This window comes from Streptomyces sp. NPDC000134 (assembly GCF_042899225.1).
Classification (GTDB): Bacteria; Actinomycetota; Actinomycetes; order Streptomycetales; family Streptomycetaceae; genus Streptomyces.
In genome coordinates this window covers 1-88,076 of record NZ_JBIAZN010000028.1, presented here as the reverse complement: position 1 = coordinate 88,076, position 88,076 = coordinate 1, and the positions used below count along the sequence as shown (strand labels likewise).

Sequence of the window (88,076 nt, the reverse complement as noted above, 5' to 3'; positions counted from 1 at the left end):
CCGACCCCAAGCCCTACATCTGGACCAGAACCGCGGACGAGATCCTCGAACGCCTCGCCAGCTATTTACGCAGGATTCCTGACTCAGAAGACTAGTGCTTTCAGCATGCGCCTCACACCAGCCCGCGCCACCGAAGAGCGGCCCGCAGGCGGTACGCGATCGGCTGGCCGCGGCCGACGACGCACCGTACTCGGCCGTGCTCACAGCCGTCACGCAGTCGGGAACCGGACGACTTCAGCTCATGGAGGGGCGCGTCAACCTCAACGCGCCCTTCACCGGACGTATGACAGACACGACCGAGGAGTACACCGAGGACGTCGTGTACACCCCGCGCACCGTGTACCGGCGCGCCAGCGGAACGCAGGGGGTGTGGCAGGAGTTCCCCGCGGCGGCGGCAAAGGGAGGAATACCTACGGACCGGCTCCCGCAATACGTGCGGCTCATGCTCGGTCACCGTGCCTCCGTGCACCGGGGGAGCGAGGCATTGCGGGTGTCGGCGCACCTGGACCGGAAGGACATCGAGTCGGTGGACAGGACCGTCGCACGCAACCTGCGCACCGCGTCCGCGATCGACGCTGAGGCATGGATCAACGACGAGGGCCGGGTCGTGCGCCTGCACCAGAAGATCCACTTCGCGTCCGACCCCGACATCGAAGCGACGCTCACGCTCACCGACTTCAAGGACCCCATGCCGGTGAACGCCCCCGCTGCGTCCTGAGCGTCAGCCGCACGGAAACCAGCGGAACCCGAGGCCGGCGGGCGCGGTGCTGGGCCGGCCAAGGCGCTCGAAGGTATGGAGGGCCCCGGACCCAAGACGCATCGGTCGTGCGCGAGTTCTAGCTTGGTCTAGACCAAGCGGGGTACGCTTTACCTCGCCACCATGAAACGCCCCACGGTCATGGCGGCGCTGCTTGACATGCTCATGCCTGCGTGTCCTCGGACGGGCAGGCGCGAACCCCCACACAGGAGTTGTCATGAAGAGCAAGAGGATGCTGGCCATCGCCGTCGGCGCGGGGATCTCTCCGTTGCTGGCCGTGACGCTGCCGGCCAGCAACGCGAGCGCGCACGGCTACATCTCCACGCCCCCCAGCCGCCAGGCCCAGTGCGCCGCCGGCACGGTCTCCTGCGGTTCCATCAAGTACGAGCCGCAGAGCGTCGAGGGCCCCAAGGGTCTGATGAGCTGCAGCGGAGGCAACTCCGCCTTCGCCGAGCTCGACAACGACAGCAAGGGCTGGAAGGTCACCCCGGTCAGCCGGACGACCAGCTTCAACTGGCGGCTGACGGCCCAGCACGCCACCTCCACCTGGCAGTACTACGCAGGTGGCCGGAAGATCGCGGAATTCAACGACGGTGGTGCCCGGCCTGGGGCCACCGTCACCCACCAGGTCAACTTCGGCAGCCTGACCGGCAAGCAGAAGGTGCTGGCCGTGTGGAACATCGCCGACACCGTCAACGCCTTCTACGCCTGCGTGGACGTGAACGTGAGCTGACGCGGTGCCCCACCCGGCCCTGCCGGGCCGGGTGGGCGGCGACGGGAGCACGCGCCCGTCACACAGCGCACCCGGCACCGCGCCACCTTCCCTTTCGGTCCGCCAGCGGCCGAGGGCTTTCGGACGACCGTACGGAAGGGTGGGTACGACGATGGAGAGAACCGGCGAGCGAAGCCGTCACCTCCCCCGGGAGACCGCCCCGGTGGAGACCGGGAACGGCGGGCGGGTCACCCGGGCGGTCAGGTCACTGGCCGACAGGCTTCAGTGGCGCGGTCCGGCGCTGCTCCGGGTGTCCGTGGGCACGGTGTTCCTCTGGTTCGGCGTCCTCAAGTTCTTCCCCGCGACCAGCCCCGCCGAAGGGGTCGCCGTCCGGGGCGCGACGAAGCTCATCCTCGGGCTGCTGCCGCCGGACGTGACGCTATGGATGCTGGCCGCGGCCGAGACGGCCATCGGCCTCGGTCTCGTCACGGGAGTCCTGCTCCGAGTGGCCCTGATCGGGTTCTTCGTCCACATGGCCGGCGTCTTCTCCACGCTCCTGCTGCTCCCGGGGGAGATGTGGCAAGGGGATGTGCCGGTCCCCACGCTGGAGGGCCAGTACATCATCAAGAACGTCGTCCTGGTGGCGGCCTGTCTCGTGGTGGCGGCCGACGAGTGGGGCCGGACGGCGCCGCCGTGAGGCCGTCCGGGATACCGGAGCGCAGCCGTAAGCCCAGCCGCCATCCGTACTGAACTTCCGCACCGACCAGGCCACTGCGCTCGGGCGGCGGCGGTCACGCGGACCATGCCGTCAGGGCCGCCGCTCCGCATGGCCGTGCACTCCTTTCCCCAAAGGGCGACCCACCGGTCGTCACATCGAAGACGAGGTCTCATGTACCGACACGGAGCCACCGCCGCCACGGCCGCCGTGGTCCTGCTCGCCACCGCTCTTGCCGCCGGTCCGGCGGCCGCAGCTCCCGGCGCGACCGGGGAGGTGAAGGCCCGCGTCGGCGCCGACTGGGCGACCGGGGTCGTCGTCTTCACCGCCGCCGAAGGGCAGACCAACGACCTCCACGTGATCCCCATGGACCACGGCGCCGACACCCGGCAGATCGGCTTCCGCGACCAGGTCCCGCTCGAACCCGGCGACCACTGCGCATACCTCGAACCCGGAAACGACACCTTCGTCGTCTGCGAACTGCCCACCGGCAGCGACCGGTCCGAGCGGATCGACGTCTTCCTCGGCGACGGCGACGACATGATCGTCACCAGCGATCCCGCGGTGGGCACGGTGCGGGGCGGCCCCGGTGACGACACCCTGCACGCCCACACCGCACACACGGTGCGCGGCGACGCGGGGGACGACATGGTCATGGGCCGCTCGGTCCTGGACGGCGGCGCCGGTGCGGACCACCTGATGGGCGACGACGGCGACCAGTGGATGACTGGCGGCCGGGGCGATGACCTGATCGAGGCGTACGGCGGGGAGGACAAGGCGTACGGCGGCCCCGGCGACGACCGCGCCCTCGGCGGCCCCGGCGACGACCTGCTTCTCGGCGGTCCCGGCGACGACACCCTGCACGGTGAGGAGGGTGACGACCTGATCGGCGGCGGCCCCGGGAAGGACACGGCCGAGGGCGGTCCGGGCCGCGACATCGTCCTCTGACCCGCGACCCGCGACCCGCCACCCGGTCTCCGACCGGGCGGGGGCGTAGCGGTGCGTCGTCCCGGCGGCGGGGTCGTGCCGTCCTGCCTCTGTAGGAGGAGGCACGCCCGCGACGGGGACGGTTCGTAGTGCGCTCGGCACATCGCGCAGGCCGTGGCACGGGCCAATGTCGGCGGACTGGATGTCTGGTGCGGAGCGGACGCCAGCCCGTGAGGGGGTACGGCCGCCGTCAAACCGGTTCAGGGGGCATCGAATACTGTCACGGTCAGCGCCTTGTCCCACCGAGCGGCGGCCAGGTCGTCTTGGCGGATCATGAATTTCGTGTAGTACTTCTCGTAGATCCGGGCTTCATTGGCGAGCGGTATCCATTCACTCGCCAGATGGAGCGCGTCCTCGTCGAGGTAGGAGAGCCATTTTCCCTCCCCGAGGGTCTTCGCCATGATGCTGCTGACCGTCATCTCGTCATCGGCGTACCCGCCGATGACGAGATAGGCGCCGGACGACCAGAGGCTGTGGGCCAGGGACCGGAGTTCGTCCAGGTGCGGCAGTTCACGCTCCATGTACTGGGCCAACTGCTGCTGGAAGGGCGACATGTCGTCCCACTCGAGATCCTCCCAGAACTCGTGCCAGTCCTCGCCCTCGTCGCCCTCCTCGAGCCAAAGGGGAAGGTCGGCTCTGAGGTCGGCGCAGACGTCGATCCGTTCGCCGACACACGCGGAGTCGGGAGGTTCCGCGACCGCGGTTTCGGTGCCGTCCGGTACATACACGACTCGCATGTACTGTCCCGGACCGGCCTGAAATTCTTCGAAATCCATTTCTTGGTGAACGAAGAAGAGCAACGTCCCGTCCACCGGCAGGTCGAAGCCGTCGACCCTCGGCAGCGCCCCGCAATCGACGGAGAGGAGCAGGGGCAACGGAATGTCCCCGACGGACGGCCACTTCATGCCCACCGGCAGCCGGGGCAACCCACCGATGTGCCCGACCGTCGGACCATCGCCACCCCCGGACAACCCGATCGCCAACCGAAGGTGCTGGCTGAACCTGCTGATTTCATCGTCCGGGATGCCCAACTCAAGCGCTGCCCGACGTAACTGTCCCTGATGATCCATGCCCGAAAAGATAAACCTCCCTCAACCCGGCCGTGCTCCCGGGGTGTTGGTGGGCATGGGTCGTACGGGACGGACGCGAGCGGTCGGCCACCTCGACGTCCGGTCGGCAGTGCGTCGGGCACGCCCCCGCCTCGGGGGGATCACTTCTCCGCGATCCGCACCACACCGGTGATCGTGCCCTGGTACACGACGCCGCCGGGTGCGATGGAACCGACCATCTGCAAGGTGTCGTAAAGGGACGAGGCCCCCAAGTAGTGCCTGCGCACGATGGCGCCCGTGTCGGGGTCGATGCCGGCGTAGTAGTAGGGGTCCAGGAGCGAGGTACCGTCACTGCCCGGAAGGAGGGAGCCGCGCACGACGGTATGGATGAGGCCGTCAGCGGTGGACAGCCGGGGAACGGCCGCCGACCGGACCGTGGTGTCCCAGGTGAGGTCACAGCCACTGCCGTCGGCGCGTACGTCGACACGGGACAGGCCGCCGGTGAAGTCGGCCGACGCAGGCACACTCTCACCCGCGCCCTCGGGCACCGCCGGGTAGGGATAGCCGTACGTGCTCGCAACGAACACCGAACGCCCCACACCTATCGGCGAGTTCTCACTGCCGCTGCCCCCGGCCGCCAGAACGGGCGTGGAGCAGACTTGGGCTCCGGTGTCCGTACGGTAGACGAGGAGGTTCACGGTGGGTGAGGCGTTGTCGACGATGGTGACGTAGTCGGTTCCGGTGGTGGGGCCGAAGAAGGTCGGGGTGGACCCTGTGCCCCAGCTCAGTTGTCCGGGCCTTCGGGCCGCACCGCGGTCGTAGGTCCGCCGCCAGGAAACGGCCGGGGCACCGTCCCTTCCCGCGGTCAGCAGGTAGGTCGCGTGCGAGGTGGCGACAGCCGTCCCCTCGGGCGAGGTGGAGATGGAGTTGTCGACGCGTTCGTCCGCTGGGAGGGCGAGGGAGCGGACCAGGCCCGTCGACTCGTTCGCGGTGCCGACGACACCGCCCCCGGTGGCGAACCAGACCCTGCCCTGCCAGTCGGGCGCCAGGCCGGTGACCGAGTCGCCTTCCGGGACGGCGGACGCCAGGGACAGCGTGCGTTCGACGTACAGTTCCCAGCCGCCGTCGGCCTTCTTGCGGTGCGCGATGCGCAGCAGGTTCCGGTTGCCGTCCACCACGACGAGCCGGTCTTCGTGGTCCAGGTAGGCGTAGACCCCTCCCAGCAGCGATCCCTTGGCGATGGGCAGGCTGGCCAGTGACGCGCCCGTCCCCGGGTCCAGCAGGTGCACCGTGGGGACCCGGGTCAGGATCGGGGTGCACAGAGCGACCGGGTACCCGTCGGCACCCACGAGGATGGTCGGGCACGCCGACTGCAAGGCGATCCGTTTCGAGGTCAGCGGGCCCGCCCCGGGCCCCGGCAGGGGCGTGGCGTCGGAGGAACCGGTGTCGCCGTGCATGGTGGCGGTTCCGTCCGGCCCGGCGTACGGGTTGTGCGGCGGGAGGGGCCCGAAGCCGCTTCCCTGTGCCTGGGCCGGTGACAGCGCGGCGGTGAACGCGAGCGATACGGCGGCGGCGAGCACACCGACATGAGCGAGGCGGACGGAAGACATCGAGTCGAGGTCCTGTCGACAGGCGGCGCCAGAAGGCGCCGGCGGAGGAAGAGGACGGCCCCGGCCGGTCGCTGAAGCGTATGGGCGTTGCACCGGCCCGCCGACGAGAGAGAAACGGCGCCACAAGGCGTCGGAAGGTGGGTCGCGGAATCAGATGGCCACGGGGCGACACAACGCGGAGCACGCGTAGGCCAGGTCGACATGGAGTCGACGGCTCAGGTACGCGTGCTCGATCATGACGGTCAGTTTCCGCCTCCGCCAGGTACCCGACAAGTCCTGTCTCACTTGACGGACGCCCCCCTTGCGGCTCCTCACCGCGCGCAGTGCCGAGATCGTCGACATAGCCGCTTGACCAGGTGGTCGGAGCGACATCGTCCGTCCAGCTCGGCCCCTGCGTCTCCCTCTCGACGCCGGCCCGCACCTCAGGGACCTCGGTCATCTCCCCTCCGCCCAGGTCGCGCACCTGCCTGGGCCTGCTCGACGCGGGCACCGAGGTCCGGACCGTCACCTGGAACACCGGTGCCACCAGCACCCTGTCGCTGAACCGGACCACCACGGTAGGGAAGAGGCGGGACACCCTCGGCGGCCCCAAGGATCTCCGCCGCGCGGACGAACGGGAAATAGCTTGTCCGGATGGACCTTGCGCCGACGGAGCCATCTGAGTAGAAGGGTGAAATGTTCTTGGAAAGAAGTGAAAGTCAGGCGACGAAAGAGCGCGTCGGCAGGCGTGCCCCTTCGCCGCCCGCGGCGGCCCCGCTGTCCTCCCTCCAGGCCCAGAACGCGGCGGCGGGCAACGCGGCCGCGACCCAGGCGGTCCAGCGGGCCAGGGGGAACCGGCCGGACACCGTCGGCAACGCGGAGCTGACGCGGGCGGTGCAGCGCGCGCTCCACGAGCACGGCCCCGGCTGCGCTCACGACCTGATCGACGTGCAGCGGCGGGTGGAGGGCGAGCCGGCCCTCCAGCGGCCCAGCGCGTTCTTCGCGGCCCAGCGGACCCCCGGCCGCCCGCTGGCCTCGCACGTCCAGCGCAGGGTGGAACAGGCCTACGGCATGCCCTTCGGCCACGTACGCGTGCACGACGACCCCGTGTCCCAGCAGTCGGCGGTGGAGATGGGCGCCAGCGCCTACACCAGCGGGTCGGACATCTACATCGGCCCGCAGGGCGTGGACGACGAGACGATGTACCACGAGCTGGACCACGTCTGGCAGCAGGCCTCCGGGCCGGTGGCGGGCACGGACAACGGCATGGGCGCGAAGGTGTCCAGCCCCCGGGACGCCTTCGAGGTCTCCTCCGCCGCCAACGGCAGACGCGTGGCCCGTGGCGAGGCGCCCGACCTGACACTGCCCGGCGGGCACGGCCACGGCACGCACGTTCAGCGCGCCGCTGCGGCGCCGGCCGTGCAGCGCATGGAGAACCCCCGGGGCCGCCGGGACGAACGGGGCTACGAGGCCGACGCCTCCGGCCCCGAGCAGGACAGCGACAGCTCCCCCGAGCGGCGGGAGCTTCAGGAGCGAATCCGGCGAGAGATGGAGGAGGGACCGAACCTCGACGACCTCGCGGAGCGACTGGACCGGCTCGCGGAGCGCCCGGCCATCCCCCGGTTCCGCCGGGTGCTCCCGGAGTCGGACTCCGACTCCTCGGAGCCGGCGCCCGAACCTCCGGCGCGCATCCGGCTCCCGGCCGCGGAGCCCATGCCCACACTGGCGGAGCACACCGATCTGGCGCCGCTGCGCGAGCTGCTGATGCAGGACCTGGAGGAGCGGGACCTCGACAAGAAGCTGAAGGTCACCTTCAACGTGCTCGCCACCGGTAACGTCCTGGGGGGTCATGCCTGGTTGGAGGTCACCGGGTCCACGGGGCAGCGCGTTTCCTTCGGCTTCTTCCCCGAGCGGGGCGTGCAGTTCGTGGGGCTCGGCAGCGTCCGGGGCGGGGTGCAATGCCCCGACCCGTTCGTCGGCCGGTACGAGCCCACGCTCCATGAGTCGAAGAACGTCACCCTGCGGGACGTCGTCAAGGGCTACGAGATGGTCCATGGCAGGACCCAGAACGACTACAACTTCACCCAGCACAACTGCACGACCTTCGCGGGCGACGTGTGGAAGGCCATGACCGGCAAGACCCTCCCGAACAACTACCTCACCGCGCTGGGGCTGCTCAGCCTGGCCGTCGCGACCCCGCAGGCCGCCGCGGACGGCCTGGGAAGCCGGCAGGAGCAGCGGACGAACGCCCGCAGGGAGCGCGCACTGCCGCTCGCGCAGGGCCCCGTGCGCGGCCTGATGCCCGGCGCGGGCACCGCGGAGGAGGTGGCCGAGCGGATCGCCCGCGAGCGGCAGTCTCAGAGCAGTTCGTCGGAGTCCACGGAGGAGGTGGACTGACCCTCACGGCGCACGCGTGCGCCGTCAGCCGCCGGCCGCCCGCACAGCGGCGTCCGGCTCGGGCGGGTCCCGTCCGTCCCCCGTCGCGCGGCACCGGCTCGCCGGTGACCGGCACGTCCCGCACGGCGGGTGGCGTACCGCTTCGCCTCGTTCGGGCGCTCCGCACGCTGCTGGACCGCCTCATCGAACCGGCCCCGGCCGCCGCGTAGTTCGCCGGGGGAGCGTCCCAGGAGCCGAGGGCCTGCCCGCACACCGCCACGATGCCGCGGTTCAGAGGTCCCGGCCGGCACACCCCGTCGCGTGCAGGCCGGTGGAAGCGTTGCCGCCGACCCCGGACGGCGAAGGGTCCCGGGCCGCCCGTGGCCCCAGGGTCCTGTCGCCGCTCCCACCGCCGCCGCTCACCAGCCGTCAGGTGCGCTGCCCACCCACGCGATCGGCCGGCCCTCGCGGGGGCGGTCCCAACGCGGTCCTGCCGTCAGGACATCAGGGCATCAGGGCGTCGAGGAAGGGGGCGGACACCACGTGATGGGGGTCGAGCCGGTCCAGGGTCGCGACGGCCTCGTCCCACCCCGGGCCGCCCCCGGCGCGCAGGCTGGCGGGGATGGTGCGGGCCAGGACGTCCGGGTCGGACCACGCCGCGGTGTCGGTATAGGCCCAGCCCTTGGACCACTCCGCCCGCACCGTCGCCCTCTCCCCGTCCAGGGCGAACAGGAACTGCTCGACCTGCCGGTAGAAGCGGTGCAGGGCGGGTGTGGTGGGCAGGGAGAGGATGTCGATCCATACGGCGGTGTCGGCGTCCGGCCGGTCGGGGCGCGGGCGCAGGGCGGACAGCAGGGGTGGCCGCGCGCCGGGTACGCCGCACACGGACGGGTCCTCCAGACCGGTCACGCGAATCTCGACCTGGCCGTTGACCGGGTACTCGCCACGCGCCGCGTACTCGGCGAGCAGTGTGCGGTAGAAGTCGGCGAACTGGCTGACCACCCATTGCAGATCGGCGCGGCGGACGAGGACGGCATAGCCGTTGGCCGTCTCGCGCAGCGTGGTGGGCCGTACGTACTCCAGCAAGTTGCGGGAGGCGCCCCACAAGTCGGACCGCAGGCCGCCGGCCAGCAGATGGGTAAGGACGTCACCGGTCAGCACATCCCGCACGAGGCTGCCGGAGAGCAGGACGTCGGTGATGTCGCCGGTCAGCGCGACCTTGGTCAGCAGGTACTGCACCTGGCCGAAGAGCGGCGCGCTCGCCCAGGCCCCCGAGACCAGGGCTCCGGCCAGCCGGGCCACCGGCTCGGGCAGGGAGTCGGAGAACGGGTAGTTGTACGGCTCGTCGACCGCGCGGGAACCGAGCGGTCGGCGCGGAGTGACGCTCCAGACCTTCAGCCAGGGCTTGTCGGTGAAGGCGAACCAGATCGCCTCCACACGGCCGGTCCGGTCGACGAAGTGGGCCAGCGTCCGCTTGCCGGACGCGGCTTCGGGGGCGGCGAACAGTTCGGCGGCCGGGATGTCCAGGAAGGACTGGCAGCGCAGGTTCTGGTCGGTGCCCATGCGCAGGACGGCCTCGGTGACGAGCGAACGGCCGAGGTGGGTGAGGAGCGCGTCGCAGTCCGGTTCCGCCCGGCCGACGGTCCGCAGCACGTAGCGGCCCGTGTCCTCGTCCCAGACGACCGCGGTCAGTTCGGTGACCAGGTTGCTGAGCGAGCCGTAACCGTGACCGGGCGGCGGGCTCTCGCCGACGGCGGGGACGGCCGTACCGTGCGCGCCGATGGCGAGCGCGCCACCGACCGACAGTTGTCCGGGTGCCGGCGCGGCGGTGACTCCGTGACCGGCGGCGCCGGCGAACGCCAGCAGGTCCTCCAGGGTGGCCCCGGTCTGGACCCGGACCTCGGCCGAGCCGTCGGCGGCCCGCCGCTCCAGCGACATGGCGGTGAGGTGCGCGGTGGTGTCCAGCAGGACGACCCGAGACTCGGCGGGTGTGCCGTCCGACACCGTGAGCGGGGCCCAGCCGTGCCGTTTGCCCTGCGCACGGACGGTCCAGCCCGCCCCGTACGCCCAGTTGACGACGTCGAGTACGTCCTGGGGATGCCGAGGGGCGCACGTCCAGAGCTGGTCGGTGCGGATCTCCCCGGCCCAGTTCTCGTAGACGCGTCGGTAGATGTCGGGCCCTGCCGGGAAACCCTGCGGCGCCGGGGGCGCGTCGGCGGCGTGCGCGTCATCCGGCCGGACCAGTCCGCGCAGCAGCCACACCGCGCCGCCGGCAACGGCCGACGAGGCGAGCACTTGGCGCCGCGACAGCCCACCGCCGTGAACCGAAGAATCCCCCGCCATCCCCGAAACCTCCCTCTGTCCTGCCGGCCTGAACGGGTCGAGCGCTCAGGATACGGCAACACGCCGTCTGCGCCCAGATGTTCTTCCGGTTCCCCGACACGGGACCACCGCCTCCACCTGACACAGGCACGGGCCCAGCCGAGAACGCCGCAGCCTGCACCACCGCGAGAGGACGGCGGCCGGCCGCGCCGCGCGCCCCAGCACCTCGGGGAAACCGGATGTGCACATCGGTGACACGGGCTTCGTCGAGGAGGAAGCGGTGGCAGAACCCGGGATCACCGCGGTGCGCGTCGAACACGGCGTTGGCCCGGTAGGCATCGGAGCCAGGTCAGGTGTCACCCAGCCCCGCAGCAGTCGGGTCAGAACAACGAGCAGCCGCTGCGGGTGCACCTTTCCTTTTTCAGTGTCGCTGCGTCGCTGTTCAAGAAGATCGTGACCTCCTGGATGCCGCCCGGCAAGCCGATGCGCAGTTCCTTGCTGAACCCCTGGTTCGACCCGCCCGGTTGGTCGTAGGCACTGCAGTACGGCCCGTCGGTGGTATTGCCATTCCAGCCCGTGACGCATATTTGCCTCGGGCCGCTCACCGCGTGGACGGCAGCAGCCACGCTGGCCGTATAGCCATCGGTGAAGTGGATCGTCCCCGAGGTGGTGGTGGCGCCGTACGACATGCCGAAGTCCATGTTTACGTCGCTGGCAGTGGCGTGGGCCGGAGCCGTGCCGAAACTGATCGTCGCGAGTGCCGTAACCGCTACGGTCATGAGAACTCTGCGCATCTTCCCCTTCTTCCTTGAACGGGCGTTGAGCGAGCGAAAATCTTCACGGTGAATCGTCGTGGAAGGCCATGAACAGTATGTGAGGTGTGCATGCCATTACATGGAATAAGGAGTGTACTTCGCGAAGTTGCCGGTAGCGGGTGCGGTATGCGTGCAGGGCTCCCATCCGGCTGCGGGGAGTCGTGGCAGCGGCAACAGGCGGGCTGACGGATCAAGCTCTGTGACGGGGGAGGGGCAATGCCGCTTGTCCAGTCGTTTTCTCCCGGTGCCAGGCCGCCCGGCGTGGGAGAGGTGCAAACCGCTGCTGGGATACGAAGCGAGTCGGGCAGCCTTCACACCCGAGTGAGCCGGGCAACCGGCATTTCGGCGCACGGCTGATCATTGGTCATTCTCCTCGAAAATGTCGGCTGGCAACTCACGCACGCCGGCCGACGGGAGACCCTGCAGGATTTTCGGGTCGATTCGGTTTCCAAGCGCGTGCGCGCGGAGTAGTGTCCCAGGTCTCAAGGAGGTACCGAAAGGATCTCAAATGAAGGCAACGAAGATCGCCGGAATGGGAACAGCCGTCATACTGGCTGCCGCCGGCGCCATAGCCACCTGTAGCGTGCCGGCCTCCGCCGCCGCGCAGTCGCCGCGAGCGCTCTCGGCGGCGGCCGACATCAACTGCCAGTACGCCAGTATCCAGGGCGTGGTCAGCACATTCGAGGTCTGCGACGCCACGCTCGGGGTACACCTGAACGAGACGGTGCATGTCGCCAACCCGGTGAGCATCACCTACCTGTGCACGAGCGTCACCATCCTGCCCGCAACCCCCCTCAGCAGCCTCAACGGCCTGGGCATCGGCTGCACGCCTATCAGTAGCTGAGCCCCCCGTCCCCGTTGTGCGCCGACGGAAGAACCGGAAAGAGCAACCACCGCTCACACAGGGACAGCCGCTGAAATACGGGTGCCCGGCAGCGCGCGTCGCCTGCTGGCGGCGCATCACATCTCGCCCACCCCTCCGGGTACTTCGCTGGTGGCCGAGCGGGCGATATCGCGGCACTTCGAGGCAGTACTTTGATGACAACCCCGCCGCGCACCAGGAAAACGACGCTGCGCCGTTCGCGGATGCCGCATCCCGTCGCACCGTATCCGTCGGAGATCAAAATGACCGCCGCATACCGAAAGTCGATGAAGGAGTAGAAATCATGTCCGTCACCGCAGTGCGTCACGACACACCGGTCCTGGAGGCCGCCCTGCTGGAGACGCTGCTGGCCGCCCCCGAGGCACAGGTCAGCGACGCTCCCCTGCCCTGCCCGCCGTGCGGGCACATCCTCCTCCTCGGTGCGAAGGAGCCCAAGGAGCCGAAGGAGCCCGAGAACTCGGCTCGTCGGTGACCACGGAACGACTGCGTGCCGCACACCACGCCTCGGCTGCGTGTCTGGCACGTGATGCTCTCGGTGTCCTGCGGGGCACCGAGAGCACCACTGTCGTCGCCGGCCACCTGCGGACGGCACAGGCCCGGCCACCTGGGTCCGCGGACACCGATGCGCTCTCGGCCAGTGCGGGCGCCGTGCGGATGCTCGGAGCCGACGTGCTGGCCGGGTACTTCCTCACCGGGCGGCCGCCCGTGCCGGAGGAGTGGGCCGCGGTCCAACGGTGCCTGTCGGCGTTGCCGCCGGCCCCGCAGCCGCCTCCCGCACCGCCGGCCGGCGCGGAGCCGTCCTGGCTGAGGGCGTGGGTCGACTGGGGACTGGCAACCGTACTCGACCGCCTCGGCCCGGCCACCGCGGCAAGGCCGCCGATGCCCGTACCCCTGCCGCCGCCGCGTTGCGTCCCGTCCGCGCCGCGCCGGAGGACGGCCGGCCCCGGGCAGGCGGGTGAGGGCTGGGTGCCGTGGTCGCTGCGGATGGGGCGGCTGGCCTCTCTCGCCCTGCCGGGCCTGGACAGCGTGCTCCACGAAGCCGCCCGCTCCGCCCCTTTGGCGTTGGCGCGCGGAGCGGCCCGTGCCGTCCTGCGGCGCGACTACGCCACCGCCGCCCGCATCACCCGCTGGCTCGCCTGGCTGGAGGCCGAGGGCGCCGCGCCGCTGGTGGACGCCTCCCTGCTGGTCCGGGAGATCACCCTTCGCGGCCCCGAGGACAGCCGCTGCGCCCTGGACGTCGCCATCGCCCGGCACCTGCTGGAACGGACGAACACATGAGTACGGCTCTGGCGCCGCTCGCCCACCTCATCAGGTCCCGAGCCCTGGACTGGCTGCACACCCACCGCCGGCTCGGCGCCCTGCCCGAGGGCGCCGGCCTCGACGATAACCTGGATGCCTACAAGGCCGTCGCGGAGGTCGCCCTCGCCGCCGCGCTGACCCTGCGCACCGGCACCGCCGGCAGCCGCGAACGCACCCAGGCCGGCGAACTGCTGGACTTCGGCTGGGGGCAACTACGGCAGGGCGCCCTGCTGTACGAGCGGCTGCTCCACCACCCCCTCACCACCGACCCGTTGGAGAGCTACTCCCACTTCGCCACCGCGGGCTACCGTCACCCCGGCCTCGAGGAGCTGATCGCCCAGCTCGCCGCGAGCGGCGTCGCACCCGCCGTGGAGTGCGTGCCCAACCGACGGCTGGCCATCGCCAACGCCCTGCGCACCACCGGCCACGACCGCGGGGCGAACACCCCCGACTGGCCGGCGCTGTCCCGGGCAACCTGGCTCGGCAACACCCTGCAGCCCTGGCTGATCGACTGGGAGACCGGTTACGACATGACCCACACCGTCTTCCACCTCACCGACTGGGGGCGCCTGCCCGGCGCACTGGGCGAAGAACTGACCGCCTACCTCGGGCGCTGGCTGCCGGTGTGGACCGACGTGTGGAGCGAGGCCCGCCAGTGGGACCTGGTCGGCGAACTGCTGATCGTCGGCGGCTGCCTGCCCGAACCGTACGCCGAGACGCAGGACTGGCGAGACCTGGCCGGCCTCCAGCACCCCGACGGCCTGGTGCCCCGCGACGGCGACCAGGTGGGCGATGACCCCGCCACGCGTTTCGCGGACCACCAGCACACCACGCTGGTCGCCGTCATCGCCGCCACCATCGTCCTCGATCGGGACCTCGACGCCTTCGCGGGCTCCCCGGCCGGCACGGCAGGCGAGGGCCGGCCGCGGCCGAACCCGTCCGCATCGCCGGACGGTGCCCCGTGAGCGGACCCGCCGGCCCGGACCGCGCCATCGGACGGACCGCGGAAGGCGGCCCCGGCGCACCGTCCGACGCCGCTCTCGAGCGGCATGTCACGCGCGGCCTGCTGTCCGCGATGCCGGATGCGAGCGCGGTCGCCGTCGCCCTGCACCGCCGGGGCCGCCGTGCCCTGGTCGTACGCGGCCGTACCGCGCACCGCGGCGGCGTGCCCGCCACCGCGGACACCCGATTCGAGGTCGGCTCGCTCACCAAGACCTTCACCGCCCTGCTGCTCGCCGAACAGGCAGCCAGAGGCGAACTCGGCCTCGACGACCCCCTCGCCCGTCACCTTCCCGCCGGTACCGCGGTTCCCCACCGAGGCACCCCCATCACCCTCACCCACATCGCCACCCACACCTCCGGCCTGCCGGGCGTGCCACCCGCGTTCCCCCGCCTGCTGCCCGCGCTGTCCGCCGTCCTGCTGCAAGCCCCCTGGTGCGCCCTGTCCGGGGCATACGCCGCCTACCGCTCCGAGCAGGCGCTGCGGGCCCTGGGACACATCCGCCTGGCCGCCCGTCCCGGCAGCCGCGTGCGCTACTCGAACTACGCCGTCGGCCTGCTGGGTCAGGCCCTGCCCACCGCAGCCGCAGGCCTGCCCTATCCCGACCTGCTCCGCACCCGGGTTCTGCACCCCCTCGGCCTGCGCGACACCACCACCGCTGCCCACCCACCGCCGGGCACCTCACAGGCCATCGGCTACTGGCGACGCCGGCCACAGCCCCCGCTGCGCATGCCCGCCTTCACCGCCTCCGGCGAACTCAGAAGCAGTGCCCGCGACTTGCTCACCCTCACCGAGGCCCTCATCACCCCTGACAGCCTCCCCGGCCTTCCCCACGCCTTGCGCGCCGCGCTACGCGAGGTTCAGCGCCCCCGTCTGCGCCTGCCCCGCCGCAGAGGCATGCTGGCGCTGATATGGAACATCCGCCCCCGTCCCGACGGCTCGCACTTGTACTTCCACACCGGCGGCACGTTCGGCTTCACCGCGTTCGCCGGGTTCAGCCCCGAGCACCGCACCGCCCTGGTCGTCCTGGCCAACACCTCGGCCGGCCGTCGCAACGACATCGTGCAACAGGCATACACCACACTGACCGGCCTGCACCGCTGAGTCCGGCGCGGAGATCAAGTCGTACGACGTGTGCGGCCCGGCGTCCGGCAGTGCGGATCTGTACGCCCTGACTCCTGCCGTGTCCGCCGCCGGATTCCCGGTTGACCTCTGGTCCACCTGGCCCAGACCTCTTGACGAAAGGTCTGGACCAGAGCACTGTCATGCCTACGACACCTCACCGCACCCCCCACCGGGAGGCCCGTATGCTCCGCCGCGCCCTGTCGCTGCTTGCCGCCGCGCTGGCGACCGCCGCTCTCACGCAGTTCGCGCAAGCCCCCGCCGCCTCCGCCGCCGACACCTGCGCGGTGCAGCCGAAGCCGGCCGGCAAGGTTCTCCAGGGCTACTGGGAGAACTGGGACGGCGCGGCCAACGGCGTGCACCCGCCCTTCGGATGGACCCCGATCACCGATTCCCGCATCGCCGCGCACGGCTACAACGTGATCAACGCGGCCTTCCCGGTGATCCGATCCGACGGCACCGCGCTGTGGGAGGACGGCATGGACGCGGGCGTGAAGGTGGCGACCCCGCAGGAGATGTGCGCGGCCAAGGCGTCGGGGCAGACGATCCTGCTGTCCATCGGCGGCGCGGCAGCAGGCATCGACCTCAACTCGGCCGCGGTGGCGGACCGTTTCGTCGCGACGATCGTGCCGATCCTGCAGAAGTACCACTTCGACGGCATCGACATCGACATCGAGACCGGCTTGACGAACAGCGGGAACATCAACCAGATGTCGACGTCCCAGGCCAACCTGATCCGGATCATCGACGGCGTGCTGGCACGGATGCCGGCCGGCTTCGGCCTGACGATGGCCCCGGAGACCGCGTACGTCACGGGCGGCAGCATCACCTACGGCTCGATCTGGGGCGCCTACCTGCCGATCATCAAGAAGTACGCCGACAACGGCCGGCTGTGGTGGCTGAACATGCAGTACTACAACGGCAGCATGTACGGCTGCGCGGGCGACTCCTACCAGGCAGGCACCGTCCAGGGCTTCACCGCCCAGACCGACTGCCTCGCCAAGGGCCTGGTGGTCCAGGGCACGACGATTCGGGTGCCGTACGACAAGCAGGTCCCGGGCCTGCCCGCGCAGCCCGGTGCGGGCGGCGGTTACCTGGCACCGTCCCTCGTCTCCCAGGCGTGGAGGCACTACGGCGGCGCCCTCAAGGGCCTGATGACCTGGTCCGTGAACTGGGACGGCTCGAAGAACTGGACCTTCGGCGACACCGTGAAGGCCCTGCAGGGCCGTTGAGCGGCCCCGGACACACGGATGCCGGGCCTCCCGAGCGCCCTCGGGAGGCCCGGCATCCGGCGCGGTGGGGGTGACTGGCTCCAGCCCTCGCTAGGCGGCTTGGCCCGCCGGGTGGAAGTTGATGCGTTCCCGGACGACGGGGAAGCCGGCCTTGGTGAAGTGTGCGGCCATGGGGAAGTTGGCCTGGTCCGTCGCGCCGGTGACGAACTCCGCGCCCTGCTCGGTGAGGAGGTGGGTGCATTCCGCGAGGAGGTCGTAGGCGTAGCCGCGACCGCGCTGTTCCGGGACGACTCCGATGAAGCCGATGGTCGGGCCGGACGGGTTGTGGGCCGGGACGTGGATGCCGACCAGGTCGCCTTCCGGTGTGTGCGCGATCTGCCACCACTCCCGTGGGGAGGGGCACCAGTGGAAGAAGTCGAGTTCCTCCTGTGCGGCCTGGTCGAGGCCGCCCTCCTCGATGGCCCTGAGCGCGTGGGCGTCCAGGGTGGCGGAGTGGATGCGGCGCAACGCGTCGAAGAACACGGTGTCGTCGGGTTCGGTGCTGAAGCGCAGGCGTCCGGGCCGCTCGGGCAGACCTCGCTCCGGGGTCCAGCGGTACAGGAAGCGTTCCACGGTGAGCTCGTAGCCTGCGGCTCGTGCGGCGGTGAAGCGCGCCTCGGCGCCGGCGCGCAGGCCGGTGTTCTCCCGCCAGCCGCTGGGCAGGTTGATTTCGAGTTCGACCTGCCAGGGAGCGGAGCGCAACAGTTCGGCCCCGGCCTCCTCCTCGCCCTCGGCCACGTCGAACCAGTTGATGTTGACGGGCTCCGGGTCGTCGGGTCCGCCCCACCAGGCGCCGCGTGCGACGACTTCGCCGTCGCGCAGGGCGACGCGCTTCCAGTCGGGGCGGAACCGGGTGCGCCGATGGCCTTCACGGGCGCCCAGGGGGTCGGGGAGTGTGTCGAAGAGATGGGCGTCGCTCGCGGAGAGCGCGCGGATGACCGGATCGGTCATGGATTCCTCCGGGATACAGGCTGCTCGGAGCGCTCCCGGTCAGAACTGACGTGCCACGCCGGGACAGCGGAAGGGGGAGCGCTGGAAAGGTGTGAACCGCACGGCACTCGCCTCCTTCCGTTCGTCTCAGGGCGTGGAGCCACACAGTACGTGATCTTCCGGAGGGCCGTCCACGGATTTCCGCGCCCCTCGAAGCAGGAAGGAGGGCTTCCGGACGACACCCGGCGGCTTGTCGGTGAGGTGCGGTTCGACGCGGGGACGCGTTACCGGCTCGATGGGGTCGGCCACTGGACGAACGCCTGGACCGCCTGGAGGCCGGGCGCCCCCGGGCCGGGTGACCACCCTCCGCGCCCGGCGCGACCACGGGTCCGGGTGCGGAGGGCTGCCCCCGCAGCACGACTGCACGGGCGCCGGCGCCGATTCCGAGCGCAGCGAGGCGAGCGGTGAGCACCGGCCTTTCTCTCTCACAACAGGGTGTAATCACGGGTGTCGAAGCCCGGGGCGACCACGCAGAGGAAGAGGGCGTAGGAGTTCAGCGTCAGCCGGGTGCACTGCCAGGTCCCGGCCGGCACGAGGAAGTGTCCGCTCTCCCAGGCGCGCGATGCGGGCCCCTGCGTTCCCTGTGGAACGGGACGGCCCAACGGGTGGCCGTGGGGGCGGTGGTCCGGCGTGCCCGGTGGGGCGGTGCTCGTGAGCAACGAGGCGGGCCCGCCGTCCTGCCACACCCACAACTCATCGGACCCCACGCGGTGCCACCGGGCCTCCTCTCCCGGCTCCAGCAGGTACTGGATGGCGGTGCCGGCCGCCCGGTCGGAACGGCCGTCGAGCGGACTCACCGATTGGCCGGACGTCCACACCTGGCGGAAGCGGCCTCCCTCGGGGTGCGGCTGCATGAGGGTCCGCAGTGTCGCGGGCGCCTGGTTCCCGGGCTCGTCTGCGGGCACGTCACTCCTCCGTTCGGTCGAGCGCAGCCAGCTCGGGTTCGCCGGTGAGATAGGTGCTGTACACCTGGTGCCCGGTGGAGGGCCGGTCCAATGGCACCTGGCGTGCGGTGACGGCCAGCCGGGCCACCTCGTGCTGGATCGCCTCGCTGAGTTCGTGCAGACCCGGCGGAGGGCGCCGGATCACGAGATCGGTGACGGCGAGGGCTTGGGCCGCGAAGGAGAGATCCATGGCCGCGTCGGCGTGGCCAGATCCGCCTGCGGTGTTGACCGGATTACCGCCCGCCAGCAGCAGCCTGCGGCGCCCCGCGGCGTCGGCGTACTCCTCCACACCCGGCCCGATGGACCGGCGGCTGCCACTCGCCGCGGCGAGCGCTGCGACGTCGATCTCGGTGGTTCCGTGTCCGGCGTTGGCGAGGATCGCCCCGTCGGGCAGTTCCGCCAGGTGCTCGGCGCGTAACACCAGGTGGCTTCCGGTCGCGGTGAACAGCAGATCCGCCTCCCGGCAGGCTTCGATCAGGGGCAGGACACGGTAGCCCAGCGCGTTCGCTTCCAACGCACGGAACGGATCGATCTCCGTCACCACGACCTGGGCGCCTGCGCCCCGGGCCCGCTCCGCGATGCCGCGGCCCACATGGCCGAAGCCGGCGACCACCGTCGTCGAACCCGTCAGGGACACATTGGTCAGGGCCACCACCGCGTCCAGGCTGCTGGCCCCGGTGCCGTGCCTGTTGTCGAACGTGCTTTTGAGCGCGGAGCCGTCCACGGCCATCACCGGTACCGTCAGACCGCGTCGCTCGGCGTAGCTCCGTAACCGCTTGACCCCGGCGAGAGTGTGCGTGCACGCCCCGATCAACTCGTCGAGCTGGTCCCGTCGTTCGGTGTGCAGCAGACCGAGCAGCGCATCGGCCTCGTCGATCACGATGTCCGGACGCCGGTCCAGGAGCGCCGTCGCACTCGCGAGTCCGTCGTCGTCCTCCACCACCTCCACGCCGGGCAGATCCGCCACCCACCGGGCGACTCCGTCCCGGGTGGACGCGGAGTTGGAACCGGCGACCACCAGGCGGGCCCCGGCGTCGTGATAGGCCAGCAGCAACGGCACCGTGGAGGGGAGCAGGTGCAAGTCCGCCGCGATCAGAATCCCGTCGAGGTGTTTCCGGGTGGCGAATCTGCGCCGCAGCACCCGCATGACCGGCATGGCGCACGTCGCCAGGTGAATACGTCCCTCTGTTTCGTCCACGGCGAAGGCTCCCGTCTTTCGATCACTGCATCGCTCTTCGCCATCGCAGCGGGTTCGGCGATGAGGAACTGAGAGTGACGAATTCCACGATTTCGTCCCTCAGCAAGGATTGCATCCGTTGCGTCGTTGGCGCCATATGGCCTCGTAGATCACTTTTGTCCGCAGGCGAAGGGCGTCGTCCGTCGGATGGAAAAGCCGACGAGCTTCCTGCGTGCGTCGTCGACAGTCTCCGCGCGGGCTTCACTGCCCTTGTTCAGGTGCTGCCCCAGCAGAGCGATCGCCGCGCCGGTAACGGTTGCGAGAAGCGTTCCCCATGGTGGCGGCAACCCGCTGCGGTGCGGCCGGTCGGCGTTGCTCGGCCGTAGCCGCCTGCCGGACGGCTTCGGCACCGGCCCCCAGCCGCGGGCGAGCGCGGACGACCTCGTTCCACCCGCTCCCGTACCCCGCAGCAGAGCCCGGCCCGTTCCGGAGAACAGCACTCGATAAGACGAGCGATTCGGTGTGCGGCTTGCCCCGGACGGAGTCGGAGCCCAGCATGGAGGAACTCGGATGGGAGGTGACGGAGGACTCTCATGGCTCCGTACTTCGTCAACAGCACCGACACCCTCGTGTCCGATGCGCTCGCGGGCTTCGCGCGGGCCCATGCGGACCTGCTCACCCTCGATCCCGACCACGGGTTCCTGACGGCTCGCGCCACATCCCCGCACCGACGGGTCGCCCTGCTCTCCGGCGGCGGTGCCGGACACGAGCCGATGCACGCCGGGTACGTCGGCCGGGGCATGCTCGACGCCGCCTGCCCCGGTCGCGTCTTCGCCTCACCGCACAACCGCCAGGTCTACGAGGGCTCGCTCGCCGTCGCCCGCGCCGAAGGCGTCCTGCACATCGTCAAGAACTACACCGGCGACCGCATCAACTTCGGCATCGCCGCCGAGCGCCTCGCGCACCGGGGAATACCCTGCGCACGCGTCCTCGTCGACGACGACCTCGCCTCCGACTGCGAGGAGATAGCCGCCGGCCGCCGGGGGACCGGCGGCACCGTCCTCATCGAGAAGATCCTCGGCGGCGCCGCCGACACCGGCCTCGGTCTCGCCGCACTCCAGGAACTCGGCGTCCGCTTGGCCGCCCGCTGCCGCACCCTGGCCGTCGCCTCCGCCGCCCACACCGCCCCCACCCTGGGGGAGCCCGCCTTCCGTCTCGCCGCCGGCGAGCTGGAGTACGGCGTCGGCATCCACGGCGAGCGGGCCAGGTCGACCACCCGACACGACCCACTCGCCCCCCTGGTCGAACGGATGACCGGAGAGCTCCTCGCAGCCCTCGCCCCGGAGCCGGGCGCCGCCGCCATCACCCTGGTCAACGGACTCGGCGCGGTGACCCCTCTGGAGCTGTACGCCGTCCACGGCGAACTGGCCCGGGTCCTCGACGCCCAGGGGATCGCCCTGGCCCGCAGCCTGGTCGGCGACTATGTCACTGCCCTCGACATGCGTGGCTTCTCCCTCACCGTCCTCCTCGCCGAACCGGCCGACCTCGCCTTCTACGACGCGCCCGTCCACACCGCCGCCCTGCGCTGGTGAGCCGGCCCGATCCGGCAACCCGACCACACGCCCGGCCCGTCCGGGCACGACCACGGGAGCAGCCCTTGACCACCACTGACCAGGCACTTGCCACCGCTACCTGGATACGCCGCTTCGCTGACACCGTCCGCAGCACCCAGGCCCAGCTCACCGCCCTCGACCAGCAGGTCGGCGACGGCGACTTCGGCACCAACCTGTCCGCGGGCACCGACGCCGCCCTGATGCGCCTCGACACCCTGGACACCCTCGCGCCCCTCGGCGCCGGCGGCGCTCCGGGGGACGCCGCGGCCCTGGAGGCGGCGGCCACCGCCTTCCTCGACGAGGTCGGCGGCACCAGCGGCCCCCTGTTCGGCCTGCTGCTCCAGTCGCTCGCCGCGTCCGTCGCCGAACTGGGCCCTACCACCCCCGCCCTGGCCCGTGGGGTCGCAAGGGGCTTGGCCGCCATCTGCCGCGTCGGCGGGGCCGCGCCCGGCGACAAGACCCTGGTCGACGCCCTCGCCCCCGCCGCGGCGGCGCTGGAGGCCCTCCCCGCCCGGACCCTGCCCGCCGCCGCTCTGGACGCCGCCGCCGAGGCCGCCTGGCAGGGTGTGCGCGACACCGCCCGGCTCCGCGCCCGCATGGGCCGTTCCAGTTACGTCGGCGAACGCGCGGCCGGCGTCCCCGACCCGGGAGCCGTCGCGGTCGCCCTGCTCTTCGCCTCGGCCGCCGGGTCCGTCGAGGACCTCACCCCGTATCTGAACGCCTCCCGGGCCCCCGCGGCCGGTCGCGGTGTCCGGCGAACCCCGTTCGGTTCACCACCGCCGTAAAGGGGTGTCCGTGCCTGGAGCGGTGGCCGGGGCTCACGTCTTCGGGGTATCCGTCCGCCGAGGCCCCTGTTTGCGTGCCCAGGCCAGCAGCACCGGCGAGTGCAGTGTGTCCACCCACAGGTCGGCGCGGGAGGCGTCCTCCTCGCTCGGTCGCGGTCCCACGCCGAGCACCCGGAGTCCCGCCCGGCGGGCCGCTTCGATCCCGGTCAGTGAGTCCTCCACCGCCAGCGCCCGCTCCGGCTCGGTGCCGCAGAGCCGGGCGGCCGTCGCATAGACGTCCGGCCAGGGCTTGGGGCGCACGGCCCCCGGGACGGCGGTGTCCGGGCCGTCCGGTACGGCACGCAGCCGGGACGGGCCGGGGGCCTGCGTGGGGACGACCACGTGGGCGAAGTGGCGCAGCAGGCCGGCGCGGCTGAGGCTCTCCTCCACGACCTCCAGCGGGCAGTTGCTGGCCACCGCCAGTGGCAGCCGTCCCGCGAGGAGCCGGACGAACTCGACCGCCCCGGGCATGGTCGCGGGGTCGTCGGCGACCAGGGAGAGGAAGTGCTCCAGCAGGGAGCGGGCGAGGTCGTCGGCGAGCTCCGGTTTGTGCGTCTCCTCGGCCATCAGCCGCCCGCAGTCGGCGTAGTGCACGCCCTTCGCGCGGTTGGCGAATCCGGGCGGTGACGTCAGCCCGAACTCGCGGAAGGCACGGTTGCGGGCCTCCTGCCAGTGCCGTTCGCTGTCCATCAGGGTGCCGTCGCAGTCGAGGACGACGGCTTCGGACGACCAGCCGAGAAGCGGATGAGCCTGGGTGGCCATGAGTCCTCCAGGAGAGAAGCGGTTCGCGCTCGTGGCGCGATCGGTTCGGATGAAGCGGGGGTCCCCCGGCCGACGGGCGGCGCGACGAATCCGGCACCGGCCCGCGAAGCACAGACATCGCGGCTAAGCCGATACGAACGGGAGACGTGATCACAGTTACGTTATTTTTGATCCATTCGCTGATGCAATCGCTGATGCGGGCGATCGACAGGGGAAGCGAAAAGGGATAAACGTCCGCCGTTATTTATGGGTAACTCGCATGGCAATTCCGCCTCGAGGTAACCCTGTTGGTGCGCACGTGCACGGAAATCGGCACGCACCGACCAGGGAGCGGTGAGTTCACCCAGGTGGCCGACCGTCGTGCGGGAAAGTGAGCGAAGATTACCCGCAGGCATGGGTACTCGAACAAAGAAGCCGGGAGGACGCTCGGCAGGAGGAATTGGCACCGGCGTACGCGGGCGCATTACTTTCTCGGTCGTCACGAGAATGCCGAGTGAAAACGAGCGGCACATTGCAACGGCACGCCAGAGCGACTCGCCGGGCACTACGGGAGACGTTCGCCTGCCTCTTCGCCGAAGGGGGATACCCCGGGACCAGCGTCGACGGCATGGGCGGGCAGGTCAGGCCACATCAGCGGCGTCGTGTACGAGGGCGAGCCCCTCCTTGCCGGCGTAGTGGAAACCGTCGTCCCCACCGGCGCACGCCTCCGGCCGGCGTACGGGCGCCGCGGATCGTAAGAACTCGCCGGCCGGCTCAAGGGCCGGAGCCGACCAAGGCCGGAGCCATGGTGGTCCCGGAAATCCTGATGCGGTAGTCCCCGCGCAAGATGGGGCGAGTAGCGGTAGTGATGATCGTGCCGCAACCGCTGACACTGGTCACCGCGAGTTCACCGGGCACGCGACGAAACGCCACGGAGCACTGGGCAAGAAGGAGGCGATGCCCAGGGCGGTCTGGCACGGCGACACGCTGGTGCCGAAGGACACGGTGGACTACGACCCGGCCACAGGAGTCACCTCCGGCTACCTCGCAGACGTGTACCTGCGCACATCGGCGGGCATCTCCTGCGTCTTCTCCACGCAGGGTTCTGAAGCCCGCTCCCCGTGCGGTGGTGGCCGGCTCCAGCTTCAATGGCCGACCGGCGGGCCAGGAGCGCAGCCCGGCGCCTCGGCTCCGACCGCTTGGTGGTGGAGCCCTCTGCCCGCCGCGTTCGCCACGCCGCCTTGTGCCGCCGGGCTGAGTTCACCTGATGCATCGTCAGTAGGTGCGGTGTCCGCAGGTGACGTGCCTGCTGCGGCCCTTCTGCGCGAGCGCCGCCCGCACCGGCGCGGCCGGGGCGACGATGGGCTCGTCAACGCCCCGGTCGCCGTGCCGGACCAGGGGCCCGCGGACGCCGACGGACGCCGCGGGCCCGGCGGCGAGCAGCGGGGCGCCCGCCGCCCGAACGGGAGAAGGCCATGTATCCGGAGCGCCTCCGAAGACACCCGCGCCGTGCGTGGGCGAGCGTGTCCCGCACCGCGGTCCTGCTGCTCGTGCTGGCCGGTGCCGTGCCGATGGCCCCGGCGCAGGCCCGAGCCGCTGCCGGGTTCTCGGCGAAGGTCGACTTCGCGACCGCCGCCACCGTCCCGGTCGACGGCCACGTCCTCGACTACGGCCAGTCCTACGGCGCCCGCACCGGACCGGACCAGGGCACCGGGCTCACATACGGCTGGGTGGGGCTGGCGGACTCCACGCCGCTGGACCTGACGGGCAACGGCCGCGACCGGGGCGCCGCGGAGCCCGACCGGCTGCTCGCCACGTTCGTGCACATGCAACTGCCCGCCTCCTCGCCCGGGGTCAAAACGCCCGGCCGGTGGGAGATGGCGGTACCGGCCGGCACCTACTCGGTGACGGTGGCCGTCGGGGACGCCACCAGTCTGGACAGCGCTCACTCGCTCCAGATCGAGAACCAGAACGCGGTCGACGGGTTCGTCCCCACCTCCGCCGAGCGCTACCGGACCCGGACGGCGCAGGTGACGGTCGCGGACGGCCGGCTGACCGTCAGCCCGCTCGGCGGCAGCAACACGAAGATCGCCTATCTCACCGTCGCCCCGCTCACCGACGCGTCCGCCCACCCGCAGATCCGGACGGCGACCCCGGCGAACACGGCGACCGGCGTCTCCCCGACCGGCAGTGTGGTGGCCGACCTCCGGCTCGTGGGGCCCGGGGTCGACACCGCGACCCTCACGTCCGCCACCGTCACCCTGCGGGAGTCGGCGACCGGTACGGCCGTGCCCGCGCACGTGGTCACCAGCGGCGGCGGCGACGTCGTCAACCTGTCGCCGACCACCGCCCTGAAGGCGAACACCCGCTACCGCTTCACCGTCACCGACGGCGTACGGGACCTGGACGGCCGCACCTTCCTCCCGTGGAGTTCGGTATTCACCACCGGCACGGGCGCGAGCACCGGCACCGTCGCGTTCGACAAGGTCGCCACGACCGCGACCGGCAAAAGCTTCGTCACCGTGCTGAAGGGCCCGGACGGCAAGCTGTACGCCTCCACCCTCGACGGCTACATCATGCGGTACGCCATCGCCGCCGACGGCACCCTCGGCACGGCGGAGACGATCTCCACCGTCCGCGCGGACGCGACGGCCCGCGGACTGCCGGGAGCACCCGCCCGCTCGGTGATCGGGATGGCGTTCGACCCCGCCTCCACACCCACCAGTCCGATCCTGTGGATCACCTCCAACACCATGTACGCCGGCGGCACCCCGAACGAACCCGACTGGTCCAGCAGCATCGCCAAGCTGAGCGGACCGGCCCTCTCCACGTACACCGAGGTGATCAGCCACCTGCCGCGGTCGGTGAAGGACCACGAGACCAACTCCCTCACCTTCGGGCCGGACGGTGCCCTCTACGTGACGCAGGGTGCCCTCAACGCCATGGGCGCCGCCGACCCGGTCTGGGGCAACCGGCCCGAGCGCCTGCTCAGCGCGGCGGTGCTGCGCCTCGACCCGGCCAAGCTCCCCGCGTCCGGCGCCGTCGACGTACGGACGGAGAGCCCGGGGACGTACGACCCGTTCGCCGCCGACGCGCCGCTGACCCTCTACGCGACCGGCATCCGCAACGCCTTCGACCTGGTGTGGCACAGCAACGGCCATCTCTACACACCCACCAACGGGTCCGCGGCCGGCGGCAACACGCCCGCCACTCCCTCACCGCTGCCCGCCGCCTGCACGGACCGCCGCATCGACTCGGCGACGGCCGGGCCCTACACCGGCCCCACCGTCCCCGCGCTCACCTCCAACCCGGTCGCGGAGACCGACTACGTCTTCGACGTGAAGAGGAACCGGTACTACGGCCACCCGAACCCGGCACGCTGCGAATGGGTCCTGGCCGGCGGCAACCCCACCACGGGCACCAGCCCCTTCGAGGTCACCGGCTACCCGGTGGGCACCCAGCCGGACCGCAACCTCGACCTGGCCGGCATGTACGACGCCGGGCTGCACGCCTCCGCGAACGGTGTCGTGGAGTACCGCAGCGACACGTTCGGCGGCGCGCTCAAGGGCAGCCTCCTGGTCGTGCGGTACAGCAGCGGCCAGGACATCGAGACGTTCGGCGTCGACGCGCAGGGCCGGTTGTCGGCGCCCGCGGTCGGCACGACGGGTTTCACCGGCTTCCAGCAGCCGCTCGACGTCACCGAGGACACCGCGAAGGGCACGCTGTACGTCACGGAGCTGGGCGCGTCGAGGATCACCCTGCTGCGGCCCAGGGTGTCACCGTGATGAGCGGGGCCCGAGGCGGTCGCGGCGGGCGTGACCGGAAGGCCGGTTCCGGTCCTGGGGGCCGCCCTGGGCGGGCCGTCCGGTGGTCAGCCGGAGGGCTCCCACGGGGTCGGTGCTTCCGGGTGCTCCTGCGGAGGGGACGCGACGGGGCACGCGTGACCCGGCTGCGTCCTCGCCCATCCGTCCCCGAACACATGGAGGCTGCTGGGCGCGGCGGAACGGCGCGTGGTGTCGCCGTCGGCTTCCGCGTCGGCGCGAGGGACGGCGGTGGGGGCCGGCGAAGCCGCGTAAATCACCGTGCACGTCAGTTGGAGCATGGCCCGGCGGCTCAGCGGAGCCGTCTCACCGGGGAGTTTGACGAAGAGGATGCCGCCGTCGACCGCCACCCGCGGCGCGTCCGCCAGGCGGGGCAGCTCCGTGGTGCCCATCGCGGCCCCGTTCGCGGCCGGCCCCTCGAACAGCAGGCGTACGACGGCCTGGAGGTCCCCGGCGTCGTCGATCCGGCGGGGGTAGGGCATCAACTCCCCGTCGCGCAGGAAGAAGAGGGAGATGGTGGCGGGCGTCGGGGGTGGTGTCGCACCGGGGGAGAACATGCCGCTCGCCGGCGCACCGGTCTCGATGACACCGGACGGGGGGACCCCGCACGCCGTGAGCGCGACCGCGGCCACGGCCGCGAGCCCGGACAGCAGCGCTGCCCTCCGCGAGCCCTTCACCGGGTGCCCCCGTCGGTGTCGATGTCGGTGTCGTCGCGGTGCAGCGGGAGTTCGACCGTGAACACCGCGCCGCCCCGGGGCAGGTTCGCCGCCCGGACGCGCCCCCCGTGCAGGCGCACGTTCTCCGCCGTGATGGCCAGACCCAGCCCGCTGCTCTCGCTCCTGGCCCGTGAGGTGCTCGCCTTGTAGAACCGCTCGAAGATGTGCGGCATGGCCTCCTCGGCGATCCCCGGTCCGTTGTCGGTCACCTCGATGACGGCCCACGCCATGCCCGCCCCGTCCACCCGTGCCTCCATGGTCAGCCGCACGGGCGGCTCTCCGTGCCGCAGCGCGTTGCCGATCAGATTGGCCGTCACCACGTCGAGTCTGCGCGGATCGACGCGTGCGCGGAGCTCACCCGGTCCGGGCAGCCGGGTCTCCACCTGCTCCTGCCGCCACCGGGAGGCGACGGAGCGCCGTACGGACTCGGCCAGGTCGATCTCGTCCCGGTTGAGTTCGGCCGCCCCCGCGTCGAAACGGGAGATCTCCATCAGGTCGTTCACCAATCCGCTCAGCCGGTTCGTTCCCTCGCTGATGAGCCGCAGCGCCTCACCGGTCTCCCCTTCTCCCTCCAGGTCCAGCACGTCGGTGACCGCCGACATCGCCGCCAGCGGCGTGCGCAGCTCGTGGGAGACGTCCGCCACGAAGCGGCGCCCCTGGGCCTCCAGGCGGCGCAGCTCCCGTACGGTCCGCTCCAGTTCGGCCGCCGTCTCGTTGAAGGACTGGGAGAGATCGGCCAGTTCGTCGGAGCCGGTGACGTCCAGCCGGACGTCGAGATGCCCCGCGGCCATCCGGCGCGTCGCCCGGCGCAGTGCCCGTACGGGACGCAGTACGCCGCTCGCGGCGAGCAGCGCCAGGACGACGGCGAGGCACAGGGCCACCAGGGTGGCCCGCTCGATGCCGTGGACCATGGCCTCGACGTACCCCTCTTCGGTGGTCTGCGCGACCTCCAGGTACATCACGAGCCCGGAGAGCCTGGTCTCCGAGCCCTCGCCCCAGGTGTACGTGACGGGCATGCCGACGACGAGACGAGGACGCCCGTCGACGTCCATCCGCTGGAACACCGCGACACGTCGCTCCCGGACGGACCGGAGCATCTCGGGGCTCAGCTCGACGAAACCGGCGCTCGGCGCGTAGGCGCGGTGGCCACCGTACGTGGCCATGATCCGCCAGCCCGACGAACGGTTCGCGTACAGCACCTGGTCCACCGCGGACTGGAGGTCCGCCTGGGCCGGGGCGATGGGAATGGAGGGCGCGACGGCGTCGACGCTCGTACGGAACTGGTTGATGACGGAGTCCTGGCTCTGCTGGAGCACCCCCGTGCGCGCCTCGCGGAAGGCGAGGGCCCCGGTGCCCAGGGAGCTGGCCATGGCCACCAGGACGAAGGACGTCAGCAGGCGGGGGCGCAGTCCGCGCAGGGGGAGCGGAATGCGTGCCAGGGCCACCCGGAGGAACCGCCGGGGGCCGGCACCCGGTACGGCGGCGGTGGGCTGTGCGGCCGTGGGGGCCTCGGGTGCGGTTCTCCGTATCCCGGAGGTCTTCCGCGTCCGTACGGTCCTCCGGGCCCGTGCGGACGTCCGGTCGCTCATGAGGTGCCGAAGCGGTAACCGAATCCGCGTACGGTCTGCACGTAACGGGGATTCCTGCCCTCGCCGAGCTTGTTGCGCAGTCGCTTCACACAGGCGTCCACGAGCCGTATGTCGCCGTGATAGCTGTGTTCCCAGACCGCTTCCAGCAGTTGCTGGCGGCTGAACACCCGGCCGGGCGAGGCCGACAAGGTCAGCAGCAGCCGCAGTTCGGAGGGGGCGAGGGGGACGGGTTCGCCGCGGTGCGTCACCACGAACCCGGCGCGGTCGACGACCAGCTCGCCGTACGTCTCCGCCCGGGGACGGGTGCCGTCCGGCAACGACGCGTCCTGTCTGCGCAGTACGGCCCGTATCCGTGCGTCGAGCACCCGGGCCTGCACGGGCTTCACCACGTAGTCGTCCGCACCGGTCTCCAGTCCCACGACCACGTCGATGTCGTCCCCCCGGGCCGTCACCATGATGATCGGCACCTGGTCGCGGTCCCTGATCCGGCGGCACACGTCCAGGCCGGACATGCCGGGCAGCATCAGATCGAGCACGACGACGTCCGGCCGGAGGGGGAGGAGCTGTTCCAGCCCTTCCTCCCCCGTTTCCACGGCGAAGACCTCATGCCCCTGATGCCGCAGACCCAGTTGGACGGCCCTGCGGACATCTAGGTCGTCTTCGACGATCAGGACCCGTGGCATGCCGGCAGTGTAAGCAGACCGGACGAGACGACCGCCCCGAGGAAGGCCCCTCTCGGACCGCCGTTACACAACGATCACACGGGCCGGGGAACGCGGGCGTCGTTATCCTTCCGTGACGGCGCCGGCTCATGGGGATCATCTGGGATCACCAGATTGCGCTGCCATGTATGCGACGCGAGAGCGGCACACCGCACCCGCCACCGGCAGCACCGCGGCCGGTCACTGCGCCGGTCACCGACGCCGGTCCGCCCATCGCCGGGGCCGGCCGCGCCGCCGGGGCCGGAGCCTGCTGATCGGCCTGCTGGTGGCCGCCGGTCTGCTGGGTTCGGCGGCGTACCTCCTGGGAAGCGGGCGGAGCGACGCGTCGAGCGGTGCGCCGCACCCAGGGAGCACGCACGTCACCACCACCCCCACCCCCACACCGTCCCCCTCCGCTTCCCCCTCCCCTTCCCCTTCCCCTTCCTCTTCCTCCGGCCCCTCTCCCTCCGCGAGCCGGACCGAGATCGACGTCCCCCCGACGGGCAGCGGCACGTTCGTCACCGCGCAGGCCGGCGGGGAGACGGTGGGCAGCGGTTCCCGCCCGGTGCGCTACGTCGTGGCGGTCGAGACCGGCCTCGACATCTCGCCGTCCCAGGCGGCGGACGAGATCGCCGGGATACTCGCCGCCCCGCGGGGCTGGACCCACGACCCGGACAACGCGTTCCATCTGGTGGGCGCGGGATCGCCGCACGACATCACGGTAAAGATCGCGACACCGGCGACGGCGGACGCCCTGTGCTGGGCGGGCATCCAGCAGGCCACCGGAGGCGAGTACAACTGCGAGGTTCCCGGAGGGGTGGTGGTGAACCTCAAGCGCTGGGTCGAGGGCTCGCCCAACTTCGACGGGCCGATCCATGACTACCGGGCGCTGATCATCAACCACGAGGTGGGGCACTTCCTCGGTCACTCGCACGTGACCTGCGCGGGCGCCGGGCGACCGGCCCCCGTGATGATGCAGCAGATCAAGGGCCTGCACGGCTGCGTCGCCAACGCCTGGCCCTACGACGAGAACGGCGACTTCGTCACCGGGCCGCCCGTATGACTCCACCGGCGGTCGCGGACACCTCGGCCGTCCCGGCCACCTCGACCGCTCGAAGCCCCTCCCGGCGCATCCGATCGGTTCCCCAGGCCCCGAGCGACCTGAGTGCCTCGTTGAGTGTGCGTCCGTCTTCGGTCAGGGAGTACTCCACGCGAGGCGGTACCTCGGCGTACACCTCGCGGTGCACGAGGCCGTCCTCCTCCATCTCGCGCAGATGCTGGGTGAGCATCTTCTCGCTCACTCCGGGCAGACCGCGGCGCAGTTCAGCGAACCGGCGCACGCCATGGGCCTGGAGCTCCCAGAGGATCAACCCCTTCCACTTGCCGCTGACCACGTCGAGCGCGGCGTCGATCCCGCAGATGTACGGTCCCCGCCTGGGCGCCTTCGCCATCCCACCCACCCCTTACAGAAAGGTAAGTACCGCAGAAAATAGTAGGTACTTCCGGCCGCGACGGCATTCTTCCAGCATGGACGTGTGAACGAACGACACCAGCACACCGACACCGTCACCGTGATCGGACTCGGCCCGATGGGCCAGGCGATGACCCGCACCCTCCTGGCCGCCGGCCGTTCCGTCACCGTGTGGAACCGCACCGCCCACCGGGCCGACGGCGTCGTCGCCGACGGAGCGAAGCGCGCGGCCACGGTCCGCGAAGCGCTCGGAAGCGCCGACCTCGTGATCCTCAGCCTCACCGACTACCGGGCGATGTACGACCTCCTCGACAGCGCCACCGATTCGCTTGCCGGCAAGACCCTGGTCAACCTCAGCTCAGACACCCCCGACCGCTCCCACGAGGCGGCGACCTGGGCGGCCGGCCACGGCGCGGCCTTCCTGACCGGGGGAGTGATGGTCCCCGCGCCGATGGTCGGCACGGAGGCCGCCTACGTCTACTACAGCGGCAGTGCCCAGGTACTGGAGCGCCACCGCGAGACGCTGACGCTGCTGGGAACACCGAAGTACCTGGGCGACGATCCGGGGCTCGCCCAGATGATGTACCAAGCCCAGCTCACGGTGTTCCTGACGACCTTGTCCTCCCTCATGCACGCCACCGCGATGCTGAACACCGCGGGCATGAAAGCCCGGGAAGCCCTGCCGGAACTGCTCGTCACCGCCGACTCGATCGGCGACATGCTCAGGGCGGGCGAGGAGCACCCCGGCCTCGCGCTGGACGCCGGACAGCACCCCGGTGACCTCAGCACGGTCACCATGATGGGCGCGACGACCGATCACATCGTCGAGACCAGCAGAGCACTGGGCCTCGACCTCGCCCTTCCGCTGGCCGTGCAGTCCCATTACCGGCGCGCCATCGAGGACGGTCACGGCACCGACAACTGGACGCGCATCATCGACGGCATCCGCCACCCGCGCTGACCTCGCGTACCGCGGTCGACTCCCGGCTCGGTGACGACGGCGGCCGGGGCGTCTCGCCGTGGCCGCCCGGCTCCGGCACGTCATCCGGTACCGGCCGGCCACGCCGTTCCGCGGATAGACTGCCTCGGTGCGTACGGTCGAGCTTCTGTTGGACGAGGCGGCGGAGCTGGCGGTCCGCGAGGCATGGCGGAAGCTGGCGGACATGGGGCTGCCCAGTCAGGCGCGGCACAGCTCATCGACCAACAGCCCGCACCTGACGCTGGCCGCCTGCCCGGAGCTGACCGGTCCGATCCGCTGGGAGCTCGCCGAGGTGGCCGCTGTCCTTCCGCTGCCGGTGCGGTGCACCGGTCTGCTCCGCTTCGAGCGGCCCACCTCGGTACTCGCCTGGGGACTGGACCTGGACCCGGCGCTGGACGGTCTGCACCGCCGCGTCTGGGAGGCGGTGGCTTCGGACAGCCCGCCCGAAACCCTCAACCCGCTGCACCGGCCTGGACGCTGGCAGCCGCACATCACCCTCGGCCGGACCCGACGGGCCGGCGCCTTCACCGACCGGCGGATCGCTGAGCTGCTGCCGGCCCCGCCGCCGTCCTTCCGGATCACCACCCTGCGCAGCTACGACACCCGCACCGGCGCCCTGGAGACGCTGGAGCCCCGCGCGTGAGCGCTCCCGGCGGACAGGGTGCTGAACCGGAGCAGAGGTGGACGCCCCGTTCCCCGGCGGCTTCACGTGCCCGGCGGAGTCAACTCTGTAAGGCGGCTGCTGCCCCGGCCTTCGGACAACGCCGGGTCCGGGTCCGCTCAGGCCGGGGACCTGCGACGGTTCGAGCAAGGACGCCCTCGCCCCGCTCCGGAGAGGGACGGAACGGAGAGTTCCGCTTCGTACACTGCCCGCTACGGTTCCGGAGGCGACCCTCTTCCGGCGCCGGGCCATGTCACACGAGCGGAAGGTGTCACCTGTGGCGGACGAGCAGGTCCTCAGAGCCCAGAAGTGGGTGAACTCCACCTACGGCAACGTCTCCGGGTACGTGCGCTGCCCCGAGAACGGCCGTACCGGCTGGTCCACGATGAACTCCCTGATCATGGGGCTCCAGCACGAGCTGGGCATCACCCCGCTCGTCGCCTCCTTCGGTCCCACCACCTACTCGAAGTTCGCCGCCCTCGGCGACATCGGCTTCGGCTGGGACAAGAACCGCAACATCGTCGCCGTCCTCGAGTTCGGCCTGTGGTGCAAGGGCTACTGGGCCGTCGAACCCGGCAGCGAGGGCTGGTACACCGGCGTCACCCGCGCCGCCGTCGAGGAACTCCGCGAGAACATGGGCATCGGCGGCGACGGCGTCATCAACGCCAAGCTCGCCAAGGCGATCCTCAACATGGACGCCTACGTCGTGCTGGCAGGCGGAAGCGACAAGATCCGCTCGATCCAGCAGTGGCTCAACGGCCGCTACTGGACCCGCAGCGAGTTCAACATCGGCCCCTGCGACGGCATCTACTCACGCGACGTACAGAAGTCGCTGATGTACGCCATCCAGTACGAGCTGGGCCTGACCCCGACCGGCAATTTCGGCCCCGGAACCCAGACCGGTCTGAAGGCCAACACCGTCGGCCCCGGATCGTCCGGCATCTTCATGCAGCTCTTCTCCGCCGCCTGCGTGTTCAACGAGCCGACCCCCGGCGCCGACACCTCGCGAACCGGCTTCACCAGCTCCTGGAACAGCGACATCGAGAAGTGGGTGGCTGACTTCCAGGCGTTCAGCAGGCTGCCGGTCTCCCGCAGGGGCGACTACCAGACCTGGGCCCAGCTCCTGGTCTCCATGGGCGACCCCGACCGTGAAGCGACCGGCAGTGACACCCGGTACGAGATCACCCCCTCCCGCGCCAAGTGGCTGTTCGACAACAAATACCGCGTCGTCGGCCGCTACATCTACGACCCGCCCGGCTCCACCCTGGACAAGGAGATCAAGCCGGGTGAGCTGCAGACCATCTTCGCCGCCGGTCTGAAGGTCTTCCCGATCTACCAGGACAACGCCCGCCAGCTCTCCGACTTCACCTACACGCAGGGCTACCAACACGCCCTCAACGCCCACAAGCTGGCCTCCGATTACGGCTTCAACCGCGGCACGACGATCTACTTCGCCGTCGACTACGACGCCACCCAGGAAGAGATCGACGGCAGCCCCAACGGCATCGTCACCTACTTCCACGGTGTGCAGGCCGGCCTCGCCAGCCAGGGCAAGCGGTACAACCACGGCGTCTACGGCTCCCGCAACGTCTGCATCAACGTCACCGAGAAGACCTTCGCCCGCCACTCCTTCGTCTCCGGCATGTCCTGGGGCTTCTCCGGGAACCTCGGCTTCCCCCTGCCGGGGAACTGGTCGTTCAACCAGATCAAGGAGTTCAAGGTCACCAACGGGACCGACACCTTCGACCTGGACCGCGACGTCGTCTCCGGCACCGACCCCGGCGTCTCTTCCGTCAACGACCAGGCCGGCCCGGCGGACGACTTCATCAACTACATCAGCAGGCTGTACGACCTCGCCGGCGAGTACGGGGCCACGGGGAACAGGCGCAGCCAGCTCGTCATGGAGTACGGCCGCCACAGCGCCTACGGCGACTGGCAGTGGAAGATACTGATCGGCGGATACGAATCCGGCTTCGTGGACTTCGTCAACGGCAAGGGCATGTCGGTCAAGGCATCGTTCAAAGATCCGTTCACCGGCTACTCGCTGGGCGCCGAACACCTGCTGGCCACGGCCAACGCGCACCTCCTCATCGACCACCCCGGCGACCTCGGCGAGGCGAACGGCGGCGACGTCGGCGGCTGGGCCGGCGACCTGATGACGTTCTGGTCGGACTGGCGCCACTCCGAGGAGGAGTACGCCAATCCGCTCGACTTCTGCCACGCCAAGCTCGCCATTCCCGGCGTCTCCTCCACCTTCGGCTACACCGACCTCATCGAGGACGCCGACGGCTACCTCCTGGCGCGCGCCGTCCGGAGCGGCAGGAACATCCTCGACGCGGTGCGGGACCACTACACGGGCGGCGGCGGCCTGCGCCGGTTCGACAACTACTTCACCCAGCGCTGGGGCACCTCGACCACCTGCAAGAACTCCGCGAACTTCGCGTTGTGCGGCACCGAATCGAAGATCATGGCAGCCCAGCTCGGTCTCATCACCAAGAGTGGCGCCGTCCTGCCGAACGACTACAAGCTGACCCCCGGCGGAACGGACAAGGTCGACAACTTCTGCCAGGGCTTCGTCGACGCCCTCAACGCCCGGCGCGGCATGGAGAGCCGCATGGCCACCCAGTACCGCGCCAACCATGAGAAGTTCCTCCGCGAGGCCCGTGTGCGCGCACAGCGGGGTCAGTAGTAGACACCAGGTATGAAGGAAACAGCACTGGTCGCCGTAGTCCTCGCACTCGCCGTGTGGTTCGTATGGAACATCTGGAGCGTCGTCCAGCTCGTCAAGGAACTGCGTGAACGGTTCTGGGCCCGCCCGCTGTGGTGGCTTCGGTGCCTGTCCCTGTCCGTGTTCACCGGCACGGCGGTGTGGCTGTTCGGGGCCTTCTCCGGAGGGCTCGACGTCGAGGAGTCGTGCCGCCTCACCCATCACCAGCGGTACGACCCGGCCTACCGCTCGGCCCACGCCGAGGAGTTCCAGCGCCTGTTTCCTCTGCGCAACAAGTGCAACGCCTCTTACGACCTCGTCCCTTCATGGGTCAATCCGACGGTCGCGGCCTGCTTCGTCGTCGCGGTGCTCTGCATCGCGATGCTCGTCCGGCTGGGCCTCTCCCGTGCGGTGACCGTGAAACGAAAGGCACTCCGGTCATGATCACTACTCGTCTGTCCCGGCGCCACTTCATCGGCGCTTCCGCCGGCGCGGTCGGCGCGCTCGCTCTCACCTCCGTCGGCGATGCCTCCGCGGCCCCGGCGGCCGAACGCACTTGGTCCGGGGGCCGGTCGAAGAACGGCTGGCAGGTCCTCAAGACCGCCAAGTCCTTCCGCGTCGAGGGCAGCGACCGCTCGGTCCAGCTCGCCGACGGCGATGCCGCGACCGTTCTTCTGCACTTGGTGAGACGTATCAACTACGAGATGTACTCGCTGCGTTCCGGGGACGTCCACGGCTGGACCGACGACCGCAAGGTCAAGGAGGAGTACGAGTCCAACCACCTGTCCGGCACCGCGGTGGCGATCCGCCCCGCGGCCTACCCGGTCGGCTCCAAGGGGAACCTGTACCCCAACGAGCTGGTCGTGGTGCGGGACATCCTCACCGAGCTGGACGGCGTCGTCGCCTGGGGCGGTGACTTCGAGACACCGAAGGAGTCCCACTTCGAGATCGCCGTCACGCCGGGCCACCCCCGTCTGAAGGGCGTCGCCCGTAAGATCACCGGATGGGAGGCGGGCCCCGGCAACGAGGGTGCGGGGGCCGTCGACGCCTTCGCCCCCGAGCGCCGCCGACGGGCCGAGGCGTTCGTCCGCCGGACCGCCTGAAAGGTTCACGAAGAGCCCTGGGGTCCCGCCCTGCGGCGTGAGCGGCAGGGCGGACCCGCCGAAACACGGTCGCTTCGGAGCCGCCGGTCCGCCATCGGGACCGCTCCGGTCCGGCCGATCCTGATCCGTCGACCGAGAACGCGCCGGGACACTCAACTATGGTGCGGGCATGGCGATTTCTACTCCGACCCAGGTTCGGGCCATGCCGTTCCAAGCACTTCAGCCAGCCGCCCGTCCCGCCCGGCCGACGGGACACGTGCCGGCCGCTGGAGGTGCTGCCGCGTGAACAAGCCGCTGAGACGCGTAGCCATCTTCTGCGGGGTGCTGATACTCGCGCTGCTGATACAGGCCAACTGGCTGCAATACATGAAGGCGGACGAACTCGCCACCGACAAGGACAACCGCCGCGTACTGATCAACCAGTACTCGACACCACGCGGCGACATCATCGTCGGCGGGAAGGCGGTCACGGACTCGGTGGAGTCCAAAGGGTCGGACCTGAAGTTCGAGCGCAGATACAGGAACGGCCCCATGTACGCGCCGGTCACCGGATTCGCCTCCCAGGCCGTGGGCATGACGTTCCTGGAGAACACGTACGACAGCCTGCTCAGCGGCCAGGACGACCGGCTGGCCTTCGAGCGCTTCACCGACGTCGTCGCCGGGAAGGAGCGCCGGGGCGGAGACGTCATCACGACGATCGACCCCCGGGCGCAGGAAGCCGGATACGAGGGGCTCAAGGACCTCGGGGCCCGCGGCTCGGTCGTGGCACTGGAACCGAGCACGGGAAAGGTGCTCGCCCTCGTCTCCACGCCGTCCTACGACCCTTCGTCGTTGGCCGGCAACTCGCTCAAGGAGAGCGAGAGGTTCACCGAGCTCAGCAAGGACAAGGCCGAGCCGCTGGCCAACCGCGCGCTGCGCGAGACCTTCCCGCCCGGTTCCACCTTCAAGATCCTCACCGCCGCGGCGGCGCTGGAGCACGGCGTGGTCACGGACGTCGACGCCCGCACGGACGCGGTCTCCCCTTATCCTCTGCCGCAGTCGGCCAACAAGGTGAGCAGCGAGGCCGGTGACGGCGTCTGCGACAAGGCCTCACTGAAGACGGCCATGCAGTACTCCTGCAACAACGTCTTCCTCGACGCGGCCGTGAAGGTGGGCGCGGACAGGATGCGCGAGACGGCCGAGAAGTTCGGGTTCAACGAGGACGTCTACTCCTCCGACTTCGGTGACCTGCGCGCCGCCAAGAGCCTCTACCCCGAGAACCTGGACAAGCCCGGTACCGCGCTGACCGGCATGGGCCAGGGCAGCCTCACCAGTACTCCGATGCAGATGGCCATGATCACCGCCGCGTTCGTCAACGACGGCAAGGTGATGCAGCCCTACCTCGTCGACGAGTTGCGCTCGCCCGACCTGAGCACCCTGGAGAAGCACGAGCCCCGGCTCATGAGCGAGGCCGTCTCCGAGTCCACGGCCCAGAAGGTCCGCGAGATGATGGAGCACACCGCCGAGGAGGGCAGCGCCCGGCGGGCCCTGATCGACGGCATCACCGTGGGTGGCAAGACGGGAACGGCCCAGCGCGGCGTCGACGTCCGCGACCGGGTCCCCTACGGCTGGTTCGTCTCCTACGGCGTGGGTCCCGAGGGCAAGTCCGTCGCGGTGGCCGTCTTCATCGACCCGACCGACATGGACATCTCACGCGAGCAGATCTCCGGCGGCAGCCTGGCCGCCCCCATCGCCCGGGATGTGATGCGGGCCGTCCTGCAGAAGTGAACCGAGGAACACCCGAGTCACGACGGCTCCCGTCCCGTGCGGGGCGGGAGCCGTCCGGCGTGGCGGGCGCGGCGCGTAGCGACCGGCGGAACGTCCTGCCGCTGCCAAGCAGTCGGCCGGTTATTCTCGCAATTTCGCTTCGCGCTCGACGAGCCGCCGCTATTCAGCCAGTTTGATCCACGGCGGCGGGCGCTTCGGCGCCGTTTCTTCCAGTGTTCTAGTCCAATGTTTACAAAAAAATCGTCCCATTTGATACGGCATTGTCCCCGTGTGTTCGACGTGACGATCTTGTGCAGCCTCCCCCCTTTGATCACCCATTCGGCACTCCGCCCGGCCGCGGCCCCGGCGGGCGATACCAGCTCTTTCACGCCTCGGCTGTCTTGAATGGCGTAGGGCAGTGAACGACACGAGGTGCGGAACGCCTAATGTGAGGTGCATGACCCGTTCCGGCAGCCATGTTGATTACCCCCACTCCCGCCGGCGCCGCTCTCACGGCCGGGCAATCGTCTCGACGGTCGTCGCGCTGGCCGTGACCGCCGGCATCGGTTATTGGGGTTACTCCAGCCTGGTCGCCGAAGAAGGACCGGACGACCCCGAGGTGGCGAAGGCGACCGCCCACCTGAAGAAATTCCTCGACGCCTGGCAGAGGGCCGACGCCAGGCGCGCGGCCCTGCTCACGGACAGCCCGGACAATGCCGAGTCGCTGATCAAATCCGTCATGGCCAACCTCGATCCGTCGAAGACCGAGATCAATGCCGGCGACGCCGAGAAGAAAGCGGAAGGGGAAGTGGAAGTCCGGTTCAGCGTGGGGATGAGCCTTCCGGGAGCGGGCCGCTACGAGTGGGACTCGAAGGCCGACGTCGTCAAAGCGGACAACAAGTGGAATGTCAAGTTCCACACCGAGGTGATCCACCCGGAGATGGTTCCGGGACAGACGCTCGCCCTCAAGACACGGGACCGGGCCCCCATCCTCGACAGGAACGGCGAGGACCTCGAATCGGCCTCCCTCGTCGGAACGGTCGACGCCAGGACGGGCAAGGGCGTCTCGGGTCTCCAGGCGCGCTACGACAAGCAGCTCACCGGAGGCTCCGGACCGGTGAAGTCGGTCGTGGTCGTGGACCGCCGGTCGGGCCAGGTGGTCAAGAAGCTCACCGGACCCGGGGCGAGCCAGGGCAAGCCGGTGCGGACGACCATCGATCCCGAGGTGCAGAAGGCCGCCGCCGACGCCCTGAGCGCGGTGGAGAAGAACGCGGCGATCGTCGCCCTCGACCCCTCCACCGGACACATCCTGGCCGCCGCCAACAGGCCCGCCGGCATGAACCGCGCGCTGGAAGGGCGCTACCCGCCCGGCTCGACCTTCAAGGTGGTGACCGCCGCCGCCCTGCTGAAGCGCGGAATGAAGCCGTCCGACCCGGGGGAGTGCCCGAAGTTCGCCCATGCCGGCGGCCAGCGCTTCGAGAACCAGGACCAGTTCCTGCTGCCGCCCGGCTCGACGTTCCGGGACGACTTCGCCCACTCCTGCAACACCTTCTTCGTCAACGCGCGTGACAAGCTGTCCGCGTCCGCGCTGCACGACACCGCCGCGGCGTTCGGCATCGGAGGCACCTGGGACGTGGGCACCACGACCTACGACGGCAGCGTCCCGGTGACGACCAGCGACAACGACAAGGCCGCCGCCACCATCGGCCAGGCCCGGGTGCAGGCGTCGCCGCTGGTGATGGCCTCGGTCGCGGCGACGGCGAAGGAGGGCGTCTTCCGTCAGCCCGTCCTGGTGCCCGGCGCCGTGAAGAAGAAGTACGAGGCCCCCGCCCGCCTCGACGCCGGTGTCTTCGAGGGGCTGCGCGGCATGATGCGGGCGACGGTGACCGAAGGGGCCGGCCGGGCCCTGAGGGGCATTCCCGGCGAGCCGCACGCCAAGACGGGCACGGCGGAGTTCGGCACCGAGAACCCGCCGCGCACCCACGCCTGGATGATCGGCTACCAGGGCGACCGCGACCTCGCCTGGTCGGTCCTCCTGGAGGACGGCGGCTCGGGCGGTGCCGACGCCGGTCCGATCGCGGCCGCATTCCTCCAGAACCTCGTGGGGTGAGCCTTGGACCCGTACACGAACTGAAAAGCGACACCGCGCCCCTTGCGCGGCAGCCCGGGGGCTGACCGGGCGGGCCGGACTCCGACGACGGCCGGAGCCCGCTCCCGACCACGCCCCCGTGGCGGCCCCGTCGCATGCCGACGCGATGTCACCACTTCGGCTCCCTGACCTTCTTCGACCACGGTTGGCTTCCTTCGACACGGCGCGGCGCGGCCCCTCGGGCCGGCCGGGCAGCGACAGGTGTACGGACGTACCAGCAGCACTGGCCAAGGAAAAAAGCCCATGCCCCGCCCGTTCCGTCCGGGTGACGGCGTAGACCATTCACAGGGAGTAAACGCCATGACCATCCGTACCGGTGTGACGATCCGCCTTCTCGGCCCCGTGACGCTCGTGAAGAACGCCCTGCCGATACCGATACCCGGACAGAGACAGAAGAGGTTCCTCTGTTGTCTGGCTCTGCGCCCCGGGCAGGTCATCTCGAAGGAGCTGATCAGCGAGGAGTCCTGGGACGGGGAGCCGCCGCTGACCGTCTCCGGACAGTTGCAGACCTCGGCCTGGATGATCCGTACGGCCCTGGAGAAAGCGGGCCTGTCCCGTGACGCGGTCGGCTCGCACGACAGCGGGTACGAACTGCGGGTGCCCGCCCAGGCCATCGACCTCTTCGTCTTCCGGGAGATGGTGCGCGACGTCCGGGAGGCGCACGCGGGCGGCCGGTACCAGGACGCCTCCGAACGGCTCGACGCCGCGCTGGACCTGTGGAAGGGCCCGGTCTTCGCCGACGTCACCTCCGGTCGGCTCCGGATGAAGGGGGAGGCCCTGGAGGAGGAGCGTACGGCGGCGGTCGAACTGCGTGCCCTGATCGATGTGGGCCTCGGGCGGTACAGCGAGGCGATCGCCCGGCTGTCGGAGCTGGTCGAGCGTGACCCGCTGCGCGAGGACCTGTACGTCAGCCTCATGAAGGCGTATTACGCCGAGGGCCGTCAGGCCGACGCGATCCAGGTCTTCCACCGGGCGAAGCGGTATCTGCGGGAACACATCGGGATCAACCCGGGGGCGAGGATGACCCGGATGATGCAGGCCATCCTGCGCCAGGAGGAGCAGTTCCTGCGGGTCGGCTCGTCGGTCTGAGCGGAGTCCCCGGGCCTGGGCCGGTGCCCGCCCGGCGTGGTGTCCGACGGTTCGCGCCTGTCCCGCCCTCCGGGCGAACGGCGGGAACCGCCGGACACTCCCCGCGTGTGCGCACCGGCACCGCGCCGCGGGCCACGGCCACGACGCGGAACCCGGCCCCCGGCCCGGCTAGCCGGCGAAGTCGACGCCCTGCGCCAGGGTGACCCGCCCCGAGTGGTTCACCGTGTTGGTCGCCCGGCGCATGTACGCCCGCCAGGCGTCGGAGCCGGACTCACGGCCGCCGCCGGTCTCCTTCTCACCGCCGAACGCCCCGCCGATCTCCGCCCCCGAGGTGCCGATGTTGACGTTCACGATGCCGCAGTCCGCGCCGTCGGCGGCCAGGAACCGCTCCGCCTCCCGCTGGTCCCTCGTGAAGATTCCGGCCGACAGCCCCTGCGGTACCTCGTTGTTCAGCCGGATCGCGGCGTCGAGATCACGGTAGGTGAGGACGTACAGCAGGGGAGCGAAGGTCTCCTCACGCACCACGTCGGTCTGCGCCGGCATCCGGACGAGGGCCGGCCGCACGTAGTACGCGTCCGGGGCCGCGTCAGCGAGCATCCGTTCGCCGCCGACGACCAGGGTGCCGCCGTCCGCGGCCGCACGCTCCAGGGAGGCGCGCATACGGGCGTGGGAGTCCTCCCGCACCAGGGGGCCGACAAGGGTGGTGGGGTGGAACGGGTCGCCGACCGGCAGTCGGCCGTACGCCCGGGTGAGCCGTTCGACCAGGGCGTCGGCGATGTCCTCGTGCACGATCAGCCGGCGCAGCGTGGTGCACCGCTGGCCCGCCGTGCCCGCGGCGGCGAACACGGTGGCGTGGACGGTGAGGTCGAGGTCCGCCGACGGGGTGACCACGGCGGCGTTGTTGCCGCCGAGCTCCAGGAGGCTGCGGCCGAACCGGGCCGCGACCCGGGGGCCCACGGCACGGCCCATCCGGGTCGAGCCGGTCGCGCTGACCAGCGCCACGTCCGGCGCGTCCACGAGCCGTTCGCCGATCCCGGCGGCGCCGAGGACGACCTGGTTGAGGTGGGCGGGCGCGCCGGTCTCCGTGGCGGCGCGGTCGAGGAGGGCGGTGCAGGCCAGCGCGGTGAGCGGGGTGAGCTCGGACGGCTTCCACACCACGGCGTCCCCGCACACCAGCGCCACCGCGGCATTCCACGCCCACACCGCCACGGGGAAGTTGAACGCGGTGATCACACCGACGACGCCCAGCGGATGCCAGGTCTCCATCAGCCGGTGCCCGGGGCGCTCCGAGGGCATGGTGCGGCCGTAGAGCTGCCGGGACAGGCCCACCGCGAAGTCGCAGATGTCGATCATCTCCTGCACTTCGCCGAGCGCCTCGGAGCGGATCTTGCCGGCCTCCGCGGTGACCAGGTCGGCGAGGTCCCGCTTGTGCTCGGCGAGCAGCTCGCCCAGTCGCTTGACCAGTGCGCCGCGCACCGGTGCCGGGGTGGTCCGCCAGGTGTCGAACGCCTGCCGAGCGGCATCGACGGCGCGGTCGACGTCGGCCGGGGCGTCGGTGCGCAGGCCGAACAGAGCGCCGCCGGTGACCGGTGTCCGGGCGGTGAGGGCCTCGCCCTTGTACGCGGCGAGTTCGACGCCGCAGCGCGTCAGAGCGGCCTCCGCCCGAGCGCGTATGTCATGGGTGCGGGTGACTGGCGCCGCGCTCACGGCCGCATCACCCCTTGGTCCCGGTGCGGAGGTTGACGTAGTTGCCGGAGATCCAGTCCTGGAAGGTGGCGGTGTCGCCGTCCAGGCCGATGTCGAATCCGCACCGCCTGGCCAGGGGCACCGAGAACGTGAAGTCCGCGTTCGGGCGCAGGAAGAAGACGCTCGACGTACGGCTGCTGCCGGCGATCCGGTCCCGGCCCGGCGCCGCCACATGGTGCCGCGGGGCCTTCACCTGGCCGCCGGTGGCCAGCGTCGCGACGGCTCCGCAGAAGACCACCACCAGGTCCGGCCTGGCCGGGAGGTCCACGAAGACGCCGTCCACCTCGACCTGCAGGCTGACGAACCCGTTGGGGCACGGTGTCTGCTGGATCAGCGTCACCGTCGACAGGTCGTAGTGCGGCGCCATCCGCAGCGGCTCCTCCTCGGCGCTGCGATGCTCGGGCACCTCCGGGAAGTAACGGAACCTCAGCACGGGTTCGCAGTCGACGAACGCCTCGACGCCGCCGTCCGGTTCGGTGCCGGTCGTCTTCAGCACCTGCCGCGCCACCTCCCGGGAGGCGTCGTACATGCGGTCGAAGTAGCCGGTCCAGACGCGTTCGAAGTCCGCCGTGGGGAAAAGGTTCTCCGAGGTGCCCATGGAGTAGCACATCGAGTAGTCGGTGTACTGACCGCTGTTGGTGATCTTCGCGGTGCTCTCCGACTCCAGGCCCGTGAAGCCGCGCCGCACGGTGGGGTCCTTGGAGGTCACGGCACGCTTCTGCTCCGCGGTGCCGTGTTCGAAGAAGTCGACGGCGACGTCCTTGGCGACCTTCTGGTCAGTCTCCGACAGACCGCTGTCGGACAGGTAGAAGACGCCTTTGTCCGCCAGACAGCGGCGGAACTCCTCCTGGTCGCACCCCGCCTGGAGGTCGGCCAGGTTGAACGTGGGAATGGTGGTGTCCATCAGGGCTCACTGCTCCTTGCGTAACCGGGGTGGTCGACGACACGGGGAAAGCGAGCGCACACGGCGCTCAGCCGGACGCCAGCTCCTTCAGCGCGTCCGCCACGTACTCGATCTCGGACTCGGTGGTGTAGAAGTTCGCCGATATCCGCAACGACGGCCGGTCCGGCCCGTCGGCCACCGCCGTCTCGATCCGGAACCGCTCCCAGAGCCCTCGGCGCAGCTTCTCCGCGCTGGTCGTCGCGGGCAGGTGGAAGGCCACCATGCCGCCGGACAGGGCCGGGTGCCGCGGCGTGGCCGGTCGCAGGCCCTGCCAGTCGGTCAGGCGGTGGTGGACGTGAGCGGCCAGCTCGCGTCTGCGGGCGCGGAGCCTGTCGTGCCCGAGCCGGGCCTGGAAGTCGATCGCCTCGGGCACGGCCAGCCAGGGGCACAGATCGCGGGTGCCCTCGCACTCCAGCCTGCGCAGCCGCGGAGTGCTGCCGAACCGGTCGCGCTCGTCCGGCGGCCCGCTGCCCGGCGCGGGCCGGTACGCCCAACTCACCTGTGCGGGTTCGAGGGCGTCGTGCTGTCCGGGCCCGATGTGCAGGAACCCGACGCCGGTGGGGGCGAGGAGCCACTTGTGGCCGCTGCCCGCGTAGTAGTCGCAGGGGATGCCGGCCAGATCCAGGTCGATGAACGCGGGCGCGTGGGCGCCGTCGATCACGGTGACGATCCCGCGGCGGCGGGCCTCCTCGCACAACTCCCGGGCGGGCAGGACCAGTCCGGTCGTCGACAGGACGTGACTGAAGGACAGCAGCCGGGTCCGCGGACCCATGGCGGCGACGGCGGCGTCGACGATCTCGCCGGGGCCGGCGGGCAGCGTGGGCACCCGGAACGTCCTGATCGTCAGGCCCTGCCGCCGGGCCGTCCGCTCCCAGCACCAGCGCATCGGCGTGTACTCGTGGTCGGTCAGCAGTATCTCGCCGGGCGCGGTCAGGGCCAGTGACGACGCCACCAGGTTGACCGCCGCGGTGACGTTGGTGGTGAAGGCCAGCCGGTGCGGGTCCCCGCCCAGGAAACGGGCGAGGTGTTCACGTGCCCGCCACAGCAGCGCCGGGACCTCGCGCAGCAGGAAGTTCATCGGCTCCCGGGCGATGCGGGTGCGCAGGTCGGTGACCCGTTCGAAGGTGCTGCGGGGCAGCGGGCCGGCGGAGCCGGTGTTGAGGTTGACGACGGTGGGGTCGAGCAGCATGAGGCCGCGGGCGTCAGCCCAGTCGGCGAAGGCCATGTCGTGATCTCCTGCGCACTCGAGAAATATCGGGACCGCCGGAATGGGATCGACGCGTCGGACATTAGCAGCTACCCCGTGACAGAGAAAAGGGAATTCCTGGAAAAGCTCCTGCTTCTTATGGAGAGAAATGCGAGAGAGGTGGGAGAGGGTCTCAAGAGGGGTGCCCGTTAGCCTAGGCGTTCCAGGATAATCGGTGCACCGCCGCAGCAAGTCCGGCGCTTGACAGTTCCGACCATTCGTCCGGCCCTTACAGGAGTCTTCGCACATGGGTGAACAGGGACGTCGTCCTGACTCTGGCTTCTCGGAAACGGCACAGCAGAACGCTCGGGACGTGCATCGTACGCTGCGGCGTCATGTGCTCGTGGACGGCTACGACATCGTTCTCGACCTGTCCGCGAGTCAGGGAACCATACTGGTCGACGCCATGACCGGCGACCGCTATCTCGACCTTTTCTCCTTCTTCGCGTCGGCGCCGCTCGGCGTCAATCCGCCCTGCATTACGGACGATCCCGACTTCATGCGGGAACTCGCCGCGGCGGCCGTCAACAAGCCGTCCAACCCCGACCTGTACTCGGTCCCGTACGCCAGGTTCGTCGAGACGTTCGCCCGGGTGCTCGGTGACCCGATGCTGCCGCGTCTGTTCTTCGTGGACGGCGGGGCGCTGGCCGTCGAGAACGCGCTCAAGGCCGCTTTCGACTGGAAGGCGCAGAGGCTGGGCCTCGACGAGGCGGCGGTGGACCGGCTCCAGGTGCTGCACCTGGAGCGGTCGTTCCACGGGCGCAGCGGCTACACCATGTCGCTGACCAACACCGACCCGGCCAAGACCGCCCGGTTCCCCAAGTTCGGCTGGCCCCGGATACCGTCGCCCGCGCTGCGGCACCCGGCCACCGCACATCAGCGCGCCAACCAGGAGGCCGAGCAGCGAGCCCTGCGGGCGGCCGAGGAAGCCTTCCACGCCGCGGACGGAATGATCGCCTGCTTCATCGCCGAGCCGATCCAGGGCGAGGGCGGCGACAACCATCTGAGCGCCGGCTTCCTGCGGGCGATGCAGCGGCTCTGCCACGAGCACGACGCCCTGTTCGTGCTCGACGAGGTCCAAAGCGGCGGCGGCATCACCGGCACCCCGTGGGCCTACCAGCAACTGGGCCTCCAGCCCGACCTGGTGGCCTTCGGCAAGAAGACCCAGGTTTGCGGTGTGATGGGCGGCAGGCGGATCGACGAGGTCGCGGAGAACGTCTTCGCCGTCTCCTCCCGGATCAGCTCCACCTGGGGCGGCAACCTCGCCGACATGGTCCGGGCCACCCGGATTCTGGAGACGATCGAGCGCACCCAGCTTCTCGACGCCGTCGTACGGCGGGGCAAGTACCTCCGTGACGGACTGGAGGCCTTGGCCACCGAGTACCCGGCCGTGGTGAGCGACGCCCGAGGCCGCGGCCTGATGTGCGCGATCACCCTGCCGGACGCCCGCCGCCGCGAGGACGTGCTGCGCACCATGTACCGGGAGCACCACGTGATCGCGCTGCCGTGCGGCGAGCGCAGCCTGCGCTTCCGCCCACCGCTGACCATCACCGAGGGCGAGATCGACCAGGCTCTCGACGCACTCGAAGGCAGCCTTCGGACGCTCGCCGCCTGAAGCACGCCCGCGGTTGGACACCTTCTCTGACCCTCGCGGCCCCGCGGCGGCCCCGGCCACCGCCGTGCGTCGCACAGATCCTGTACGCGGAGAGCCTACGTATGAAGTCAGCACCGTACCCGACGACAGCCGCGGCCTGGTCCGCCCGCATCGCGGGAGTATCCAGCGAGCGCTGCGATCTGGAGATGCTCCTCAAGGACGAGTGGCGCAACAGGATCGCGGTGCGCGACGACGACCCCGCCGTCCGTGCCACGAGGCGGCAGGACCTGCGCATCGGCGGTCAGGGCCGCACCGCGCCGAGGAACGCGCCGCGCGAGGACAGCGGTATCCGTCCCGTCGCGTTCGCGCTGGCCGCGCTGCACGCCGTCATGCGCGCGTACGGCCACGGAGACCGGACGGTGGCCGCGCTCGTCGATGCCACGGCGGCCGGCGCCGTACGGCAGGCACCGGTCCTCCCGGTCGTCGTCGACCATGTCGAGCAGGCCCGGCTCACCTGCCGCGAGGCGGTACGGGAACTCGACGAGGCCGTGCGCCGCGACGACGCGTACGTCCCCGGCGACGAGGTGCTGGGCCGCGGCCTGTTCGACGCGCTGCTCGTGCTCACCGACCGCGACGTGGACCTGGCCGAACTGCCGCCCGCCCCGCTGCTGGTGGTCGTCCGGGACGTGGCGGCGGACGGGTACCTGCAGTGGACCATGGCCTACTCGGGCGACCTGTTCGAGGACCGGACGATCGCCGGCGTGCTCGACGTCGTACGCGAGGTGCTCGGCCAGTTCCTCGGCCGCCCCGAGCAGCGCGTCGCCGACCTGGACCTGGTGTCGCGGGAGCAGAGCCGGCAGCTCCACGAGTGGAATGCCACCGACGGCGACTTCCCGGAGGGCAAGCGGCTGGAGGGCCTGTTCGAGGACGCCGTGCGCCGGTCGCCGGACCAGGAGGCCGTCGTCTTCGGCGACGTCCGGCTGACCTACCGCGAGGTCGACGAGCGGGCCAACCGGTTCGCGCACTGGCTCCTCGGGCCCGGGTTGGGGGTGCGGCCGCAGCAACTGGTCGGGATGTACCTCGACAAGAGCGACCTGGGCGTGGTGGCGACCCTGGGGCTGTGGAAGTCCGGCGCGGCGTACGTGCCGATCGACCCGGCCTACCCGGCCGAACGTATCCGCTTCATCGTCGCCGACACCGGGCTGACCGGCATCGTCACCAACCGTCACCACGCGGCGCGGCTCAGGGAGATCCTCGGGGCCGAGCACGCCGGGGTGCGCGTCATCGAGATCGAGACCGTGCTCGCCGAGCAGGACGACGCGCCGGGCGCGGTGGGGGAGAAGCCGCGGTTGTCCCTGAGCGGCGCCGGCCTTGCCTACGTCACGTACACCTCGGGCACCACGGGCGTCCCCAAGGGGGTCCCCAAGTACCACGACAGCGTCGTCAACAGCATCACCGACCTGTCCGAACGCTACGACATGCGCCGGCCCGGTTCGGAGCGGGTCGCGCTCTACGCCTCGTACGTCTTCGAACCGCACCTGAGACAGACCCTGATCGCGCTCATCAACTCCCAGACACTGGTGGTCGTCCCCGACGGCATCAGGCTGGACCCGGACCGGTTCCCGGAGTACATCGAGCGGCACCGCGTGACGTATCTCAACGCCACCGGCTCGGTGCTGCAGCACTTCGACCTGCGCCGCTGTACCAGCCTGAAGAGGCTGCTGCTGGTCGGTGAGGAGCTGACGGCGGCCGGGCTGCGCCGGCTGCGCGAGCGCTTCCACGGCCTCGTCGTCAACGAGTACGCCTTCACCGAGGCCGCCTTCGTCACCGCCGTCAAGGAGTTCGGTCCGGGCGTGACGGCCCGCCCGGACCGCAGCATCGGCCGGCCGCTGCGGAACGTGAAGTGGTACGTGCTGAGCCAGAACCTCAAGCAACTGCCGATCGGAGCCATCGGCGAGCTGTACATCGGCGGCTGCGGTGTCGCCCCGGGCTACCTCAATCGCGACGACCTGACCGCCGAACGGTTCACACCCAACCCGTACCAGTCGGAGCAGGAGAAGCGGCTCGGGCGCAACGCCCGCCTGTACCGGACCGGTGACCTGGCCCGGGTGCTGCCGTCCGGCGAGGTCGAGTTCATGGGCCGCAGCGACTTCCAGCTCAAGCTGAACGGGGTGCGGGTGGAGCCCGGCGAGATCGAGGCGCGGGCGACCGGGTACCCGGGCGTGCGCAAGTGCACCGTGGTGGCCCGGGAAGGAGCGGGCGGGGCCGACGACCGGCACCTGGTCGGGTATTACACCACCGAGGCCGACCACGAGGTGACCGAGGAGGAGCTGCTGGCCTTCCTGGAGGAGCGGCTCATCCGCATCATGGTCCCCGCCCGTATGGTCCGCCTCGACACCATTCCGGTCAACGTCAACGGCAAGGTGGACTGGCGTGCGCTGCCCGAGGTGGACCTCGCCCGGCCGGCGCCGGCCGAGGGCACCGGCCGCCCGGAGAGCGGCGCGGGCGGCGTCCTGGAGGAACTGCGCGAGATCTGGGGCGAGGTCCTCGGGATGCCGGCGGCGCGGATCGGCGACCGGGACGACTTCTTCCGCCTCGGCGGCCAGAGCATCTCCTGCATCCTGCTCATCGCCCGGGTGCGGCAGCGGCTGGGGATCTTCGTCGGCGTCGAGGACGTGTTCACCCTCCGGACCCTGACCCGGCTGGCGGACCACCTGGACCGGCAGCGCGGCACACGGACCGGGCCCGAGGCCGACGCCGCCCGCGAACCGGCCGCCGCCGAGGGCGGACCCGTACGGCTGCGCGCCAACGGCCTCCAGCAGGGCCTGCTGTACAACGCCCTCAAGCGCGGGGACGGCGACGACGCCTACGTCATGCAGTCGGTGCACCGCTACCGGTGCCCGATCCGTCCCGACCTGATGCGGCAGGCGTGGCGGCACGCCCAGCGCAAGTACCCGGCGCTGCGCCTGCGCTTCGAGTGGGGCGAGGACCCCTTGCAGATCGTCGAGCCGGACGAGCGGCCCCTCGACTGGCGGTTCGTCGACCTCGCCGATGTCACGGACCCCGCCGAGCAGGACGCCCGCGTCAAGGAGTTGCAGGAGCGGGACCGGACCGAGCCGTACGAACCGGCCGAGGGCCGGATGTTCCGGGTCTACCTGATCCGGCAGCACGACGAGCTGTACTCACTGATCTTCAGTTGCCACCACCTCGTCCTGGACGGCTGGAGCCTGCCCGTCCTGCACGATGAGGTGCACCGCGTGTACCTGAGCCTGCTGCGCGGCGCTGCGGTCGAGCCGGAGACGGACCACGCCTATGTGGCGGCCCAGCGCTACTGGGAGGCGCACCGCGAGGACCACGTCGACCACTGGCTGCGGCAGATCGAGCGCATCGACGAACGCGGCGACCTCGACGGGCTGCTCAAGGAGGAGATCCGCTACCAGGTCGACCTGAGCGAGTACGACCACGTCCGCGAGCACCGCACGAAGAAGCTGTGTCTCGGCGCCGGACCGACCGCCGCCCTGAAGTCGGTGTGCGCCGACCACTGCGTCACCCTGCACTCGGTGCTGCAGTTCGTGTGGCACCAGGTGCTGTACGCGATCGGCGGCGGGAACACCACCGTGGTGGGGACGATCGTCTCCGGGCGCAATCTGCACGTCGACGCCATCGAGAACTCGGTCGGCCTGTTCATCAACACCCTGCCCCTGGTCGTCGACCACGACGACCAGGCGGGGCGCGCCGTCGGGGAGGCCATCGCAGGCATCCAGTCCGCCGTGAACGCGATGAACGGCAGGAGCACGGTCGAGCTGGGCCGGCTGGGGACCGGGGGGATGAAGCGTCGGCTGTTCGACACGCTGCTGGTGCTGGAGAACTACCCGCGGCTCTTGGCGGAGGCCGAGGAGTACGACGAGCTGCTGCGCTTCGAAAAGGCGTACGACGCCGACAAGGTCGACTACCCGCTGGCCGTCGTGGCGCGCGAGGAGGGCGACGAGCTGACGGTCACCCTGTGGTACGCGGGCGAACTCTTCGAGGACGCCACGATCGATACCCTGCTCGATGTCACCCGCACCCTGTTCGCCCAGGTGGCACAGGACGTCACCCAGCCCGTGGACGCCCTCGAACTCGTGTCGCCGGCGATGATCGAGCGCTTCGACGCCTGGAACCGCACCCGGGCCGAGTTCCCGGCCCACAAGACGCTGCACGGCCTGTTCGAGGAACAGGCGGCGGCCTGGCCGGACGAGACCGCCGTCGTCTACCGCGACCGGCGCCTGACGTACCGGCAGCTCAACGAGAAGGCCAACGAGTTGGCGCACTACCTGTGCTCCGTGGCCCAGTTGCGTCCGGACGACCTGGTCGCCCTGGTGGTGGACAAGAGCGAGGTGATGATCACCGCGATCCTGGCCGTGTGGAAGACCGGCGCCGCCTATGTGCCGATCGACCCCGGCTACCCCGACGACCGGATCTCCTTCATGCTCCAGGACACCCGGGCTCGGCTCGTCGTCACCGACCGGGCCAACGCCGAACGCCTGGCCACCGTGCCGGACGTGGCAGGACTGACGGTCGTGACGGCCGACCACCTGCCGATGGGCTACCGCTCGCGGGAGAACCCGGTCACCGAGGTCACGAGCACCGACCTCGCGTACGCCATCTACACCTCCGGCACCACCGGCAGGCCCAAGGCGGTACTCGTCGAGCACCGGGGCGTCGTCAACCTCCAGGTCTCCCTGGCCCGGCTGTTCTCGCTGGACAAGAGCCAGGGCGACGAGGCGCTGCTGTCGTTCTCCAACTATGTCTTCGACCACTTCGTCGAGCAGATGACCGACGCGCTGCTCAACGGGCAGAAACTGGTGGTGCTCGACGACACCATGCGCACGGACGCCGAGCGCCTGTACCGGTACATCGACGACGAGTCGGTCACCTACCTCTCCGGTACGCCGTCGGTGCTGTCGCTGTACGACTACTCGACGACGACCTCTCTGACCCGTATCGACGCGATCGGCGAGGACTTCACCGAGCCGGTGTTCGACAAGATCCGCGGAACGTTCCCCGGCACGATCATCAACGGCTACGGCCCGACGGAGATCTCGATCACCAGCCACAAGCGGCCGTACGCCCCGGGCGAGCGCCGCGCCACCAAGAGCATCGGCCACCCGGTGGCGAACACCACCGCCTACGTGCTCAACAAGTCGATGAAACGGGTTCCCGTCGGCGGCCTGGGCGAGTTGTGCATCGGCGACGTCGGAGTCACCCGCGGCTACCTGAACCGCGACGAGCTGACCGCGGAACGGTTCATCGACAACCCGTTCCAGACCCCCGAGGAGCGGGCCGAGGGCCGCAACGCGCGCCTGTACCGGACGGGCGACCTGGTGCGATGGCTGCCCGACGGAGAGCTGGAGTGCCTGGGCCGCACCGACCTCCAGGTCAAGATCCGGGGCCAGCGCGTCGAACTCGGCGAGGTCGAGGCCGTCCTGGCGTCGTACCCCGGCGTGACCCGCTCCCTCGTGATCGCCCGTGAGCACGGGGCGGCCGGGCCGGCCGCGGCGCAGAAGTACCTCGTCGGCTTCTACATCAGCGACCGTGAGCACGACGAGCGGGAGGTGAAGGAGTGGATGCGCAGGAAGCTGCCCGAGGCCATCGTGCCCGCGCGGGTCCTGCGGATCACGGACATCCCCGTGACGCCCAGCGGCAAGCTGGACGCGCGGCGCCTGCCCGGGACGGACTTCGCGGCGGGCGACGGCACCGAGTACGTCGCCCCCCGCGACGACATCGAGGCCAAGCTGTGCGGCATCTGGGCCACGGTGCTCGGCGTCGCCCCGGACCGCATCGGCGTGCACGACGACTTCTTCGCCCTCGGCGGCGACAGCATCCGCTCGATGGCCCTCGCCCAGGCCATCACCACCGGCTTCGGCCGGGGTCCGGGCGTGGCGACGGTACTCCAGCACACGTCCCTCGGAGCACAGGCACGGTACATCCGGGACATGGCGGCGTGGGCGCGGGACGCGCCCGCCGAGCGGACGGACGGGCGCGCCGCGGCGGCGGCCGGCCGCCCTCGCGTGTCGCTCGCGCAGGAACGCCTGCTGTTCATCGACGAGTTCGAGGGCGGCACCGCCGCCTACAACATCCCGTTCGCGCTGCGGATACCGACGCACGGCACGGTGTCGCGGGACACGGTCGTCGACGCCCTGCACACCCTGCTGCGCCGCCACCCCGCCCTGCGCACCCTGCTCAGGACGGACCAGGACGGAGTCCGCCGGCAGTACACGCTGCCGGAGGACTCCGCGCAGGCCCTGTTCCACCCGGCCGTGCACACGGTCGGCACGACCGCCGAGCTGGACGAGCGGCTCGTGCGGTGCGAGGGCCACGTCTTCCGGCTGGGCGAGGAACTGCCCCTGCGGGCGCACCTGTTCGAGCTGACGACGGACCGCTCCGGCCTGTACCTGAGCCTGGTGCTCCACCACACCTGCTTCGACGGCTGGTCGTGGAACGTCTTCCGCCAGGAGCTGGCGGCCCTGCTGCGCGGTGTGCCGGCGGCCGACCTCGGCACGGTCCGCGGCAGTTACGCCGACTTCGCGGTGTGGCAGCGGCAGTACCTGACCGGCCGACGGCTGGCGGAGCTGACCGGGTTCTGGACGCGGGAGCTGGCCGGATTCGAGACGATCCGGCTGCCCCTGGACCGCCCGCGCCCCGCCCGCTTCGACCACCGCGGCCGGGAGATCGACTTCGCGCTGGACGACGAGACCGTCCAGGCGCTGCGGGCGCTGGCCCGGTCGGCGCGGGTGAGCCTGTACAGCGTGCTGCTGGGCGCCTGGTGCCTGATGCTGTCCCTGTACACCGGACAGCACGACTTCGTGGTGGGCACCCCGTCCGCCAACCGCGGCCGTCCGGAGTTCGACCGCACCGTCGGCTTCTTCGCCAACCTGCTCGCCCTGCGCGTCCGGGTCGACGAGCAGGCGACGCTCGTGGACCACGTCCGCTCGGTCGGTGAGCGCGTGATCGCGGCCCAGGTGCACGGCGAGCTGCCGTTCGAGCAGCTCGTCAAGGAACTCGACGTGGAGAAGGACCCGAGCCGCCACCCGGTCGTCCAGGTCAACTTCACCCTGCAGAACGTCACCGACCGCGCCGACGCCGCCCCGTCGGCCGACGGGGCGGCGGCCTTGAGCGTCCACAGGCCGGACGCCGGCGGCTGGACGGCCACCAAGTTCGACCTGTCGGCCACCCTCACCGAGACCCGGGACGGCGGGCTGGCGGGCAACCTGACGTACGCCGCGTCCCTGTTCGAGGACGCGAGCGCCGAAGGCTTCATCGCCGTCTTCCGGCACGTCCTGGGCGAGTTCGCCCGGCTCGCCCCCACGGGCGAGCAGGCCCGGCTGGCCGAAATCACCGCCGTGGACGACGAGAGCCGCGCCCGGCTGCTGGCCGGCGCGGACGCGCCGGCCACCGCCGCCGGGCCCGCCCGGACGCTGCACGCCGTGTTCGAGGAGACGGCCACCGCCCATCCGGACCGGATCGCACTGGCCTGCGGCGACACCCGGCTGACGTACCGACAACTGAACGAGCGGGCCAACCGGTTGGCGCACCATCTGCGGTCCGTCGTGCGTCTGCGGCCCAACGAGCTGGTGGCCCTGGTCCTGGACAAGAGCGAGGTGATGGTCACCACGATCCTGGCCGTGTGGAAGGCCGGGGCGGCGTACGCGCCGATCGACCCCGGCTACCCCGACGACCGGATCGGCTTCATGCTCCAGGACACCGGGGCACGGCTCGTGGTGACGGAGCACGCCCACGCCCGCCGGCTGCGCGCCCTGCCCACCGGGGCGCAGCCGCCGCTGGTGGAGGCCGACCGGCTGCCGACGGGCTGCCGCTCCACCGAGAACCCGGTCACCGACGTCTCCGCCGATGACCTGGCCTACGCCATCTACACCTCGGGCACGACCGGCCGGCCCAAGGCCGTGCTGGTGCCGCACCGGGCCGTGGACAGCTTCCGCGCGCAGCTCGCCGGACGCCACCTCGGCGGCCCCGGCACCACCCCCGAAGGCGTGCTGTTCCTCGCCAACTATGTGTTCGACTTCTCCGTGGAACAACTGGCGCTGTCCGTCCTCGGCGGCCACACCCTCGTCGTTCCCCCGGCCGCGCCGGCCGAGGACGACGGCTTCTACGACTTCGCGAACCGGGCCGGGCTGACGTACGTGAGCGGCACGCCGACCCAGATCACCCGGCTGGACCTGACGCGTCTGACACACCTGCGGTGTGTGCTGGTCGCCGGTGAGGCGTTCCACGAGCACCACTTCGACACCATCCGCGGCCAGTTCGCCGGCCCGATCCTCAACGCCTACGGCACCACGGAGACCGCCGTCTACAACACCGTCCGGCGCTTCGAGCCGGGCGACCCGTACGAGAACGCCCTCGGGCAGCCGCTCGGCAACACCCGGCCGTACGTGCTCGGTGACTCCATGCGGCTGCTGCCGCCGGGCGCGGTGGGCGAGCTGTACCTGGCCGGCGAGTGCGTCACGGACGGCTATCTGAACCAGCCCGAACTGACCGCCGAGCGGTTCCTGCCCAACCCGTTCCGGACCGAGGACGAACGCCGTACCGGCCGCCACGCGGTGCTGTACCGCACCGGCGACCTGGTCCGCCGCACCCACGACGGCGAACTGCGCTACGTCGGCCGCAACGACGCCCAGGTCAAGATCAACGGTCTGCGCGTCGAACCCGGCGAGGTCGAGGCGGTCCTCGCGGGCTGCCCGCACGTGCGGGAGTGCGCCGTCGCCGCCGCCGGGGACGAGCGCTCACCCGAGGGCAGACGGCTGGTCGGCTACTACGTGGCCGATCCCGACGCGCCCGTGGACGAGGACGAGATCTTCGCCGGCCTGCGGGCCAGGCTGATGCCGGGCATGGTGCCCTCGACGCTGGTACGCCTGGACCAACTGCCGACGACCGTCAACGGCAAGCTCGACACCAAGGCGCTGCCCGCGGTGGACTTCGCGGCCCGGCGAGCCGTCTACGCGGCCCCGCGCAACCGCGCCGAGGCCCGGCTGTGCAAGCTGTGGAGCGCGCACCTGCCCGGCGGCACGGTCGGCATCGACGACGACTTCTTCCGCTCGGGCGGCGACAGCATCACCGCCCTGCACCTGGTGAGCCAGGTGCAGCGGGAGCTCGGCCGCAGGATCGGCGTCAAGGACGTCTTCGACTTCCCGACCGTCCGGCAGCTCGTCGGCAACGTCCTGTCCAGGGCGGAGGACCCGGATGTCACCTGGGGCGAGGGAGACGAGGAGCCGGAGCAGGGGCGGCTGAGCGGCCCCTGTCCGCTGCTTCCCGTGCAGGAGTGGTTCCTCGCCAAACCGCTCGCCGAGCCCGGCCACTGGAACCACAACTTCACCGTCAGGACACCTCCGCTGGAGGTGGCGAGGTTGCGGGAGTCCCTGGCGAAGCTGGTCGGCCACCACGACGCGTTCCGCCTGCGCTTCAGCGGCTTGGGCGGCGACCCGCACGACATCGCCCAGTCCTACGCCGACGCCGCCCCGGAGGTCGTCCTGCACACACTCGACGTGCGCGGCCTGCGCCCCGACGACGTCCGCGAACACCTCGCCGAGTGGCAGAGCGGCTTCGACCTGGCGCACGGCCCGACCGCCTGCGCCGCCTACCTGCACGGCTTCGAGGACGGCAGCGCACGCGTCTGGTTCGCCCTGCACCACCTGATCGTCGATTCCGTGAGCTGGCACATCCTCGCCCAGGACCTGGAGATCCTCTACCACGGCGGCGAACTGGAGAAGAAGACGAGCAGTTACCGGCAGTGGGGCCGGGCGCTGCGCCGCTACGTTCCCGAGGAGCACGAGCTGCGGCTGTGGGAGGAAGTCCAGGGCGGCCTGGCGGCGACACGGGCCGCGCTGCCGGCGGCGGACGGCACGGCCACGCTCCGCGAGGAATTCAGGCTGAGCGCGCCGGACACCCGGACCCTGCTCACCGAGAGCAACTGGGCGTACGACACCACCCTGCACGAGCTGCTGCTGACGGCGACCGGTCTGGCCCTGCGGTCGGTCACCGGCCGGCCGGCCAACCACGTCACGGTCGAGGGCCACGGCCGCGAACGGTTCGCGCAGGCACCCGACGTCCGGGACACCGTCGGCTGGTTCACCACCATGTACCCGCTGGCCCTGGAGACCGACCCCGAGGATCTGGAGCGCAGCGTGCTCGCCACCAAGGAGGCGTGCCGGCGTGTGCCGCACAACGGCATCGGCTACGGCGCCCTCTTCGGCCGCTACGGCGGGGAGCGCGCCCCGCTCGCCCCGGTCAGCTTCAACTACCTCGGCCGGTTCACCGACGGGGCCGGGCAGCCGTCCGGTCGGCCGACGGGCTGGCAGCTCGACTCGGCCATGTCGGGCAGCCACATCTCGGACCGCAACCGCGGAGCGGACCAGTTCGGCATCGACGTGACCGTGCGGTGCGCCGGCGACCACCTGGTCACCGTGGTGGACAGCCGGCTGGACGAGACCACCACTCGGCGGTTCACGAGCGAACTGCGCCTGGCGCTGGAGCGGTTGGCCGCCCACACCGCCACCGTGTCCCGCTCCGGGGCGAGCCGGACCCGGCCGGGCCCGCAGCCGGTCACCGGCGACGACTTCGAGCCGTACATCCTCGTCGGGGAGGAGCACGCCGAGCGCACGCTCTTCGTCCTGCCGCCCGGCGAGGGCGGGGCCGAGAGCTATCTGGGCAACCTCGCGCAGCGGCTGCCCGGACACCGGCTGGTGCTGTTCAACAACGTGCACCTGCACACGCCCATGGAGTCCTTCGAGGCCGTCGCCCGCTACTACCTCGAGCACATCCGGAAGCTGCAGCCGGCCGGACCGTACCACCTGCTCGGCTGGAGCTTCGGCGGGATCGTGGCCCTGGAGGCGTCGGCGCAGATGGCCCGCGCGGGGGAGAAGATCGAGAACCTGTTCGTCATCGACTCGTACTTCAACATGCGCCATGCCACGGCCCGGATCGGACTCCCCGGGGTCGAGGACCTCCTCGACCCCATCAACTACCACTACACACCGAGCCGGGAGGACCTCGACCGGTTGGACGCCCAACTAGGGCGGTTGGTGATGTTCAAGGCGCAGGAGCCGAACGAGATCGTCCGCGACGACCAGCAGCACCGCCTGTTCGAGTTCTACCGCGGGACGCCGTACAACGCCCTGGACACCCTCCTGCCAGCCGAGTCGATCGAGGTCCATCCACTGCGCGGTGAGACCCATCACTCGTGGGTGCGCAACGAGCGCCTGGTCACCGACATGTGCGAGCTGATCGCGGCGTCGCTTCGGGACGCCTGACGAGTTGGAGGACTGCCATGCCCATTCCCATGCCGTCGGCGTATGTGCCGACCATCGACATCTCGCCGCTGTCCGGCGGCGACGCGGACGACAGGACGCGCGTCGCGCAGGAGATCAACAAGGCGTGCCGGGAGTCGGGGTTCTTCTACGCCTCCCACCACGGCATCGACGTCCAGAAGCTCCAGGACGTCGTCAACGAGTTCCACCGGACCATGACGGACGAGGAGAAGTACGACCTGGCGATCAACGCCTACAACAAGGACAACCCGCGCAAGCGCAACGGCTACTACATGGCCGTCAAGGGCAAGAAGGCCGTCGAGTCCTGGTGCTACCTGAACCCGTCGTTCAGCGAGGACCACCCGCGGATCAGGTCCGGGACGCCGATGCACGAGGTGAACATCTGGCCGGACGAGAAGCGGCACCAGGGCTTCCGGTCCTTCTGCGAGCAGTACTACCGGGATGTCTTCTCGCTCTCCAAGGTGCTGATGCGAGGTTTCGCGCTGGCCCTGGGCAAGCCCGAGGACTTCTTCGAGGCTTCGCTCTCACTGGCCGACACGCTGTCCGCGGTGTCGCTGATCCGCTACCCGTACCTGGAGGACTACCCGCCGGTCAAGACGGGTCCGGACGGCACGAAGCTGAGCTTCGAGGACCACCTGGACGTGTCGATGATCACCGTCCTGTTCCAGACCGAGGTGCAGAACCTCCAGGTGGAGACGGTCGGCGGGTGGCAGGACCTGCCGACGTCCGGGGAGAACTTCCTGGTGAACTGCGGCACCTACATGGGGTACCTCACCAACGACTACTTCCCGGCCCCCAACCACCGTGTGAAGTTCATCAACGCGGAGCGGCTGTCCCTGCCGTTCTTCCTGCACGCCGGGCACACCACCGTGATGGAGCCGTTCAGCCCCGAGGGCGCCGGCGGGAGGGAACCGAACCCGCCGATCCGCTACGGCGACTACCTCCAGGAGGGCTTCCACGCCCTGATCGCGAAGAACGGCCAGACCTGAGGACGATCCGGGGTCCGGACCGCTGCCGGCACCGGGGGAGCACCCGGTGCCGGCAGCGGTCCTACGGCGTCCCGGTCAGCGGGAGTCCGGCTCCGCGGCCCCGGACGGCGTGGCCGCCCCGGGCGGCGCGGTCCGCAGGGCGGCCAGTGCCCGCCGCCGTTCGTCGAACAGATCCCTGGCCCGCTCGTGGAAGCCGTCGGCCTCGTTGACGTGGGGGAACTCCTCGTCGGGAACCGGCACTTCGAGGAACTCGCAGAGCGGCCCCCAGCCCTCGCTGACCTGGAAGACCAGCAGTCGGTCCGCCGGTACGCCGGCCTTCACCTCGGCGATGTGCCGGTCGAAGGCCGCCACGGCCTCGTCCTCGTCCAGCTCGTTCAGCGGCCGGTCGCCGCCCACGTCGAGGATGCGGGGACGCAGTTCCTCGGTCATGAAACGGCCGAACGCGGCGGCGTCCGGGTCCGGGTCGGCCGGCTGCTGCATGTGCCGGGAGAAGATGGTCTTCCTGGCGCTGGCGTACCAGCGGTGAGGGTCCCGCACCGTCAGCACCACCTTGGCCTTCGGCCACGCCTCCAGCAGTTCGCGCCAGAAGACGCAGCCGGGGAAGTCCACCGTCGCCCGGTACCCCTCGAACACCCGCCGTACGTCGACCGGGTCACGGGAGAGCGCCTCCTGCCACAGCGGCATCTGGCGGGGGTTCGTCACCACCTCGGTCATGTGGTGACAGGGACCGAACCCGAGCCTCTCCAGCGCCGCCCGCATCGACAGCGTGCCGGTACGGCCATATCCCGCGCCTATCACGTCCAATGGTGATCGTCCCTTCTGTGCGCGCCATTTCTCCGTACCTGCGGGACACTACCCGCCCGGACGCCGGTTACCCGCAGTGCGAACAGTGCGGAGTCCGAATCCGGCGGACGAAGCGAGACGGGTCGGCCGGGTCGTGGGACAAGGCCGGCGGCGCGACGCCATCCGTATCCACCCGTAGGAAGCTGACCTGGAGTGATGCGAGGAGTGGAGCGCCGGGGCCCGCACGCGCCGGGCCTTTCCCTTTACGCGCTCCGCATATTTTTTCACATGCTTTCGGGTCTTACCGGAATTCCATAGAGAGGCGTCCGAGAGAGGTGAAAGAGAAGGCCAAGAGTAGAGCGGGTTAGCATCGCAGGGCCCAAATGCGGCGCAAACTCAGGGGAGAGCCCATTGAACGACTACTCTCGCGAGGACTTCCTGGACCTGAACGCATTCCGGGGGCTGGGCGAGGACCCGGCCTACCACCCCCCGGTGCTGACGGACCGACCACGTGACTGGCCGCTCGACCGGTGGGCGCAGGCGCCGCGCGATCTGGGCTACCCGGACTTCGCCCGCTACCAGTGGCGGGGCCTGCGCCTGCTCAAGGACCCGCAGGCCCAGGCGGCCCTGCACGACCTGCTGTGGGAGTTCCGCCCCCGCACCGTCGTAGAACTCGGCGTGTACAGCGGCGGCTCCCTGGTCTGGTTCCGGGACCTGACCCGGCTCATGGGCGTCGACTGCCAGGTCATCGGCATCGACAAGGACCTCTCCCGCTCCCGGATTCCCGCCACCGAGATGGCGAACATCGCTCTGCACGAGGCCGACTGCACCGACCTCGGCACGCTGGAGAAGCTGCTCGGCGACGTCGCCCACCCGCTGCTGTTCATCGACGACGCGCACGCCGACACCTTCAACGTCATGCGCTGGGCGGTCGACCATGTGCTCCACGAGGGCGACTACTTCGTCATCGAGGACATGATCCCCTACTGGCACCGGTACAGCCCCACCCTGCTGGAGGAGTACCTGGCGTCCTTCCGCGATGTGCTGACCATGGACATGGTGTACGCCAACGCCAGCCCGCAGCTCGACCGGGGCGTCTTCCGCCGCTCGGCGGCGAAGGGCTAGCCGGCCGCCATGTCCACCGTATCGACCGTTCTGCACTACGCGGCACCACTGACGCCGGACGCCCCGGACGACGACTGGTGCATCGACGCCCTGACCCGACCGCCCGAGGTGGTGCTCAACTTCCGTATGGTCCCGCACCGTACGACCGTCACGGACCTGCGCGACGGCGCCGAGCGGCCCACCCTCGACACCGCGGGCTTCGAGCGGGTCACCGCTCCCACCAGTGCCGACCAGCGCGCCCTGGCGCACGACCGGGCGCCGGCCCTCGATCGGTACCGGCAGGAGACCGCGGAGCTGCTGACCTCCGTCACCGGGGCCGACGCGGTCGAGTTCTTCGACGCCACCCTCAGACGCCAGGACGCCGCCCCCACCGGGACGACCCCCCACCAGGCGCCGCACCTGCGCGTCCACGTCGACCAGAGCCCGAGCAGCGCCCGGACACGCGCCGCCCTGCACGGCGCGGGACGCCGCTTCGGCAGGTTCCAGATCGTCAACGTCTGGCGGCCCCTGCTGGAGCCCGTCCGCAACTACCCGCTCGCCCTGTGCGACTTCCGCTCACTGGACCTGAGCACCGACCTCGTGGCGACCCGGCTGCGGTTCCCGCCGTGGCTCAAGGACCGCGAGAACTACTCCGTGAAGCACAACCCCCGCCATCGCTGGCACTACTGGCGCTCGCTCGCCCCCGACGAGGCCCTCCTCTTCAAGATCTACGACAGCGCGAGCCGCTCGCTGGCGCTCGCCGCGGACGGCGCTCAGCACCCCGGATCGGCCGACGTGGCCGGCCTGTGCCCGCACACGGCGTTCTACGACGAGAAGGGGCCCGGAACCGGACATCTGCGAACGTCCCTGGAACTACGCGCCGTACTTTTCTACGACTGACCGGGAAGGAGCGGGCCACCATGACCGACACGGCGGTGCCCCGAGTGCCCATCTTCAGCCTCACCGAACTGAAGAGGGGAGCCGACCAGGAAGCGTTCCGCGAGTGCGTGACCGAAGTGGGCGTCTTCTACCTCACCGACTGCGGAGTGCGCGAGCAGGACCACAGGCTCGCCACCGACACGGCGATGGACTTCTTCGAGCACGGCACGCCGCAGGAGAAGAAGGCCGTGACGACGAATATCCCGACCATGCGCCGCGGTTACTCCGCGCTGGAGGCGGAGAGCACGGCCCAGGTGACCAGGACGGGCACCTACACCGACTACTCGATGTCGTTCTCGATGGGGGTCGGCGGCAACCTCTTCCCCTCGCAGCGCTTCGAGGAGGTCTGGACGGACTACTTCGCCGGCCTCTACACCGCCGCCCGGGAGACCGCCAAGGTCGTCCTGGAGGCGACGGGCACGTACGACGGCTCGGACGGCAGGGACATCGACACCCTGCTGGACTGCGACCCCGTCCTGCGGCTGCGGTACTTCCCCGAGGTCCCCGAGCACCGCGTCGCCGAGCACGAGCCGCGGCGCATGGCACCGCACTACGACCTGTCCATCGTCACCCTGATCCACCAGACCCCGTGCGCCAACGGGTTCGTCAGCCTCCAGGCCGAGATCGGCGGCGAACTGGTGGACCTGCCGCACGTGCCGGAGGCCGTGATCGTGCTGTGCGGCGCGATCGCGCCCCTGGTCACCCAGGGCGCCGTCCCCGCGCCCCGGCACCATGTCAGGTCCCCCGGCGCCGACCGGCGCGAGGGCAGCGGCCGCACGTCGAGCGTCTTCTTCCTGCGCCCCTCGACCGACTTCTCCTTCTCGGTCCCCAAGGCCCGCGCGTACGGGCTGGAGGTCGACACCCTCGACGGCGAGACCGCGACCTTCGGGGACTGGATCGGGACCAACTACGTGACGATGCACGCGACCACCACGTCGTAGCGCCGTCCCCGTACCCCGTGCCGGCCCCCTCCCAGTCGAGAGAAGAAGCCATGGAACACAGGACCGACGCCGTCTTCAAGAAGCCCACCATCTTCCGGGAGGGAGTCCGGGAGTACGCGGAGCGCCTCTCCTCACCCGTCTCGGCCGAACTGCGCGACATCGCCGAGCAGACCGCGCGGGCGACTCCCGAATGGGCGGACATATCGACCGCGCACATTCAGACGTCCTTCCTCCAGATGCTGATCACCACCGGCGGGATGAACCGTGTGCTGGAGGTGGGCACCTTCACCGGCCACGGTACGGTCGCCCTGGCCGAAGCCCTGCCGGACGACGGCGAGGTCGTCACCATCGACAGCTACGTCGCCGACAAACGGGCCCAGGACGTGGCCACGCGGGCGTTCGAACGCAGCCCGCACGGGCACAAGATCAAGCCCATGCTGGACGAGGCCCTGTCCGTCCTGCAGAGCGTCGACGGCGACTTCGACCTCATCTTCCTGGACGCGGACAAGCCGAACTACATCTCGTACTTCGAGACCATCCTCGCCCGCGGCCTGCTGCGGCCCCGCGGTCTGCTGGTCGTCGACAACACCCTGTGGGGCGGCGAGGTCCTCAACCCGCGCTCCCTGCCGCCCGCCGACGAGGCCGCGACGGGCGAGGAATGGGTGGAGCGCATGTTCGCCAACTGGGCGCACGACGTGGTCAGGTTCAACCAGCACGTCGTCGAGGACCCCCGGGTGCGCACCGCCCTGCTCACCGTGCACGACGGCATGACCCTCGTCCAGCTTGCGTCATGACCGGGCAGGGCGGTATCGGGCTCTCGGTGGGGATGCTGCTGCGGCGGGCGGCCACCGTGGCACCCCGCAAGGAGGTACGCGAGGTCGGTCTCGCCGAACAGCCCCGGGGAACGTCCTGGGCGGCCCTGCACGAGCGGGTCCGGCGGCTGGTCGACGGTCTGCGGCACCTCGGCGTCGGCCAGGGCTCCACCGTGACGACGTTCGCCTGGAACAGCACCCGGCACCTCGAGTGGTTCTTCGGCGTCCCGATGGCGGGCGCCGTCCTGGTACCGGTCAACGTCCGGTTCTCCGACGAGCAGATCGAGTGGGTCGTCACCCACGCCGATTCCCGGGTGATGGTCGTCGACGCCTCGCTCACCGCCCATCTGGCGCGGCTGCTGCCCAGGCTGCGGTCGGTGCGCCGGTTCGTCGTGCTCCCCGACGGGGGCGAGGTGCACCCGGCGTTCGCCGACGCGCTGCCCTACGAGAAGCTGCTGGCCGACGCCGATCCGGTCGAGCCGCGTGACGTGGCGGAGAACCGTACCGCCTGCCTGTGCTACACGGGCGGTACCACGGGCAACCCCAAGGCCGTCGCCCACTCCCACCGGTCCCTCGCCCTGCATTCCCTGGCGATGTGCGCGGCCGACGCCTTCGCGGTCAGCGAGCGCGACATCATCTTCCCGCTCACGCCGCTGTTCCACGCCACCGCCTGGGGCCTGCCCTACGCGGCCGCACTGGCCGGAGCCGGCCTGGTGTTCACCGGACCGCACCTGCACCCCGAGGCCATCGCCAGGACCTTGCGGCAGGAGCGGGTCACCCTGTCGGCCGGCGTGCCCACCTTCTGGCTCGCCCTGGACGAGATGGACCCTCCCACAGAGGTGTTCGCGTCCCTCGAACGCATCGTCTGCGGGGGCTCGGCGATCCCCGCGGGCCTGGTGCACCGGTACGCCGACCGCGGCGTGACCATGCAGCAAGGGCTCGGCATGACGGAGAACATGGCGACGGTCGCCCTGACGAACGTCCGCAGCAACCTGACGTCCCTGCCGCCCGAGAAGCAGTTGGAGCTGCACCACACGCAGGGGCTGGCGGTACCGGGCGTCGAGGTGCGGCTCGTCGACGAGGAGGACCGGCTGCTGCCGCACGACGGTGTCACCCAGGGCGAGCTGGAAGTCAGATCGCTGTGGGGAGCGACCCGCTACGAGAACCCGGACGGCGACGCCGACACCGAGAAGTTCCACGACGGCTGGCTGCGCAGCGGGGACATCGCGACCGTCGATCCGGACGGCTACATCCGCATCACGGACCGCAGCAAGGACCTGATCAAGTCCGGCGGGGAGTGGATCAGCTCGATCGTGGTCGAGTCCGCCCTCATGGACCACCCCGGTGTACTGGAGGCGGCCGTCGTCGCCGTGCCGGACGCCCGGTGGCAGGAGCGGCCGCTCGCCGTGGTCGTGCACCGCTCCGGCGCCACCGCGACCGCCGACGAGCTGCGGTCCTTCCTGCGGGACCGGCTGCCGAAGTGGTGGGTGCCGGACCGGTTCGAGTTCGTCCCCGAGATCGCGAAGACCGCCACCAACAAGTTCGACAAGAAGCTGCTGCGCAGCCGTCACGCCTACCACTGACCCACGCAGACCCGCGCCGACCGCGGAGGAAACGCGCATGCGACTGAAGAACACCGGCGCCTGGCAGCCCGGCGACCCCCCGGGCAACCGGCGGTTCGTCACGACCCACTCCGCCGAGGCGCCGCTGACGCTGGTCTCCGGGCGGTCCCTGGGGCCGGTGACCATGGCGTACGAGGCATGGGGCACCCTCGACGCGGACCGGGGCAACGCGGTGCTGATCCTGCCGCCGCTGAGCATGACCAGCCACGCGGCGGGACCCGCCGGGCCCGGACACCGCGCCGAGGGCTGGTGGGACTCCCTCATCGGGCCCGGCAGAGCCGTCGACACCGACCGCTTCCACGTGATCGTCGCCAACAACCTCGGCGGCTGCGACGGCAGCACCGGCCCCGCGAGCCTCGACGCGCAGGGCAGGCCCTGGGCCTCACGCTTCCCCGCCCTCGACGTCGTGGACCAGGTCGAAGCCGAGGCCGCACTGGCCGACGCGCTCGGCATCCAGCGCTGGCACACCGTCATCGGCATGTCCATCGGCGGGGCACGCGCGCTGGAATGGGCGGTCTCCCGCCCCGACCGGGTGGGCCGGCTCCTGCTCATCGCGGTGGCGGCGGCCACCCGCGTCGAACAGGCCGGCCACACCCATCTGGAGATGGAACTGATCCGCCGGGACCCGCACTTCCACGCCGGCGAGTTCTACCACCTGCCCGAGGGCTGCGGCCCCCGTTCCGGCGTCGCCCTCGCCCGCAGTTTCGCGCACCTGCGCTACGGCACCGAGCGCTACTGGCAGGACCGGTTCGGCGGACGGACCTGGTACCACGACTCGGACGGCGTCCACGAGAAGTTCCGGGAATACGTGCTGGCCCAGGGCGACAAGGTGTGGGAGCGCTTCGACGCGAACTGCAACCTGGTGCTGTCCGAGACGGCCCTGAGCGCCACCGTGGCGCGGGGGAGGGGGAGCATCGAGGACGCGCTCGCACGGGTCACCGCGCCCACGCGCATCGTCGGCTTCTCCACCGACCGCGCCTATCCCCCCGAGACCCAGCACGAACTGGCGGCGGGCATTCGCGGAGCCCGGGTGCACATCATCGACACCGACCTCGGGCACTACGGCTTCATGCTCGCCCCCCACCTGGTCGAGCCCCACCTGCGCCTGGCTCTCGGGTAGGGGGGGCGGACCGGTGCTCGCCGTCCTGCTCGCCGGCGCCTTCATGCCCACCCTGGACTTCTTCATCGTCAGCGTCGCCGTCCCCTCCATGACCGAGGACCTGCGCGCGACCAGCGGCGAGATCGAACTCGTCGTCGCCGTCTACGCCATCGTCTACGCCGGCCTGGTCGTGCTCGGCGGCAGGCTCGGCGACCACTGGGGCCGCAAGAAGGCGTTCGTGGCGGGGACCGCCCTGTTCACCGCGACGTCGGCGATGTGCGCCTCCGCCCCGGACGTGTGGTGGCTGATCTGCGCACGGGCGTTGCAGGGCGGCGCCGCCGTCGTGCTCTTCCCGCAGGTGCTGGCGTTGATCCAGCTCCACTATCCGCCGACCGCACGCCCCCGGGCGATGCGGGCCTACGGCCTGGCCACCGGCGGTGCGATGGCGACGGGCCAGCTCATCGGCGGACTGCTCATCAGCCTGGACTGGCTGGGCCTGTCCTGGCGGTGGGCGTTCCTCGTCAACCTTCCCGTCGGGCTGGTGACGCTGGTCCTCGCGCCGCGGCTGCTGCCGGCGACCAGCCGGCTCGGCGGCCTGCGGTTCGACCGGACGGGAGTCCTGCTGTTCGCGGCCGGCATGGTGCTCCTCGTGGTGCCCCTGACGGCCGGCCGCTCGGCCGGCTGGCCGGTGTGGACCCTGCTCATGCTCCTGGGGGCGGCGGTGCTGCTGCCCGCGTTCTGGCTCTGGGAACGCCGTGCCGAGGCCCTGGGCCACGACGTGCTGCTGCCTCCCGGCCTGCTGCGCGTCACCGCCCTGCGCACCGGACTGCTGACCGTGTGCGCCGTCTACGCCACCATGTCCTCGGCCCTGTACATTCTGGCGCTGCTGCTCCAGCAGGGGCGCGGCCTCACCCCACTCGAGTCCGGGCTGGTGTCCAGCCCGCTGATGGCCGGTTTCTGCGCGGCGAGCATGGCCTCCTCCGCGCTGACGGCGCGCTGGGGCACGATCCGGGTGCTCAAGGTCGCGCTGTGGACCCGGACGGCCGGCTTCGCCGCCCAGTTTCCCCTGGTGCTCGCGTCGGCCGGCACCGTGAACGTCCCGGCGCTGGCCGTACTGCTCGCCGTCAACGGGGCCTGCACGGGAGCGGTCATGGCCCCCCTTCTCGGGCTGGTCCTCGAAGACCTGAGACCCGATCAGGCGGGTGCCGCCAGCGGACTGCTGGCCACCGCCCAGCAGGTGGCCGGGGCCGTCGGGCTCTCCGTCATCGGGATCGTGTTCCACGGCGCCGGCGGGCACACCGCGCTGGATGCGCGGCGGGCCGCCACCGGCTACCGGCACGGCCTGCTCTATCTCGTCCTGATGTCGGGGGCCGCCCTTGCCGGGCTGGCCCTGCTGAGCCGCGTACGGGACGGCCGCCGGCCCGCCGAGGAGCCGGCCGGCGCCTCCCGCCCCGTACCCTCGCAGGACTGAGACTCCTGCGTCCCGCACATCTGCGCGAGCCGTTCACACGGCCGGAGGCGCCGATTTGAACTCCGCCGACCCGGCCGCGTAGAACAGCGGCAACCCCGTACGCGCGCCGGCGGCGGGGTACGACCCGGCCTTCGAAAGCAGGTACCACCGCATGTCCCGAGAGCCATCCGGCCCGCCCCGCCGCGCTCTGCTCACCGCGGTGGTGCTGCTGCCCCTGGCGGGGTGCGGCGACTCGGGGGACGGCTCGGCCGCCCAGGCGTCCCGCCCACCGGCAGGCCCTTCCGCCTCCGCCTCCCTCTCCGCCTCCCCCTCCGCCTCCCCGAAGCCGCTCGAACTCGCCGCGCTCCGCACCCTGGAACGCAAATACGACGCCCGGCTCGGGGTGTACGCGCTGGACACCGGTACGGGAAAGACGATCGGCCACCGGGCGGACGAACGCTTCGCCTTCTGCTCCACGTTCAAGACCCTCGCCGTCGCCGCCGTCCTCGACCGCAACCCGCTCGGTCACCTCGACGAGCGCGTCACCTACACCCGCGACGACATCAACTCCGCCTCACCGGTCACCCGTGAGAACGTCGACAAGGGCATGACGGTGGGCCAACTGTGCGACGCCGCCATCCGCTACAGCGACGGCACGGCCGCCAACCTGCTGCTGCGCGACCTCGGCGGCCCCGAACGGCTGACCGCCTACTTCAGGGAGCTCGGCGACACCGTCAGCCGCCTCGACCACTACGAGCCCGAGCTGCACCGGGTGCGCCCGGGGGACCCGGCCGACACCACCACGCCCCGGGCGATCGCCGCCGACTACCGCACCGTGGTCCTGGGCGACACGCTCGCCCGCGACAAACGCGCCCTGCTCACCGACCTCCTCGTGCGCAACACCACCGGCGGCAACCGCATCCGGGCCGGCGTCCCCAAGGGCTGGCGGGTCGCCGACAAGACCGGAACGGGCAAGTACGGCCGGGCCAACGACATCGCCATCGTGTGGCCGCCGCGTGGCGCGCCCCTGGTCCTGGCCATCATGTCCGAGCGGTCCGGACGCGAGGACCCCCTCAGCGAGCCCCTGATCGCCGAGGCCACCGAACACGTCACCGCCGCGCTGACCTGACCTGACCTGGCGTGCCGGGGCCGATTCCGAGCGGAACCGGCCCCGGCCGCAGGACGAGTTTCCCGTGGTGTCCGAGCGCATCCAGCCCGGGTGGGAGTCCGCCGACCCGGGCCGGCCCCGGCCGGACCGTGCGACCGCACTGCACGCTGCTTTCAGCGTCGGTCCCGAGGCTTGTGCGACGGGTGCGGCCGGTGATGCCACCTGTTGGCTCGAAGCCGATGGACCCCTCTTCCCAAGGGCTCGTGCACCGGGGGCGGGTCGCCCAGCAGAACCGCTTTCACGAGCTCTGCCGCTCACGCGTCTCGTTCCCGACGGGTTCAGCCCGCGGCCTCGTGCTGCCGAGCGAGTGCCGCCTGGGAAAGAAGCGTGGACCACAACGTCATCGGAGGGTCGTCCAACCCGTGTCCAGGAACCGGGGTCGAGGCCCGTCGCGCGTGCCGTGCGGCGGGCCCTGTCCGCACGCACCCCGCGCCGACGCTACCGACTCGGTCCGGAGGCGCTCCCGGTCACCGTGGTCCGCACGTCCCCAGCGCGACCGGCCGACACCGTCACACGCTCCGTCCTGCGGCCGAAAAGCCCGTGACCGGGTGCGGGCGGGCGGGCGAGACGGGATGCCAGGTCCGCGCAGGCCCCCGGTGCGGACCGGCCCCCTGCTCACGGCAGGACGACGACTTGGGCGGCGTAGGCGAGACCGGCGCCGAATCCCAGCAGCAGGGCCAGGTCGCCGCTGCTGACGGCCTTGCTGATCAGCAGTTCCTCCATGGCCAGCGGAATGGAAGCGGCCGAGGTGTTGCCGCTGTCGGTGATGGTCCTGGCCACCACCGTGTCGGGTCGGAAGGAGATCGCGGAGGCGAGCGCGTCGACGATGCGGATGTTGGCCTGGTGCGGAATGAAGGCCGCGATGTCACCGAGCCGCACCCCCGCGGTCTCGACGGCCTGTCGCGCTATTCCCGGCAGGCAGGTCGTCGCCCAGCGGTACAGCTCCAGACCGGACATGCGCAGCACGGGTCGCGACGGGCCGGACGGCCGGGCCGCCGCGGGCGGACCGCAGACGACGAGCTGATGCCGGGCGCCCTCGGCCCCCCACACCACCGGACCGAAGCCGGGAACGTCGCCGGGCAGTACCACGGCCGCCCCGGCACCGTCCGCGAACAGGAAAGCGGTGTCCGGGTCCTCCGGATCGACGAGGTCGCTCATTCTCTCCGAGCCGATGACGAGGACGCTGTCGGCTTCGCCGGCGCGCACGAGTCCGTTCGCTTGAGCGAGCGCGTAGCAGAATCCGGAGCAGGCCGCGTCGAGGTCGACGGCGCCGGCGAGGGATGCGCCCAGCATCTGGGCGACCCTCGGGGCCGCCGCCGGAACCTGCTCGGTGAACGAGGTGGTGGCCAGCAGTACGAGGTCGAGGTCGGCGGCGTCGGTGCCGCATCGGGCCAGTGCTGTGCGGCCGGCCTCCACGGCCATGGTGATGACGGACTCCTCCGCGGTGGCGAAGCGGCGCGTGCGGATACCGGAACGGCGCTCCATCCACTGGGGACTGACGTTGATCCGGGCGCCGATCTCCTCGTTTCCCACCTTCCGGCCGGGCCGGTAACCGCCCACTGCCGCGATCCGGGCGCCGGGACGCGGCACGCTCGCGCGGATCGTCACCTCCGTGCCTCCTGTGCGCGGGGCCGCGCGGCCTCACCGTTCTCCACGAGCGCGGTCAGGTCCCCCCGCACGTAGGACTCTTTGCACGCCTGGCGTTGGATCTTGCCACTGGAGGTTTTCGAGAGTGCTCCGCGACGCACGGTGACCACCTCGTGCACGGGCAGCCGGTGGATCTCGTCGATCGCCTGCCGGATACGGCCACGCACACCGTCCAGTCCGGTGCTCCGGAGCACTCTGCCGTCGATCTCCACCACCACGATCACGCGCTCGCACCGCCCGTCGTCCACGGAGAACGCCACCGCGCAGTTCGGCCGCAGACCGGGCACCGCCCGTTCCGCGGCCAACTCGATGTCCTGCGGGTAGTAGTTCCGCCCCTGTCGGACGATGACGTCCTTCAACCGGCCGGTGACGTACAGCTCACCTTCGTGGAGACAGCCAAGATCTCCGGTCCGCAGAAACGTGGCGGCCTCCGCAGGCGCCTTCGAGGAGTGGACGGGCGGCTCACCGTCCCGCGCCGGCCGGGCCCGGAAGACCTCTTCGCTGTCCTGGGGCTTCCCCCAGTAGCCGGCGGCCACCGACGGTCCGTCGAGCCATATCTCCCCCACCCGGTCCGCGCCGACCGGGTGCCGGGTGACCGGATCGACGATCACGACGCGGGTGCCGGCGACGGGAGGCCCGCAGCTCACCACCGAGCAGGCCCCGGGAGCGGAGGCGGCCACGGGTTCGACTCGACCGGCTCGCAACGCCTCCCCGGACAGCCAGGCGACAACCGGGTGCCGTCCGTCCGGGCCGGCGCTCGCGGTGAGGGTGTTCTCGGCCAGCCCGTACCCCGGACACATGGCGCGCCGGTCGAAGCCGTGGGGCGCGAAAGCCGCGCAGAACGCCTCGATGGCCCCATGGCGCACCGGTTCGGCGCCGTTGCCGGCGAAGCGCCACCTCGACAGGTCGCCGACGTCGGCCATGGAACCGGCAGCGGCCGACCGGGCGCACATCTCGTAGGCGAAGCTGGGCGCGACGCTGTGGGTGGCGCCGACGCGTGCGATGGTCTCCAGCCATCGGGCCGGACGGCGGATGAACGCCCCGGGAGCCATGAGGTACGAGGGCGCGCCCGCGTACAGCGGCAACACGATGCCGAACATCAGGCCCATGTCGTGGAAGTGCGGCAGCCAGCTCACCATCCCTCCGTCGGACCGCAGTGGGCGCCGCCGGTCGGTCTGTACCGCGTTGGCGAGGTAGTTCGCGTGGCGGACCATGACGCCCTTCGGTTCGCCCGTCGAACCCGAGGTGTACTGCAGCAGCGCGACCTCGTCCGCCGCCGGCGCCGCGATGGGCGGCTCGGCGGTCTCCGACGCTCCCGCCTCGTCCGTCGGTACGAAGGTCAGTCCCGCCAGTTCCGGTACTGCGGCGAAACGCCGCTCCACTTCTGCCTTCACCTGCGTGGTGGTCAGTACCACGGACGCTCCGACGTCGTCGGCGATGCGCCGGAGCCTGCGAAGCTGTTCCCGCCGGTCGGGCACCTGCACCGGCACCGCCACAGCCCGGCCGCGCACGCAGCCCAGCAGCGAGCGGACGAATTCGAGCCCGGCGGGATACATCAGCAGGACCTGGCGGCCGGACAGCCCCCGACCGTGCAGGTCGGCCGCCCGGGTGTGCATGGCCGACTGGAGTTGCCGGTACGTCATCGTCTCGGCTTCGTCCTCGCCGTTGCGGAGGAACACGTAGGCGTCCTCGTCCGGCCGTTCGGCGACCTGAGCACGTAAGAGGTCGATCAGTGTCCTGGCGTAGGGGGTGGTGGGGCTGTGTTCCGGGATGGTGACCAAGTCGCGCTCCTGGCGAGTTGCGGGTGGCGGTTGACCGACGGGCGGTGACGGCTGTCCCGGTCGCCCGGCGGGGTGGCACGCGAACCGGTTCGGCGCGGCGGTCCCCCGAGGCTCGTCGCGCCCGCCGACATGGCCATCGCGCGGAGCCGTCCCGCCCCGTCGGGCGGATTCCCTCCGCCGGCCTTCCGCTCGGGCGAGGGCCGGCCTGTGGCGAAGGCGCGTTTGAGGGGACCGTCTTTCTCCTTCCCCTGCCGGCAGGGGAGCGCACGGGCGGAATCAACGCAACGGGGTCACAGGCTGCTCTCCGTGCGCCGCTGTCGCACACCGGAGCGCGCACGAAGGCCCGCCACCCCCAGCAGACCGGCGTGCAACGCGCACGTCGCGGCTGCCATCTGAGTTCGCGCGGGGGTGGGTCATTCAATCTGCTTGTCGTACTACCAACTGCTTCTTGAGCGCCGGATAAGGCGTGTTGGGGCGGGAATGCCTAGGGAGGAAGCAGCGGGCTGCCAGAAGCATCACCCGACCCGACGTCGTCGAGGGCCTTTCGTGTCGGGGGCCGGGTCACTTGCACCCCGCACCGACTCGTGCCGGACGGCCGGGCCGGGGGAGCGATCGCAGAGTTCTCCCGGCTCCCTTCCCGCCATGACTGCCGGCCGTGCGCCCACGGCTGTCGCCCCGGAGGTTCCGCCTCGTCATGTCCGACACCGCGTGCTCGCCCGTGCTCACTCGCCGGATCGTCGCCTCACCCGCCATGTGCGGGCCGGGGTCCCTGTTCTTCGGCCAGGCCGGAGACTGGACATGGCAGACGGTGGGAGATGCCTGTTCCCTGAACACCTACCGCGCCCGCACGCCCGACGGCGAGCCCTCCTACCTCGCCTTCTACTACTACCGAGTGCGCGCCAGCCCGCTCGTCCACCCCTATGGCATCACTTTCGGTGACGAGTTCGTCCTGGAGAGCCGTGTCTACCAGGACGGCAGCCAGTCCGTCGTCACCCTCCACCGACTCGGGCCACCCGGCGCCGCTCTGCCTGCCCCGCACCCGGACGAGTTCCATCTGAACCCTCGGAAGGACTGCATCTACATCGAGAACTTCAACCGGTGGCTGTCCCGCGGCGGCTCGGACACCAACCACGGGCTGCTGTCACGGCCACCGGTCGGCTTCCGGCCCGCCGATCTGCCCGCGCTGCCGCCCCAGTACTCCCCGAGGAGCGCCTGCGGCCGAGCACGTCACCACGGCACCTTCCACCCGGCGGGGCTCGCCGACCACGACCTGACCGTCGCCGCCTTCCGCACGCAACACACCGTGGACGCGGCCCGGGACCTCAACGGCGCGGGTCTGCTGTACTTCGCCTCCTACTTCTCCATCATCGACACCGCCTTGCTGCGGCTCTGGCACGAACTCGAGCGCGGCGACCACGACTTCCTGCGCCGCCGTCTGCTCGATCACCGTCTCGCCTACTTCTCCAACGCCGATCCAGGTGACCGTATCGACATCACCATCCGCCTGTGGCGTCACGCGGTGTGCCACGAGGAGACGTCGGACGTCCGCCTCACCGACGCGGCCACCGGTCGCCTGATCGCGGTGTCCTCGATCCGCCTGCTGCCACTTTCCGGCTGAGGGGCGCCGGGCCACACCGACCGGACACCCGAAGCGGACCCACGAAGAGGACACCGACACCATGCCACCACTGACGTACGAGCAGGTCGCCCGTGCCGTTCTCGACGCGATCGCCGCCGTCCTGCCCACGGCCGAGGTCTCCAGGATCACCACGCACAGCAAGTGGTCCGAGCTGGAGGCCGACTCGATCGACCGGGTCGAGGTTCTCTCCAAGGCCGCCGAGATTCTCGGTCTGCCCGCTCCGGACTCCCGATGGGAACACGCTCCGACCGTCGGAGCCCTGATCCAGGGTGTCCTCGTCTCGCACGCTCACCCGCCCGCCTCCCCGTGACCGACGTGGCGGGGACGACACCATCAGGGAGATCGACGTGACCGCAGCCTCTTCCAGCATCCAGGAGCGCCGGACGGAGGTGGAAAGACGCGCCACCGTGTACTGGGAAGCCGGCGCCGGCCCGGACCTCCTTCTCCTGCACGGGGACGCGGGCAGTCCACTCGACTGGGTCACGGTGATGCCCCGACTGGCCACCACGCACCATGTCGTCGCACTCGATCTGCCGGGGTTCGGCAGGACACCGCCCCTCGACGAGCCCTCTCCGGAGCGGTACGCGGCCTTCGTGGCCGCCTTCACCGAGGTTCTCGGGCTGCGACACTACTCACTCATCGGCCACTCCTTCGGGGGCATGATCGCCGTCTACGTGGCCCGTGCGGCACACGGGAACGTCGACCGGCTGGTCCTCGTGGCACCCGGGGGGCTGGGACGCGCCGTCAACCCCGCCCAGATCCTGACCGTCTTCCCCGTGCTGCGCCGCGCCGCCTTCGCCATCAGCCTGCTGCCTGGTTTTCCCGTCATCAACACACTCCTGAGCGCGCTGGGCACGACGTACCGGCCCTGGAACATCCCGCCGCGGTGGTACGCCAAGCACCTCGAACGGGCAAGGAACCCGCAGTTCGTGGGCACGTCCCTCGCCGTGGTCGCGCATGCGCTGACGCCCTTCGGCCAGCGTTACGACCTGAGACCCGAACTGCCTCGTCTGCACATGCCGACGCTTGTGGTCTGGGGCGTGGGCGACCTGCTCGTGCCCGCGTGGCAGGCCGCCGCGGCCTCGCTCCTGCCCCAGGGCGCTCGCCGCCTGCTGGCAGCCGGTCACAGCCCCCAGTTGGACGTCGCCGACGACTTCCTCGAAGCCGTCCGTCCCTTTCTGGCCGGCGACCACCAGCGCACATGAACCCTTCGCGGAGCCCCGAGCAGAAGGTGGAGGGACGAACATGCCCGCCGACATCCACATCGACGATCTTCCGGGATGGAGGACCGCGGCCATGCTGAACGGCCTGGAGACCGCGTTCTGGCGCCTCGACACGGACGCGGCGCTGCGCTCGAACGCGGTGCTGGTCTGGATGCTGGACCGCACACCGCCCTGGGCGCGGCTGCTCGACTGCTTCGACCAGGTCACCCGGGCACTTCCCCGGCTGAGGGCGCGGGTCCTGGACACGCCCTGGAACTGGGGCTGGGCCGCCTGGCAGGAGGACCCGGCGTTCGACATCCACCATCATCTGCAGCGGGTCCGGCTGCCGTCACCCGGCGGTCGCCGGGAGCTGCTCGATCTGGCGGAACGCGTCAGCGCCTGCCCCCTGGACCCGGCACGCCCGCCGTGGCAGATCGTGCTGGTGGAGGAACTGGCGGAGGACCGGGCGGCCCTGGTGATCAAGATTCATCACTGCATCACCGACGGCGGGGGTCTGCGGGAGGCGATGACCGCGATGCTCCCCGACTCCCGGGACAGCCGGAAAGGCCCTCCGGGGCCCTCCGTGATCCCACTGCCGGGGGCCCGGCCCCCTCGGACGAACGCATGGGCAGCCCGGACCCGTGCCATGCTCCACGGGCAACGCTCGCTGTCCCATCACTCGATGTCCTCCTTGGGAGACGCCGCGAGCGTCCTGGTCAGACTGGGGCAACGCCCGGCCGGTGTGCCCGAGAGCCTCCACGCCGTCGTGCGCGAGATGCGCCGCATCGAGATTCCCTCTCCGTCGCCCGTGCTGGCCGGGCGTTCCTCGCAGCGCCGCTTCGAGTCCGTGGAGATGCCGCTCGGTCGGTTCAAGGCCGCCGGACGAAGCGTCGGCGCCTCGGTGACCTCCACGTACGTCGCGGTCCTGCTCGCCACCTACGCCGACTACCATCGCCACCTCGGCGCCGGCGGGGAGACGCTCTCGACGGCGGTGCCCGTCGACCTCAGGAAGAACCGCGGACACGGCGGGAACAACGTGGTGGGGACGGCCTTCCTCAGCCTGCCGCTCGCCGCCGTGAACCTGGGCGAACGCATCCGAGCGGTGCACCACCTCCTGCGGGAGGCGAGCACCTCGGGCGCGGTGCATCTGCTGCCCGCGATCGCGGAGTTCCTGCCTCTCGTCCCGCCCGTCCTGCTCACCGCGTTCGTGCGGCGGCTGGCCGCCCGCATCGACGCGGTGCCCAGCAGCATGCCCGGCGTCCTGCGGCCCGCCTTCGTCGCCGGCGCCGAGATCACGTCCTGTCTCGCCTTCGGGCCACGGGGCAACAGCGGCTGCATCTCCTCGCTCATGTCACATCACGGCACCTGCTCCCTGAACGTCCACCTGGACCCGGCGGCCGTGTCCGACCTGCCGGCGTTCGCGGACCTTCTGCACCGCAACACCCGGGATCTCCTGCGACTCGGCACCGCCTGACCGAGAACACGAAGAAGGGAAACCACCATGACGCGAGCCCTCGACATCACGATCCGGCCGAGCCGGCAGCGGGTGCTGGAACGGGTGGCGGAACTCACCCGCTCCGACCACGAGCTGCGCGACCGCCTCCAAGCGGTCAAGTCCTTCTCGTCCGGCGTCCGCAGCGCGGAGGTCTTCATCACGAACGTCTGCAACCTGCGCTGCAAGGGATGCTGGTTCTTCGAGCACGACCTCGACAAGGCCGCCAAGGAAGTCCGCGATCTGCCGACCCTGCGGGCGTTCGCCCAGCAACTGCACGCCGCTGGGACGACCAACGTCCTGCTGATCGGCGGAGAACCGGCTCTGGTCCCCGACCGCATCGGCGTCTTCGTCGAGACCATGCCGTACGTATCGGTCGTCAGCAACGGAACCAGGCCGGTGCCCTACGACGGGTTCGAGAACCTCCAGGTCTTCGTCTCCCTGTGGGGAGGTGGCCCCATCGACGACGAACTGCGCGGACACCGGCCCGGCGGCCGGCGGATCACCGGGCTGTTCGACCTCGGGCTGCGAGCCTACCGGGACGACCCACGTGTGGTCTGGGTCTACACCGTGAGCGAGCCCGGACTCCCGCACATCGAACCGACGGTGCGCGCCATCCACGACAACGGCAATCAAGTCGTGTTCGGCTTCTACAGCGATTACGGTGCCGACGACCCCACCGGCGTCCAGGAGAGCGACCGGCTGCTGGGTGAGATGACGCGTGCGTGGGAGTCCTACCCCGAGACGGTGATCGGTCATCCGTACTACTTCGACGCGCTCGTCAGGGGCCGGACCCACTGGGGCACCTTCGGTTACGACACCTGCCCCAGTATCAGCGTCGATCACGCGGCGCACACTGACCGGCTGGCCAACGGCAACCCGGTCCTGCGGGGGTTCAACACCTACCGGGCCGACCACACGGTCCAGTTCTGCTGCACCTCGGGCAACTGCTCCGGCTGCCGGGACAGTCAGGCGATGTGGAGCTGGATGCTGGTCAACATGCACCAGTTCCTGACCAGCCGGGAGAGCCTGCGCGCCTGGGTGGAGATGGCGGAGAGTTTCTACCGCCAGTACTACTGGTCCCCTTACCGCCCCTCCGGGCACCGCGTGCGGTCGGGGGCGGCAGCCGATGCCGAGTGAGAGCGCGATGGCGCTGTTCACCGACCGGCTGCGCCTGCTGGGGGACGACCTGCGCGGTGACCCCGGCGCCCGCGTCCTGCGTCTGCGGCCCGGCATGGACGGCCGCGCGTCGTACGCCGCCGTCCGTGCCCATGGGCCGCTGGTCCGCAGCCGACGCGGCCTGCTCTTCACCGCGACCTGGACGACGGCCAACGCCGTCCTGCGCAGCGGTGAGTTCAGGGCGGTGCCGACCATGGTGTCCGGTCGCAGCGGCGGTCACGCCGACGCCGATTTCGTCCACCCGCTCGACGAGGCGTTCTTCTCCCTGAACCCGCCGCGGCACACCGAGCTGCGCGCCATGACCGCCCCCTGGTTCTCCCGTGAACAGACGAAGAAGGTCACCGAGCACCTGGACGAAGACGTGGACGCCTGTCTGCGGACTCTGGCCGGCCGGCACTCGGTCGACCTCGTCAGCGCGCTCGCCGAGCCCGTGCCCGTCACCACCGTCTGCCGGCTGCTGGGCCTGCACCTCGGGGACATGTCCCTGTTCGTCCGGTGGGGCAGGACCGTCGCGGCCGTGCTCGACGGGCCACGAAGCCGTGCCGAATGGCGTCGTATCCGCCAGGTCTACTCGGAAATGACGCACTACTTCCGCCGGCACGTCTCGGCCCGGCGGAACGCCGAGGGACTCGTGGCCGGTCTCGCGGAGCGCTGTCCCCACCTGCTGAGCGAGCGGGACGTCATCGCCACCTCGGGCATGCTGCTGCTGGCCGGGTTCGTCACCACCGTCAACCTCATCGGCAACGCCCTGCACACCCTGCTGAGGGCACCCGAACACCGGGAGAAGGCCGCCGGGGACTGGGCCGCGGTCGTGGAGGAGACCCTGCGCCACTCCTCGCCCGTCAGATACGTGGTGCGCCGGGCGTGCGAGGACACCGAGGTCGAGGGATACACGGTGGCCGCCCGGACACCGGTGGTGGTCCTCCTGGCCGGCGCCAATCGGGACCCATCCGTCTTCGAGCGCCCCGACGAGTTCGACGTCCACCGACGGGGTGCGAGCCGACACCTCACCTTCGGGGCGGGCATCCACTACTGCCTCGGCGCCTCGCTCGCCCGTGCCGAAGCGCAGACCGTGCTGCGCCGCTTCTTCGAGCGGTACCCGGGAGCGACCCTCGCGGCGGGCGTGACGCCCAGGGCTTCGCGGGTTCTGCACGGCCCCGCCCAACTGCCCGTCCGCCTCACCGGCCGCGGCTCGTGAGCCCGGTGACGGGCGTCTTCCCCGGGTGTCCGCGTCGTCGTGGGAACGGGCAACCGGTCCGGGGTCCGCCGGTGTTCATCACCTTCACGCATGCCGTGACGGGATCGGCTGCCCGTCCTGGGCGGCACTTTCGCCGCCGTCCGAGGTGGTCCGGCGACACGTTGGGCGATCGTGCGGGGACCGAGCCGACGGCGTTGGTCAGGACTTCGCGGATCGACTCGACTCCGAACACCTGCCGGTGGGTGTCGGTGAACGTCACGAGCGCTTCGACGGCCGGCCGAGCGCGGCCACGAAGAAAGCCGAGGCCGCCCTGAGGGTCTCATTCACCCCAGTCCTGCCGGTGGGTCATCCGTGCTGCCCGGTGGTGAGGGTGGTGCCGGAGCGCCTGCCGAGGTGCACGACGTCCAGTCGACCCTGCTTGTACTGCGCCTGCAGGCTTCGCTTGTCGTATTTACCCATTGACGTCTTGGGGATGGCCGCGACGGTCGCCCAGCGTTCCGGCATCATCCAGGTGTCGATGTGCTGAGCCAGGAAGGCATGCAGCTCCTCCAGGGTGACGTCGCTGTCCTTGCGGAGCGACACCGCGGCCAACGGGCGTTCGCCCCAGTGGTCGTCGGGCACCGCCACCACGATCGCCTCGGTGACGGCGGGGTGTTCCATCAAGGTGTTCTCGAGCCGCATACTCGGAATGAACTCGCCTCCGGACTTGATGACGTCCTTGAGCCGGTCGGTGAGCGTCAGGTACCCGTCCGGGGAGATCGTCCCGATGTCCCCGGACCGCAGCCAACCGTCCGGGGTGAAGTTGTCCGCCGGCCGTACCGGAAGGGAGCCGACGCCACCGTGGTAGGCACTGGTGACGTCCGGGCCGCGCAGTTGCAGCTCACCCATGGCCGTGCCGTCGTGCGGCACGAGGGCGCCCTCCGGGTCGACGAGACGGAACTCGGCCGATGTCGGGAACCTGCCCTGACTGATGCGGTAGGCCCATTCGTCGTCAGGGTGCAGCCCTTTCGGCGGCAGAGCGGCGCTCACGAGTCCCGAGGTCTCGGTCATTCCCCAGCCGTGCAGGACCTCGATGGAGTGCCGGTCCCGGTAAGCGGCCATCAGGGCGGACGGGCACGCGAACCCACCCACGAATACCCTGCGCAGGCTTTTGGTGTCGTACGTATGGGAATCGAGTTCCTCCAGGAGCGAGGCCCAGACGGTGGGGATGGCGGAGCTGAACGTCGGTCGCCCGCACTCGATCATCTGGGCGAGCGATGACGCACGGGGGGAGTGGCCGGGCAGCAGAAGATCAGCACCGGTGAAGAACGCGGCGTGGGGGAGCCCCCAACCGTTCACGTGGAACATGGGCGCGAGACACAGAAGCGTGTCGTGCGGGCTCAGATTGAAGCCACTCGGTACCACAATCTGGAAGGAGTGCAGGTATATCGACCGGTGACTGTAGACCACCCCTTTGGGGTTTCCGGTAGTGCCAGAGGTGTAGCAGATGATCGCAGCGCTGCGTTCGTCCAGCCGTTCCTCCCAGGGGAATTCGACAGGGCGCCCGGCGATGAGTTCCTCGTAGTCGTGCACTTCACCGGCGAACCCCGCCAATGCCGCCCGTTCGCCCTTACCCGCGACGACTATGTGCTCCACCGTGCCTGACAAGCGCGGCAGCACCGCGGCCAGGGCTTCGGTGAGGTCCGCGTCCACGACGATGACGCGGTCACCGGCGTGATCGACGGTGTAGGCCAACTGCTCCGTCGGCATGCGCACGTTGAGGGTGTGAAGGACAGCGCCCATCGCGGGAACCGCCAGGAACAGTTCCAGGTGGGGGGCGTTGTTCCACATGAACGTACCGATGACGCTCTGCTCGCCCTGCGGCCGGGCGCCAGGGCGCACCCCCAGCCGGTCGCGGAGCGCATGTGCCAGACGGGCGGCACGCTCGCCGACCTCCGCGTAACTCCTGTGGTCGAACCCCTCTCCGTTCCATGTTCCGACAGTGGAGGTGCCGTGGACCGTGGAACCGAACCGCAGGATGCGAGCGATGGTGAGCGGGATGTCGGGCATGGTGCTGTGCATGGTGGTCCTTCCAAGTTCGGGGCTTTCGGATGATGAAGCAGTCGAGTCGTCTGAAGCCGTGCCGCATTCCCGCGAGGATTCCTCCCGTCACCTCTTGGAGGAGGTCGGGCTCGCCTTCGGCGCACCTGGTATCGGTGCGGCGCCAGGCACTGCGCTCAGCGCACCGAGGTGGTGGTGTCCCTTTCGGGGCTCGCCGATGCGGAAGGGGCCCCGGCGGACCTCGGAACAGAAGCCGGCGGGGACGTCACGTCGGCCGTTCCAGGAGAAGTCGTGGACGGTGCCGGACAGTCGGTGGACGGGACAGGTGGGATCGTCGGGGCAGCGGGCGGGGAGGCGGAGGGCGGAGGTGTCGTGGCCGGCGCGCTGTCGGTGCTTGTAACGGGGACGGGCTGCGGTTCCACCGTTTCGGACGGCGGGGCGGAGTGGGAAGGTACGAGGGGCTCCGGCGCGGCGGTGGACGGGGGGACGGGCATCAGGACGACTACAGGCGGTGCCACGCTGTCCCGCACCGGAGCAGGCACGACGCTCTGCACCGGGGGCGGGCCGTGCTCCGGAGGAGGCGCCTGCACGGGCGCGGTGCAGGAGGCAATGCAGGCAGCGATGACAACCGCGACGAACACCATGAGGCTCCGCATGAGACATCACATCCTTTCTGTGGGTGAGTTGCTGCTCTCCGGCCCCCACCGGCAGTCAGTTCGTGGTCAGCGTTTCCAGGAACGCGCGCAGGCCGACGAAGAACCTCCCGACAGCGGTCCCGGCCGCCATGACGGCCTGGGCGAAGTCGACGGGGGCGACGGCGATGATGAAAAGGAGGATGATCAGGAGCAGCCAGAAGAGCAGACCGCGTGGACGGTAGAACATGAGGGCTCCTCTCGGCTCGTGCCCGACGGCACCGCCCGTGTGCCCGCACGGGCAGCGATCGGAGTGACGTCGGCCGTGCGTCCTGCGGAGAATTGATCACCGGTCACGGACCTGGCCGCGGACGGCGTCTCCGCGGCGGGCGGACCCTGACCGGGCCGTCGGGTGGCCCCGGGTCCCTGAGGTGCACGCCTGCCATCGGATACATGGGTCACGGGTCGCTCAGACACGGGAAGTCTTCGCAGGCGCGGCCATGGTGGCGTCCTGCGTCCGCGGCGCCTCCCGCTGGGCCCGCCGGGCCACGGCTCGCACCGCGTCCCGGACGGCCTCCGCCTCCTTCTCGTGGATGCCCACCCCCCACAGCACGCGCGTACCCGAACTGACCTCGCAGAAGGCGGCGTAGGCGGCACGGCCCTCCAGCCGGTCCACGAGGATGTCCTGCAGCGCGGCCGGTACGGACAGGGCGGCGAGCATCTGTCGGACCGGCTCCCGCCAGCCACCGGAGTCACCGTCGAGGGAGAAGGCCGGCGCCGGGGTGCCCGCCGGGCCTTCTTCCGGGGCTTCCGTGCCCGGAGTCACATACCGGTCCGTGAAGATCTGCCAGAGCTTGTCCACGCCGATCTCACCGCCCTGCTGCTCGCAGAAGCTCTGCATCACATGGGCGAAGTCGATCTGCAGCCTCCTGGGCAGCGTCACGCCCTGGGAGGTCCGCAGCAGGTGAGCCATGCCGCCCTTGCCCGACTGGGTGTTGATGCGGATCAGGGCCTGGTAGCTGCGGCCGATGTCGCGGGGATCGACGGGGAGGTAGGGCACGTCCCAGAAAGCGTCGGCGTCCTCTCCTTCCCGGGCCTTGAGGCCCTTGGCGATGGCGTCCTGGTGCGTGCCGGCGAAAGAGGTATACACGAACTCACCCACCCATGGATGGCGAGGGGAGACCGGGAGCTGGTTGCAGTCCTCCACCACGCGCCGCATGCCGTCCAGGTCACGCAGATCGAGCATGGGGTCGATGCCTTGGGAGAACAGGTTCATCGCGAGCGTGGGGATGCACACGTTGCCGGTGCGCTCGCCGTTGCCGAACAGGCAGCCCTCGATCCGGTCGGCGCCGGCCAGCAGCGCGAGTTCGGTCGCGGCGACGGCGCTGCCGCGGTCGTTGTGCGGGTGCAGAGTGAGGATGGTGCGGTCGCGGTACGCCAGCTCGCGGCTCATGTACTCGATACGGTCCGCCAACTCGTGCGGAGGAAAAGCCTCCACGGTCGCTGGCAGGGCGATCCGCAGCGTACGGTCGGTGCGGGGGGCGCAGTACTCCTGCACCGCGTTGCAGACTTCCAGGGCGAAGTCCGGCTCGGTCTGGGTGTAGGACTCGGGTACGTACGACAGGAAGATCTCCGTCTCCGGCGTCGTCTCCTGGAGGCGCACTGCCTGTCGGGCGCCTTCGAGGGATTTCGCCAGCATTTCCGCACGGCTGGCGCGGAAGACCACCCGGCGCTGGGCAGCGGAAGTCGGGATGATGTACTGCACGACCGCCTTGCGGGCGCCGCGGACCGCGGCGACGCTGCGTTCGAGGGCTTCGGTGCGGATCGACGTGAGGACCTGGATGACGACGTCGTCGGGTATGGCGTCGGTCTCGATCAGATGCCGTACGAAGTCGTATTCGTCCTGGGAAGCGGCGGGGTAGCCGACTTCGATCTCCTTGAAGCCGATGGACACCAGAAGGTCGAACATCCTGCGTTTGCGGGCGACGTCCATCGGATCGATCAGGGCTTGGTTGCCGTCCCGGAGGTCGACGCTGCCCCACAGGGGTGCCTTGGTCAGATGCCGGCCGGGCCAGGTGCGGTCGTCCAGTCCGATCGGCTCGTACGGCGCGTACTTGTGGACGGGCATTCCGCCGGAGGTCTGCACTCCCCTGTCCTGCGGGGGGAAGATCCGGTGCGGTTGCGGAAGGTGACTCATCGTTCCTCTTCTCGTGGATCAGGAGCGGGGGGACCCTGTCCGGGTCGGGTCATCGGCCGGGATGAACGCGGGGCGGCGGTTCACGCCAGGTCCCGGGCGAGCGCCCGGCCGGCGGTACGGCCGGAGAAGACGCAGCCACCGAGGAAGCCGCCCTCCAGCGCGTTGTATCCGTGCACCCCGCCGCCGAACCCGGCTGCTTCTCCGGCGGCGTACAGGCCGTCGAAGGCCGCTCCGTCCGGTCGCAGAACCTGCGAGTCGAGGTTGGTCTGCACCCCGCCCAGCGTCTTGCGGACGAGCACCCGCAGGCGTGCGGCGATCAGCGGGCCGTGCGCGGGATCGAGCAGGCGGTGCGGGGCGGCGATCCGGAGAAGTCTCTCCGGCAGGTACGCACGCGCATTGCGCACGGACGTCAGTTGCATGTCCTTGCGGTAGTCGTTGGCCACCTGCCGGTCGCGGGCCACCGCCTCCCGTTCCACACGCGCGTACTCCAGTGGTGCTTCGGGAGTGAGCGCGTTCATCCCTTCCACCAGTGCGGACAGCGTCGGGCGTATCACGAGGTCCTCGCCGTGGTCGAGGAACGCGCGGACCGGACCCATCGTGCTTTTCTTCAGCCGCAGGAACAGCAACAGGGGGTTCTTGCCGGTGAGATCGGGGTTCTGATCGGAGCCCGACAGTGCGAACTCCCTGTCCAGGATCGTCTGGGTCATGATGAACCACGAGTGGTCGTGACCGTGCCGCGTGATGTGCCGCAGCGTGTCCCGGGCCGTGTGACTGGGGAACAGCGGCGGAGGCAACCGCCGACCGGTGGCGTCCAGCCACAGTGGTGACGGGCCGGAGATCACGCGCACCCCGTGGCCGGGCCAGACGGGAGCCCAGTTCTTCAGGCCCTCGGGATAGTTCCACATGCGGTCGAGGTTGACCACCGACCCGCCGGCCTCCTCGGTGATCCGGAGCATCCGCCCGTCGACGTGCGCGGGTACGCCCGTGAGCAGCGAGGCTGGTACCGGGCCGAGGCGGCCGGTCGGCCAGTGCGCGCGCACCAGGTCCGGGTTGCCGCCCATACCGCCGGAGGTGACGAGCACCGCCTGCGCGCGCACCTCGAACTCTCCGACCTCCTCCCGCGAGGAGGGGAGGCCGCGAGGCTCGTGCGAGGGTGCCAGCACCGCGCCCCGCACGCCGATCGCGGTTCCTCCTTCGACGACGAGTCCGTCGACCCGATGCCGGTATCTGAAGGTGACCAGCCCTCGGTCGGCGGCGGCCAGGACCGGATCACGGAAGGTCCGTACGACCTCGGGCCCGGCGCCCCAGGTGTAGTGGAACCGGGGGACGGAGTTGCCGTGACCGGTCGCGGTGCCCCGCCCCCGTTCGGTCCACCCGACGACGGGCAGCAGGCGCAGCCCGAGCCGGTACAGGTAGCTGCGCTTGTCCCCGGCGGCGAAGCTGACATACGCCTCGGCCCACCTGCGGGCCCACCGGTCCTCGTCGTCGCGGTCGAACTCGGCCGAGGCCAGCCAGTCGCTCAGAGCCAGTTCCTGGGAGTCCTTGATACCCGCGCACCGCTGCTCGGGGCTGTTGACCAGGAAGAGACCGCCCTCCGCCCAGAACGCCTGCCCCCCGAGGTTGGCTTCGTTCTCCTGTTCGATGATCAGCACTCGTCGCCCGGCGCGGGTCAACTCCAGGGTGGCGACCAGGCCGGCCAGTCCCGCTCCGACCACTATGACATCGGCGACCTCACTCATGGTCGATGCGTCCTTTCAGCAGTGCTGCCGCCGACCCGTGAGAGGAAGGGTCGGACGACTCCGAGGAACCGGTCGGTGGCTTCCAGCGGCAGCAGGTGTCCGGAGCACGGGAACAGCGTCAGCTCTCCGCGGCTCAGCTTCCGGCGGGCTCCGACCGCCTGCCAGAAAGGCACCAGGACGTCCTGGACACCCCAGACCACCAGGACCGGGACCGACAATTCCGGCAAGCGTCCAAGGAGGAGATCCCTCTGCCCGAGGAGACCCACCGAGAGGCGCTGCGAGCGCAGTGCGGTGGCCAGCGCTTCGGGCGAAGACGCGGCCCTGACCTGGCTGGACCGCCAAGGTCCCGTGATGCGCCAGGGGCGTCGGGCCCCCAGCGCCACGAGCGATGCCACCAGCAGTTGCGGTCCGAAGGGCATGACCGGGACCAACAGTTTCGTCAGATCTCCCAACGGCGTGACAGCCTGCACCACCATCCCCGGGTTGATGGCACGGCCCATGCCGGCGGGACTGACCAGTACCAAAGACGACAACGCGCCGGGCCGCTGCAAGGCCAGGTGGACGGCCACGGCGCCGCCCAGTGAGGGGCCTATGACCGCGAAGGTGTCCACATTGATCTCGCGGGCGAACCTCCACACGAATGTGGCGAGCGCCGCGGGGCTGCCGTCGCCGGTGGGCTCGGTGTAACCGTACCCAGGGAGGTCCAGGGCGATCGCCCGATGGCTGCCGGCGAGACCTTCAAGGGTTCCGGACCATTGCTCGGCCACACTTCCCTCACCCGGCAGCAACAGCACAGGGTCACCCTCCCCGGCTTCGAGATAGCGCGTCGCCACTCCGTTCACATCGACCCATCGTTCCTTCACTGTGCCTTCGCGCACGGTGGTTGCATTTTTCATCACGTCTCCCGTCACTGTCTATTCCGGTCAAACGTTGTGAATCGTGTGCACATTTTGGTGAGGCATGACTGATCACGCGGAGGTGAGGTGGCTACGGAGGTCATGCCGTGGCGCGGCAAGATTTTTCCGCAAGGTGCCTGGGTGTCATATTCATCGACTCGGAATCCAGCCCGTGCATCACGGTAATCCGCACCGCGTTGCACCGGCAGGCGTACAAGAAGCGCGTACTTTTTCGACGTGCACGCCTGCTCGTGCGGGACTGTTGGAAAGCTCATTAATTGGGCAGCCCCCGCAGTTCGCGCGAAAAACATTTCTTGCTCGAAAAGACCCCCATGGCCTCGCTTCTCGTGGCCGGGACACGAGAGGCGCCTGGTGCGTCCGTGTTGCCAGGGACGGATGTCGGCCGGGTCTCGACACGGGGGGGCAGGTGGCGACGAGTCGCTCGACTGTCCGCTCGCTGTGGTGCGGGGCGGCCAGGGTGCACGCCCGGCGCGCACGAGCGCCCCCCGGGGGGCTCACTCGGACGAGCCGTGATGCCGCGCGCCTTGCGCTACCGTCCTGCGCCTTGCGATGGGCGCACTCCTTGGACGCGAAACGCGCACTGAACGTGAGATGTGCGCTTGGTGGCGCCTGTGTGCGCTTTGCGTCTGACGGGCTCGCACTATGAGCCTTTTCCATCATCGGTCTGAGCTGGCCAAATGCAGGGTCATGACCGCTCGGACGAGGCTTGTGACGCGAGTGGTCGAGCACCGCAGCTTG

Annotated in this window: 63 protein-coding genes and 1 pseudogene; 40 read left to right on the top strand and 24 right to left on the bottom strand. The window is 70.4% G+C overall.

Annotated elements, in window-relative coordinates; genetic code table 11:
* Window positions 1-283 precede the first annotated feature (283 nt).
* From ACFY32_RS31285 to ACFY32_RS31270, 4 genes are all read left to right on the top strand, one after another.
* The gene (locus tag ACFY32_RS31285; RefSeq protein ID WP_390676072.1) at window positions 284-718 is read left to right on the top strand and encodes a hypothetical protein; all 435 of its coding nucleotides are present in this window, start codon (window positions 284-286) and stop codon (window positions 716-718) included.
* Between the two features lie 256 nt (window positions 719-974).
* Window positions 975-1,490 carry a lytic polysaccharide monooxygenase auxiliary activity family 9 protein gene (locus ACFY32_RS31280; protein WP_359198953.1) on the top strand — a complete coding sequence of 172 codons (516 nt, stop codon included), beginning with the start codon at window positions 975-977 and terminating at the stop codon, window positions 1,488-1,490.
* Window positions 1,491-1,692: 202 nt separating this feature from the next.
* Window positions 1,693-2,166 (top strand): DoxX family protein, encoded by a 474-nt coding sequence (locus ACFY32_RS31275; RefSeq protein ID WP_359198951.1) that lies wholly within the window; start codon window positions 1,693-1,695, stop codon window positions 2,164-2,166.
* A 192-nt stretch (window positions 2,167-2,358) separates the two neighbouring features.
* Window positions 2,359-3,132, top strand: a complete 774-nt coding sequence (locus tag ACFY32_RS31270) for a calcium-binding protein (RefSeq protein ID WP_390676071.1) — start codon at window positions 2,359-2,361, stop codon at window positions 3,130-3,132.
* 239 nt (window positions 3,133-3,371) lie between these two features.
* Here the strand turns inward: ACFY32_RS31270 and ACFY32_RS31265 are convergent, their stop codons facing one another.
* On the bottom strand, window positions 3,372-4,241 hold the full coding sequence (locus ACFY32_RS31265; RefSeq protein ID WP_359198945.1) for a DUF1963 domain-containing protein: 870 nt from the start codon (window positions 4,239-4,241) through the stop codon (window positions 3,372-3,374).
* A 140-nt stretch (window positions 4,242-4,381) separates the two neighbouring features.
* The gene (locus ACFY32_RS31260) at window positions 4,382-5,830 is read right to left on the bottom strand and encodes a hypothetical protein (protein WP_390676070.1); all 1,449 of its coding nucleotides are present in this window, start codon (window positions 5,828-5,830) and stop codon (window positions 4,382-4,384) included.
* A 681-nt stretch (window positions 5,831-6,511) separates the two neighbouring features.
* Between ACFY32_RS31260 and ACFY32_RS31255 the strand changes: the two genes are divergently transcribed.
* Window positions 6,512-8,206 carry a DUF4157 domain-containing protein gene (locus tag ACFY32_RS31255; protein WP_390676069.1) on the top strand — a complete coding sequence of 565 codons (1,695 nt, stop codon included), beginning with the start codon at window positions 6,512-6,514 and terminating at the stop codon, window positions 8,204-8,206.
* Window positions 8,207-8,689: 483 nt separating this feature from the next.
* Here ACFY32_RS31255 and ACFY32_RS31250 read toward each other — a convergent pair whose 3' ends face one another.
* Together ACFY32_RS31250 and ACFY32_RS31245 are read right to left on the bottom strand one after the other, a co-directional pair.
* Window positions 8,690-10,528 carry a cholesterol oxidase substrate-binding domain-containing protein gene (locus ACFY32_RS31250; RefSeq protein ID WP_390676068.1) on the bottom strand — a complete coding sequence of 613 codons (1,839 nt, stop codon included), beginning with the start codon at window positions 10,526-10,528 and terminating at the stop codon, window positions 8,690-8,692.
* A gap of 359 nt (window positions 10,529-10,887) precedes the next feature.
* The gene (locus ACFY32_RS31245; RefSeq protein ID WP_359198935.1) at window positions 10,888-11,301 is read right to left on the bottom strand and encodes a hypothetical protein; all 414 of its coding nucleotides are present in this window, start codon (window positions 11,299-11,301) and stop codon (window positions 10,888-10,890) included.
* 529 nt (window positions 11,302-11,830) lie between these two features.
* Here ACFY32_RS31245 and ACFY32_RS31240 point away from each other — a divergent pair.
* The 6 genes from ACFY32_RS31240 (at window position 11,831) to ACFY32_RS31215 (ending at window position 16,858) form a co-directional block, all read left to right on the top strand.
* Window positions 11,831-12,166, top strand: coding sequence for a hypothetical protein (locus ACFY32_RS31240; RefSeq protein ID WP_359198933.1), 336 nt, complete (start codon window positions 11,831-11,833; stop codon window positions 12,164-12,166).
* 322 nt (window positions 12,167-12,488) lie between these two features.
* Window positions 12,489-12,677 carry a hypothetical protein gene (locus tag ACFY32_RS31235; protein ID WP_359198930.1) on the top strand — a complete coding sequence of 63 codons (189 nt, stop codon included), beginning with the start codon at window positions 12,489-12,491 and terminating at the stop codon, window positions 12,675-12,677.
* 182 nt (window positions 12,678-12,859) lie between these two features.
* The gene (locus tag ACFY32_RS31230) at window positions 12,860-13,483 is read left to right on the top strand and encodes a hypothetical protein (protein WP_390676067.1); all 624 of its coding nucleotides are present in this window, start codon (window positions 12,860-12,862) and stop codon (window positions 13,481-13,483) included.
* Complete coding sequence (locus tag ACFY32_RS31225) at window positions 13,480-14,469, top strand: DUF6895 family protein (RefSeq protein ID WP_359198924.1); 990 nt, start codon at window positions 13,480-13,482, stop codon at window positions 14,467-14,469. Before ACFY32_RS31230 ends, ACFY32_RS31225 begins: the two co-directional genes overlap by 4 nt.
* Window positions 14,466-15,608: a serine hydrolase domain-containing protein gene (locus ACFY32_RS31220; RefSeq protein ID WP_359198921.1), complete on the top strand. Its 1,143-nt coding sequence runs from the start codon at window positions 14,466-14,468 to the stop codon at window positions 15,606-15,608. Before ACFY32_RS31225 ends, ACFY32_RS31220 begins: the two co-directional genes overlap by 4 nt.
* 203 nt (window positions 15,609-15,811) lie before the next feature.
* Window positions 15,812-16,858, top strand: a complete 1,047-nt coding sequence (locus tag ACFY32_RS31215) for a chitinase (RefSeq protein WP_359198918.1) — start codon at window positions 15,812-15,814, stop codon at window positions 16,856-16,858.
* A 90-nt stretch (window positions 16,859-16,948) separates the two neighbouring features.
* Here the strand turns inward: ACFY32_RS31215 and ACFY32_RS31210 are convergent, their stop codons facing one another.
* From ACFY32_RS31210 to ACFY32_RS31200, 3 genes are all read right to left on the bottom strand, one after another.
* A complete protein-coding gene (locus ACFY32_RS31210) occupies window positions 16,949-17,848 on the bottom strand; it encodes a GNAT family N-acetyltransferase (protein WP_390676066.1) in 900 nt (299 codons plus the stop codon).
* A gap of 464 nt (window positions 17,849-18,312) precedes the next feature.
* Window positions 18,313-18,792, bottom strand: a complete 480-nt coding sequence (locus ACFY32_RS31205) for a cupin domain-containing protein (RefSeq protein WP_390676065.1) — start codon at window positions 18,790-18,792, stop codon at window positions 18,313-18,315.
* A 1-nt stretch (window position 18,793) separates the two neighbouring features.
* A complete protein-coding gene (locus ACFY32_RS31200) occupies window positions 18,794-20,029 on the bottom strand; it encodes an adenosylhomocysteinase (RefSeq protein ID WP_390676064.1) in 1,236 nt (411 codons plus the stop codon).
* 572 nt (window positions 20,030-20,601) lie between these two features.
* Between ACFY32_RS31200 and ACFY32_RS31195 the strand changes: the two genes are divergently transcribed.
* Together ACFY32_RS31195 and ACFY32_RS31190 are read left to right on the top strand one after the other, a co-directional pair.
* Window positions 20,602-21,600, top strand: a complete 999-nt coding sequence (locus ACFY32_RS31195; RefSeq protein ID WP_359198907.1) for a dihydroxyacetone kinase subunit DhaK — start codon at window positions 20,602-20,604, stop codon at window positions 21,598-21,600.
* Window positions 21,601-21,665: 65 nt separating this feature from the next.
* Window positions 21,666-22,406: a DAK2 domain-containing protein gene (locus tag ACFY32_RS31190; RefSeq protein ID WP_359198904.1), complete on the top strand. Its 741-nt coding sequence runs from the start codon at window positions 21,666-21,668 to the stop codon at window positions 22,404-22,406.
* Window positions 22,407-22,439: 33 nt separating this feature from the next.
* Here the strand turns inward: ACFY32_RS31190 and ACFY32_RS31185 are convergent, their stop codons facing one another.
* A complete protein-coding gene (locus ACFY32_RS31185; RefSeq protein WP_359198901.1) occupies window positions 22,440-23,207 on the bottom strand; it encodes an HAD family phosphatase in 768 nt (255 codons plus the stop codon).
* A 1,502-nt stretch (window positions 23,208-24,709) separates the two neighbouring features.
* Here ACFY32_RS31185 and ACFY32_RS31180 point away from each other — a divergent pair.
* A complete protein-coding gene (locus ACFY32_RS31180) occupies window positions 24,710-26,971 on the top strand; it encodes an Ig-like domain-containing protein (protein ID WP_359198898.1) in 2,262 nt (753 codons plus the stop codon).
* Window positions 26,972-27,057: 86 nt separating this feature from the next.
* On the opposite strand, the gene ACFY32_RS31175 is transcribed toward ACFY32_RS31180, so the two are convergent.
* The 3 genes from ACFY32_RS31175 to ACFY32_RS31165 are packed head-to-tail and all read right to left on the bottom strand — an operon-like array spanning window position 27,058 to window position 29,995.
* Window positions 27,058-27,684 carry a hypothetical protein gene (locus ACFY32_RS31175; protein WP_359198895.1) on the bottom strand — a complete coding sequence of 209 codons (627 nt, stop codon included), beginning with the start codon at window positions 27,682-27,684 and terminating at the stop codon, window positions 27,058-27,060.
* A complete protein-coding gene (locus ACFY32_RS31170; RefSeq protein ID WP_359198892.1) occupies window positions 27,681-29,312 on the bottom strand; it encodes a HAMP domain-containing sensor histidine kinase in 1,632 nt (543 codons plus the stop codon). The genes ACFY32_RS31175 and ACFY32_RS31170 overlap by 4 nt, the downstream gene beginning before the upstream one ends.
* Complete coding sequence (locus tag ACFY32_RS31165; RefSeq protein ID WP_390676063.1) at window positions 29,309-29,995, bottom strand: response regulator; 687 nt, start codon at window positions 29,993-29,995, stop codon at window positions 29,309-29,311. Before ACFY32_RS31165 ends, ACFY32_RS31170 begins: the two co-directional genes overlap by 4 nt.
* Window positions 29,996-30,158: 163 nt before the next feature.
* Between ACFY32_RS31165 and ACFY32_RS31160 the strand changes: the two genes are divergently transcribed.
* Window positions 30,159-31,076 (top strand): DUF3152 domain-containing protein, encoded by a 918-nt coding sequence (locus tag ACFY32_RS31160; protein ID WP_359198886.1) that lies wholly within the window; start codon window positions 30,159-30,161, stop codon window positions 31,074-31,076.
* Here ACFY32_RS31160 and ACFY32_RS31155 read toward each other — a convergent pair.
* The gene (locus ACFY32_RS31155) at window positions 31,057-31,464 is read right to left on the bottom strand and encodes a helix-turn-helix domain-containing protein (RefSeq protein ID WP_359198883.1); all 408 of its coding nucleotides are present in this window, start codon (window positions 31,462-31,464) and stop codon (window positions 31,057-31,059) included. The two genes, ACFY32_RS31160 and ACFY32_RS31155, sit on opposite strands and share 20 nt — an antisense overlap.
* 84 nt (window positions 31,465-31,548) lie before the next feature.
* Between ACFY32_RS31155 and ACFY32_RS31150 the strand changes: the two genes are divergently transcribed.
* The 8 genes from ACFY32_RS31150 to ACFY32_RS31115 all read left to right on the top strand — a co-directional run bounded on the left by ACFY32_RS31150 (window position 31,549) and on the right by ACFY32_RS31115 (window position 41,918).
* On the top strand, window positions 31,549-32,445 hold the full coding sequence (locus ACFY32_RS31150; RefSeq protein WP_390676062.1) for an NAD(P)-dependent oxidoreductase: 897 nt from the start codon (window positions 31,549-31,551) through the stop codon (window positions 32,443-32,445).
* Window positions 32,446-32,572: 127 nt separating this feature from the next.
* Window positions 32,573-33,106, top strand: coding sequence for a 2'-5' RNA ligase family protein (locus ACFY32_RS31145; protein WP_359198877.1), 534 nt, complete (start codon window positions 32,573-32,575; stop codon window positions 33,104-33,106).
* A gap of 295 nt (window positions 33,107-33,401) precedes the next feature.
* A complete protein-coding gene (locus ACFY32_RS31140) occupies window positions 33,402-35,813 on the top strand; it encodes a glycoside hydrolase domain-containing protein (RefSeq protein ID WP_359198874.1) in 2,412 nt (803 codons plus the stop codon).
* A gap of 12 nt (window positions 35,814-35,825) precedes the next feature.
* Entirely contained in the window at window positions 35,826-36,275 is a 450-nt protein-coding gene (locus ACFY32_RS31135; protein WP_390676061.1) for a hypothetical protein, read from the top strand.
* Complete coding sequence (locus ACFY32_RS31130; protein WP_390676060.1) at window positions 36,272-36,934, top strand: M15 family metallopeptidase; 663 nt, start codon at window positions 36,272-36,274, stop codon at window positions 36,932-36,934. Before ACFY32_RS31135 ends, ACFY32_RS31130 begins: the two co-directional genes overlap by 4 nt.
* A 282-nt stretch (window positions 36,935-37,216) precedes the next feature.
* Window positions 37,217-38,701 (top strand): peptidoglycan D,D-transpeptidase FtsI family protein, encoded by a 1,485-nt coding sequence (locus ACFY32_RS31125; protein WP_390676059.1) that lies wholly within the window; start codon window positions 37,217-37,219, stop codon window positions 38,699-38,701.
* 436 nt (window positions 38,702-39,137) lie between these two features.
* Window positions 39,138-40,790, top strand: coding sequence for a penicillin-binding transpeptidase domain-containing protein (locus ACFY32_RS31120; RefSeq protein WP_390676058.1), 1,653 nt, complete (start codon window positions 39,138-39,140; stop codon window positions 40,788-40,790).
* A gap of 339 nt (window positions 40,791-41,129) precedes the next feature.
* The gene (locus tag ACFY32_RS31115) at window positions 41,130-41,918 is read left to right on the top strand and encodes a BTAD domain-containing putative transcriptional regulator (protein WP_390676057.1); all 789 of its coding nucleotides are present in this window, start codon (window positions 41,130-41,132) and stop codon (window positions 41,916-41,918) included.
* 168 nt (window positions 41,919-42,086) lie between these two features.
* On the opposite strand, the gene ACFY32_RS31110 is transcribed toward ACFY32_RS31115, so the two are convergent.
* The 3 genes from ACFY32_RS31110 to ACFY32_RS31100 form a co-directional block, all read right to left on the bottom strand.
* A complete protein-coding gene (locus ACFY32_RS31110) occupies window positions 42,087-43,625 on the bottom strand; it encodes an aldehyde dehydrogenase family protein (RefSeq protein ID WP_359198856.1) in 1,539 nt (512 codons plus the stop codon).
* 7 nt (window positions 43,626-43,632) lie between these two features.
* Window positions 43,633-44,568: a 2OG-Fe(II) oxygenase family protein gene (locus tag ACFY32_RS31105; protein ID WP_359198853.1), complete on the bottom strand. Its 936-nt coding sequence runs from the start codon at window positions 44,566-44,568 to the stop codon at window positions 43,633-43,635.
* Window positions 44,569-44,635: 67 nt separating this feature from the next.
* Entirely contained in the window at window positions 44,636-45,832 is a 1,197-nt protein-coding gene (locus tag ACFY32_RS31100; RefSeq protein WP_359198850.1) for an aminotransferase class V-fold PLP-dependent enzyme, read from the bottom strand.
* Between the two features lie 268 nt (window positions 45,833-46,100).
* On the opposite strand from ACFY32_RS31100, the gene lat reads away from it, so the two are divergent.
* The 3 genes from lat to ACFY32_RS31085 all read left to right on the top strand — a co-directional run bounded on the left by lat (window position 46,101) and on the right by ACFY32_RS31085 (window position 59,757).
* On the top strand, window positions 46,101-47,468 hold the full coding sequence (gene lat / locus ACFY32_RS31095; RefSeq protein WP_390676056.1) for an L-lysine 6-transaminase: 1,368 nt from the start codon (window positions 46,101-46,103) through the stop codon (window positions 47,466-47,468).
* 101 nt (window positions 47,469-47,569) lie between these two features.
* Entirely contained in the window at window positions 47,570-58,750 is an 11,181-nt protein-coding gene (locus tag ACFY32_RS31090; protein WP_390676055.1) for an amino acid adenylation domain-containing protein, read from the top strand.
* Window positions 58,751-58,767: 17 nt separating this feature from the next.
* Window positions 58,768-59,757 carry a 2OG-Fe(II) oxygenase family protein gene (locus tag ACFY32_RS31085; RefSeq protein WP_359198841.1) on the top strand — a complete coding sequence of 330 codons (990 nt, stop codon included), beginning with the start codon at window positions 58,768-58,770 and terminating at the stop codon, window positions 59,755-59,757.
* Between the two features lie 75 nt (window positions 59,758-59,832).
* Here ACFY32_RS31085 and ACFY32_RS31080 read toward each other — a convergent pair whose 3' ends face one another.
* Window positions 59,833-60,555 carry a sulfotransferase family protein gene (locus tag ACFY32_RS31080; RefSeq protein ID WP_390676073.1) on the bottom strand — a complete coding sequence of 241 codons (723 nt, stop codon included), beginning with the start codon at window positions 60,553-60,555 and terminating at the stop codon, window positions 59,833-59,835.
* A 396-nt stretch (window positions 60,556-60,951) separates the two neighbouring features.
* Here ACFY32_RS31080 and ACFY32_RS31075 point away from each other — a divergent pair, with 396 nt between their 5' ends.
* The 8 genes from ACFY32_RS31075 to bla all read left to right on the top strand — a co-directional run bounded on the left by ACFY32_RS31075 (window position 60,952) and on the right by bla (window position 69,636).
* On the top strand, window positions 60,952-61,665 hold the full coding sequence (locus tag ACFY32_RS31075; RefSeq protein ID WP_390676054.1) for a CmcI family methyltransferase: 714 nt from the start codon (window positions 60,952-60,954) through the stop codon (window positions 61,663-61,665).
* Window positions 61,666-61,674: 9 nt separating this feature from the next.
* On the top strand, window positions 61,675-62,544 hold the full coding sequence (locus tag ACFY32_RS31070) for a CmcJ/NvfI family oxidoreductase (protein WP_359198835.1): 870 nt from the start codon (window positions 61,675-61,677) through the stop codon (window positions 62,542-62,544).
* 20 nt (window positions 62,545-62,564) lie between these two features.
* Window positions 62,565-63,524 carry a 2OG-Fe(II) oxygenase family protein gene (locus ACFY32_RS31065; protein ID WP_390676053.1) on the top strand — a complete coding sequence of 320 codons (960 nt, stop codon included), beginning with the start codon at window positions 62,565-62,567 and terminating at the stop codon, window positions 63,522-63,524.
* Window positions 63,525-63,574: 50 nt separating this feature from the next.
* A complete protein-coding gene (locus tag ACFY32_RS31060; protein ID WP_359198829.1) occupies window positions 63,575-64,318 on the top strand; it encodes a class I SAM-dependent methyltransferase in 744 nt (247 codons plus the stop codon).
* Window positions 64,315-65,919, top strand: coding sequence for a long-chain-fatty-acid--CoA ligase (locus ACFY32_RS31055; RefSeq protein ID WP_390676052.1), 1,605 nt, complete (start codon window positions 64,315-64,317; stop codon window positions 65,917-65,919). The genes ACFY32_RS31060 and ACFY32_RS31055 overlap by 4 nt, the downstream gene beginning before the upstream one ends.
* Before the next feature lie 37 nt (window positions 65,920-65,956).
* Window positions 65,957-67,078 carry a homoserine O-acetyltransferase gene (locus tag ACFY32_RS31050; RefSeq protein ID WP_390676051.1) on the top strand — a complete coding sequence of 374 codons (1,122 nt, stop codon included), beginning with the start codon at window positions 65,957-65,959 and terminating at the stop codon, window positions 67,076-67,078.
* Between the two features lie 13 nt (window positions 67,079-67,091).
* The gene (locus tag ACFY32_RS31045; RefSeq protein WP_390676050.1) at window positions 67,092-68,528 is read left to right on the top strand and encodes an MFS transporter; all 1,437 of its coding nucleotides are present in this window, start codon (window positions 67,092-67,094) and stop codon (window positions 68,526-68,528) included.
* A 151-nt stretch (window positions 68,529-68,679) separates the two neighbouring features.
* Window positions 68,680-69,636, top strand: a complete 957-nt coding sequence (gene bla, locus ACFY32_RS31040; RefSeq protein ID WP_390676049.1) for a class A beta-lactamase — start codon at window positions 68,680-68,682, stop codon at window positions 69,634-69,636.
* Between the two features lie 654 nt (window positions 69,637-70,290).
* Here bla and ACFY32_RS31035 read toward each other — a convergent pair.
* Together ACFY32_RS31035 and ACFY32_RS31030 are read right to left on the bottom strand one after the other, a co-directional pair.
* A complete protein-coding gene (locus tag ACFY32_RS31035; RefSeq protein ID WP_390676048.1) occupies window positions 70,291-71,283 on the bottom strand; it encodes a beta-ketoacyl-ACP synthase 3 in 993 nt (330 codons plus the stop codon).
* Window positions 71,280-73,103, bottom strand: coding sequence for a fatty acyl-AMP ligase (locus ACFY32_RS31030; protein ID WP_390676047.1), 1,824 nt, complete (start codon window positions 73,101-73,103; stop codon window positions 71,280-71,282). Before ACFY32_RS31030 ends, ACFY32_RS31035 begins: the two co-directional genes overlap by 4 nt.
* A 694-nt stretch (window positions 73,104-73,797) precedes the next feature.
* Here ACFY32_RS31030 and ACFY32_RS31025 point away from each other — a divergent pair.
* The 6 genes from ACFY32_RS31025 (at window position 73,798) to ACFY32_RS31000 (ending at window position 79,813) form a co-directional block, all read left to right on the top strand.
* Window positions 73,798-74,721 (top strand): LnmK family bifunctional acyltransferase/decarboxylase, encoded by a 924-nt coding sequence (locus ACFY32_RS31025; RefSeq protein WP_359198812.1) that lies wholly within the window; start codon window positions 73,798-73,800, stop codon window positions 74,719-74,721.
* Between the two features lie 61 nt (window positions 74,722-74,782).
* On the top strand, window positions 74,783-75,052 hold the full coding sequence (locus ACFY32_RS31020) for an acyl carrier protein (RefSeq protein ID WP_359198809.1): 270 nt from the start codon (window positions 74,783-74,785) through the stop codon (window positions 75,050-75,052).
* Window positions 75,053-75,089: 37 nt separating this feature from the next.
* Window positions 75,090-75,947 carry an alpha/beta fold hydrolase gene (locus tag ACFY32_RS31015; protein WP_390676046.1) on the top strand — a complete coding sequence of 286 codons (858 nt, stop codon included), beginning with the start codon at window positions 75,090-75,092 and terminating at the stop codon, window positions 75,945-75,947.
* Between the two features lie 40 nt (window positions 75,948-75,987).
* Window positions 75,988-77,418 (top strand): wax ester/triacylglycerol synthase domain-containing protein, encoded by a 1,431-nt coding sequence (locus ACFY32_RS31010; RefSeq protein ID WP_390676045.1) that lies wholly within the window; start codon window positions 75,988-75,990, stop codon window positions 77,416-77,418.
* 27 nt (window positions 77,419-77,445) lie between these two features.
* Window positions 77,446-78,576 carry a radical SAM protein gene (locus tag ACFY32_RS31005; RefSeq protein WP_390676044.1) on the top strand — a complete coding sequence of 377 codons (1,131 nt, stop codon included), beginning with the start codon at window positions 77,446-77,448 and terminating at the stop codon, window positions 78,574-78,576.
* The gene (locus tag ACFY32_RS31000; protein WP_390676043.1) at window positions 78,566-79,813 is read left to right on the top strand and encodes a cytochrome P450; all 1,248 of its coding nucleotides are present in this window, start codon (window positions 78,566-78,568) and stop codon (window positions 79,811-79,813) included. The genes ACFY32_RS31005 and ACFY32_RS31000 overlap by 11 nt, the downstream gene beginning before the upstream one ends.
* Window positions 79,814-80,158: 345 nt before the next feature.
* Here ACFY32_RS31000 and ACFY32_RS30995 read toward each other — a convergent pair whose 3' ends face one another.
* The 6 genes and pseudogenes from ACFY32_RS30995 to ACFY32_RS30970 all read right to left on the bottom strand — a co-directional run.
* Window positions 80,159-81,874, bottom strand: a complete 1,716-nt coding sequence (locus ACFY32_RS30995; RefSeq protein WP_390676042.1) for a long-chain fatty acid--CoA ligase — start codon at window positions 81,872-81,874, stop codon at window positions 80,159-80,161.
* Window positions 81,875-82,564: 690 nt separating this feature from the next.
* Complete coding sequence (locus tag ACFY32_RS30990; RefSeq protein WP_359198796.1) at window positions 82,565-82,735, bottom strand: hypothetical protein; 171 nt, start codon at window positions 82,733-82,735, stop codon at window positions 82,565-82,567.
* A gap of 219 nt (window positions 82,736-82,954) precedes the next feature.
* Window positions 82,955-84,682 (bottom strand): 2-isopropylmalate synthase, encoded by a 1,728-nt coding sequence (locus ACFY32_RS30985; RefSeq protein WP_390676041.1) that lies wholly within the window; start codon window positions 84,680-84,682, stop codon window positions 82,955-82,957.
* Window positions 84,683-84,762: 80 nt separating this feature from the next.
* On the bottom strand, window positions 84,763-86,421 hold the full coding sequence (locus tag ACFY32_RS30980; RefSeq protein ID WP_390676040.1) for an FAD-binding dehydrogenase: 1,659 nt from the start codon (window positions 86,419-86,421) through the stop codon (window positions 84,763-84,765).
* A complete protein-coding gene (locus ACFY32_RS30975) occupies window positions 86,418-87,317 on the bottom strand; it encodes an alpha/beta fold hydrolase (RefSeq protein WP_390676039.1) in 900 nt (299 codons plus the stop codon). The genes ACFY32_RS30980 and ACFY32_RS30975 overlap by 4 nt, the downstream gene beginning before the upstream one ends.
* Window positions 87,318-87,994: 677 nt before the next feature.
* Window positions 87,995-88,076: pseudogene (locus ACFY32_RS30970) on the bottom strand (IS5/IS1182 family transposase); the annotation flags it as partial.

Coding starts and splice junctions, on each gene's coding strand:
- ACFY32_RS31285 (WP_390676072.1), top strand. CDS start 284: ATGACAGACACGACCGAGGAGTACACCGAGGACGTCGTGTACACCCCG.
- ACFY32_RS31280 (WP_359198953.1), top strand. CDS start 975: ATGAAGAGCAAGAGGATGCTGGCCATCGCCGTCGGCGCGGGGATCTCT.
- ACFY32_RS31270 (WP_390676071.1), top strand. CDS start 2,359: ATGTACCGACACGGAGCCACCGCCGCCACGGCCGCCGTGGTCCTGCTC.
- ACFY32_RS31265 (WP_359198945.1), bottom strand. CDS start 4,241: ATGGATCATCAGGGACAGTTACGTCGGGCAGCGCTTGAGTTGGGCATC.
- ACFY32_RS31260 (WP_390676070.1), bottom strand. CDS start 5,830: ATGTCTTCCGTCCGCCTCGCTCATGTCGGTGTGCTCGCCGCCGCCGTA.
- ACFY32_RS31250 (WP_390676068.1), bottom strand. CDS start 10,528: ATGGCGGGGGATTCTTCGGTTCACGGCGGTGGGCTGTCGCGGCGCCAA.
- ACFY32_RS31245 (WP_359198935.1), bottom strand. CDS start 11,301: ATGCGCAGAGTTCTCATGACCGTAGCGGTTACGGCACTCGCGACGATC.
- ACFY32_RS31240 (WP_359198933.1), top strand. CDS start 11,831: ATGAAGGCAACGAAGATCGCCGGAATGGGAACAGCCGTCATACTGGCT.
- ACFY32_RS31235 (WP_359198930.1), top strand. CDS start 12,489: ATGTCCGTCACCGCAGTGCGTCACGACACACCGGTCCTGGAGGCCGCC.
- ACFY32_RS31230 (WP_390676067.1), top strand. CDS start 12,860: ATGCTCGGAGCCGACGTGCTGGCCGGGTACTTCCTCACCGGGCGGCCG.
- ACFY32_RS31225 (WP_359198924.1), top strand. CDS start 13,480: ATGAGTACGGCTCTGGCGCCGCTCGCCCACCTCATCAGGTCCCGAGCC.
- ACFY32_RS31215 (WP_359198918.1), top strand. CDS start 15,812: ATGCTCCGCCGCGCCCTGTCGCTGCTTGCCGCCGCGCTGGCGACCGCC.
- ACFY32_RS31210 (WP_390676066.1), bottom strand. CDS start 17,848: ATGACCGATCCGGTCATCCGCGCGCTCTCCGCGAGCGACGCCCATCTC.
- ACFY32_RS31195 (WP_359198907.1), top strand. CDS start 20,602: ATGGCTCCGTACTTCGTCAACAGCACCGACACCCTCGTGTCCGATGCG.
- ACFY32_RS31185 (WP_359198901.1), bottom strand. CDS start 23,207: ATGGCCACCCAGGCTCATCCGCTTCTCGGCTGGTCGTCCGAAGCCGTC.
- ACFY32_RS31170 (WP_359198892.1), bottom strand. CDS start 29,312: ATGAGCGACCGGACGTCCGCACGGGCCCGGAGGACCGTACGGACGCGG.
- ACFY32_RS31165 (WP_390676063.1), bottom strand. CDS start 29,995: ATGCCACGGGTCCTGATCGTCGAAGACGACCTAGATGTCCGCAGGGCC.
- ACFY32_RS31160 (WP_359198886.1), top strand. CDS start 30,159: ATGTATGCGACGCGAGAGCGGCACACCGCACCCGCCACCGGCAGCACC.
- ACFY32_RS31155 (WP_359198883.1), bottom strand. CDS start 31,464: ATGGCGAAGGCGCCCAGGCGGGGACCGTACATCTGCGGGATCGACGCC.
- ACFY32_RS31135 (WP_390676061.1), top strand. CDS start 35,826: ATGAAGGAAACAGCACTGGTCGCCGTAGTCCTCGCACTCGCCGTGTGG.
- ACFY32_RS31130 (WP_390676060.1), top strand. CDS start 36,272: ATGATCACTACTCGTCTGTCCCGGCGCCACTTCATCGGCGCTTCCGCC.
- ACFY32_RS31120 (WP_390676058.1), top strand. CDS start 39,138: ATGACCCGTTCCGGCAGCCATGTTGATTACCCCCACTCCCGCCGGCGC.
- ACFY32_RS31115 (WP_390676057.1), top strand. CDS start 41,130: ATGACCATCCGTACCGGTGTGACGATCCGCCTTCTCGGCCCCGTGACG.
- ACFY32_RS31105 (WP_359198853.1), bottom strand. CDS start 44,568: ATGGACACCACCATTCCCACGTTCAACCTGGCCGACCTCCAGGCGGGG.
- ACFY32_RS31100 (WP_359198850.1), bottom strand. CDS start 45,832: ATGGCCTTCGCCGACTGGGCTGACGCCCGCGGCCTCATGCTGCTCGAC.
- lat (WP_390676056.1), top strand. CDS start 46,101: ATGGGTGAACAGGGACGTCGTCCTGACTCTGGCTTCTCGGAAACGGCA.
- ACFY32_RS31090 (WP_390676055.1), top strand. CDS start 47,570: ATGAAGTCAGCACCGTACCCGACGACAGCCGCGGCCTGGTCCGCCCGC.
- ACFY32_RS31085 (WP_359198841.1), top strand. CDS start 58,768: ATGCCCATTCCCATGCCGTCGGCGTATGTGCCGACCATCGACATCTCG.
- ACFY32_RS31070 (WP_359198835.1), top strand. CDS start 61,675: ATGTCCACCGTATCGACCGTTCTGCACTACGCGGCACCACTGACGCCG.
- ACFY32_RS31065 (WP_390676053.1), top strand. CDS start 62,565: ATGACCGACACGGCGGTGCCCCGAGTGCCCATCTTCAGCCTCACCGAA.
- ACFY32_RS31060 (WP_359198829.1), top strand. CDS start 63,575: ATGGAACACAGGACCGACGCCGTCTTCAAGAAGCCCACCATCTTCCGG.
- ACFY32_RS31055 (WP_390676052.1), top strand. CDS start 64,315: ATGACCGGGCAGGGCGGTATCGGGCTCTCGGTGGGGATGCTGCTGCGG.
- ACFY32_RS31050 (WP_390676051.1), top strand. CDS start 65,957: ATGCGACTGAAGAACACCGGCGCCTGGCAGCCCGGCGACCCCCCGGGC.
- bla (WP_390676049.1), top strand. CDS start 68,680: ATGTCCCGAGAGCCATCCGGCCCGCCCCGCCGCGCTCTGCTCACCGCG.
- ACFY32_RS31025 (WP_359198812.1), top strand. CDS start 73,798: ATGTCCGACACCGCGTGCTCGCCCGTGCTCACTCGCCGGATCGTCGCC.
- ACFY32_RS31020 (WP_359198809.1), top strand. CDS start 74,783: ATGCCACCACTGACGTACGAGCAGGTCGCCCGTGCCGTTCTCGACGCG.
- ACFY32_RS31010 (WP_390676045.1), top strand. CDS start 75,988: ATGCCCGCCGACATCCACATCGACGATCTTCCGGGATGGAGGACCGCG.
- ACFY32_RS31005 (WP_390676044.1), top strand. CDS start 77,446: ATGACGCGAGCCCTCGACATCACGATCCGGCCGAGCCGGCAGCGGGTG.
- ACFY32_RS31000 (WP_390676043.1), top strand. CDS start 78,566: ATGCCGAGTGAGAGCGCGATGGCGCTGTTCACCGACCGGCTGCGCCTG.
- ACFY32_RS30995 (WP_390676042.1), bottom strand. CDS start 81,874: ATGCACAGCACCATGCCCGACATCCCGCTCACCATCGCTCGCATCCTG.
- ACFY32_RS30990 (WP_359198796.1), bottom strand. CDS start 82,735: ATGTTCTACCGTCCACGCGGTCTGCTCTTCTGGCTGCTCCTGATCATC.
- ACFY32_RS30985 (WP_390676041.1), bottom strand. CDS start 84,682: ATGAGTCACCTTCCGCAACCGCACCGGATCTTCCCCCCGCAGGACAGG.
- ACFY32_RS30980 (WP_390676040.1), bottom strand. CDS start 86,421: ATGAGTGAGGTCGCCGATGTCATAGTGGTCGGAGCGGGACTGGCCGGC.
- ACFY32_RS30975 (WP_390676039.1), bottom strand. CDS start 87,317: ATGAAAAATGCAACCACCGTGCGCGAAGGCACAGTGAAGGAACGATGG.